Origin of the sequence: Pseudoalteromonas prydzensis (assembly GCF_001661495.1) — a bacterium.
GTDB classification, from domain to species: domain Bacteria; phylum Pseudomonadota; class Gammaproteobacteria; order Enterobacterales; family Alteromonadaceae; genus Pseudoalteromonas; species Pseudoalteromonas prydzensis.
The window spans coordinates 57,672-173,014 of record NZ_BDDT01000002.1 but is presented as its reverse complement, the minus strand read 5'-3'; the positions used below and the strand labels follow the sequence as shown (position 1 = coordinate 173,014).

98 protein-coding genes and 1 pseudogene (2 of these 99 cut by a window edge) are annotated in these 115,343 nt (G+C 41.7%); 46 read left to right on the top strand and 53 right to left on the bottom strand.

Annotation, left to right across the window (positions count from 1 at the left end; all coding sequences use genetic code 11):
- Positions 1-412, bottom strand: partial view of an aminopeptidase PepB gene (gene pepB / locus A7968_RS05140; RefSeq protein WP_064665513.1) — the beginning only. 884 nt of this gene lie to the left of the window's left edge; only the first 412 of its 1,296 coding nucleotides appear in the window; the start codon lies at positions 410-412; its stop codon lies beyond the left edge, outside the window.
- An 80-nt stretch (positions 413-492) separates the two neighbouring features.
- Here pepB and sfsA point away from each other — a divergent pair, with 80 nt between their 5' ends.
- Positions 493-1,212 (top strand): DNA/RNA nuclease SfsA, encoded by a 720-nt coding sequence (gene sfsA, locus A7968_RS05135; RefSeq protein WP_064665512.1) that lies wholly within the window; start codon positions 493-495, stop codon positions 1,210-1,212.
- Here the strand turns inward: sfsA and A7968_RS05130 are convergent.
- Positions 1,202-3,751 (bottom strand): penicillin acylase family protein, encoded by a 2,550-nt coding sequence (locus tag A7968_RS05130; RefSeq protein WP_064665511.1) that lies wholly within the window; start codon positions 3,749-3,751, stop codon positions 1,202-1,204. The genes sfsA and A7968_RS05130 overlap by 11 nt on opposite strands.
- Before the next feature lie 146 nt (positions 3,752-3,897).
- Between A7968_RS05130 and A7968_RS05125 the strand changes: the two genes are divergently transcribed.
- From A7968_RS05125 to mdoH, 10 genes are all read left to right on the top strand, one after another.
- Entirely contained in the window at positions 3,898-4,896 is a 999-nt protein-coding gene (locus A7968_RS05125; protein ID WP_064665510.1) for an AraC family transcriptional regulator, read from the top strand.
- A 237-nt stretch (positions 4,897-5,133) separates the two neighbouring features.
- On the top strand, positions 5,134-5,577 hold the full coding sequence (dksA, locus tag A7968_RS05120; protein WP_064665509.1) for an RNA polymerase-binding protein DksA: 444 nt from the start codon (positions 5,134-5,136) through the stop codon (positions 5,575-5,577).
- A 17-nt stretch (positions 5,578-5,594) separates the two neighbouring features.
- Positions 5,595-6,539, top strand: a complete 945-nt coding sequence (gene gluQRS / locus A7968_RS05115; protein WP_064665508.1) for a tRNA glutamyl-Q(34) synthetase GluQRS — start codon at positions 5,595-5,597, stop codon at positions 6,537-6,539.
- 282 nt (positions 6,540-6,821) lie between these two features.
- On the top strand, positions 6,822-8,180 hold the full coding sequence (gene pcnB / locus A7968_RS05110) for a polynucleotide adenylyltransferase PcnB (protein WP_227008902.1): 1,359 nt from the start codon (positions 6,822-6,824) through the stop codon (positions 8,178-8,180).
- Between the two features lies 1 nt (position 8,181).
- Positions 8,182-8,667, top strand: a complete 486-nt coding sequence (gene folK / locus A7968_RS05105; RefSeq protein ID WP_064665506.1) for a 2-amino-4-hydroxy-6-hydroxymethyldihydropteridine diphosphokinase — start codon at positions 8,182-8,184, stop codon at positions 8,665-8,667.
- 31 nt (positions 8,668-8,698) lie between these two features.
- On the top strand, positions 8,699-9,493 hold the full coding sequence (gene panB, locus A7968_RS05100) for a 3-methyl-2-oxobutanoate hydroxymethyltransferase (RefSeq protein ID WP_064665505.1): 795 nt from the start codon (positions 8,699-8,701) through the stop codon (positions 9,491-9,493).
- Complete coding sequence (gene panC / locus A7968_RS05095) at positions 9,493-10,344, top strand: pantoate--beta-alanine ligase (protein WP_064665504.1); 852 nt, start codon at positions 9,493-9,495, stop codon at positions 10,342-10,344. The genes panB and panC overlap by 1 nt, the downstream gene beginning before the upstream one ends.
- 18 nt (positions 10,345-10,362) lie before the next feature.
- Positions 10,363-10,602 (top strand): hypothetical protein, encoded by a 240-nt coding sequence (locus A7968_RS05090; protein ID WP_064665503.1) that lies wholly within the window; start codon positions 10,363-10,365, stop codon positions 10,600-10,602.
- 367 nt (positions 10,603-10,969) lie between these two features.
- Positions 10,970-12,661 carry an OpgD/OpgG family glucan biosynthesis protein gene (locus tag A7968_RS05085; protein WP_157586653.1) on the top strand — a complete coding sequence of 564 codons (1,692 nt, stop codon included), beginning with the start codon at positions 10,970-10,972 and terminating at the stop codon, positions 12,659-12,661.
- Positions 12,633-14,609: a glucans biosynthesis glucosyltransferase MdoH gene (gene mdoH, locus A7968_RS05080; RefSeq protein ID WP_064665502.1), complete on the top strand. Its 1,977-nt coding sequence runs from the start codon at positions 12,633-12,635 to the stop codon at positions 14,607-14,609. Before A7968_RS05085 ends, mdoH begins: the two co-directional genes overlap by 29 nt.
- Before the next feature lie 81 nt (positions 14,610-14,690).
- Here the strand turns inward: mdoH and A7968_RS05075 are convergent, their stop codons facing one another.
- From A7968_RS05075 to A7968_RS05025, 11 genes are all read right to left on the bottom strand, one after another.
- Positions 14,691-15,659 carry a PstS family phosphate ABC transporter substrate-binding protein gene (locus tag A7968_RS05075; RefSeq protein ID WP_064665501.1) on the bottom strand — a complete coding sequence of 323 codons (969 nt, stop codon included), beginning with the start codon at positions 15,657-15,659 and terminating at the stop codon, positions 14,691-14,693.
- Between the two features lie 77 nt (positions 15,660-15,736).
- Positions 15,737-17,080 carry a phosphate regulon sensor histidine kinase PhoR gene (gene phoR / locus A7968_RS05070; protein WP_064665500.1) on the bottom strand — a complete coding sequence of 448 codons (1,344 nt, stop codon included), beginning with the start codon at positions 17,078-17,080 and terminating at the stop codon, positions 15,737-15,739.
- Positions 17,081-17,125: 45 nt separating this feature from the next.
- Positions 17,126-17,815 carry a phosphate regulon transcriptional regulator PhoB gene (gene phoB / locus A7968_RS05065; RefSeq protein WP_016708540.1) on the bottom strand — a complete coding sequence of 230 codons (690 nt, stop codon included), beginning with the start codon at positions 17,813-17,815 and terminating at the stop codon, positions 17,126-17,128.
- A gap of 661 nt (positions 17,816-18,476) precedes the next feature.
- Positions 18,477-19,541, bottom strand: coding sequence for a class II fructose-bisphosphate aldolase (gene fba / locus A7968_RS05060; protein WP_064665499.1), 1,065 nt, complete (start codon positions 19,539-19,541; stop codon positions 18,477-18,479).
- A gap of 215 nt (positions 19,542-19,756) precedes the next feature.
- Entirely contained in the window at positions 19,757-20,932 is a 1,176-nt protein-coding gene (locus tag A7968_RS05055; RefSeq protein WP_064665498.1) for a phosphoglycerate kinase, read from the bottom strand.
- A gap of 56 nt (positions 20,933-20,988) precedes the next feature.
- Positions 20,989-22,008, bottom strand: coding sequence for an erythrose-4-phosphate dehydrogenase (epd, locus tag A7968_RS05050; RefSeq protein WP_064665497.1), 1,020 nt, complete (start codon positions 22,006-22,008; stop codon positions 20,989-20,991).
- Between the two features lie 355 nt (positions 22,009-22,363).
- Complete coding sequence (locus A7968_RS05045; protein ID WP_064665496.1) at positions 22,364-22,624, bottom strand: hypothetical protein; 261 nt, start codon at positions 22,622-22,624, stop codon at positions 22,364-22,366.
- Between the two features lie 180 nt (positions 22,625-22,804).
- On the bottom strand, positions 22,805-23,428 hold the full coding sequence (locus A7968_RS05040) for a 3'-5' exonuclease (RefSeq protein WP_064665495.1): 624 nt from the start codon (positions 23,426-23,428) through the stop codon (positions 22,805-22,807).
- Positions 23,429-23,494: 66 nt separating this feature from the next.
- Positions 23,495-25,333, bottom strand: a complete 1,839-nt coding sequence (locus tag A7968_RS05035) for a DUF294 nucleotidyltransferase-like domain-containing protein (RefSeq protein WP_064665494.1) — start codon at positions 25,331-25,333, stop codon at positions 23,495-23,497.
- A 120-nt stretch (positions 25,334-25,453) separates the two neighbouring features.
- A complete protein-coding gene (locus tag A7968_RS05030; RefSeq protein ID WP_064665493.1) occupies positions 25,454-27,178 on the bottom strand; it encodes a sodium:solute symporter family protein in 1,725 nt (574 codons plus the stop codon).
- Between the two features lie 10 nt (positions 27,179-27,188).
- Positions 27,189-27,452 (bottom strand): DUF4212 domain-containing protein, encoded by a 264-nt coding sequence (locus A7968_RS05025; RefSeq protein WP_004586074.1) that lies wholly within the window; start codon positions 27,450-27,452, stop codon positions 27,189-27,191.
- A 390-nt stretch (positions 27,453-27,842) separates the two neighbouring features.
- Here A7968_RS05025 and A7968_RS05020 point away from each other — a divergent pair, with 390 nt between their 5' ends.
- Positions 27,843-31,283: a PAS domain-containing hybrid sensor histidine kinase/response regulator gene (locus A7968_RS05020; RefSeq protein WP_064665492.1), complete on the top strand. Its 3,441-nt coding sequence runs from the start codon at positions 27,843-27,845 to the stop codon at positions 31,281-31,283.
- 301 nt (positions 31,284-31,584) lie between these two features.
- On the opposite strand, the gene A7968_RS05015 is transcribed toward A7968_RS05020, so the two are convergent.
- The 6 genes from A7968_RS05015 to A7968_RS04990 all read right to left on the bottom strand — a co-directional run bounded on the left by A7968_RS05015 (position 31,585) and on the right by A7968_RS04990 (position 40,774).
- Positions 31,585-31,893 carry a nucleotidyltransferase family protein gene (locus A7968_RS05015; protein ID WP_016708528.1) on the bottom strand — a complete coding sequence of 103 codons (309 nt, stop codon included), beginning with the start codon at positions 31,891-31,893 and terminating at the stop codon, positions 31,585-31,587.
- Positions 31,883-32,269, bottom strand: coding sequence for a nucleotidyltransferase substrate binding protein (locus tag A7968_RS05010; RefSeq protein ID WP_016708527.1), 387 nt, complete (start codon positions 32,267-32,269; stop codon positions 31,883-31,885). The genes A7968_RS05015 and A7968_RS05010 overlap by 11 nt, the downstream gene beginning before the upstream one ends.
- Positions 32,270-32,314: 45 nt before the next feature.
- Entirely contained in the window at positions 32,315-34,963 is a 2,649-nt protein-coding gene (locus A7968_RS05005; RefSeq protein WP_064665491.1) for a DUF2339 domain-containing protein, read from the bottom strand.
- Between the two features lie 108 nt (positions 34,964-35,071).
- On the bottom strand, positions 35,072-36,436 hold the full coding sequence (locus tag A7968_RS05000; RefSeq protein WP_064665490.1) for a hypothetical protein: 1,365 nt from the start codon (positions 36,434-36,436) through the stop codon (positions 35,072-35,074).
- Positions 36,437-36,629: 193 nt separating this feature from the next.
- The gene (locus A7968_RS04995) at positions 36,630-37,931 is read right to left on the bottom strand and encodes a metallophosphoesterase (protein WP_084448041.1); all 1,302 of its coding nucleotides are present in this window, start codon (positions 37,929-37,931) and stop codon (positions 36,630-36,632) included.
- A gap of 71 nt (positions 37,932-38,002) precedes the next feature.
- Complete coding sequence (locus A7968_RS04990; RefSeq protein ID WP_064665489.1) at positions 38,003-40,774, bottom strand: TonB-dependent receptor; 2,772 nt, start codon at positions 40,772-40,774, stop codon at positions 38,003-38,005.
- Positions 40,775-41,110: 336 nt separating this feature from the next.
- Between A7968_RS04990 and A7968_RS04985 the strand changes: the two genes are divergently transcribed.
- From A7968_RS04985 to purU, 3 genes are all read left to right on the top strand, one after another.
- Positions 41,111-42,031: a GGDEF domain-containing protein gene (locus tag A7968_RS04985; RefSeq protein WP_064665488.1), complete on the top strand. Its 921-nt coding sequence runs from the start codon at positions 41,111-41,113 to the stop codon at positions 42,029-42,031.
- Complete coding sequence (locus A7968_RS04980; protein ID WP_064665487.1) at positions 42,028-43,053, top strand: helix-turn-helix domain-containing protein; 1,026 nt, start codon at positions 42,028-42,030, stop codon at positions 43,051-43,053. The genes A7968_RS04985 and A7968_RS04980 overlap by 4 nt, the downstream gene beginning before the upstream one ends.
- An 89-nt stretch (positions 43,054-43,142) precedes the next feature.
- Positions 43,143-43,973, top strand: a complete 831-nt coding sequence (purU, locus tag A7968_RS04975) for a formyltetrahydrofolate deformylase (RefSeq protein ID WP_064665486.1) — start codon at positions 43,143-43,145, stop codon at positions 43,971-43,973.
- A gap of 71 nt (positions 43,974-44,044) precedes the next feature.
- On the opposite strand, the gene A7968_RS04970 is transcribed toward purU, so the two are convergent.
- Together A7968_RS04970 and acs are read right to left on the bottom strand one after the other, a co-directional pair.
- Positions 44,045-44,698 carry a response regulator transcription factor gene (locus A7968_RS04970; RefSeq protein WP_064665485.1) on the bottom strand — a complete coding sequence of 218 codons (654 nt, stop codon included), beginning with the start codon at positions 44,696-44,698 and terminating at the stop codon, positions 44,045-44,047.
- Positions 44,699-44,795: 97 nt separating this feature from the next.
- Entirely contained in the window at positions 44,796-46,736 is a 1,941-nt protein-coding gene (gene acs / locus A7968_RS04965; protein ID WP_064665484.1) for an acetate--CoA ligase, read from the bottom strand.
- A gap of 304 nt (positions 46,737-47,040) precedes the next feature.
- Here acs and A7968_RS04960 point away from each other — a divergent pair, with 304 nt between their 5' ends.
- Together A7968_RS04960 and A7968_RS04955 are read left to right on the top strand one after the other, a co-directional pair.
- Positions 47,041-48,207: a DcaP family trimeric outer membrane transporter gene (locus tag A7968_RS04960; RefSeq protein WP_064665483.1), complete on the top strand. Its 1,167-nt coding sequence runs from the start codon at positions 47,041-47,043 to the stop codon at positions 48,205-48,207.
- Between the two features lie 162 nt (positions 48,208-48,369).
- Positions 48,370-50,490 (top strand): TonB-dependent siderophore receptor, encoded by a 2,121-nt coding sequence (locus A7968_RS04955; protein WP_064665482.1) that lies wholly within the window; start codon positions 48,370-48,372, stop codon positions 50,488-50,490.
- Between the two features lie 91 nt (positions 50,491-50,581).
- On the opposite strand, the gene recA is transcribed toward A7968_RS04955, so the two are convergent.
- Positions 50,582-51,628: a recombinase RecA gene (recA, locus tag A7968_RS04950; RefSeq protein ID WP_064665481.1), complete on the bottom strand. Its 1,047-nt coding sequence runs from the start codon at positions 51,626-51,628 to the stop codon at positions 50,582-50,584.
- Between the two features lie 68 nt (positions 51,629-51,696).
- A complete protein-coding gene (locus A7968_RS04945) occupies positions 51,697-52,185 on the bottom strand; it encodes a CinA family protein (protein WP_064665480.1) in 489 nt (162 codons plus the stop codon).
- Between the two features lie 21 nt (positions 52,186-52,206).
- Here A7968_RS04945 and mutS point away from each other — a divergent pair, with 21 nt between their 5' ends.
- Positions 52,207-54,777: a DNA mismatch repair protein MutS gene (gene mutS, locus A7968_RS04940; RefSeq protein WP_064665479.1), complete on the top strand. Its 2,571-nt coding sequence runs from the start codon at positions 52,207-52,209 to the stop codon at positions 54,775-54,777.
- Between the two features lie 103 nt (positions 54,778-54,880).
- Here mutS and rpoS read toward each other — a convergent pair whose 3' ends face one another.
- From rpoS to A7968_RS04885, 11 genes are all read right to left on the bottom strand, one after another.
- Positions 54,881-55,876, bottom strand: coding sequence for an RNA polymerase sigma factor RpoS (gene rpoS / locus A7968_RS04935; RefSeq protein ID WP_064665478.1), 996 nt, complete (start codon positions 55,874-55,876; stop codon positions 54,881-54,883).
- Positions 55,877-55,932: 56 nt separating this feature from the next.
- On the bottom strand, positions 55,933-56,757 hold the full coding sequence (locus tag A7968_RS04930) for a peptidoglycan DD-metalloendopeptidase family protein (RefSeq protein ID WP_064665477.1): 825 nt from the start codon (positions 56,755-56,757) through the stop codon (positions 55,933-55,935).
- A gap of 41 nt (positions 56,758-56,798) precedes the next feature.
- Positions 56,799-57,377 carry a YqaA family protein gene (locus tag A7968_RS04925; protein WP_064665476.1) on the bottom strand — a complete coding sequence of 193 codons (579 nt, stop codon included), beginning with the start codon at positions 57,375-57,377 and terminating at the stop codon, positions 56,799-56,801.
- Between the two features lie 9 nt (positions 57,378-57,386).
- Positions 57,387-58,025, bottom strand: a complete 639-nt coding sequence (locus tag A7968_RS04920; RefSeq protein WP_064665475.1) for a protein-L-isoaspartate(D-aspartate) O-methyltransferase — start codon at positions 58,023-58,025, stop codon at positions 57,387-57,389.
- Positions 58,015-58,779, bottom strand: a complete 765-nt coding sequence (gene surE, locus A7968_RS04915; RefSeq protein WP_064665474.1) for a 5'/3'-nucleotidase SurE — start codon at positions 58,777-58,779, stop codon at positions 58,015-58,017. The genes A7968_RS04920 and surE overlap by 11 nt, the downstream gene beginning before the upstream one ends.
- Positions 58,760-59,809, bottom strand: a complete 1,050-nt coding sequence (truD, locus tag A7968_RS04910) for a tRNA pseudouridine(13) synthase TruD (protein ID WP_064665473.1) — start codon at positions 59,807-59,809, stop codon at positions 58,760-58,762. The genes surE and truD overlap by 20 nt, the downstream gene beginning before the upstream one ends.
- A complete protein-coding gene (ispF, locus tag A7968_RS04905; protein ID WP_064665472.1) occupies positions 59,806-60,288 on the bottom strand; it encodes a 2-C-methyl-D-erythritol 2,4-cyclodiphosphate synthase in 483 nt (160 codons plus the stop codon). Before ispF ends, truD begins: the two co-directional genes overlap by 4 nt.
- A complete protein-coding gene (gene ispD / locus A7968_RS04900; RefSeq protein WP_064665471.1) occupies positions 60,285-60,986 on the bottom strand; it encodes a 2-C-methyl-D-erythritol 4-phosphate cytidylyltransferase in 702 nt (233 codons plus the stop codon). Before ispD ends, ispF begins: the two co-directional genes overlap by 4 nt.
- Positions 60,976-61,266: a cell division protein FtsB gene (gene ftsB / locus A7968_RS04895; protein WP_064665470.1), complete on the bottom strand. Its 291-nt coding sequence runs from the start codon at positions 61,264-61,266 to the stop codon at positions 60,976-60,978. The genes ispD and ftsB overlap by 11 nt, the downstream gene beginning before the upstream one ends.
- Positions 61,267-61,327: 61 nt before the next feature.
- Positions 61,328-61,957: a hypothetical protein gene (locus A7968_RS04890; protein WP_064665469.1), complete on the bottom strand. Its 630-nt coding sequence runs from the start codon at positions 61,955-61,957 to the stop codon at positions 61,328-61,330.
- A gap of 90 nt (positions 61,958-62,047) precedes the next feature.
- Positions 62,048-62,530 carry a DUF2947 domain-containing protein gene (locus A7968_RS04885; RefSeq protein WP_064665468.1) on the bottom strand — a complete coding sequence of 161 codons (483 nt, stop codon included), beginning with the start codon at positions 62,528-62,530 and terminating at the stop codon, positions 62,048-62,050.
- A gap of 60 nt (positions 62,531-62,590) precedes the next feature.
- Between A7968_RS04885 and A7968_RS04880 the strand changes: the two genes are divergently transcribed.
- Genes A7968_RS04880 through A7968_RS04870 form a run of 3 tightly spaced genes read left to right on the top strand, consistent with a single transcriptional unit; the run spans position 62,591 to position 64,920 of the window.
- Positions 62,591-62,830 carry a DUF1653 domain-containing protein gene (locus A7968_RS04880; RefSeq protein WP_064665467.1) on the top strand — a complete coding sequence of 80 codons (240 nt, stop codon included), beginning with the start codon at positions 62,591-62,593 and terminating at the stop codon, positions 62,828-62,830.
- A gap of 52 nt (positions 62,831-62,882) precedes the next feature.
- Positions 62,883-63,731 carry an AAA family ATPase gene (locus A7968_RS04875; RefSeq protein ID WP_064665466.1) on the top strand — a complete coding sequence of 283 codons (849 nt, stop codon included), beginning with the start codon at positions 62,883-62,885 and terminating at the stop codon, positions 63,729-63,731.
- A gap of 1 nt (position 63,732) precedes the next feature.
- The gene (locus A7968_RS04870) at positions 63,733-64,920 is read left to right on the top strand and encodes a vWA domain-containing protein (RefSeq protein WP_064665465.1); all 1,188 of its coding nucleotides are present in this window, start codon (positions 63,733-63,735) and stop codon (positions 64,918-64,920) included.
- Between the two features lie 32 nt (positions 64,921-64,952).
- On the opposite strand, the pseudogene A7968_RS04865 reads toward A7968_RS04870, so the two are convergent.
- Positions 64,953-65,210: pseudogene (locus A7968_RS04865) on the bottom strand (helix-turn-helix domain-containing protein); the annotation flags it as partial.
- A 395-nt stretch (positions 65,211-65,605) separates the two neighbouring features.
- The gene (locus A7968_RS04860; protein ID WP_064665464.1) at positions 65,606-66,142 is read right to left on the bottom strand and encodes a Spy/CpxP family protein refolding chaperone; all 537 of its coding nucleotides are present in this window, start codon (positions 66,140-66,142) and stop codon (positions 65,606-65,608) included.
- A 169-nt stretch (positions 66,143-66,311) separates the two neighbouring features.
- Between A7968_RS04860 and A7968_RS04855 the strand changes: the two genes are divergently transcribed.
- The 3 genes from A7968_RS04855 to A7968_RS04845 are packed head-to-tail and all read left to right on the top strand — an operon-like array spanning position 66,312 to position 69,347.
- A complete protein-coding gene (locus A7968_RS04855) occupies positions 66,312-67,001 on the top strand; it encodes a response regulator (RefSeq protein ID WP_064665463.1) in 690 nt (229 codons plus the stop codon).
- On the top strand, positions 66,979-68,391 hold the full coding sequence (locus A7968_RS04850) for an ATP-binding protein (RefSeq protein ID WP_064665462.1): 1,413 nt from the start codon (positions 66,979-66,981) through the stop codon (positions 68,389-68,391). The genes A7968_RS04855 and A7968_RS04850 overlap by 23 nt, the downstream gene beginning before the upstream one ends.
- 11 nt (positions 68,392-68,402) lie before the next feature.
- Positions 68,403-69,347: an alpha/beta fold hydrolase gene (locus A7968_RS04845; protein ID WP_064665906.1), complete on the top strand. Its 945-nt coding sequence runs from the start codon at positions 68,403-68,405 to the stop codon at positions 69,345-69,347.
- On the opposite strand, the gene A7968_RS04840 is transcribed toward A7968_RS04845, so the two are convergent.
- Positions 69,323-70,234, bottom strand: coding sequence for a cation diffusion facilitator family transporter (locus tag A7968_RS04840; RefSeq protein WP_084448039.1), 912 nt, complete (start codon positions 70,232-70,234; stop codon positions 69,323-69,325). The two genes, A7968_RS04845 and A7968_RS04840, sit on opposite strands and share 25 nt — an antisense overlap.
- A 109-nt stretch (positions 70,235-70,343) precedes the next feature.
- On the opposite strand from A7968_RS04840, the gene trmL reads away from it, so the two are divergent.
- Entirely contained in the window at positions 70,344-70,808 is a 465-nt protein-coding gene (gene trmL / locus A7968_RS04835; RefSeq protein ID WP_064665461.1) for a tRNA (uridine(34)/cytosine(34)/5-carboxymethylaminomethyluridine(34)-2'-O)-methyltransferase TrmL, read from the top strand.
- 218 nt (positions 70,809-71,026) lie between these two features.
- Complete coding sequence (locus A7968_RS04830) at positions 71,027-74,791, top strand: putative bifunctional diguanylate cyclase/phosphodiesterase (RefSeq protein WP_167542954.1); 3,765 nt, start codon at positions 71,027-71,029, stop codon at positions 74,789-74,791.
- A 61-nt stretch (positions 74,792-74,852) separates the two neighbouring features.
- On the opposite strand, the gene gpsA is transcribed toward A7968_RS04830, so the two are convergent.
- The 4 genes from gpsA to A7968_RS04810 are packed head-to-tail and all read right to left on the bottom strand — an operon-like array spanning position 74,853 to position 77,111.
- Positions 74,853-75,860 (bottom strand): NAD(P)H-dependent glycerol-3-phosphate dehydrogenase, encoded by a 1,008-nt coding sequence (gpsA, locus tag A7968_RS04825; protein WP_064665459.1) that lies wholly within the window; start codon positions 75,858-75,860, stop codon positions 74,853-74,855.
- Between the two features lie 3 nt (positions 75,861-75,863).
- The gene (gene secB / locus A7968_RS04820; protein ID WP_064665458.1) at positions 75,864-76,352 is read right to left on the bottom strand and encodes a protein-export chaperone SecB; all 489 of its coding nucleotides are present in this window, start codon (positions 76,350-76,352) and stop codon (positions 75,864-75,866) included.
- Positions 76,353-76,390: 38 nt separating this feature from the next.
- Entirely contained in the window at positions 76,391-76,648 is a 258-nt protein-coding gene (grxC, locus tag A7968_RS04815; protein WP_064665457.1) for a glutaredoxin 3, read from the bottom strand.
- 31 nt (positions 76,649-76,679) lie between these two features.
- Entirely contained in the window at positions 76,680-77,111 is a 432-nt protein-coding gene (locus A7968_RS04810) for a rhodanese-like domain-containing protein (protein ID WP_064665456.1), read from the bottom strand.
- A gap of 200 nt (positions 77,112-77,311) precedes the next feature.
- Here A7968_RS04810 and gpmM point away from each other — a divergent pair, with 200 nt between their 5' ends.
- From gpmM to A7968_RS04785, 5 genes are all read left to right on the top strand, one after another.
- Positions 77,312-78,856, top strand: a complete 1,545-nt coding sequence (gene gpmM / locus A7968_RS04805) for a 2,3-bisphosphoglycerate-independent phosphoglycerate mutase (protein ID WP_064665455.1) — start codon at positions 77,312-77,314, stop codon at positions 78,854-78,856.
- A gap of 3 nt (positions 78,857-78,859) precedes the next feature.
- Complete coding sequence (locus tag A7968_RS04800) at positions 78,860-79,999, top strand: murein hydrolase activator EnvC family protein (RefSeq protein ID WP_064665454.1); 1,140 nt, start codon at positions 78,860-78,862, stop codon at positions 79,997-79,999.
- A gap of 35 nt (positions 80,000-80,034) precedes the next feature.
- Positions 80,035-81,306, top strand: coding sequence for a S41 family peptidase (locus tag A7968_RS04795; protein ID WP_084448038.1), 1,272 nt, complete (start codon positions 80,035-80,037; stop codon positions 81,304-81,306).
- A gap of 39 nt (positions 81,307-81,345) precedes the next feature.
- Positions 81,346-82,110, top strand: a complete 765-nt coding sequence (locus A7968_RS04790; RefSeq protein WP_193330412.1) for a divergent polysaccharide deacetylase family protein — start codon at positions 81,346-81,348, stop codon at positions 82,108-82,110.
- Positions 82,111-82,482: 372 nt separating this feature from the next.
- Positions 82,483-84,201: an ATP-dependent nuclease gene (locus A7968_RS04785; protein WP_167542953.1), complete on the top strand. Its 1,719-nt coding sequence runs from the start codon at positions 82,483-82,485 to the stop codon at positions 84,199-84,201.
- Positions 84,202-84,347: 146 nt separating this feature from the next.
- On the opposite strand, the gene A7968_RS04780 is transcribed toward A7968_RS04785, so the two are convergent.
- The 5 genes from A7968_RS04780 to ftsY all read right to left on the bottom strand — a co-directional run bounded on the left by A7968_RS04780 (position 84,348) and on the right by ftsY (position 91,806).
- Positions 84,348-86,219 carry a methyl-accepting chemotaxis protein gene (locus A7968_RS04780; protein ID WP_064665451.1) on the bottom strand — a complete coding sequence of 624 codons (1,872 nt, stop codon included), beginning with the start codon at positions 86,217-86,219 and terminating at the stop codon, positions 84,348-84,350.
- A 779-nt stretch (positions 86,220-86,998) separates the two neighbouring features.
- A complete protein-coding gene (rpoH, locus tag A7968_RS04775; RefSeq protein ID WP_064665450.1) occupies positions 86,999-87,862 on the bottom strand; it encodes an RNA polymerase sigma factor RpoH in 864 nt (287 codons plus the stop codon).
- A 224-nt stretch (positions 87,863-88,086) separates the two neighbouring features.
- Positions 88,087-89,073: a permease-like cell division protein FtsX gene (gene ftsX, locus A7968_RS04770; protein WP_064665449.1), complete on the bottom strand. Its 987-nt coding sequence runs from the start codon at positions 89,071-89,073 to the stop codon at positions 88,087-88,089.
- Positions 89,070-89,747 carry a cell division ATP-binding protein FtsE gene (ftsE, locus tag A7968_RS04765; RefSeq protein ID WP_064665448.1) on the bottom strand — a complete coding sequence of 226 codons (678 nt, stop codon included), beginning with the start codon at positions 89,745-89,747 and terminating at the stop codon, positions 89,070-89,072. The genes ftsX and ftsE overlap by 4 nt, the downstream gene beginning before the upstream one ends.
- Positions 89,748-89,793: 46 nt before the next feature.
- Positions 89,794-91,806, bottom strand: a complete 2,013-nt coding sequence (gene ftsY, locus A7968_RS22840; protein WP_084448036.1) for a signal recognition particle-docking protein FtsY — start codon at positions 91,804-91,806, stop codon at positions 89,794-89,796.
- Between the two features lie 212 nt (positions 91,807-92,018).
- Between ftsY and rsmD the strand changes: the two genes are divergently transcribed.
- The 13 genes from rsmD to A7968_RS04695 all read left to right on the top strand — a co-directional run bounded on the left by rsmD (position 92,019) and on the right by A7968_RS04695 (position 107,350).
- Positions 92,019-92,618 carry a 16S rRNA (guanine(966)-N(2))-methyltransferase RsmD gene (gene rsmD, locus A7968_RS04755; RefSeq protein WP_064665447.1) on the top strand — a complete coding sequence of 200 codons (600 nt, stop codon included), beginning with the start codon at positions 92,019-92,021 and terminating at the stop codon, positions 92,616-92,618.
- A 163-nt stretch (positions 92,619-92,781) separates the two neighbouring features.
- Positions 92,782-92,997: a 30S ribosomal protein S21 gene (rpsU, locus tag A7968_RS04750; protein WP_002957797.1), complete on the top strand. Its 216-nt coding sequence runs from the start codon at positions 92,782-92,784 to the stop codon at positions 92,995-92,997.
- Between the two features lie 20 nt (positions 92,998-93,017).
- Positions 93,018-93,464, top strand: a complete 447-nt coding sequence (locus tag A7968_RS04745) for a GatB/YqeY domain-containing protein (protein ID WP_064665446.1) — start codon at positions 93,018-93,020, stop codon at positions 93,462-93,464.
- 163 nt (positions 93,465-93,627) lie between these two features.
- A complete protein-coding gene (gene dnaG / locus A7968_RS04740; protein WP_064665903.1) occupies positions 93,628-95,379 on the top strand; it encodes a DNA primase in 1,752 nt (583 codons plus the stop codon).
- A gap of 124 nt (positions 95,380-95,503) precedes the next feature.
- Entirely contained in the window at positions 95,504-97,345 is a 1,842-nt protein-coding gene (gene rpoD / locus A7968_RS04735) for an RNA polymerase sigma factor RpoD (RefSeq protein ID WP_064665445.1), read from the top strand.
- 71 nt (positions 97,346-97,416) lie between these two features.
- Positions 97,417-98,298, top strand: coding sequence for a 50S ribosomal protein L11 methyltransferase (gene prmA, locus A7968_RS04730; protein ID WP_064665444.1), 882 nt, complete (start codon positions 97,417-97,419; stop codon positions 98,296-98,298).
- Between the two features lie 282 nt (positions 98,299-98,580).
- Positions 98,581-99,552 (top strand): tRNA dihydrouridine synthase DusB, encoded by a 972-nt coding sequence (gene dusB / locus A7968_RS04725; RefSeq protein ID WP_193330423.1) that lies wholly within the window; start codon positions 98,581-98,583, stop codon positions 99,550-99,552.
- Between the two features lie 20 nt (positions 99,553-99,572).
- Positions 99,573-99,863 carry a DNA-binding transcriptional regulator Fis gene (gene fis, locus A7968_RS04720; protein WP_002957804.1) on the top strand — a complete coding sequence of 97 codons (291 nt, stop codon included), beginning with the start codon at positions 99,573-99,575 and terminating at the stop codon, positions 99,861-99,863.
- A 190-nt stretch (positions 99,864-100,053) separates the two neighbouring features.
- Positions 100,054-101,640: a bifunctional phosphoribosylaminoimidazolecarboxamide formyltransferase/IMP cyclohydrolase gene (gene purH / locus A7968_RS04715; RefSeq protein ID WP_064665442.1), complete on the top strand. Its 1,587-nt coding sequence runs from the start codon at positions 100,054-100,056 to the stop codon at positions 101,638-101,640.
- Between the two features lie 107 nt (positions 101,641-101,747).
- Complete coding sequence (locus A7968_RS04710) at positions 101,748-102,566, top strand: class I SAM-dependent methyltransferase (protein WP_064665441.1); 819 nt, start codon at positions 101,748-101,750, stop codon at positions 102,564-102,566.
- 14 nt (positions 102,567-102,580) lie between these two features.
- Entirely contained in the window at positions 102,581-103,864 is a 1,284-nt protein-coding gene (purD, locus tag A7968_RS04705) for a phosphoribosylamine--glycine ligase (protein WP_064665440.1), read from the top strand.
- A 92-nt stretch (positions 103,865-103,956) separates the two neighbouring features.
- A complete protein-coding gene (locus tag A7968_RS04700; RefSeq protein ID WP_064665439.1) occupies positions 103,957-106,473 on the top strand; it encodes an EAL domain-containing protein in 2,517 nt (838 codons plus the stop codon).
- A 67-nt stretch (positions 106,474-106,540) separates the two neighbouring features.
- Positions 106,541-107,350: a DUF2797 domain-containing protein gene (locus A7968_RS04695; RefSeq protein ID WP_064665438.1), complete on the top strand. Its 810-nt coding sequence runs from the start codon at positions 106,541-106,543 to the stop codon at positions 107,348-107,350.
- On the opposite strand, the gene A7968_RS04690 is transcribed toward A7968_RS04695, so the two are convergent.
- Complete coding sequence (locus A7968_RS04690; RefSeq protein WP_064665437.1) at positions 107,329-109,845, bottom strand: EAL domain-containing protein; 2,517 nt, start codon at positions 109,843-109,845, stop codon at positions 107,329-107,331. The two genes, A7968_RS04695 and A7968_RS04690, sit on opposite strands and share 22 nt — an antisense overlap.
- 81 nt (positions 109,846-109,926) lie before the next feature.
- Between A7968_RS04690 and A7968_RS04685 the strand changes: the two genes are divergently transcribed.
- Positions 109,927-110,217, top strand: a complete 291-nt coding sequence (locus A7968_RS04685; protein WP_193330411.1) for a DUF4144 family protein — start codon at positions 109,927-109,929, stop codon at positions 110,215-110,217.
- On the opposite strand, the gene A7968_RS04680 is transcribed toward A7968_RS04685, so the two are convergent.
- The 6 genes from A7968_RS04680 to A7968_RS04655 all read right to left on the bottom strand — a co-directional run bounded on the left by A7968_RS04680 (position 110,200) and on the right by A7968_RS04655 (position 115,235).
- Positions 110,200-111,120 carry a histone deacetylase family protein gene (locus A7968_RS04680; protein ID WP_064665435.1) on the bottom strand — a complete coding sequence of 307 codons (921 nt, stop codon included), beginning with the start codon at positions 111,118-111,120 and terminating at the stop codon, positions 110,200-110,202. The two genes, A7968_RS04685 and A7968_RS04680, sit on opposite strands and share 18 nt — an antisense overlap.
- Before the next feature lie 83 nt (positions 111,121-111,203).
- Positions 111,204-112,751, bottom strand: a complete 1,548-nt coding sequence (locus tag A7968_RS04675; RefSeq protein WP_064665434.1) for a serine hydrolase — start codon at positions 112,749-112,751, stop codon at positions 111,204-111,206.
- 21 nt (positions 112,752-112,772) lie between these two features.
- Positions 112,773-113,273, bottom strand: a complete 501-nt coding sequence (locus A7968_RS04670) for a gamma-glutamylcyclotransferase family protein (RefSeq protein WP_064665433.1) — start codon at positions 113,271-113,273, stop codon at positions 112,773-112,775.
- Between the two features lie 43 nt (positions 113,274-113,316).
- Complete coding sequence (locus tag A7968_RS04665) at positions 113,317-113,940, bottom strand: LysE family translocator (protein WP_064665432.1); 624 nt, start codon at positions 113,938-113,940, stop codon at positions 113,317-113,319.
- Between the two features lie 3 nt (positions 113,941-113,943).
- On the bottom strand, positions 113,944-114,726 hold the full coding sequence (locus tag A7968_RS04660) for a hypothetical protein (RefSeq protein WP_064665431.1): 783 nt from the start codon (positions 114,724-114,726) through the stop codon (positions 113,944-113,946).
- Positions 114,727-114,761: 35 nt separating this feature from the next.
- Positions 114,762-115,235: a CreA family protein gene (locus A7968_RS04655; protein ID WP_064665430.1), complete on the bottom strand. Its 474-nt coding sequence runs from the start codon at positions 115,233-115,235 to the stop codon at positions 114,762-114,764.
- 98 nt (positions 115,236-115,333) lie between these two features.
- Between A7968_RS04655 and A7968_RS04650 the strand changes: the two genes are divergently transcribed.
- Positions 115,334-115,343, top strand: the 5' portion of a protein-coding gene (locus A7968_RS04650) for a hypothetical protein (protein WP_064665429.1). It continues 578 nt past the right edge of the window; 10 of the gene's 588 nt are visible here — the first part of the coding sequence; its start codon is at positions 115,334-115,336; its stop codon lies beyond the right edge, outside the window.

The window sequence follows — 115,343 nt, the reverse complement described above, 5'->3', positions numbered from 1 at the left end:
CCAGTGATTGAATAAACTCAGCCGCTTTACCCGCCAAGCTTTCCGGAAAAATATCATCAGCCGTGCCATTGATCATTTCACGAGCCCAAGTCGCCGAGCGTAGTAATGAAGCTAATTCTTGGCTATCTGTTTTAGCATTTTCAGTAAATTCAACGCCATGTAATGACTTAGGCGATACAAAGCCTTGATAAAATGCCCATTGCGTTTCAGTACACCAGCAATCACCCGCAAGAACGACATTTTTAACGCCTTGATTAGCAATACTGCGCGCGGCTTTTTGTACATTCGCCAATGTGTCTTGTTCAGTTAAATGAACAGTTGCACCTTGCTCATTAAAAGATAACGTGGCGGTTTCGCCCCAATGCGATGCAGCACCCTGCTCGCTTAATTGAACAACAAATTTTTCAGACATGTTAGAATACTCTTTGCGCTAAATAGTGACACTGAGTCTACTATAGCTGGCACAACTTCCCAACCGAATGAGACTAAATAATGAAATTTGCAACGCCATTACAACAAGCCACGTTAATTAAACGCTACAAGCGCTTTTTAGCCGATTTACGCTTAGCGGATGGTTCTGAGTTTACCGCGCATTGTGCTAATACTGGTAAAATGACAGGCTGCGCTGAATCTGGTTTTGCCGCATTTTATTCAACCAGTGATAACCTTAAACGTAAATACCCACACTCCCTAGAGCTGACACAAAATCAATTTGGGCAGTTAATTTGTGTCAACACCGCGGTGGCAAATAAAGTGGTAGAAGAAGCCCTACAGGCAAACTTAATAACTCAATTAAGCGGTTATGAGCAACTGCAAAGTGAAGTGAAGTACGGCCAAGAAAACAGCCGCATTGATTTTTTGCTCAGTGATTCAAAACGGCCAAACTGCTATGTGGAAGTGAAGTCAGTCACCTTATTAAGTCAGGATTCGCCACTTAGTGGGCAAGGCTATTTTCCCGATGCACAGACTCTACGTGGCCAAAAGCATATTCGCGAATTAATTGAAATGGTTGAACAAGGCCATCGAGCGGTTTTATTGTTCGCCGTATTACATGAAGGGATCAGCCAAGTCAGTGCTGCAAAACATATCGATGAAAAGTACGCGCAATTACTAAACCAAGCGATTGCAGTGGGTGTGGAAGTAGTGGCTTACAAAGCAAAAATTTCGGCCAGAGAAGTTACTCTGACCGAAAATATCCCTTTTATTGCTTAGTCAGTGACAAATCAATTTCGTCAATCAAATTAAGATTAATGTCTTCATCTTTGAAAAGTAACGGTCTAAGTGTGGCATTTTCAGAGTAAAAACGTGATTGATCATCAAAGTGATCCGAGGTTGAATCGGAACTTTGCGACATCGTTAAGATCCCTTTAGCAACTGGGCCCTCGTCAGTGAAGTTCATTACAAACATCCAACTTGAGCCATAATTAACTGGGTAGCCTGAAGCAGTGAGATTTGAGCGCAACGGCTGGCCAGTTATTGCATCATTCAGCGCTTGATGATCAATGTAAGGGATCAAGGTTGAACGCGTGGTACCACTGCGATCATAACGAAACACGTTAAAGCCACCTTCAACATGCATTGGGCCGCTCCACGGTAGCTTTTCACCGCTGGCGTTACCACCTGCTAAGGTTTTTTCAACAAATTGCATTTGTGCAAGCGTTGCATCTAGCGCAATACCATTACTTTGCAGCGTTGCAACAGCATGTGCTAATGCTACCAATGCCGAACCATCAATGCGCAGGGTATTTGGCGTATTAGCAGGATTGGTCACATCAAAGTTATCGGCCAGATGAGCTTTGGGATCAAATAAATGTGCAAACTCTCTAATAAGCGCAGCACCTTTGGTGTCTAAATTCATCGCCCCATTCCACTGTGCAAGTACATCACAGGCTTGCGTTAAGTCAATGCTTTGGCCATTATTAAGCATCACCGGCGTATCACCTTGCACCTGACACTGAGCGACTAATTGCTCAAACACCAGCTCACCTAAATAAATACGGTTGCCGATTAACGAAGTTTCTAGCTCTTCCAGAGTGAACAAACCATCTTCACCACCACCGTCTTGCAATAACTTTAATCCCATCCGAGTTCGCAATGACAGCGGCTGTTGTACATCACCATATTGTGCAGCAAAACCCAATAATGGTTGCTGCGGATTAGTGACCCAGTAGCTGTCGTTAGAGTTCTGTACATAATCAGTACGGCTCAATTGGGGCGCTTTTTCAAAAGGAACATTACCGTCGCTTTCAAATATTTTTAAATTACCGGGGACTAAATCGAATCCCGTTGATTCTCGCAGTGCAACTAGCTCTGGCTGAAGGCGGATCGCCTTGTTAGCAAGGTCACCTACATTCAGTACGGTACTGTCATCAACATAAAAAACATTGCCATCTTTGTCTGTGGCCATAGTATTGTTAAACGCCACACCATCAAACTGTGCAAATGAAGCTTTCATATCATCTAAGCTGCGGGCTTGATTAAGTGCTGACCACTGAGCAACCACATCCATATTAAATTCGTTGGCATCTTTTATAGTAAATGCTTGGCTGTCATCCCAACCTAATCCATTTGCGGCAGGTGTTTCGATCATCAAGCCATGGTGGCTGTAATAAAAGTCCTTCTCTAAATTAATTGTCATGCCAGGTGCAACAGCGACTTCGACGGTTATTTTTTTACTCGTGATAGTATGATTATCACCTTCAACGCTATAACTCATACGATCATTTTCGTTCAGCGCTAGTTGGTAAATTAAAAAGTGTCGTGCTGTGGAAAATGTATGTGTCCAGGCAACGTGCTCATTAAAGCCAATATTGATAAGCCCTGGCATGCCTTGCAAGCTGCCACCCATTACATTCATAGCCCCTGGGATGGTCAAATGTGATTGCCAAAAACGTAAATTTCCTTCATGAGGAAAGTGCGGGTTAGCTAATAAGCCGCCTTTGCCATTGGCCATTTTATCTTTACCAAGCCCCCAGCCATTTGAACCAAGGTGCTGGTATTTTTTCTCTAATTTAAAACTTTTAGCTTGTTGATTAATATTCTTTACAACACTCGAGACCGAGCTGGCAGCAGCGCTTGCCGGAGTCGGTAAATACTCGCCATCATCACCTGGATTGGCTAGAAACGCTAAATCTAAAAAGTTTGCCGAGCTGGCTAATTGTACCGTTGCCATCGCGTAAGCCAGCATATCTTCCGGCGTTAATGCAAACACCCAAGGCTGTGATGCACACTCTGGCGCGAGATTATCTACGCCGGTATCACTTACGTACTTATTAAAACCTTGTACAAAGCCTTCATAATGAGCACGGCTGTCGTCATTAAGCTCGCTATAATGTGCTTTGGCATATTCATTCACGCCCAATGCTTTATAACCAAAGTCTGAGATTAAGTGCGCAGAATCTCCACTGCCTGGCACTTTATCTGGGCCATAAAACTTAGAACGCTCACCACGTGTTTTAACCACTTGATCAAGCAATAAACATGCGTGATCTTTTGCATACGCATAACCACTACCAAATGCGAGGCTTTCAAGGTTATCAGCGGTGATATGCGGAACGCCAAAGGTAGTCCAACGAATATTGGCATCGAGTTTATTATCGTCATCAAAAGCGGTTATTACTGGCGCCGGTTCTGGCGTTGGTTCAACAACCACTGGCGGTGGTGGCTCGATAACATTTTTATCATCATCAGAACTACAAGCACTGAGTAACAATGCCGCAGCGATACTAATCGAAAGTGTGTGAAGTTTCATTGTGGGGTTCCTATCCATTATTGTTTTATCCATTGACTACCTTGCCTTATTCAACAAACTAAATCTTGACCTTTCACGCAAAAAATTGACTTTGCGCGCCAACTAATGCAGCTTAGCTGATAATTCACTTCGTAAAATTGCCCGTTATGTACTATGTTAGCAGCCAAATAATTCGTGCACTCGTACAGTTTTTAATTGCACAAGGTATAGCACCAGCCAGCCTTGATGCGCTACTTGCAACTCGTGCCCGTTATCTTAACGAAAGCCGTTACCGCTTTCCTATTGAAGATTATGAACAGCTAATGCGTTATGCCGAAAAGTCATTACACTGTGATCACATAGGCTTGAAATTTGGACAGTCGTTAAAAACCCAGAGCTGGGGATTGCTAGGACACATTGCATTGGTCAGTGATTCATTAGCAAAAGTATTATTGCATGCGCAAAAGCTCAACACCACAGTTCGTAATATCGGGACTATTACCTTGCGAAGCGATAACTCGCTAAGCTATTTAACTTGGCAACCTAGCATTGAAATTGCGCATCATATGGTGGATGAGTTATTTAGTAGTTGGTTATCTTTTGCCAAACATTGCTGTTACAACACAACCGAGCTGGCACTCGAGAAAGTTCAACTGACCCGCGCTGAGCCAAATCCAACCAGCTTACGAGCTTACAAAGCCGTGTTTAATTGCCCGATTGAGTTTTCCGCAAGCCATAATTGCTTATGCTTTAAAAGCAGCTTATTAACCAGCCCATTACACAGTGCCAATAAAGAAATTGAATATTTACTCGCCGCGCAAGCAAGTACCTTAGTGAGCGAACAAGACGAAATAAATCAACTGAAAGCATTTATTACCGCGCATTTGCCACAAGTCCCTAGCATTGAGCAAGCAGCCTGCCATTTAGGTTTTAAAAAACGCAGCTTACAACGCTATTTACGCTCACAAAATTGTAGTTATTCACAGCTAATAGATGAGCTTCGTAAATACCATGCCAAACTCATGCTGCAACAAAAAGTTACCCTGCTTGAAATAACCAATCGCTTAGGTTTTTGCGAACAAAGCGCCTTTCAACGTGCCTTTAAGCGTTGGTATGGCTGCCCACCGAAAAAATTTTTAGCCCTTAAAGCATTTAAACAACAGTAATTACACAAGATATAAAAAATTAAGTTGCTTTTCATTTTTTTGCCCATATAACTAGGCCAGTTAGAAAATAGCAGACTGATTAAAGAGCTATTATTTTTTTCAAATTTCTTTTTAAACAGTGAAAATTATTTAACCGTAGCCAATAAATTAAAAATAAATTTGCCTAGGCCATAGGATTCTGTTATTTATAGCCGCCGGCTAAAGCTGGGCATTATATTAAGGATTTAGGAGAAAGTTATGCCAGACCAAAAAAAATTAGGGTTATTGGCTCAGGCCGGATTAGAACCATATCAGGAAAAGCCGGGCGAAGAGTATATGAATGAGGCACAACGCACTCATTTTAAAACTATTTTGGAAGCATGGCGCAACGATTTACGTAACGAAGTAGACCGTACTAAATCGCATATGCAAGATGAAGCAGCTAACTTCCCTGATCCAGTTGACCGTGCAGCACAAGAAGAAGAGTTCTCTTTAGAACTGCGTACTCGTGACCGCGAACGTAAACTGATCAAAAAAATTGAAAAAACGATAATTCTAATCAAAGAAGATGATTTTGGATTTTGTGACTCATGCGGGATTGAAATTGGTATTCGCCGTTTAGAAGCACGTCCTACTGCAGATTTATGCGTAGACTGTAAAACACTTGCGGAAATCAAAGAAAAACAATCTGGACGTGGTTAATTATCAGTAATTAATCAATGTCTACCACAGCCGTTACTGCGCCTGTGCGCAACTATCGCGGTCGTTTTGCACCGTCACCTTCTGGGCCACTTCATTTTGGCTCACTTGTGGCGGCTGTGGGCAGTTACCTTGACGCTAAAAGCAACCAAGGTAGTTGGTTAGTCCGAATAGAAGATATCGACACCACTCGTGTTGTTGAGGGCGCAGCAAACGATATTCTTACCACCCTTGAAGCCTATGGATTGCATTGGGATGAAGAGGTTGTCTATCAAACCCAGCGCCATGACTTATACGCACATACCCTCGATAAATTAAAGAACCAGCAACTTATTTATGCTTGCCACTGCTCACGCAAACAAATCAAAGCGCTTGGCGGAATTTATCAAGGTCATTGTCGTCATTTAAACCACTCGCAAGCACACAGCGCATTACGCTTAATTCAACAGCATCCAATATGCCAATACCATGACCTCATTCAAGGTCAAGTTAGCGTAACCCGTGATTTAGCCCACGAAGATTACTTAATAAAACGCAGCGATGGTTTGTTTGCTTATCAATTAGTGGTGGTTGCAGATGATATTGAGCAAGGTATTACTCATGTTGTGCGCGGCGCTGACTTACTTGAACCAACAGCCCGTCAACTAAGTTTATTTAAACAGTTAAATAACGCAGCTCCCCAGTATGCTCATTTACCATTGGCAGTAGCTAAACCGGGCTTTAAATTATCAAAACAAAACTATGCGCCAGCGATTGTTAAAGACAATCCTAAACCGGCCCTGCTCAGCGCATTTGAATTTTTAGGTTTAGCCCCGCAACCAGCACTCGTTGAGCTAAGTATTGATAAAATGCTGAGCTGGGCAATCGATAATTACAGCTTAGAAAAGGTGCCGAAAGTGGCTGAAATTCAAATTTCTCAAAACTCACACAGCCAGTCACCCCTATTTACGCATTTAAACAAATAAAAATTCACTAAAAATGGCTAATTTTAAGGCCTTCAACTTAATTTTTGAGCTTTGCTGGTATATGATAGCCAACCTTAAATGTGCAATTTATTTAATTAATATCAATTGCGTTAAGGGTGTGCTCAATTATAGCAACAACAAAGTTATTCAATAACACTATACATGTGCAGTTAATAGCAAAGTGCAGCTATACTTGGTTAGATTTTTGATGGCGTCCATCAAATAACCAAATTCTGTGGGAGACAGATTATTATTTCCAAGCTTTTTCAATTTTGTCGGCAAATTATAGGCCCAACCGCCTCAGCAACAGCCGAACATACTCAAGTCTCTGCGCAACCTTTAATAGTTGGACGCAATGAGCACGGTATTTCTCGCAAACAATTTAGCCCAAATGCAATCAAGGTGTTATATCGCCTCAAAGACGGTGGCTTCGATGCCTACCTTGTTGGTGGTTGTATTCGTGATATTTTGTTAGGTCAACAACCAAAAGATTTTGACGTAGTCACCAATGCCACACCAGATCAGGTTAAAAAGCTCTTTCGTAATTGCCGTTTAATTGGCCGTCGCTTTCGCTTGGCGCATATTGTGTTTGGTCGTGAGATCATCGAAGTTGCCACCATGCGTGGGCATCACGAAGCGCCTGAAGATAAAAACCAGATCAGCCAATCGAGTGATCAAGGCCAGCTACTTCGCGACAACGTGTTTGGTAGCATTGAAGAAGATGCTGAACGTCGTGATTTTTCAATCAACGCTTTATACTATTCAATTAATGACTTTTCAATTCATGATTACGCAAACGGCTTAGCGGCAATTAAAGCCAGACAAATCGAAATGATCGGTGATCCGCAAACCCGTTACCGTGAAGATCCTGTACGTATGCTGCGCGCAGTTCGTTTTGCCACCAAACTAGACATGTCAATTGCACCAGCAACCGAACAACCATTAAAAGAATTAGCAAGCCTATTAGATAACATACCGCCTGCGCGTTTATTTGAAGAAACACTAAAGCTGTTTTTAAATGGTAAAGCCGAAGCAAACTTTTTAATGCTGCGCAAATATGGCTTGTTCAAATCATTATTCCCAGCCCTTGATACTATTTTAGATAATAATCCAGCTGGTTTAGAGTTTGCTTTGATCCGCCAAATGTTCCGCAACACCGATGAACGTATAAATGCTGAAAAGAAAGTAACACCGGCCTTTATTTTTGCCGCATTACTGTGGTTCCCATTATTAAAGATCACTAAAACCTTGCAAGCGCAGGAGCAACTATCTGAATACGATGCGTTTGCTCAAGCGATGAACAAAGTACTCAGCGAAAATGCACAACATATTGCAGTCCCAAAACGATTCACGTTAGGTGCCCGCGATATTTGGCACATTCAGCATCGGTTAGATAAACGCTCAGGACAACGTGCATATCGATTAACTCAGCAGCCACGTTTTAAAGCTGCCTATGACTTTTTATTATTGCGTGTAGAAGCGGGTGAAAAACAACATCAAGAGCTAGCAAATTGGTGGACTGACTATTTAAAACAAGATATCAATGGCCAAAAAGACATGGTCAAAGCGTTAGGTAGCCAAGGGGTTGCCAAAGGTCGTCGTCGTACCCGCCGTCGTAGCCCAAAGCCGACGGCTGAATAACATGGCAATTGTCTATCTTGGTTTAGGGGCGAATTTAAACGCCCCACGTCAGCAACTTGATAACGCCGTAGCAGCTTTACAAGCTTTAGCTGAATGCGAATTTGTTTGCGTATCACACTATTACGCCAGCAAGCCGATGGGACCACAAGATCAACCTGACTATGTGAATGCTGTAGCGGCAATTAAAACCAATTTACTGCCAGAACAACTACTTGATTTAACACAAAAGATAGAACTTCAGCACGGTAGAGTTCGTAAAGCAGAGCGCTGGGGGCCACGCACCTTAGATATTGATATTTTATTATTTGGCGATCAGATCATTCATAGTGAGCGTCTAATTGTGCCTCACTATGGATTAACCGAGCGCGAGTTTGTAGTCTATCCACTACTTGAGATCGCTCCCGATATTTCGCTGCCAAATGGAACACCACTACACAGTGTTACCGCTACCTTGGCATTAAACGAATTACAACAATTACCTCTGTAATTAATTTCAGGCCGTTGCCTACGAGGATACTATGTCTAAAATAACCGTTTCTACGCTCAATAAAATGAAAGCAGAACAGCAAAAAATTACTGCTTTAACAGCTTACGATGCCAGCTTTGCTAAGTTATTTCACGATAACGGCGTTGATGTCATTTTAGTTGGCGACTCATTAGGCATGGTATTACAAGGGGGTGACGATACACTGGCTGTAACTAATCAAGATATCGCCTACCATACCCGCAGTGTACGCGCTGGTAGCCGTGAATTATTCGTTATTGCTGATATGCCGTTTATGACCTATTCAAACCCGGCCGAAAGTTGTAAAAACGCCGCTGAGTTGATGCGCGCAGGAGCTAACATGGTCAAACTTGAAGGCGGTGAATGGCTGTATGATTCAATTGTCGCGCTTACGCAGCAAGGTATTCCAGTGTGTGGTCATTTAGGTTTAACACCGCAGTCTGTACACGTTTTTGGCGGCTTTAAAATTCAAGGCCGTGGTGCTGAACAAGCTCAGAAAATGATTAGTGATGCTAAAGCGCTGGAAGCAGCTGGCGCACAAATGATTGTACTTGAATGTATTCCAACAGAACTTGCAAAGTTAATCACTGATGCTGTATCAATCCCAACAATTGGTATTGGTGCTGGTAATCAGACCGATGGTCAAATTCTCGTTATGCATGACTTAGTGGGCATCTCAGCAGGCTATATTCCTAAATTTTCTAAAAACTTTTTACTCGAAACTGGCAACATGCCAGATGCAGTGAAAAAGTATTGTAACGACGTTAAAAGCGGTGCTTTTCCAAGCACGGAACATGAGTTTAAATAATGCAGTCGATCACTGAAATAAAATCCTTACGCAGCCAAATTAAAGCATGGCGTCAAGCAGGTCTGAGCGTCGCCTTAGTGCCAACAATGGGTAATTTGCATCAAGGTCACTTCTCGTTAGTTGAAAAAGCTAAAAATATGGCCGATAAAGTTGTCGTGAGCATTTTCGTAAACCCAATGCAGTTTGGCGTAAACGAAGATTTGGATAACTACCCGCGCACCCTTGTTGCTGATAAGCAAGGACTTGCTGAGCTTGGCACTGATATTGTGTTTACACCGACTACAGAAACCATTTATCCAAACGGTTTAGATGCACAAAGCTTTGTTGATGTACCTGGTATTTCAATGGGTTATTGCGGTGGTTCACGTCCGGGGCATTTTCGTGGTGTCGCCACTGTCGTCACTAAGTTATTTAACTTAGTGCAACCTGATTATGCCTGCTTTGGTGAAAAAGACTTTCAGCAGTTACAAGTTATTAAGACCATGGCTCATGACCTATCTATTCCCGTTGAAATCATTGGCGTTGCAACCAGCCGTGAAGTCTCAGGTTTGGCAATGAGTTCTCGCAATGGCTACTTATCAGAAATTCAAAAAGAAACTGCCACAGAGCTGTTTAGAACGCTAAATTGGAGTGCTGAACAACTAAACGCAGGACGACGAGATTTTACTGAAATATGCCAGCAAGCTAAACAACGATTACAACAAGCGGGACTCAAAGCCGATTATTTTGAAATAGCGCAGCGCGATACACTAAAAAACGCTACACTCAATGACAGCCAACTAGTGATATTAGCAGCAGCTTTTTTAGGTCCGGTTAGACTTATAGATAATCTGCAAGTCAATATTACATAACAATAATTAGGGATAAATATGAATTCATTACTAAAATTATCAAGCATTGCGCTTTGTATTGGTGTACTTGCTGGGTGTCAAAGCCAAATAGAGAATCCAGAAATGCAACAATGTGCTCAGCAAAACTATCAATGTGAAGTAAATTGTGAACAGCAAAGCACCGGTGAAGGTATGGTTCATAAAGTGTGTAGCACAAAATGTATTGAAGCTTACAACCAATGTAAAGCCAATGCTGAAGCATTAGGTAATGTACAGTAATTAGTTACCTTTAACTTGCCAATTATCTCTGTTGGCAAGTTCACTCCCCCCCATATATCGCAATTTCTTGACCTGCTAACAAAATCTGTGTAATTGCCATTTCATTCACCTTAGAGCAAGGTTGCACCTAGTAACATCTACTTACATTAGTAATAAGTAGTCGTACATTCCATGTAATTATTTCCCGCTTATACAAAGAAAGTACATCATCCACACGACGAACAACCAATAAGAGCATTGAAATGTAAGCACTTATTTCAGGTTCGTTTCTTGCAAAGATGAATGTAGCTTATTAAAAAATGACTTATTACACACTACTTATTTTACAAAATTTAAAATTAACTAGGTAACGGCTAAAGGAAACCTCATGGAAACGAAAACACGAGCAGCTATGTATTCATCATTCAAAAAAAATAGTGTTTTAGCTGCACTATTAACTTTGTTTGTGTGCAATGTTAGTGCAGCAGAAGAGCCAATTAAACAACCAGAAACAGCCACACCAGTTCCTGCTAAAAAGCCAGACACTGTTACGCCTGCATCTGTTAAAAAACCAACCCTGCTGACGATTCCTTCAGAAAGCCTCTTTGAGGTGATCACTGCAAGAGCCAAACAGCTAGCAGCCAACGACTATGTAGCCGACCCTGAAATTGCCATCGACACATTAAATAATATTAGCTACCAAGATTATAGGGCTATTCGATTTCGCCAAGATCACGCTATTTGGAAAGATCAAAGCTTGTATGAAGTACAGCTATTTCACCCTGGTTTCCTTTATAAAAACCCTATTACTATCAATACGGTGAGCAATGATGGCAAGGTACAAAAATTACCATTTAAAACAGATTATTACCGCTATGACAGTACTGCAGCTCCTCTTGAGCAGGAAATTAGCGCGGCTTTAGGTAGCACTCAATTAGGTCACGCTGGTTTTCGATTGCATTTCCCGCTTAATAATAACGAGTACAAAGATGAAGTCGCTGTATTCCAAGGTGCTTCTTACTTTCGCTTAGTTGGTCCACAGCAAGTGTATGGTATTTCAGCCCGTGGACTAGCTGTCGATACCGCGCTCAGTTCAGGTGAAGAGTTCCCTGTATTTAAAGAGTTTTGGCTGGTAAAGCCAACAGCAGAAGACACTAATATTGTGCTCTATGCGTTACTAGACAGCCCATCAGTGACTGGTGCCTATCGCTTTGAGATAAGCCCATCAACTAACACTGAAATCAAAACGCAAATGCAAATATTTGCCCGCAAAGATATTAAAAAGCTCGGTATTGCACCACTTACCAGTATGTTTTATCACGGCGAAAATAGCACTAAGTTCTTCGATGATTACCGACCAGAAGTGCATGACTCTGATGGTTTATTAATGCAATCACAGGATGATAAATGGGTTTGGCGTGCGCTGAACAACCCAAAACAACTTAGCGTCACCTCATTTAGTTATGATAATCCAAAGGGTTTTGGTCTTGCACAACGCGATCGTGAATTTAATAACTACCTTGATACGGAAGCACATTACCATGCTCGTCCTAGCCTCTGGATTGAGCCACTAGCGCCTTGGGGGCATGGCCGAGTAGAGTTAGTTGAAATACCAACAGACACTGAAACCAATGACAACATTGTCAGTTATTGGGTACCAGAGCAACCACTAAAAGCAGGTGAAACACTCAGCTTTGGTTATAAAATGTCGACCTTTAACGCAGTATTGGCAAATCAAGATAAAGCCCATGTGTTACGTACTCGCATTGGCAGTGCGGCCTTACCTGGTGAAAAAAATCCACCACCGAAAAGCCATCGTCAATTTACGGTCGACTTTACTGGTGACACGATCAATAACTTATCGGCCAATATCAAACTGCTCGCTAACTTATCGCTTAATTCAGGCGCAGTCAGCGATAAAACAGTACAACAATTACCGAATAATCAAGGATGGCGTGTTGCGTTTAAAATCGCGCCTGAGGGAGATAAGCCAGTTGATATGCGCTTATCATTAACACTACGTGACAAAGAAGTAAGTGAGGTATGGAGCTATGTCTGGTATCCAAACGATGTTCAATAAAAGTAAAGCAGGTAACGCTGCAATACCCTTTAGAAAATCACGCATCGCACTATTTACGTTGTTAGTGCTGTATATTTCAGCTTATGGCATGTGGATCATGTTTGATATTTTAAATTCAAACTCCATGACCTTACTTGAATACGCCTTACTTGCGCTATTTTCAATCACTTTCACTTGGATTGTGACTGCATTTTGTAGTGGCTGTATGGGTTTTATTCTGCAATTATTGAGAATCGATCCATTGACTTTAAAACGTCAAAAGCCGATTACTATAGACCCCCAAGCGTTAAGTAACAGCAAAACTGCCATAGTGATGCCTATTTACAACGAAGATACTGAACGCGTTATTGCTGGTTTTGAAGTGAGCTTGCGCTCGCTTTTAAAGACCGGTCAGTTTGCGCATTTTGATTTTTATTTATTAAGTGATACCCAAGATAAAGACATTGCACGCAATGAGCTAAAAGCTTGGCATGCACTAACTGCACGTTTAGGGGAAACTGCAAAGCAGGTTTTCTATCGTAACCGTACTGATAATAAACACCGTAAAGTAGGTAACTTAGCTGATTTTTGTGAACGCTGGGGAAGCCAATATGAACATATGATTGTACTTGATGCAGATAGCATTATGACCGGTCAATGTATGCTTGAGCTTACAACAAGCATGATCAACAACCCAAATGCCGGGTTGATCCAGACAATCCCTATTCCAGTTAGACAAGAAACGTTCTTCGGTCGCTTTTTACAATTTGCTTCTGTGTTATACAGCCCAATGCTAGCAACTGGTTCCGCTTTTTGGCAAACCAATCAAGCCAACTATTGGGGTCACAATGCTATTATTCGTGTTGAAGCCTTTATTAACTGCTGCGGGCTGCCTGTACTTGAAGGTAAAGCCCCTTTTGGTGGTGAGATCCTAAGCCATGACTTTGTTGAAGCCGCTCTTTTAAACCGCTCTGGCTGGGATGTTATTTTATTAAGTGATGTTCAAGGCAGCTACGAAGAAGTCCCCAGTAATATTTTAGATTACGCAATACGCGACAGACGTTGGGTGCAAGGTAATATCCAACATTTAGGTTTATTACCTTCATCAGGTATAAAACTAATGAACAAGTTGCACTTCTTATTAGGTGCGACCGCGTATATTTCTTCGCTAATTTGGTTATCTATGTTGGTGTTAAGTACGGTTGATGCAGTAACGCGTGCTATGAATAGTAACGTTTATTTCAATCAACCTTACCAATTATTCCCAACTTGGCAGATAGCGAAAACAGAGCTTATTGATTCGTTGCTGTTTATCACTATAGGATTACTATTACTGCCAAAACTAATGGGACTCATCGTTACGTTAATACACAGGAATAAACAATTTGGCGGTAGCCTGAAACTTATATTCGGATCATTAATAGAAACGGTCTTTGCCATAATTGTTGCACCATTAATGATGGTATTTCACAGCTACTTTGTGGTGTGTGTATTTTTAGGTAAAAAAGTATCGTGGGATGCACAACCACGTTCAGGTCGTATGGTGCCTTGGAAAGAGGCTATTGGCTATACGTTAATAGCGACTTTAGTGTCTATTGCATGGGGTGGCGTTGCTTATTACTATACACCTACTTTCTTTTGGTGGTTGTCACCCATTTTAGTCGGCTTAATTTTAGCTGCGCCAATTGTACGCTATTCAAGCAGCATTGGCTTAGGTGTTAAGTTACGTAAAATGGGCATATTTATTTGCCCCAGTGAAATTGATAATGACGATACACTTGCCGCTTTGCGTGTACATGAGCAAGAAATAGCATTACCAAGTGATGAGGTGGCTAGTTTCGCAATCCCTGTATTGCCTCAAGAACAACCAGTAGTAATGCCAATACAAAGCTTTAAACGCCAAGGTTTAAGTAAACGCAAGCGCGTTTTAAATGCCCATCAACAAATAAAAAAGAAGCTATTTAGCTAAGGCGTTTAGTTAAAACGCCCATAAAAAAACCGCGCAATTTACATTGCGCGGTTTTTTATTAACTCAGCGTTGATGTTGAGTTTAAAGAAGACCTAGCTTCTTAAGCTCACTCATTGCCATCTTGCCCGAAAGCGGCACATAACCATCTTTCTCTACAATTTTTTGGCCATCTAGCGATAACACCATTTTTAAGAACTCAGCTTCAATTGGTGCAAGCGGCTTATTAGGGTGCTTATTCACATACACATATAAAAAGCGCGACAGTGGGTACTTACCAGTTGCTACATTCTCAAGTGTTGCATCAACAAAGTTATCGCCTTTTTTCGCCAGTGGTACTGTACGCACACCTGATGTTTTATAACCAATGCCTGAGTAACCAATTGCATTCACTGATGATGAAATTGATTGTACAACAGAAGCTGAACCAGGCTGCTCATTTACGTTATTACGGAAGTCACCTTTACACAGTGCTTTGCTTTTAAAGTAACCATAAGTGCCCGATACAGAGTTACGTCCGTAAAGCTGAACATCTTTAGCAGCCCAATCACCTGTTAAACCTACGTCACTCCAGCGCGTTACATCTGCTGTTGCGCCACATTTACGTGTTGAAGAGAAAATCGCATCGATTTGATCAATACGCAGGCCTTCAATTGGGTTATCTTTATGTACAAACACAGCAAGGGCATCGATAGCAACGCGCACTTCTGTTGGCTTATAACCGTAACGCTTTTCAAACGCTTCGATTTCTTTTGATTTCATTCTTCGGCTCATAGGGCCGAAATTAGATGTACCTTCAGTTAATGCTGGCGGCGCAGTTGATGAACCAGCCGCTTGAATTTGAATATTTACATTTGGATAGATGCGCTTATATTCTTCTGCCCAAAAGGTCATCATGTTGGCTAATGTATCAGAGCCCACTGATGAAAAATTACCTGAAATACCACTGGTTTTCTGATACTCAGGAATGTCTGCATCGACAGCCATAGCTTGTGCAGATACAAATGTTGTTACTGCCACACCCATTGCGGCTACGAGGTTTTTAAATTTCATGGGGTTACTCCGATTTGGTTCGTCCATTTCTTAACTGCCGTCTACTCTAAAGAGAACAGATGACAGTTAGATTACTCTTAAGTGACAGTTTTATGACTTTGAGTGTTTTCAGCTAAATTGTTTAGTAGCACCGTTTTATCACCATTAAAGGCAAACGAAAACGTGGAACCTTGCCCTAATTTACTACTGATATTTAACTTACTATCATGGCGGGTTAACACATGCTTGGTAATTGCTAAGCCAAGCCCTGAACCACCTGTGGTACGACTACGCGCCTTATCCACTCGATAAAACCGCTCCGTTAAACGATTAATATGCTCAGCAGCAATACCATCGCCATTATCAACTACCGCAAAATACGCTTGCTTATCTTTTAGCTGCCAGCTTACGGTAATTTTACCGCCAGCCTTAGTGTAATGAATGGCATTGAAGACTAAGTTAGAAAACGCGCTACGTAGCTCTTCCTCTGAACCTTTAATATCAAGCCCTGTATCAATATCAAATATTAACTCATGGCCTTTATCTTGGTTCAAAGACTGTGCTTCGGTTTTTATATAGCTAAGTAATTGTGGGACGTTGACCGCTTTGTCGTTATCTTGACGTCGAGCGCCTTCGATACGTGATAATGACAATAACTGATTAACTAGGCTGTCCATCCGTTTACATTGCTCAAGCATAGTACCTTGGGCTTTATTCCACATCGCTGGCGGTGGCATCATATCGCCATCAAACATTTCTAAATAACCTGTAACAACCGTCAGTGGCGTGCGCAGTTCATGAGAAACATTGGCAACAAAGTCTTTGCGCATTTGCTCTAGTTGCTTCAAGCGCGTCACATCCCTGACGACCACCATTAATTGTGAACTGGCGTAAGGCATTACCCGAAACTCTAAAACTTGTTCAACACTGTGACCACTTTCAAGTTCTAATGCTTCATCAAACATTTCCATTTGCATATACTTGGCAAACTTAGGATCGCGCACTAGATTATCAAGACGCTGACCATGATCGGTTGGCCACTGTAAGCCCAGTACTTTTAACGCGAGTTGATTACACCAAACAATACTTAAATCTCGCTGTAATACCACCACAGCATCGGGTACCGCTTCGGCACCATCACGAAAACGACGGATCAGATCCGCTAATTCATTGCGTTTTTTACGATTGCGGTGTTGTAAGTGATAGATCCCTTCAAACACTTGCTCCCATGCGCCCTCACCTTCAGGTGGATTAAAACTGCGCTGATTCAATAACCAATCACTGAGCCGGTATAATTGATGGTAATGCCAAACAAGTAGTGAAAAAGAGCCTAAAAACAAAAGCAGAAATGGCGCACCAATTAGCACACCAACTAATAATAAAGGCAGGAAATAGATAAGCAGACGCTTTGCTAACGCCTGCTTATTGACAACTCGATACATACACTCACTTTACCTTAGAGTAAGACCGACCTTGGTCAGAATGTTTTATAGTTTACTTGAAAAGCGATAACCTGCGCCACGTACAGTTTGTACTAAGCGATCATGGCCAAGCGGTGCAATCGCTTTGCGTAAGCGACGAATATGCACGTCTACCGTTCTATCTTCAACATAGACATTAGTCCCCCACACGTTATCTAGTAGTTGTTCACGGCTGTAAACACGTTCGGGGTGAGTCATAAAGAAATGCAGTAAACGAAACTCAGTTGGCCCCATATCCAGCTCGCTACCTTGTGAGGTGACACGATGTGAAATAGGGTCTAAGCGTAAGCCATGAACATCAATCGCTTCTTCTAGTGACGTTGGTGAAACGCGACGAATAACCGCTTTAATACGCGCCATCAACTCTTTTGGTGAAAATGGCTTAGTAACATAATCATCAGCACCGACTTCAAGGCCACGAACTTTATCTTCTTCTTCTCCGCGGGCCGTCAGCATGATAATCGGAATTTGCCGAGTGTATTCACTTTGTTTAAATTTTTTGGCGATTTGAATTCCACTACCTCCTGGTAGCATCCAATCCAGTAGCACCATATCAGGGTAAGGCTCTACCATAGCTGCAATGGCAGAATCATAATCTTCTGCTTCAATTGCTTGAAAACCGTTTTGCTCTAATACAAAAACCAGCATCTCTCTGATCGGTGCTTCGTCATCGACGACAAGTACTTTACGTGACATTCCAATTTATCTCTTTCGTTATCGAACTAGTTTTCATTATTATGACTAAGTATGACATTTTTATGAAAGTGTAACGTGTAAATCAAAATGCAGGAAAAAAAACACTAATTAACCCTTATTAGGGACAAAATAACGGTAAATAAAGTTTTCCAAATTGATTTAATTAATACCTTTTAATTAGTTTAAATATTTTAGCTAGTACCAACTTTGAGCAACACTGCCCGTATACTATTTATAAATGGCAGTACTTATTAGCTATTTTTTACGCTTCAATCACCACAATTACCGTAGCGATTTTTAATTAATTGTGGCAATAACAAAGCTGTTCTGATCATTTTTAGAGATCAAAATTCTACCAAGTACTGAGTCAGGGATCATGCTTTTACTAAGAGCGTTAGATCTGGGATCAGTGTTTTACCTAGCAAAATATATAAGTTGTTGATCATTTGTACAAGCTCGCTGTGAAGTGGTTATTTATCCAACAAAAACACGCGCAGTTGTGTCGTTCCTTAGTAAAAATTTGATCCCAGAGTCACATAGTTAGTAAATCAGTGATCCCAAATTTAGCGCTTGGTAAAATAATGATCCCTATTGATCAAATATAAAAAAAGCCAGTAGCATGACACTACTGGCTGTTTATTCATTAAATAACTTAATGAATTTATTTAATTTTTGGATCTAATTCACCTGTTAAATATTTAAGGTGCATATCATCTAGTGAAATTGGTTTGATCTTACTCGCTTGACCCGCAGTGCCAAACGACTCATAGCGAGCAACACAGATCTCTGTCATCGCTTTTGTTGCTTCAGCTAAGTATTTACGTGGATCAAAATTCGCAGGGTTAAGTGCTAAATGACGACGAATTGCGCCCGTTGATGCTAAGCGTAAATCAGTATCGATATTTACTTTACGCACCCCAAACTTAATACCTTCGATGATCTGCTCGACTGGTACACCGTAAGTTTGTGGGATCTCACCACCGTATTGGTTGATGATCTCAAGCCATTCTTGCGGCACTGAAGACGAACCATGCATAACTAAATGAGTGTTAGGAATACGTGCGTGGATAGCTTTAATACGATCGATTGCTAAAATATCATCCGTAGGTGGGCGAGTAAATTTATACGCGCCGTGTGATGTACCGCACGCAATTGCCAGTGCATCAACGTGGGTTTTACTTACAAAATCAGCCGCTTCTTCAGGATCAGTAAGCATTTGATCTGTCGTTAACTTACCTTCAGCGCCAACACCATCTTCTTCGCCAGCTTCACCAGTTTCAAGTGAACCAAGCACACCTAGCTCGCCTTCAACAGACACACCACATGAATGTGCCAGTTCAACTGTTTTGCGTGTCACATCAACATTATATTCATAGCTTGACGGTGTTTTACCGTCTGTCATTAATGAGCCATCCATCATCACTGATGAAAAACCTAATTGAATTGAACGTTGGCATACGCCAGGTGAGGTACCGTGATCTTGATGCATTACCACAGGGATATGTGGCCACTCTTCAACAGCAGCTAAAATCATGTGACGAATAAATGGGGCGCCAGCATAGGCACGAGCGCCAGCTGAACCTTGTACAATTACTGGGCTGTTAGTTTTGTCTGCCGCCATCATAATAGCGCGGATCTGCTCTTGGTTATTAACGTTAAATGCTGGTACGCCATAACCATGTTCAGCTGCATGGTCAAGAAGTTGTCGCATACTGATTAAAGCCATTTGGTATTCTCCAAATTGTCGATAGCTGCGCACGCGCAAAGCTACCTAGTTCGAACGGAATAGTTGAGTTTGGTGCAATCACTGCACCTCGATAGCCTTGGCTTTCGCCAAATTTACCGTTATACAAAACCAGTATTAAATAAGGGTGAGAGGTATTTAATAACTGATCGTACTCAGCGTACTTACTTAAAGTAAGTACACTGAGCTAACGCTAATTACTTAGCGCGTTGTTCAAGCATAGCAACTGCAGGTAGTTTTTTCCCTTCTAAAAACTCAAGGAAAGCGCCACCACCAGTTGAAATATACGAGATTTTTTCGGCAATGCCGTATTTATCAATGGCTGCTAACGTATCACCGCCACCAGCAATTGAAAATGCATTTGAATTAGCAATCGCTTGTGCAATCGCACGGGTGCCATTACCAAACTGATCAAATTCAAATACGCCAACCGGGCCATTCCACACAACAGTACCTGCGTTTGCAATAATTTTTGCAAGTTTGCTTGCTGTATCTGGGCCAATATCAAAAATCATGTCGGTGTCTGTTACTTCGCTAACATCTTTTAATGTTGCCACAGCAGATTCTGAGAACTCATTAGCAACAACAACATCTGTTGGTACTGGAATTTCGCCATTATTACTTTTCGCCGCTGCACTTAACTTATTCGCTTCGTCAATTAAGTCTGCTTCGTAGAGTGATTTGCCAACAGGGTAACCCGCTGCTGCAATAAAGGTATTAGCAATACCGCCACCGGTGACTAGCTGATCAACAATCGTTGATAGTGAATCAAGTACGGTTAGTTTAGTTGATACCTTAGAACCACCAACAATCGCTACAAGCGGACGAGCTGGGTTATCAAGAGCTTTACCTAATGCCTCTAATTCAGCCGCTAAAAGCGGGCCTGCACAAGCCACATCTGCAAATAAGCCAACACCATGGGTAGACGCTTGAGCACGGTGAGCGGTACCAAATGCATCCATTACGTATACATCACATAATGCAGCGAGTTTTTTAGATAGCACTTCGTCGTCTTTGCTTTCGCCAACATTAAAGCGTACGTTTTCAAAAACCACCACTTCATTATCGGCAATTTCAACGCCATCTAAGTAATCTTTTTCAAGACGTACATTTTGCTCAAGTGCTTCATTTAAGTAATCAACAACAGGCGCTAATGAAAACTCTTCGTTGTATTCCCCTTCCGTAGGACGGCCTAGGTGTGACATCACCATTACTTTAGCGCCTTTTTCAAGAGCAAGTTTAATACTTGGTAATGCAGCACGAATACGTGCGTCTGAGGTCACTTTACCTGCTTTTACTGGTACATTTAAATCTTCACGAATTAACACGCGTTTGCCGTTTAAATCTAAATCTGCCATATTTATGACCGACATGGACTTCTCCTTAGTTAACGATACTGACTTGAAATATATAGGTTTTATTTTAGGTTCTAAATTTTATTTGCTGCCATCATTACTCGTGCTGTATCGAGCATACGATTAGCGAAACCCCATTCATTATCACACCACACTAACAACTTTATCAGCCGTTTATGACTGACTCGTGTCTGCGTGCCATCTATGATACAAGAATGTGGGTCATGATTAAAATCAACCGAGACCAATGGCTCTTCGGTATAACTTAAAATACCTTCTAAACGGTCTCTCGCTGCTGCTTTTAATACTTTATTCACCGCGTTTAAATCAACATCGGCGTTAACCGTCACACTCAAATCCATCGCAGTCACATTGATAGTAGGTACGCGTACTGCAATGGCTTCAAAGCGGCCATGAAACTTAGGTAAAATACGTTCAATACCACGGGCTAGTTTAGTATCTACAGGAATAATAGACTGACTTGCAGCGCGGGTACGGCGTAAATCATGATGATAGGCATCAATCACTTGCTGATCGTTCATCGACGCATGAATAGTCGTAATCGCCCCTGATTCAATACCAAACGCATCATCAAGCACTTTGATCACCGGCACGATACAGTTGGTCGTACATGAACCATTAGAAACAATTGTATGCTCAGCAAGCAGTTCATCATCATTAATACCATACACGATCGTGGCATCAACATCTGCATCAGCGGGCTGAGAAAATAAAACTTTTTTAGCACCCGCATCCAGATGCAATTGCGCGTGTTCACGGGAATGATAAACCCCTGTACACTCTAAAACCACATCAACATCAAGTAACTGCCATGGCAGTTCAATCGGATTTTGCTCAGAAAATAATGCTATCGTATCGCCTGCGACACTCAGTGAATCTTCACCTAAGGTCACCGGATATTTAAAACGACCATGGGAGGTGTCATATTTTAGTAAGTGAGCAATCCCTTCGGGATCCGCTAATTCATTAATCGCAACGATTTTAATATGATCGCTAAGTCCCGATTCATATAACGCGCGGACAATATTTCGACCAATTCGACCAAAACCATTAATTGCAAGTTTGATTGCCATTCGAAAGAAAATCCACTCTAGTTGCTTGCAGATAAAGGCAACCTGCCTTTGAGATGGCGGTATTGTAATCGACCTTGGGATTGAATATAAGAGGTTAACAGCAGAAACTTAAAATTAACCCTTTTAGATGGCCCAGTTTTGGTAATCGACCTTGAGATTGAATATAAGAGGCAAGGTTAAATAAATGTTTGCATACCCACCTAAGATGGCCCGATTTTGGTAATCGACCTTGGGATTGAATATAAGAGGTTAACAGCAGAAACTTAAAATTAACCCTTTTAGATGGCCCAGTTTTAGTAATCGACCTTGCCCTAGATATAGGTCTTAGCCTCTAGGATCTGGGGGATCTATATCGCTAACGTTTAAATAGCTTACTTATTAACCTGCTGACTAATAACGACAACGTCATAATCACCACACAATATATAACTAACATAGCTGACGATGTCGCAAGTTCGATGACATGCTCACTTTTGCTCATACACAGGTTTGTTTCAAAATTAATTGCGCCACCGGCATCTAAACACCGATCAGCCAGTAAAAAACCGTGTAGCCACCATACAACAAACAAGCTTACTAAAACACCCGCTAAAGATGGCAGTAAATTATTTTTCATAGATAAAAAACCAAAAGAGAAAGTAACAGCAGCCTATAATAGCAAGCAACGTACCGAATAACCGCACTATAAAAGCCTGTTGTTGAAAATAAAAATTAATACTTATGACTTGATTTAGATGCTAATTATAGCAGCCATTCAGCTATGATAAATTGCGACAATACTCAAACCCGCATCACTTTAAACCAGCGCAGCCAATTTTAATTCCTTACCACGGCTTATTTGGTGACATTGTGCCAGCAACAATTCTGCGGTCGCCATGGCATCGGTAAGTGCATGGTGAGTGCTGTAATAAGGTAACTCATAACGCGCCCTGCAGGCACTGAGAGTTAAATCGTCTAAGCCTATTTCATAACCTTGTTGGTGTAGGCGTTTTTTTTCAATATGAAAGGTGTCGAGTATCAATTTCGGTTGTATCGCCAAACCGTGAGTTTGAAATGCCTGCTTTAAAAATCCCCAATCTAGCGTGGCATTATGAAACACTAAAATAGCATCCGCAAAATGAGCGCTAAGGGCCGCTAAAATAGTCGCTAAGCTTTGCCCTTTTGCTACATCTTGCTGAGCAATACCATGATATACCGGGCTTTGCTCAAGACGCTGTACATCTTTATTAATTGCATGCTGGGCCTGACTTAACTTTATGCATTGATTGTCAATCAGCAGCCAAGCAATCGAGACAATTTCATGCTGCTTTGGATCAAGCCCTGTCAGCTCTAAATCAATCACAATATAGCGCTGCGTTAATGCATTTTCAGCAAGTAATTGCCTACGCGCAAAATAGTGACTCAACCAACGTTTAACCACTTAGTTTTTCACCTTATTTATTGTGCTAAAACGCAATAAACGCGCAGCATAAAAATCCCAGTTCATTTATAAGCTACCTCTAGCAAATTTAAATGCTGCTGCTTGCTGCGCTTGCTTGAGCAAATAAAAGGCTTCTTTTAATTGATGGCGCTCTAAGGAGCTTAACTTATCAGGGTTAATACAATTACTGGGTAACCCTTCTTCGTTTATTTGTGTGCGCAAACGTAACTGAGTTAAAAATCGCCAGCAGTCTTTTAAGTTATATATATCGTGATTACTTAATAATGAATGTTTCAACAATGCATCTAAACGCTCTTGGGTGTTCGCTCGGCGTATGCCTGCTTTTAACGCATATAGACGCACAATGTCATTGATGATCACTACGCCACGTTTTTTCAAATCGATGTATTTATGCTGTTTAGCGTCTTTTTCAAGCTTAAACTGATTAAATAAACCAATTGGCACTGAGTTCGATTTAATATCGGTTGCCATTGCCGCATAAAATAATTCGTTGCGAGAAATACGAGTGAGCTGCTCACAAAATGCGGTGTAAAGCGCTGTTGAGCCCTCAATAAAGCGTAAATCAAAAAATATTTTACAATTCAACATAGCCTGCGGCGTTGGACTTTTTATCCAAGTAAAAAACTTTTCACACCAATCAGATATGCTCATTCTGCATAATTCACTGCTGGCCATAATATTACCTGGGCAGCGCCTGATCCCGCATTCTACCAACTGTTCACAAACAAACTCCCCCATGCGACGGTAATAATCTTGATGCTGCTCAGTTAAATCATCTGGCAGTAATAAGCCATTGTCTTGATCTGAATGTAAGGTTTGCTCTTCACGGGCTTGCGAGCCAAAACAAATAAAACTAAAGCTGGTCGGCGCTGCGCCGAAATCTTCTTGAAATAAATAAATTAACCGAGTTGTAAGGGCATCAGTCAAGCCACTGAGTAATTTACCAATCAAGGAAATATCATCGATATTATGAGAAAAGCTGCGCAATAACTCAGGTATTTCAGCCGCGTAGCGTTTTAAGTCAGTCACACTATGGGCTTTATAAATGCGACCAATCAGTTGAACTGGATCGCTTTTTTGTTGGCGTAATAAATCTGTACTGGTGATCATCCCCAATGCTTTATGGTGTTCATCCAATACTGGTAAATGATGAATATTATGTTTGAGCATCAAATGCAGCGCCGAAAACACTCGGTTATTTTCAAAAATAAACTTCGGTTTCACACTCATAATGCAGCGTACGGCCTGCTGTGGGTCGACTTCATCGGCTAATACACGGTTACGTAAATCGCGATCGGTTACCACCCCAACTAAGCGGTCATACTCGGTAACCATAATTGATGAAACACCATGCTCTTTCATTTTTTTAGCTGCTTGGCGAATACTCGCATCAGGCGATAAGGTCACTGCCTTGCGGGACATCAATTCTGCTATTTTACGCTCAGACCAACTATCATTTTGGCTTTTGTAATGGGATGACAACAACCGATTAGCATGAGCACGCACAAAGTATTGTTCAAACGGTTTATATTCACGACGCAAATAATCAAACGCGTCTTGATAGAGCATATAAACAATGCCCTCTTTTTGTACTTCTAAACGATTTTGAATTGCTTCACCAGTCAGTAGTGAAGGAAAGCCAAAATAATCACCTTGTGCTAAACGAGTGATGACATCGCCTTTTGCATCCACTAAGTCATACAAACCAGAGCGAATTAAAAACAGTTTAGGTGATTCTGATTGCAGCCATTGTGTTTGGTTTTCACGGGTAAGATAAATAACATCGAGGTGTTTTACAAAGTAATCGGTTGCGCTGCTATCAAGGTCGCTAAATGGCATTTGTGCTAGCACAAACTGGGCGACTTCCTGTTGCTCATTATTCATTTGTCTACTCGCAAAAAAACAATCGTATACTCACTGTACTGTTATCTGCGGTAAATAAAAAGCCCGACTTAAGTCGGGCTTTTGAAGCTATTAATATCAAAAAATAGCGTATCAGAGTTGTTAGTGAGCGTGTGCTGCACTAGAACCTTTAGGATTACGAATACCCTCAACCATTTCTTGGATTTCAAGTGGTGTTTCAGCGGTAAATTTAACTACGATTGCAGCAACTGCAAAGTTAATAATCATACCAACTAAACCAATACCTTCAGGTGAAATACCTAAGAACCAATGTTCAGGGTTGTTAAGCTCCGGACTAATGAACTTGAAGAAGATAATGTAAGCAGCAGTAAAGGTAATACCGGTTACCATGCCCAAAATCGCGCCTTCTTTATTCATCTTCTTAGAGAAAATACCCATAATGATCGCCGGGAAGAAACTTGCTGCGGCTAAACCGAATGCAAATGCCACCACCGACGCCACAAATCCAGGCGGGTTAATACCAAAGTAAGCGGAGATAACAATCGCAATCATGGCCGCCAACCTCGCTGCGAGTAACTCTTGCTTATCGCTAATGTCTGGTTTGAGGGTCCGCTTAAGTAAATCGTGCGAAACGGATGTTGAAATAACTAATAATAAGCCTGCTGTTGTTGAAAGTGCTGCGGCGATACCACCAGCTGCCACTAACGCCACAACCCATGCTGGTAAGTTAGCTATCTCTGGGTTTGCAAGTACCATGATGTCGCGGTCCACGTTAACTTCATTAGCGCTGTTTGGATCATCAATTTTGCCTGCTGTATAAAACATTTTGCCATCACCATTTTTATCATTAAAGGTAATTAAGCCTGTTCTTTCCCAGTTTTTCACCCATGCAGGTGCTTCAGCGTATTCTGTACCACTGCCATCTTTACCGTTAATCGTATCAATCATGTTAACACGAGCAAATGCTGCAACCGCAGGTGCTGTTGTGTAAACAATCGCGATGAACACTAACGTCCATGCCGCAGAGATACGCGTATCTTTAACACGTGGAACTGTGAAAAAGCGTACGATTACATGAGGAAGACCAGCAGTACCTACCATTAGAGCACCAGTGATAGCAAACACATCAATCATGCTCTTAGAGCCTTCAGTGTATTGCGCAAAACCCAGTTCAGCGCTTAAGCCATCAAGTTTATCAAGAACATAAGCGCCTTCGCCGCCAATTAATGTCGCGCCGAAGCCTGTTTGTGGGAAGAAGTGACCTGTCATCATCATAGAGATAAAGATTGCAGGAACAAGGTAAGCAAATACCAGTACACAATACTGTGCTACTTGCGTATAGGTAATACCTTTCATGCCGCCTAATACTGCATAAAAGAATACGATAACCATACCAATGTAAACGCCCGTTTCAATTTCAACTTCTAAGAAGCGAGAAAATACCACGCCTACACCGCGCATTTGCCCTGCTATATAAGTAAAGCAGATGAAGATAGCACACAAAATTGCTACTAAACGAGCTGTACGTGAATAGTAACGATCGCCGATAAAATCAGGCACAGTAAACTTGCCGAACTTACGTAAATAAGGTGCTAAACACATGGCAAGTAATACATAACCACCGGTCCAACCCATTAAGTACACGCCGCCATCATATCCTGCAAAAGAGATGATACCTGCCATTGAGATAAATGACGCAGCACTCATCCAATCCGCAGCAGTAGCCATACCATTAGCAAGCGGTGGAACACCGCCGCCTGCTACATAAAATTCATTTGTTGAGCCCGCTCGAGCCCAAATTGCAATGCCGATATAAAGCGCGAAGCTTAACCCGACAATTATAAACGTGAGTGTTTGAACATCCATTGCTTAGCTCCTATTCGTCTACGCCGTATTTTTTATCTAACGTATTCATTTTGAAAACGTACACAAAAATCAAAGCAACAAAGGTGTAAATCGCGCCTTGCTGGGAGAACCAGAAGCCAAGTTTAAACCCAAAGAAACGCACTTCATTAAGTACATCAACTAGTAATATGCCAAAGCCAAATGACACGACAAACCAAACTGCTAATAATTTAAACAGCAGTGAAATGTTTTCCGCCCAATAAGCTTTTGCTTGTTCTTCATCTTTAAAAGCCATTTTTTATTTCCTCTTTAACATCTGTAAAAAGTGATGTGGTTTTTATTATCTGCACTAATCAATTTAGCAACGCTGCCTTAATATTGAATTGAGACCATAGTCGTAACAACAAGTTAACGTTTACGTAAACTGCAAAACTTGCATTGTTAAATATAAGTAAAAAACATTAATTATCATCATGTTAACTATTTACGCTGGGTGATAATAACTATTCATCTAGGCTATGTTGCAGATCTGCGACATTAGTCTAATAGATCTTAAAAACCCATAATTAACTTTATATATCAAATAGATAAAACCAACCTTGCGTTCTAGCCTAAAATTGACAGCTCAAAATCAGGAAAACTTCTGGTATGGTGTGCAATAACAAAATAAAAATTGACTATATACATGACTGCTGCACTGATTTTTGTCGCTTTAGCGTACATTGGCATCTTGTTTTGGCTAGCAAACTGGGGGGATAAAACCACTCCACTGGCCAAACGAATTAGCCACCATCCTTTTGTTTACTCTTTTTCATTGGGTATTTATTGTACTTCGTGGACTTACTACGGCTCAGTGGGCACAGCAGCCACCAGCAGTTGGAGCTATTTACCGATTTTACTGGGCCCTGCATTATTGTTTTTTTTCGGACAAGGTTTTTTACGCAAACTAGTACTGGTCAGCAAAAAGCAAAATATTACCACCATCGCCGACTTTATTTCCGCCCGCTACGGCAAGCGCCAAACCACAGCAATAATGGTGACTGTGATTGCACTATTAGCGACAATTCCCTACATTGCCTTACAACTTAAAGCCCTGAGTAACAGCTTTTTACTGCTGCAAAGCGACAACAAAATTTCCGGTTCAATGGTGGCGTTATCTGCCACTTTGATCATGGCGATGTTCGCGATTTTTTTTGGTACTCGTAAAGTTGATGTAACAGAATACCGCTCGGGATTAATGCTTGCGGTAGCGTTTGAATCGATGATCAAACTGCTCGCCTTAGTGGCTGTAGCCGGTTTGGCTTTGTTCACTTTGTATAACTTACCCAGTACTAGTGAATTACAAATTAAAGAGTCATTATGGCAACACTGGAACAATTTTAACTTTTTAAGCTTTAACTTTATTGGTCAATCACTGATGGCCGCAGCTGCCATCATCTGCTTACCACGACAGTTTCACGTTACTGTGGTTGACAACCAAGACAAACGCCACTTATTCACCGCTCGCTGGGCTTTCCCACTGTATTTATTACTAACAGCAGCAATGATTTTACCGATTGCTACCGCGGCGATTCACCCAGAAATTGGCAATGGCTTCTCACCAGATAGCTTTGTACTGGCACTGCCATTAATGAATGACAATGTATTGCTCACCACCTTTGTGTTTATTGGCGGGATCTCTGCGGCGACTGCGATGATTGTAGTTGCCACTTTGACACTCAGTACCATGATCTCAAATGATGTGGTATTACCGTTAATGCTACGTCGTAAATTCAAACGTAATCTCATTACTAGCAGCTACAAATCGCAAATATTACTGGTGAGACGCTTTACTATCGCTGGGATTTTGATCTTGTCTTACTTCTACCAGCAATGGTTTGGTCACGGCAAAGCGCTTGCGAGTATGGGCTTAGTTGCATTTTCATTAGTGACGCAATTATTACCTGCAATTGTCGGTGGCTTGTACTGGCGCAAAGGTCATGCTTACGGTGTATATGCCGGGTTATTAGCCGGTTTGATCTGCTGGATACTGTTTTTAATGCTGCCGATACTCGATGCTGGCAATACCCTTGATGCCCAGCTGCAGCAAACGCTGATCACCCGCGGCACCTTGATTGCGTTATTTGCCAATATAGGCTGTTACATCAGCTTTTCATTAGGTGCGGATGAGCGCTTAATAGATAAAATTCAAGCCGCCGCCTTTGTTAACCCTAAAGAACAAGCAGTATTGGCAAGACGGTTAAATAAAAATGTCAAAGCCACTGTGTACGATTTTAAGATACTGCTGCAAACCTTTTTGGGAGTTCAACGTAGCCAACAAGTCCTCGCGCATTTTTCCCTAACGCATCAACTTGATGACAATAATTCACACCCAGATCCTGAGTTTATAGCTTACTGCGAGCGGGCGTTAACTGGCGTCTTAGGGGCGTCGTCTGCTCAGGCACTTATCCATACCGTAGCATCAGGTAAACGCATGGCATTTGAAGAAGTGGTTAACTTTTTTGATGAAACCACTCAAGCCCTGCAATTTAACCAAAATTTACTCTACACCTCGCTGGAAAACCTCAGTCATGGTATTTCAGTTGTTGATAAAGAACTTAACCTAGTGGCGTGGAATAAGCGCTACGCAGAAATGTTTAACTACCCAGCAGGTTTTTTAGAAGTAGGCCAACCGATTGAAGATATTATTCGTTATAACGCTGAGCGCGGCGAATGTGGCCCAGGCGAAATAGAACGCCAAGTAGAAAAACGTGTGCAGCATTTAAAAAACGGCAGTTCGCATCACTTTATTCGTCATCGTCGTAATGGCTTAGTGTACGAAATGATTGGTAATCCACTGCCCGATGGCGGTTTTGTAACCAGCTTTTCAGATATTACTACCCACATCGCTACACAAAATGCGCTTGAAGAAGTGAATATGGATCTGGAGAACCGCATTGAAGCCCGTACCCAAGAGATCCGTACTATCAATAAAGATCTCGAAGCACAAATAGAAAGTCGCGTACAAACCGAGCAAGCACTCACTTTAGCCAAACGTGAAGCTGAGCAAGCAAATGACAGTAAAACTCGCTTTTTAGCTTTAGCCAGTCACGATATTTTACAGCCTCTCAATGCCGCGCGTTTATACCTTGCCGCCATTGATGAAAAGTCCCTCGCTGATAACAATATCAACAACTTTGAAAAGCTCGGTGCGAGCCTCGATTCAACCGTGCATTTAATGTCAGCATTATTAGAAATTGCTAAATTAGAACAAGGTGCAATGACCCCCACTCCGCGCCACTTTAGTATTGACGATATTCTCGCGCCACTGAGAAACGAGTACGCCATTTTATCAAGCGAAAAAGGCCTCAAGCTCACGGTGCGCAGCGGGCAACATATTGTCCACAGCGATATCACCTATCTGCGACGAATTGTGCAGAACTTAGTATCAAATGCGGTTAAATACACCAATTCTGGTAAAGTTTTAGTGGCTTGTCGCAAACGTAAACATCACCTGCGCATAGAAGTATGGGACACCGGCCCTGGCATTAGTGAAGTAGAGCAAGCCAAAATATTCAACGATTTTTACCGCATAGAAGCGTCTGATAACAAAGGCGTTGGCCTTGGTTTAAGTGTAGTAAAACGCATGGTTGATTTACTATCGATTCGCTTAGATGTGCGCTCAACGCCGCAAAAAGGCAGCTGTTTTAGTATCGAAATACCTTATGGTGACAGCCAGTTTGTACAACAAAAGCACGCGACTAATAGCTTGTTTGAAGAGCGCTCAGCGATGAATATTATCGCCGTTGACGACGACCCAGAAAACCTTAATGCCATGGCCAGTTTATTACAAAAGTGGCAAGCTAATTATCAGCTGTTTGATCAAGTTGAAAACGTGTTGGCATACGCACATGAACACAGCCCCCCGGATGTGATCTTAATGGACTATCAGCTAGGTCATGAACACGATGGCATCAGCTTAATTAAAGCCCTACGGGAGATTTGGCAAGCCAACGTGCCCGCTATTTTAATTACAGCAGTGCGCGACGTAGAACTAAAACAAGCCACCAAAGCTGAGGATATTCATTATTTATCCAAACCAATAAAACCAGGAAAATTAAAAGCACTGCTGAATCACAGTAGGTGAATGAAAATTTTCAAAGGGATATATACCCAAGCCACCTCAAGATGCGAGCGTCGTTGGAATTAAAAGCGGTTTAGGCAAGGCATTGATTGCAAAGAATGGTGATTCCCTTGTTAAAATCAATAACGCAGTATAAATCGCTTTTAAACCAACCCGTTGGGCGTTTCACAGGCACTTACTCTCATCGTTGTTCCTTCTTAAAAGGGACTGCCATTCTTGCAAAGTAACGCCTTGATATTAAGCACCTGTGAAACGCTGAATTCTGCATATTGAGGTGGTTTGGGTATAAACGCCTCTTAAGTATTTATAAATACTTAAGAGGAATAAGATCATCACTAATCGCATTATAAAAATCAGGCTTTATGGCGTTTAGATCTATCACATCAACTAGGTAGGGTAAGTTTGATTCACTAAAAGCATTTTTAAGTTTAAAAATAACGGTGTGTTCAATTACTTTGTTTTTAGCTTTTAAGGCCAAATCTAGATCAGAATAAGTTCTAGCAGTATTTTTAGCTCGAGAGCCAAATATATATACATCGATTCCTTTATCACTTAAATTTTGCTTTTGTAAACAATCTTCTATGATTTTTAAGTGTTGCTGTTCAATCTGCATTTCTACGCTCAAGCTCTGCTAACAGGTGACTGGCATCAATAAAAAAAGCTTTTGCAGCTTGATAGACCTTTTCAGCAACCGCTTCATCATAGGTATGGGAAGTTGTGTTTCGCGCAATATGATATTCAAACCAAGGAAGAGGGTCATTTATTAGTTGTTTATCCGCGGCTAACCTAAATAAATCTTTACGACTTAATGGCGCGAGTGTTTCAGCGCCCATGTCTTCAACTAAGTAACGGCGGAGCATCTTCCAAGCAAGCTCATAACTGTATTCAAAACGCTGAATAACACTATCTCGAATAAACTCATTTTTGGGTTGCTGCAACGCCAGTTCTAATGACGAAAGTGCTTTACCAAATGGTGTTAAAATTAACATATCAGTCTCGATTATTTTTTTACTAGTTTAATACAGCCTAGCAATTTACCCAAGCACATCTCTATGGTTAGCCTTACTCCTGAGCTTTTGGAACAACCAGCTCAAGCCAACCAGAGATAACCCTAAACCAATAAACGACACCGCTCTGAGTAAACCAGTTAGATTTGCCATATCGATTAAAAACACTTTCACTATCACTGCACCAAGAATGCCTAAACCGACTTTTTGTAGTAACAGCTGGTGTTTTAAATGCCCGCATATCACTACCAGTGCGCCGAGTAATAACCAAATGATTGAATAGCTGTATAGTTCGGCGTCACTGGTCGCTTTATCAAGAAAAATGAGCCCGCCTTGCCAATATTGACGGATCAATGTGGTGATAGCTAACGCCGCTAATAAACCAGCGCCAGCCAGTATAATTTGACTTACTTTAGCATTTATCGGTTTAACTAATTTCGCTAACCACACAGCCAACAGACTTGGTACTAACCAAGTTAGTAATAGCCAGTTAAATAATGGTGTTTCCCCCACATAAATAGGCATAAATAGCGGGTTATCATCCAATGTTGTTTTGCTTAACAATAAGCCAGCTAATGCAGATAAGATCAAACCAGCAATGCGGTATAGCTTGCCTAATTGCCCCGCACTTTGCGCGCGGTATAAATACACACAGCCTAATGCTAACCAGTTACAACTGAGCAATACTTGCTCATAGAAGCTTAATGAATCAAAGTGTGGATAATGCCCCACTAATTGGTAGCTGGTCTCTGTAGTTATAAATAATGCCAAACAATGCAGTGCAGCTCCTTCGAGCCAGATTTTCATATCTGTTTGTTGCCATTGCTTTGCAGCAGCCCAAAATAACCCAACCGCAATAGGGTAAACCACTATGCTCCAATGTAATGTTAAAAAGGTTAAATCAGTATCGTATAGCCACGGTGCAAAGGTTAATCGTGCAAGCACCGCCGCCACTAACGCTTTGATTGGCCAGTGTGGCATAGGCACCTTGTGGCGTTTAACGAGGAAACTAATCAGTAATACTTGAATAGCCAGCGCAAGTGTTAAACCGCTATCAGCAAGTAGCATGGTTAAGCAAAGAGTGATATTTGCATTAGCACCTATCCAATAACTAAATTGCTGCCACTGGGTGTGAGCTGTTTGTGCACGTTTGATCAGCACACCACTGCTAAGCAGCAATAATACAGTCCATAATGGATACGCCACAACTAAGTCTTGCTCTGAAGTTATAGTGTAAAGCGTAGCAATTAGGGTAAACACACTAAATGCCGCAATTAAATGAAAACTTAAACGTTTATAGTAACGCTCTCCAAAGTACAGCCCATAGCAGCAAAAACCAATCGCCAATAACAAACCAAAACCATACATGTTTTTGAATACGAATAGATGGTCATTACTATCAATGTTATACGCTTGCTGACTCACAACTAGCAACACGGCAATAAGCAATGCTAGGCCTTGCCAAAGATCCCAACGGCTATTTTGTAGCACCAAAAATAGTAGCATGACGATTAAGCACACCATCACAATTTGCCATTGCACACTCGTCATAGAGATCATTATGGTGATCAATAACGGCACCACAATCGCTAATAATAATGGATGGTCTGGCTGTAACTTTAATAACCGCTGTAAACTATGTGGGCGATATTCCAATAAGCGCAGGGTTACACCTAAGCGCATCATCGCAATTAAACCAATAATCGAAAGTAGTGCAAAACCACCGACTAACCAATATTGAGAAGGTTTAATGACACTCAGTGCCACCCAATACCAGCCAATATGCCCTACCCAAAGTAAATACCACAGCCATGGCCGTTTGACCTTTTGTGCCACTAACACTGCTGACAAAGTAACAAAGCCAATATACATCAATAGCGCCACTAAATTGCCGCTGCCAGTATTAACCCAAATTGGTACGCTGTACGCACCCACAATACCTAACACAGCGAGCAATGGCCCTAAGCGCAGTGCCATGGAGCTTGCCGCCAGTGCAATAACTGCCAGCATCACAAACGCCGTGGTTGCGCTTAACATGGCATAACTTGAATAGGCAAGCAGGGTTAATGCAAAGCAGCTGATAAACCCGCCACCAGCCAGTGCTGCGGGCACATAGTTATGAAACCCTTCAAAAACAATGCCTTTTCGATGCAGATATTCAGCCCCTGCAATTAGTGCAATGCCAAATAAGCCACCAAAAGTGAGCCGTAAACTTGGCGATAATAAACCCGCATCTAAGCTATATTTTGCTAAAAATATACCACCAAAGGCCAGCGCAACGCCGCCAATCCAAGTCATCCAGTTTTGTTGAAACTGATTTTTTAATTTGCTAACAAAAACATCAATCGTGGAGGGCGAAGGTGATTTTTCACGGCTATTTGCTGTAGTAGGGGTTATTTGCTTTATTGCTGCATCTTGCTGCTCAGCAGTTTTCACATGCAGTGCTCGTATCGGCTCAATTGGACGTGCAACTTGCGACTGCATCGTTTGCGCTCTACTGTGATGCTGAGCTTGCTGCTGACTAGCATTATTCGCTATAACTGTGTCTAGTTGTTTTTTTAAGGCCGCAACATCTTGCTTTAATGCACTCACTTTAGTTAAAGCAACTAAACCAGCAATCGAGCCTGCGACTACAACTAACGATAAAATGACTATGAGGCCTATGACATCATCCATTTTTCAATCCTTGACTACTTTTAATACTTCCTTATAGCGTAAAGTGTATTGAAAATATACCCAAAAAATCTCAGCCTAGCATCGCTAAGGCTGAGATTAAAATCCAGATTATTCTACCGAGTCAGTAACGGTACGTTCTAGCGTCATTTTGTAACCCGTACTCGTTGTTTCATCATGTTCAAGAATTAAGATGTAGTTACCTTCTTGGCTAAAGTCCATATCACCTTGTTGCATAAGCACAATTTGCTGGCCGTTATCCTCATAAAGTACATACGTAGTATAAATTTCATTATCAACTACTTGGTCTTCTTGATCGTACTGATCAATGCCATCAATAATATTTTTAGCATCATCAACCGTTTCACCGTTAAGCGTAAACACCACATCAACGTCGCTAATATCTTGCCCGGCATAGCTATCAATTAAATTAACAACGGTCACTTTATGGCTATAGCTGCTTGGGGTTAAGGTCTCTTTTACCGTCATCATTCGTGGGCCGTAATCTTTGTCATTGTAGAAAACGCCAAGGTTACTTTGTTCACGCTCAAGGGTAAGTAAAAAGTTATCGACAATTTTGTTACCCGTCTCATCTAGCATTGCAATACTGTAGCTGTTTGGATCAAGCTCAAGGTAGTTAGAGTACATGTCATTAGTCGTTACATCTGTGGCACTCGTTTGCGAGCCACGCGTTGCACTAAAGCTGACTTGTGAATAATCATCAATAGTATTGATAAAGCGCAATTGCCCCTGTGCATTCTGATGCTTAAGCGCTGTAACGCTATTGCTTGATGTAACAACATCAAGGGTGATGCCGTTTTCTTCGGTGGCGTAACTTGGCCGGATCATCACCACATAACTCGCCTCGTCATTAAAATACACAGAGGCTGATGCAAATAACACATCGGTACTGCCACTTTGCGTTAAGTACAAGGTGTAATAGCCTTCATCAAAACTTTGTAGCGCCAACTCATTTAAATAAGTTGGTGAGGCAATCAGTTCTGCAGTATCAAACAAACCATCATCATTTGCTAAATACACATCAAAACTCAAGTTTTCGCCAACAATATTAAAAAAGCCTAAGTTAGCTGACCCCTCATCACCACCGGTAGGCACGCTGAGCTCGCTGAATGTCGGCTCTGTAAAATCACCATTCATCACCCATAATTGGGTCATATCATCTTTGACCGAAACCGTTTGTTCGCTAATGGTAATATAACTATCTTTTGCATCAAGGTACTTAAAGTTCACATCGTAGTCATTAGTACTGTAATTATGGCGAGTCGTTACATCACCAAAGTCAGCTCCGGAACGCTCAGCATCATCAATAAATAAACGCGTATATGGGCTATTGTAAGAGCCATTGTACAATTGAATGTAACCACTTTTGCTGGAGCTCGAATCATCACCCGAACACGCAGTAAGTGTTGCAATTAGAGAGGTTGTTAGTGCAGTTTTAAATAAAGGGCTGTGCATGGAATCAATTCCTTATTGTTAATAGTTTGAATATGACCATTAACAAAAGGAATAATTCCATGATTTACAAAGCATTACCTGCACTTACAGTTCTTTACGAATTCGTAAATAAGTGTATAAATGTGCAAATAAAACGCACATTTTTATACATTAAAATAACAAATCAGCGCGAAGCACTGGCTTTATTTGCAACTTAGCGAGTACGTTTAGAAAAACTAAAACTGCCTTCATTAATAACTTTGCCACTTAAATCGCGCGGTGTAGTATAAAAGCTCACATCCAGTTGATTCGTTTGGTTATCAAGGCTGATATGACTGAATCCCCAAACAAAACTCTTTGACCAAAGTAAATCATATTCAGGGTATTGGCGCTCTTGAAACTGTGCAAACGGGGTGTGTTTGCCACGCATTTTTGATGCTGCACCTGAGATGATCAAAGGTAATTTACCCATACTATTACCTGAATCAAACTTTGAGCAATCATCGGTAAGTAACTCTAAATCGTGCTCGTGACCGGCAATATAACCATCAGCGTATTTACACAGCGTTGGCATTAGCAAACTGCGCAGTACATGTCCTTCGCTATATTTAGTGCCACCAATTGACCATAAAATATGATGGCCATAAACCAGTTTCCATTTCGCCGTTGAGTTTGCTATGCCTTGTTTAAGCCACGCAAGCTGGGCTAAGTCTTCACCATTTTGTGGCCCTTCATGGGGATCGTGTATTTCTAGTTCAGCACGGCCCTCTTTTATTGCTTGCTGCTCATTCATTTCACTGCCATCGGGGTTTAGCGGCAGATCATAAAAAGTTTGTCCCGCAAGTAGCATATTGGTATCAAGCACAAAAAATTCTACATCATTGCCCGGTTCACCCATTTTGTAACTGTAGTAGCCATTTTCACCCATAAAAAAGTTGCCTTGCTGCGCCATCCACTGGGTTTGCAATGCCACGCCTTTACGCGAACTTTTCCAGTCGTGATTACCTAATGCTGAATACACTACTAAATTTGGATCCGCTTGAAATAACGGCTCTAGTGGCGCATAAACAAGATCATATAAGCGCTTTTGATCGTCTTTACCATCGTCAGCATCGGCGCCATCAGGGTAAACATTATCTCCCAATTGAATGGCAAATTGGCACGCTTTTGTTTCACACAATTTTGCCATTGCGATCCCCACAGCCTGAGCGCCCCCTTGCTCAGTAGCAATCTCAGTGCCTGGATAAATATATATTGGTGCATGATCAAATTCATCGCGCGGGCGATAATCCTCTAACCAATCAGCAAGCTCTGCGGCTATAAACTGTTGCTTGTTTTTAGGGTTGGTGATGTGTTTAGTTTTTGGATAGTCAACATGATAACCACCATCACCAAAAGCTAAAAATTCAATATTACTCGTGGTAGTTGCTTGCGTTGTATCAGGTGTTTTAGAGGTACAGCCAATCGTGGTAAGGCAAGCACTAAGTGCAAGGTATAAAGTTGTTTTTTTAATCATAACATTCTCAATTATGAGCCTGCGTAAAGTGACAGGCTCATCGGCATCATAAGGTGGTTTGGGTATACTCTTTATAAAGAAGAGAACGTAAAGCCTAGTTCAAAGGTACGTCCGTAAGATTCATACTGATAGTTGTAAAGCTTATCGCCATGATACAAGTACATAGGCTCATCAGTTAGGTTAGTAGCATTAAAGTACACATTCATGGTGTCGTTGAAATAGTATTTGCTGCTAAAGTCTAACTGCATGTGGCTGTCTTCATAAACGGCCATATCCGCATCATCAAACTGGTAACTTTCACTTTTATATGATGCACTTAAACGTGTACTAATGGCATTATTCTCATAGCCTACAATGATATTCGCCACGGTATCAGCTTGGTTTGGTAACTTGTCATCAGCATCAATAAAGGTACCGTTTGCGCCAAGCACAAATCCTGATTTAAAGGTTTTGTTCCAGTTGAGTTCAATACCCGTTAATGAGGCTTTACCGCCATTAACCATTTGCACCACTTCGTCAAAACCATCCCAATCACCGTTATCTTGCACTTCTTGTTGAATGATAAAGTTGTCGATGTCTTTATAGAAAATACCCGCCGATAACACGCCAATACTGCCTGGGTAATATTCGATTGACGCATCTAGGTTCATTGACTCGTAAGGGTCTAAGTCAGGGTTACCAACCTCAGCTTTACGCTCTGTTACCTGCACGCCATCTTCTTCTAGCGTTTCAGTTTCAATTAATTGATACGCCGCCGAATCACTGAACGTTGGTCGCGCTATGGTGTTGGTATAGGCAAAACGTGTTACCAATTTATCGCTCACGTTATAACGTAAATTTAAGCTTGGTAAAAAGTAGTCGTAATCTTTACTGACCTGCCAAGGCGTGGTGGTAACCGTTTCAGTATCGTTAATATCATCAACCACGAGTTCAACTTGATTACCACTGGTATCAAATTGTGTGCCTTCATAGCGTACACCGGCAACCACATGTAACTTATCGATATCCATGCTGATCATTGCATAAGCGGCGGTAATATCTTCATTACTCACATAACTTTGGCCATCAGATTCAATTTGTGACTCGTTGCTATTAAAGGCAAACTCGGCTTTATTGGCATTATAAAAAGTCTGAATTGCTCCACGGTTAAGGCCTGGTCCAAAGCTGCCTAAATCAAAGTCAGGCTCAGGGGCTGCAAAGTCACTGCCCATTGCATCTAAAAAATCACCATCATAAATCGATACGTTAACGTCATTACGCTTTTCGCGATTTTGATGTTTAAAACCAAATTTAAATTCACCGTTGTTATTCTGCCACACAAAGTCACGGCTAAAATCAAGTTTAAAGCTAAGCTCTTCATCTTCGCTGAGGTTGTTGGCCGCTTCAATTTTGTCCATCGCAAATAGGCTTAAATCATGGGCATTAGCCGATTGGCTCAGTACCGGCGTGTCAACACGAGCTATGTAGCCCATATCAATATCTTCACCAGCAAAGGTAACGTCTAAACGGTTTGGCTCTTTTTCTTCTGATTTTGAATACCCTACATTGTATTCAACAAACCAATTATCTAATTGATTTTCGCCGCCAAGTACCATAGATAAAATGCTTTGTTCTTCATAACGATCTTTGGTATCGCGGTCCATTTCTGCACCGCTAAAATTAGCGCTGTCGCCATCGCTATCAACTAATTTTCCGTCGCTAAATTTATATTCATTGCGTTGACGAAATTCATCATCAGAAAAATCACTGTACAGAGTGCGTAAATAATATTTATCCGTTGCCCCACTGTGTAAATCTAAATTAAGAGCTGCGCCTAAACGCTCACGGGTAATTTTATAGTGACGTTGCTCAATTTCTTCTGCGCCAAATATTTCAACGTCATCACCCGTTACGGCATCCTCAACATCAAAGCTGCTCCAACCGCCATCGGTTTCCATATTGCGTGAGCCAAAATCACGTTTAAACCACGAAATCGCCGTTGCTACACCTAAATCTAGGCCGTTATCTAACTGGTAAATATTGGTGTAGCTGCCCGATAGCTTAGGGCTGGTTTTAGATTCTAGTTCGTTATACGAGCCTTGTGCAGTAAAGCTATAACTCTCACCCGCTCTGTCAAAGGCACTGAGGCTTTTAACTTCGATTGAGCCACCAACGGCACTGGCATCCATGTCTGGGGTAACTGTTTTACTTACTTCTAAACTTTGAATTAGTTCACTTGGTAATACGTCCATCGCTACAGAGCGAACACCCGCCTCAGGCGACGGTACATTTAAGCCGTTTACTGTGACGTTGTTTAAGTTAGGATCAATACCGCGAATACCAACAAACCGTCCTTCACCTTGGTCGCGGGCGATAAAAATACCCGGTAAACGTTGTAATGCCTCAGCGGCATTTTGATCAGGGAACTGGCCAATCGAGTCTGCACTAACCACTGATTTTAAATTAGTTGCGTTCTTTTGACGGTTAATTGCGCCTGCCTGACCAGCACTTTGGCCATAGACAATAATGTTATCGATGGCATCTTGTTGCGCACCAATAATAATTTGTTGGGTGAAAACCTGTGAATCCACCACCGTAATTTTTTGTTCTACCGATGGTGCCCCAATGTATTCAACCACTAAAGTGTAATCACCCGCTGGCAACTTATTAAATGAAAAAGAGCCATCGCGGTTACTAACGGTATTTAAGTTTAATTCTTTAACTGATACTTTCGCGCCGCCAAAATACACGCTTTGGCTGGCATCGGTAATACGGCCTTGTACACGGCCATCGGCTAAGGCTGGAGTCGCATATAAAATGCCACAACACGCTAATGCAATACTCGATTTAATAAAAGGGTTCATAATTGTTCTCTTGGTTGCTACTAGTGATTTTAATTATTTACTTGGCCATGCTTGGCTCGCAGCAACACCCTAAGGGGCAATCATGAAAGAAATATGTCAGCGCTTACCGCAACACTGTTAATTCACTGTTGTTAGGCTTTTTTCAGCCGTTAAATACGCCAAAATGAGCTAATTTGACCCCCTATTTTTAGGTTTTTTTGATTCGAACATGAGCAATAATCAGTTTGGAAACTTAGCACCGTAAAAAATATGTCATCACTATGAGCTAATCTGACCCTAGTGGTGTTTAAGCTGTTTGCTTATTCTGCCTATCAAATATGACCTATTGAGCTCAACATGAATTTATCGTTTTTAAAATTACATCGCTCATTACTGCTTATTTTAGTGGTGATGCTGGCCAGCGTATTAACCCTGACACTGAGCTACGGTCACTACAAAGGCCATAGTCAGATAGATTGGTTTGATGTAGCTGGTGAAGGCGGTATTACTGCCATGACCCTAGTGTGGATATTTTTTATTCTGCTAAGTAGGCCAAAGGGACGGGTAACCAACTTATTATTCTCAGGCCTTGCGATTATGAACCTGTCGATGACGCTCGATTTTATTGATGAGTTTGTCAGCTATAGCGAAGAGCAAGCATGGCTGAGTACCATAGAATCTATTCCCGCACCATTTGGCATGATTTTAATGACTATGGCTTTGTATCATTGGCACCAAGAGCAAATGACCATTAATCAACAATTACGTAATCGCGAACGCTTTTATCGAGAGCATCAACTCAGTGATGCTATTAGCGGCCTAGCCAGCGCCGATTATATGAAAAGCCAGATCAGCCGCGAGCTAAATTTGCTCCATCATAGCCTGCATGGGTTTTCATTACTGATGTTAGATATTGCCCAGTTTGATCGCTTTAATCGCCAATTTGGTGATGCCGAAGGCGATAAACTGTTACAAGAGTTTGCTCAAGTGATCACCCTGAATATACGCGAGCAAGATTTAGTCTGCCGTTATGCCAGTGATTGTTTTATTGTCATGTTACCTAACACCGAACTGGCTATCGCAGAGCAGCTAAGCGTGTCGTTAGTCAGTGCGTTAGAAGCGTTTTCGTTTAATAGCAGCGACAAAGCCGTAACCTACAAACAAAAAGTACACACCAGTTTAGTGGCAGCAACGCACCGTGACTCAACCTCAGGTTTACTCAGTCAATTGCATCAACGATTATTAACTAATAAGCACTTACACGGACATACTGCGTGAGTGCAAGACTTAGCAACAGCAGCTACATCGACTCTCCTTGCCAAGGTTTACAGTCATGGGCAGCGCAATTAGTTGATTTAGCCAAACATCGAGGGGTACACCCTGATAAATTACTCAAAGGCACAAAATTATTTTATCAAGATTTTGCCGCAGGAACGGCTTCGCTCAGTGTTGAGCAGTTTTATCGATTACAAGAAAACTGTCGTCAATTTGATAATCAACACCAACTCAGTTTTTTACTCGGGCGTAAACTACTCAATCACAACCCGTTATACAGCGCATTTTCTCAAGCCGAAAGTTTACGTACACTACAAAAACTACTCACCCGCACTCCTTTGCATGGCTTTAACTTATTTAATGCCGAACATAAATACCACCAAGGCCGCCATTACTTCATTATTAATCTCAGTTTTGGGGCAATAAATGCAATCGTAGAACAATTTTGCTGCGAATTATTTGCCAGTTTTATCGCTGCAACATGTAAATGGCGAATAGGTAATAACAGCGATCTCTGTTTTTCATTTCCCTATGCGCAGCCCACACACATAGAGCAATATCAAACCAATCTGCAAGCCAACTGCAAGTTTTCACAACAATTATTTATGGTCAGTATTAGTGATGAACTGTACAACAAACATTTAATTGATAGTTGCCCAAGTTTATTGCAGCAATCATTGGCAGCCATCCAGCAACAACCTTTACCTGCGGCATCTTGGCTGCAATTAGTACGCAATCATGTCAGTGCTCACCCACAACAAAATCTCGAAACCGTTGCTCAGCATTTCGTTATGAGCCCCGCCACTTTTAAGCGCAAACTAAAACAACACCATACTCGTTTTAGCGCCTTGCAAGATTGCATCAATCGCCAAACCGCGGTATTTAATATCACCACCTTAGCGCAAAGTAACGAAACCCTCGCAAATGAACTTAACTTTAGTGACCTAACAAATTTTCGCCGCGCTTTTAAACGCTGGACTGGCATGACGCCAAGTAATTTACGTTACTCCCTTAAATCAACGTGATTTATAGTCAATCATGCAATAAAGCCCTTGCAATAGTGACAAATTAACAAATAATGGAGCCACTGTTCACGGGATCAGAATGAGGAAAAATGAACACGATACTAACCACGCAATGTGCCGATGATGTAGGCTTAATAGCTAAAATCACCGGACTTTGCCACCAACATAATTTAAATATTACCCGCAATAATGAATTTGTAGATAAAGACGCTCAACGCTTTTTTATGCGTACCGAATTAACTGGCGTACCAGCACCTGACTTTTTAAATCAATTACAGGCTTTGCTACCCGATGGCGCGCAATTAGCACTGCATACTGACGAAAAAACCAAAGTCGTGTTGCTTGCCACTAAAGAAGCGCATTGCTTGGGCGGCGTATTACTAAAGCAATTTGAGCAAGCGCTGAATATTGAAGTACTGGCTGTGATCGCTAATTACCCTGACTTAGCGCCATTGGCGAAGGGCTTTGAGGTGCCGTTTCATGTGGTCAGCCATGAAGGGCTATCACGCGCTGAACACGACCTGCAAGTGGGTGACTTAATTGCTAGTTACAAACCAGATATTATTGGCCTGGCTAAATACATGCGAATTTTAAGTCCTGAGTTTGTTGGCCGCTTTGACGGTAAAATTATCAATATTCATCATTCTTTTTTGCCAGCATTTATCGGTGCTAAGCCATATCACCAGGCATTTGAACGGGGTGTAAAGATCATTGGTGCAACGGCGCATTTTGTTAATAATGAGCTCGATGAAGGGCCAATTATCATGCAAGACGTAACTCATGTTAATCATGCAAATACCGCAGAAATGATGGCGAAGATGGGTAAAGACGTTGAAAAAACCGTATTTTGTAAAGCATTGCAATTAGCCTCTGAGCATAAGCTATTTATCAACGGCAACCGTACAGTGGTGTTTAGTTAGGTAAAACAGTGTAGAAATAAAGAGGCCCTAGGCCTCTTTATTTTTATTATTGAATAACTTCGACGTTGTAATTATTGTGCTTGCTCGATAGGTTCGAGTTGTAATTTTGCTGCAATGAGTACCGCTTGAGTACGGTTATAAACCCCGAGTTTACGGAATATAGCAGTAATGTGTGCTTTAATTGTTGCTTCTGAAATATGTAATTCGTAGGCAATTTGTTTATTCAACAAACCTTCATGTAGATACTGTAGCACTTTATATTGTTGTGGCGTGAGTGAGGCAACTTGAGCGGCGATTTCTTTATCTTCATTAGTTATGCTCGCTACTTTGTCTTTTAGTTCGCTAGGCAGCCATACATCGCCTTCTAGAATTTGATTAATTGCGCCAGCAATATCATCGGATGATGACGACTTAGGAATAAATCCCATCGCCCCGTAGCTCATTACTTTTGAAACAATATTGATGTCTTCACTACCAGAGACAACGGCAATTGGTAAACTTGGGTAATCTTCGCGAATGCGGATCAGGCCGTATAAATCGCCACTACCTGGCATATGTAGGTCTAGTAATAAGATGTCTAAATCTTCTTGTTCGCTCAGCACCTGCAATGTTGTGTCAAAATTTTCTGATTCGAAAACTTCTAAGTCGTCAAACTTTGCAGTTAATGCCCCTTTTAGTGCTTCACGGAATAACGGGTGGTCGTCCGCTATTAAAAACTGACTCATGGTTCACTCCTAATGAATTCGGCTGTCATCTATCGAATAGCTGACAGCCGATATACTACGTTTAGAATCAACTTCTAATCAAGTTTTTAACGCATATTTAACGATTTAATCGGTTCTCGATTAATTCATCAACCACACTTGGATCGGCAAGTGTTGAGGTATCACCTAGTTGTTCGTGCTCATTTGCAGCGATTTTACGTAAAATACGACGCATGATTTTTCCAGAGCGAGTTTTCGGTAAACCCGGTGACCATTGGATCATATCAGGCGATGCTATTGGGCTTAATTCTTTACGTACCCAGTTACGTACTTCTTTAGTTAGTTCATCACTAACCGTTACCCCCTCATTTGGGGTAAGGTAAACATAAATACCTTGGCCTTTAATATCGTGCGGGTAACCGACAACAGCGGCTTCGGCAACCGCAGGGTGAGCAACCAGTGCACTTTCAATTTCGGCGGTACCTAAGCGATGTCCTGATACGTTTAGCACGTCATCAACACGGCCGGTGATCCAGTAGTAGCCATCTTCATCACGGCGGCAACCGTCACCCGTGAAATACACACCCGGATAAGCTGAGAAGTAAGTTTGTTCAAAACGTTCATGGTCACCATAAACTGTACGTGCCTGAGAAGGCCAGCTATCAAGGATAACTAAGTTACCATCAACAGCGCCTTCCAGAGTGTTACCTTCTGCATCAAATAATGCCGGCGCAATACCAAAGAATGGTCGGGTTGCAGAGCCTGGTTTCATATCTGTCGCGCCTGGTAATGGCGTGATCATGATGCCACCGGTTTCGGTTTGCCACCATGTATCTACAATTGGGCAATTACTCTTACCGATGTTTTCGTAATACCAGGTCCACGCTTCTGGATTAATTGGCTCACCAACGGAACCTAACACACGTAAGCTATCACGCTGTGAAGTTGCCGTTGGTTCATCACCTTTCGCCATTAAGGCGCGAATCGCGGTTGGTGCGGTATATAGAATAGTCACCTTATGTTTATCGACCACTTCACCCATACGCCCTGCGGTTGGGTAAGTTGGTACACCTTCAAATAAGACTTGCGTGCAACCATTAACTAATGGACCGTATGCAATATAGCTGTGACCGGTGATCCAACCCACATCGGCGCTACACCAAAAAATATCGTCTTCTTTTAGATCAAACACATATTCATGGGTCATCGATGCATACACTAAATAACCACCTGTGGTATGTACAACACCTTTTGGTTGACCTGTTGAACCTGAGGTATAAAGGATAAACAGTGGATCTTCTGCATTCATTGGCTCTGGAGCACAGTCTGCTTGTTGGTCTGAAACTAAGTCATGCCACCATACATCATGTTCATGCCACTGTACTTCGCCACCGGTTAACTGATGCACAACCACATGCTCGATAGTAGTTACTGACTGTTGCGCTACCGCTTCATCAACGTTGGCTTTTAGTGGCACAGTGTTACCTGCACGTCGCCCTTCGTCAGAAGTAATAACAATTTTAGCGCCTGAATCTTTAATCCGATCTGCAATTGCTGATGGTGAGAAACCACCAAAGACTACCGAGTGAATTGCACCTAAACGCGCACATGCTTGCATTGCATAAACAGCTTGCGGTGACATAGGCATGTAAATCGCGATACGATCGCCTTTTTTAACACCGAGTTTTTTCAAACCATTGGCAAATTTTGCCACTTCGTCATGCAGCTGTTGATAAGAAATATGTTCACTTTGCGATGGATCGTCGCCTTCCCAGATCAATGCCGTTTTATCTGCTTTAGTTGCCAGATGGCGGTCAATACAGTTATACGAAGCATTAAGTTCGCCATCTTCATACCATTTAATACTAATATGGCCTTTATCAAAAGAGGTGTTTTTTACTTTTGTGAAAGGTGTTGACCAATCGAGACGTTTACCGTGCTCTGCCCAAAAACCTTCAGGATCATCAATAGATTGCTTATAAAGTGTATTATATTTATCGTTATCAACTATGGCTGCATTCTTGATATGTGCAGGAACTGGATAGATACTTTGTGACATACTCGTCTCCATTTTAATTACTTGCCTAAGGCCTCCCTCAAGGATCACTCAGCATAGCGAGCGAAAGTATTAGACCTTAGTTGTATTATCTTTGATTTATTTCTATGTACCCAAGCATACTTTCAAATATTAAGTTTTTGCACTATTAATACAAGGTGTTAATGATGTGGTTGCGTTACAAAGCAATCTGCCACCTTAGTCTAATAGACCAATAGGTAATTGAGTAAAAAGCATACTTAATCAAAAGTGGTATCACAACATAATTACAATAATGCAACAAGTAGCCCAGAATAGGACTTTGACTATGACAACTAAAGCGATAGCATTAAAAACACTGACCGCCACTGCTGTGCTGTGCGCACTTACAGCCACAGCTCAGGCCGCAACCATCGGCGGCACAGATGTAACTTATGGCGGTTATGTAAAACTCGACGCAATGTGGAGTGACTACTCAGACGGTGTGCCCGCAGGTGGCAGTATAGGTCGTGACTTTTATATTCCTGGCACAACACCGGTCGGCACTGACGTAGATAGCGACCCGGTATTCGACATGCATGCACGCCAATCACGCTTCTTCTTTGGTACAGCAACGAAGCTCGATAACGGTAAAGAAATTAAAACTAAAATCGAAATAGACTTTATTGCTTCAGCTGCAGGTGGCAATGAGCGCGTTAGTAACTCATACGCACCACGCGTACGCCAAGCATTTATCACTTACGATGGCTGGTTATTTGGTCAAGCATGGTCAAACTTTCAAAATGTTGGCGCATTACCAGAAACACTCGATTTCATCGGTCCAGCTGAAGGCACGGTTTTTGTGCGTCAAGCTCAAGCACGCTATACCACAGGTAATTGGTCTTTTTCTATTGAAAACCCTGAAAGCACCATCACCACACAAGGTGGCGCTCGTGCCTCTGTCGATGATGCTACATTACCTGACTTTACCGCTCGTTATGGTATGAAAGCGGATTGGGGTGAGTTTGTCGTTGCAGCGCTTGCTCGCCAACTGACTTATAAGCAAAATGGTTTAGATGCGGATGAAAGCTCATTTGGTATCAGTGCTTCTGGTAAAGTGAACTTCGGTGAAAACAACCTCAAATTTATGCTTACTCAAGGTAAAGGCTTAGGTCGCTATATTGGTGTAAACGTTGCTAATGGTGCGGTTTTAAATGGTGATGAGCTGGACGCAATTGATTCAACATCTGGCTTTATTGCGTATCAACAAAATTGGAATAGCCAATGGCGTTCAACCTTTGTTTACTCATTCTTTTCAGCAGATAACAACACCGATTTATTGGCCATCACTGGCGATCCAACCAAATCAAGCCAAAGCTACAGTGCCAATATTCTTTACTCTCCGGTTAAAAAGCTCACCTTTGGTGCAGAACTAAAACATGCTGAGCGTGAAGTAGAAAGCGGTAATGATGGCGACATGGAACGCTTACAGTTCTCAGTGAAATACGCATTCTAAGAATTTAACAATTTAACTTTTATTACTTCCTTAAGCGGCCTTGGCCGCTTTTTTATTACCGACTTACTCACACACTTTATTAATAAAATCACAACACAGAATTGCAAATCATTGCTATTTAGATTAAATTACGTACTTCTTTTGAACTTTATGGAATGCCACATGTCTGCCCCGCAGTTTTTACGTTTATCTAAATTAGCAGTGCTTACTTCGCTAGCTTTAAGTGGTGTTGCTCACGCAACCGAAGAAAATAACAACAATGACCCCCTTGAAAAGATAGCTGTGTATGGACAACATCATAAAAATTACATTACGGAAGATGCCCAGTCAGCAACAAAGTTGGGCTTAACAATTAAAGAAACACCACAGTCGATCTCGGTTATATCACGGGCATTAATGGACGATTTTTCTCTCGATGATATAAATGCAGTTTTAGAAACAACCCCCGGTGTCACCGTTGAACAAATAGAAACAGATCGCACCTATTTTAAAGCCCGTGGTTTTGAAATTACTAATTTCCAAGTAAACGGCATGGGCACTCCGCAAGATAACGGATCAATTCAAGGTACCCTTGATACTTCTATTTTTGAAAGCGTAGAAGTTGTACGTGGCGCAAATGGTTTGATGACAGGCGCTGGTAATCCTTCTGCAACCGTTAATATGGTACTAAAAAAGCCAACTTATCAAACAAAAGTCAGTGCATCTGCCTCTTATGGCTCATGGAATAACAAACGCTTGGAACTCGATGCTTCGACAGCGTTAACTGAAAACCAGGCTGTTCGTGTTGCGTTTACTAAACAAAAAACAGACTCATATTTAGATCGCTACGAGCAAGACAAAACTATTTATTACCTTGCCTATGAAGGCAAGCTTACTGACAGTACAACTTTATCGGTAAATTATGTCAATCAACAAAAAGATGCCGACAGCCCACTTTGGGGAGCATTACCACTTTATTATAGCGATGGCAGCGCAACAAATTTTGATGTGTCGACAAGCACAGCATCCGATTGGTCATACTGGAATAACTCGACTGAGCAAGTTTTTGTCTCTGTTGAACAAAGCATCACAAATACGTGGTTTTTAAAAGCAAATTACGCGCATTTAGTGAATGAGCAAGATTCTGAGTTATTCTATGTCTTTGGTACTCCCGATCGTGAAACCGGCCTTGGCTTAACGGGTTATGCCAGTGAGTATGACCATAAAGACACGCACGATATTTTTGATCTATACGCTGCGGGTAAGTTTAATTTGTTCGGTATGGAACATGACCTGTCGTTTGGTGTAAACCAAGCTGATATGGATAATTATGATAAGTCACTGTATGACAACACCACGGGCAATGGTTATCCCCCCATGCCAGAGCTTGGTGGCTGGGATGGCGAAGCGCCAGTGGCAACGCTTACTGATGGTTTGACCGGTGCTGATGTTACTAACAGACAACGTTCCGCTTATATTTCTACACGCATTCGTGCCACCAACTCACTCAGTTTATTAGCCGGTGTTAGCCAAGTTAACTGGCAGTCTAAAGGCATGTCGTATGGTGTTGCCAAAGATAAAAAAGCGGATAAAACCATTCCTTATTTTGGCACTGTGTACGATATTAACGACAATCTATCTGCGTATGCCAGCTACACAGAAACATTTGTGCCGCAAACAGAGCGCGAGATCAATGGTGATTACCTCGATCCAATCACAGGCAAAAGCAGTGAAATCGGCGTAAAAGCACAATTACTAGATAGTGATCTGTTTGTTACCCTTGCGTACTTTGATGCCAAGCAGGTTGGCCTTGCGGTTGCAATTCCAGGGTCAGCACCTGATGACACCCGCTACTATGGCGCAGATGGCATTAACAGTGATGGTTTTGAAGTGGAGCTAAGCGGTAAAATAACTGACACTCTCAGTACTAGTTTTAGTTATAGCAACATCAATATTGACGGGGATGAGCTTGTTAAAAATTACACCCCTAAAAACCAATATAAACTTGCTGTTACTCATAAAGTACCTGAAATTGAAGGGCTAACGTTTGGCTTAAATTACCGCTGGCAAGATGACACGAAACGTATTCAACCTATTACCGCATTAGGTGTTATTCCGGTTACCAAACAAGATGCATTCGGTATCTTAAACTTAATGGCTACTTACGATATTACCGATAATGTCGGCGTGTCTTTCAATATTAATAACGTAACCAATGAAAAATACATCCATAGTCTGTATTGGGAGCAAGGTTACTACGGCGCACCGCGTAACTATGCAGTCTCAGTGAACTGGCAGCTATAAGCTAGCAAACTATAAACACAAAAAAGCCGCTAAATAATTTAGCGGCTTTTTTACGATTAAGCTCGGGTCAAATCGCGCTTATTCAATACCTTTAAAGCTCAGCATCATCTGCTAGTAAAGCATCTTCAATATCGTCAGGCTTGATAGTTGCTTTTAATAACAACATGTCACGTAACTTACCTTCAATCTCATTTGAAATCTCAGGGTTCTCTTTTAAGAACTTGATTGAGTTAGACTTACCTTGACCAACTTTATTACCATTGTAGCTGTACCAAGCACCCGCTTTTTCAACCAACTTATGTTTAACACCTAAGTCAATTAGCTCGCCATGTTTAGAGATACCTTCACCGTACATGATAATAAATTCAGCTTGTTTAAACGGTGGAGCAACTTTGTTTTTCACCACTTTAACGCGGGTTTCGTTACCCACCACTTCATCGCCCTCTTTAACAGAGCCGATACGACGAATATCTAAACGTACTGACGCGTAGAATTTAAGTGCGTTACCGCCGGTGGTGGTTTCAGGGTTACCAAACATAACACCAATTTTCATACGGATTTGGTTAATGAAAATACATAAAGTGTTAGAGCGTTTGATATTACCAGTTAGCTTACGTAATGCTTGTGACATTAAACGTGCTTGTAGACCCATGTGCGAATCGCCCATGTCGCCTTCAATCTCAGCTTTTGGTGTAAGTGCAGCAACCGAGTCGACCACAACCACGTCAACCGCGCTTGAGCGAACTAACATGTCGCAAATTTCAAGTGCTTGTTCACCGGTATCTGGTTGTGAAACTAATAACTCATCAATATTTACGCCTAATTTTTGTGCGTAAATTGGGTCAAGTGCGTGCTCAGCATCAACGAATGCGCAGGTTTTACCTTCTTTTTGTGCTTCAGCAATAACTTGTAATGTTAGCGTGGTTTTACCTGATGATTCAGGACCATATATTTCAACAATACGTCCCATAGGTAAACCACCTATGCCTAATGCGATATCAATGCCCAGAGAGCCCGTTGATATAGCGTCAATATCTAACGCTTTGTTGTCACCCAATTTCATAATTGAGCCTTTACCAAATTGACGTTCAATTTGAGATAAAGCAGCGTCCAACGCTTTTTGTTTGTTATCGTTCATTTTACTCTCCAAATCCGGCTAATGCAGACAAGTATACTGTATGAAATCACAGTATCAAGCTAATTTTATTAATTTATCTTTTCTATAATAGTTTTTAAAGCATAAACAATAGCTTGCAACCTAACCTGCGCTCTATCACCCGCAAATATTTGTTGGCTCGGATACTGTTTATCGCCAATTTGAATACAAAACCATACTAAACCTACTGGTTTTTCTGCACTGCCACCGCTTGGGCCTGCAATACCCGATACCGAGACAGAAATATCAGCCCCAGCGGCCTTACAAGCGCCGGCCGCCATTTGCAACACTGTTTGCTCGCTCACTGCGCCGTATAAAGCTAAGGTTTGCTCTGCAACCCCCAGTAAATCCTGCTTTGCTTGATTACTGTAAGTAACGAATGCACGGTCAATATAAGCCGAGCTGCCTGGGGTATCGGTTAGTGCATAACTCACTCCTCCACCAGTACATGATTCAGCACTAGTGATCCATAAGCGTTTATCCGTTAAAATAGCGCCTAATTGCGCAGCAAGTGTTTTAATCTCTTGATGTAATTCCATATTCAGCCTTTGGGTAAATACATGTCGTTCGATCTTTATGCACCACACACTATAAGTCAACAAACGCCGATGATGCAGCAGTATCTAAAAATAAAATCTGAGCATCGTGATATTTTACTTTTTTATCGCATGGGTGACTTTTACGAGCTATTTTTTGATGATGCAAAACGTGCAGCACAATTGCTTGATATTTCACAAACTCACCGTGGTAAAGCCGGTGGCGATCCTATTCCGATGGCAGGCGTCCCTTATCATGCGGTAGAAAATTACCTAGCCCGCTTAGTTCAAATGGGTGAATCCGTTGCGATATGTGAACAAGTGGGCGACCCTGCAACCAGTAAGGGACCTGTTGAGCGTAAAGTAGTGCGCATTGTTACCCCTGGCACTATTTCAGATGAAGCGTTATTACAAGAGCGCCAAGATAATTTACTGACCAGTGTTTGGCAAAGTAAAAAGGGCGTGTACGGGATTGCCTATTTAGATATTAACTCAGGCCGTTTTAATATTGTTGAAGTAAATACTGAAGAAGCATTTAGCTCAACCTTACAGCGCTTAGCACCGGCAGAGTTACTGTATAGCGAAGACTTTAGCAACTTTCATTTAATTGAGCATATTAAAGGTATTCGTCGTCGCCCTGAGTGGGAGTTTGATTTAGATACCGCCCAACATTTGTTATGCGAGCAGTTTGGTACTAAAGATTTAGTTGGTTTTGGGGTTGATAAAGCCAAAGCAGCATTAGTTGCCGCCGGTTGCCTTATGCAATATGTGAAAGACACGCAACGTATTGCTCTACCCCATATTCGCGCCATCACTTTAGAGCATAACGAACATGCAGTGATCTTAGATGCCGCCACCCGTAAAAACTTAGAGCTGACAGTCAATCTTTCTGGCGGTTTTGAAAACACCTTAGCCCAAGTACTTGATAAAACAGCGACAGCAATGGGCTCACGGCTATTAAAGCGTCGTATTCATACACCAATACGTTCTAAACCTGAGCTTAACGCGCGTCTTAATGCGATTAGTGCCATTATCGATGTACAGCTGTGTGGTGAGCTACATGAGTCGTTAAAACAAATTGGTGATATAGAACGAGTGATTGCTCGTTTAGCCTTGTGGACTGCCCGCCCGCGCGATTTAACCCGTTTGCGCAGTGCACTGCAAGCCCTAGCTCCACTCCACGAGCTATTAACCGATGCCAGCGATCCACGTATTAGTCAAATCGTTGCGCAATCTCCTGAATTACCTGAGTTACAGCAATTACTCGAACAAGCAGTGATTGAAAACCCACCGGTACTTATTCGTGATGGCGGCGTCATTGCTCCAGGTTACAACAGTGAACTCGATGAATGGCGCTCATTAAGCCAAGGCGCAACAGATGTACTAGAACAACTCGAGCAGCGCGAGCGCGAGCGCACCGGTATTAGCACTTTAAAAATTGGCTATAACCGCGTGCATGGTTTCTTTATTGAAGTGAGCCGTGCTAATGCCCATTTAGTGCCCGCTGATTACATTCGTCGTCAAACACTTAAAAATAATGAACGCTATATAATCCCAGAACTTAAAGAGCACGAAGACAAAGTACTCGGTAGCCAGTCAAAAGCGCTGGCGCTTGAAAAACAACTGTACGAGCAACTATTTGAATTTATTGCACCACACATCGAACAGCTGCAAATGATGGCTGCCGCATTGGCAGATTTAGATGTGTTAAATAACTTAGCTGAGCGTGCGATTGCACTTAATTATGCTAAACCTGAACTTTGTGATAGTGACGATATCAGCATCAAGCAAGGCCGTCACCCAGTTGTTGAGCAAGTCATGAAAGACCCATTTATCGCCAACCCGGTAGAGCTTAATGCGCAGCGTAAAATGTTGATCATTACCGGGCCAAATATGGGCGGTAAATCAACCTATATGCGCCAAACCGCACTTATAGTGTTAATGGCGCACATCGGCAGCTTTGTACCAGCAGACAGCGCTAAAATCGGCAATATTGATCGTATATTTACCCGCATTGGTGCCAGCGATGATTTAGCTTCAGGTCGCTCTACTTTTATGGTCGAAATGACTGAAACAGCCACAATACTTAACAATGCCACTGCACAATCACTCGTGCTAATGGATGAAATTGGCCGTGGCACCAGTACTTACGATGGGTTATCGCTTGCCTACGCGACAGCCGATCATTTAGCATCAAAAATATCCGCTAAAACTTTATTCGCAACCCATTATTTTGAACTGACAGAGCTAGCCGAACAACAAGCGGGGCTGGTAAATGTTCATTTAGATGCAATAGAGCATAACGACACTATTGCCTTTATGCACACCGTACTTGATGGTGCTGCAAGCAAAAGCTTTGGTTTACAAGTAGCGGCCTTAGCTGGGGTGCCTAAAGCGGTGATCAAACACGCTAAGCAAAAGCTGAAAATGCTCGAAAATCATCAGCCAGTCACCGCAGATATTAATGCAGTACAGCCTTCATTATTCGAATCTGAACCATCACAGGTAGAAGCACAACTCGCTGAAATTGATATTGATGACTTAAGTCCGCGCCAAGCCCATGCGCTACTTTATAAGTTAAAAGCCTTACTTTAAGGTGCAAATTAACCACAAAAAAAGCTGAAGAGTAAACCTCTTCAGCTTTTTAATAATTATTTTCTGTGTGTGTTTTTATGCCTATTGCTGTGTAAGCAAGCAGTTAGGAAAACTGATCAAACAAGCTATCAGTACTTAACCCTTCATGTTGTAAAATATCTTTTAAGCGGCGCAGTGCTTCAACTTGAATTTGTCTTACTCGCTCACGCGTTAAACCAATTTCACGGCCAACATCTTCAAGCGTTGATGGCTCATAGCCTAATAGACCAAAACGACGCGCTAATACCTCACGTTGTTTCGGGTTCAATTCACCCAACCAGTCAACAATGTGCTTATTAATATCATTGTTTTGTACTTCACCTTCCGGACCAAAGCCTTTTTCATCGGCGATAATATCGAGTAATGCTTTATCATTTTCACCACCAATTGGCGTATCTACAGAGGTGATTTTTTCATTTAATCGCAGCATTTTAGTCACGTCTTCAACGGGTCTATCTAAAGAGGCTGCAATTTCTTCTGCTGTCGGTTCATGGTCAAGCTTTTGGGTTAACTCACGTGCGGTACGTAAATAAACATTAAGCTCTTTTACCACATGGATTGGTAAACGGATTGTGCGCGTTTGATTCATAATGGCACGTTCAATGGTTTGGCGGATCCACCAAGTCGCATAAGTAGAAAATCGAAAACCACGTTCAGGGTCGAATTTTTCAACCGCGCGGATCAAACCTAGGTTACCTTCTTCGATTAAATCTAATAGCGCTAAGCCACGGTTATTATAACGGCGGGCGATTTTTACAACTAAACGGAGGTTACTTTCAATCATGCGTTTGCGGGAGGCACTGCAGCCTTTTAACGCTTTACGGGCAAAAAACACTTCTTCTTCAGCGCTCAATAGCGGTGAAAAACCAATCTCACCTAGATATAGTTGAGTCGCATCTAAATTTTTAGTGATTTCCTCTTTGGCAAATATTTCATCTTCTTTGTCATCATCTTTATCGACGTCATCTAACAATTCAGAAGCAGCATCTTCTACCGCTATATCATCAAACTTATCATCAACCGCGTTTTTCGTCTTCTCGATTTTTGCTGTGTTACCCATGAGCGTACCCTCAAGCAAATAAGTGACCTTATATCACTGTGTTCAATACCCGATAGCTAAGGCAAATACTTCTCGGGATTAACAGCCTGTCCTCGATAACGGATCTCAAAACGCAATGCCGTTACGTCAGAATCTGAACTGCCAATCTCTGCGATTTTTTGCCCAGCTTTCACATCCTGTTTTTCTTTCACTAATAACTTAGAGTTATGTGCGTAAGCACTAAGGTAATCATCATTATGTTTCAAAATGATTAAATTACCGTACCCTCTAAGTGCATTCCCCGCGTATACAACTGTTCCTTGTGCAGCAGCAACTACAGCCACACCTTTTTTATTAGTAATTTGTAACCCTTTATAGCCATTTTCTTTGCTTGAAAACCGCTGTGTTACTGTCCCTTTAGCCGGCCAAGACCAATGTACCTTTCCTGGAATCAAACTGTTGGAATTACTAACTTTTTTACTAGCTTGTTTTTGAACATACTCTCGTTGTTTTGGCTGATCAAGCTCTTTCTTTAATTTTTTGTTATTTTTTTGTGGTTCTTTTGTAGACTTTTTACTCGAATTCGTATATTTTTTCTGCTTTTTTGTTTTTACTGCTGGTTTTTTAAACGAAACCACTTGTCCGGGATGAATAATGTAAGGGGCTGGAATATCATTATTTTTTGCCAACGTGCGAAAATCTTGCTGGGCGCTGAAGGCTATTGAATAGAGCGTATCGCCTTTTTTTACAATATAGCGATCGCCATTAATATTCACTTTGCTAGTGTAGGGTTTAACGCTGGTATTTAAACTACTGACTGGCGCTGGCGCTTGGCGAGAAGAGCAAGCACTGAGCAAAACACTTGTAAATAAAGTAACATAGAAAATGTACTGCTTATTCATAGTGTTTTGCTCCTTGTATTAATAATTGTGGTTTTTAATGCTTAACGCAATAAAAAGTATGCAACCACCACTAAAATCACTAATCCCCAGCCAAGTGCTTCAACGTATTGACGTAATTTTTGCTCCATTTTTACTCCGCCCCATTTCATCAGTGCTGAGACTAAAAAGAAACGCGCGCCGCGACCAACCGCAGAAGCTAACAAAAAAGGTAAAAACGCCATATGTAAAAGCCCTGCACCTATGGTAAACACTTTATAGGGTATGGGGGAAAAGCCCGCTAAAAATACCACCCACACGCCATACTCCTTAAACCAATTTAAGGCAATATTAAACTTTTCTTGCCAGCCCATTTGCGCGATTAGAGGCTCTACTACAGGTTCAAACAACCAAAACCCGAGTAAATAACCCAACACACCGCCAAGCACTGAAGCAACGGTAGCAAATGTAGCAAAACGCCATGCTTTGCTTGGTTGTGCCAGCGACATCGGCGCAAGCATTACATCCGGTGGAATAGGAAAAATAACTGATTCAGCAAAACTCATCCCTGCTAAATAACGCTCTGCGTGGCGATGTTTTGCCCACACTAATGCCATATCATACAACTTAGTAAACAATTTCAAAGTGACTTCCTATTCAATATCGCCAGGCACTAAAGGCACAAACCTAACTGGCGCAATAACATGTTGAGTAAATTTTTCGCCTTCGCGTACAACCATAACCAGTTGTTGGTCTTCATTACCAATTGGCGCAATCATCACCCCCCCATCACTGAGTTGGTCAAGTAATGCCTGCGGTACCTGCGATGCAGCGGCAGTGACAATAATGCCGTCAAATGGTGCTTGCGACTGCCAACCTTGCCAGCCATCGCCATGTTTCATGGAAACATTATAAAGATCAAGGTTATGTAAACGGCGCTTAGCTTGCCATTGTAACGCTTTAATACGTTCCACCGAAAATACTTTTGTAAAGGTTTTAGCCAATATTGCGGTTTGGTAGCCAGAGCCAGTGCCAATTTCGAGTACTTTTTCACGTACCCCAGCTAAACGCAGCAGCTCCGTCATCCGCGCAACAATATAAGGCTGTGAGATTGTTTGCCCTTGGCCGATTGGCAGCGCTGTATTTTGATAAGCTTTGTGTTTAAGCACATCATCTATAAAAAAATGCCGTGGAATATCAGCAATAGCGCTGAGCACCACTTTATCTTCAACACCCTCACGCTCTAATAATTCAGCCAGCGCACGTGCGCTGCGAGTATAATTAGCCAGCACCGTTGATCTCCATTGTTTTCAGCCAATCTCCTACCGCTACTAAACTGTCTTTCGCCGTCATATCAACACTTAACGGGGTAACTGAAGCATAGCCATTATTAATTGCGTAAAAGTCAGTGCCAACACCTGCATCACTTTCAGCCCCCAACACACCGTACCAGTATATATCGCGGCCCCATGGATCTTGTTGTTTTGTCATGGTTTCGGCTTTATGGCGCGCGCCTAACCGGGTAACTTGTACGCCTTTAAGCTCAGATAAAGGAATATCTGGCACATTGATATTGATGATTTGATCTTTTGGTAGCGGATGAGAAGCTAGCTCTTTAATTATGCTTACAGTCACCGCGGCTGCCGTTTCAAAGTGATTGCCTTCTTTAGAACATAACGATACAGCCACTGCGGGCAACCCCAAATGACGACCTTCGGTTGCAGCGGCAACTGTACCAGAGTACAAGGTATCATCACCTAAATTAGCGCCGTGATTAATACCGGCAACCACCAGATCGGGTTTTTCAGTCAGTAATTCATTAACGCCCAAATGCACACAATCAGTTGGAGTGCCATTGACCGAAATAAAGCCATTATCAAGCGTGGTTGCCCGCAGTGGGTTCATTAAGGTTAAGGAATTGCTTGCGCCACTGCAATTGCGATCAGGTGCCACTAAGGTAACCTCAGCAATTTGCGTCAGTGCTTGATACAACACCGCAATCCCTTTTGCATTTACGCCATCGTCATTACTTAGCAGAATCTTCATCTTCAGCGTCCTTTTCTTTATGTACACGGGGGCTGGCATCAGTGTAATCCACCAGCTCACGTAATAATGCCGTAGCAAAGGTACCTTTAGGTAAGCCAAAACTTAATTTAATGGTGGTTTCGTCAATCGTTGCTACGGTTAAATCTTGTGGTATCAAACGCAGCATTCTACGTTCATTTTTAAGCCCTAATTCACCAAGCCCATCACACCACTCTTGATAAGGTGCCAGCCATAATTTTTCTTGTTCGGTGAGACCTTTTTCACTTTTACCCACCAAAGGCGCAGACATCATAATGTCGCCTGAGGCAAGGCGAGCGATATTTTCATCGCTAATTGCATCTTCAAAAAAAGCATTACTGCCACTGAGCATAAACACTTCTCGGTGCATCGTTTTCGCTAGGCCGTGCTCAGCAACACGTAAGTTCACAATTTGATTAAACACATAAGAGCGTGCCGCAGAGATAATTAAACCGCGCAACTTTTTATCGCGAATGCGCTCACCGGCAAACATCCGCTTGGCCATTTCAAGATTATGCCCATCGTGACCAAAGCGTTGCTCACCAAAGTAGTTAGGTACACCGGCACGTACGGCATTAATTCTACAAAGGATATCTAACGGCTGTGTGACATTGCGCAGCGTAATAGTAAATTTATTCCCTTTATGGCAGCCAGTACGTAATTTACGGTTATGGCGCTGCTGGGCAATGATAAAAACCGAGTCACTATTGAGCTCAGTGAAATCAATTTCTTTTTTTATTGGTACCGGCACACTGAACCACTGACTACACACACCGTGGCGGTCTTTCATACCTGCGTAACTTACATCACGCGGTGAGATCCCCGCTTTTTGGGCTAATAACTTAGCAACGTACTGAGTGTTTTCACCTTTTTTTACCACCTGTAAACACACATGTTCACCGCTGCCGGTAAATTCTATGCCTAGGTCTTCATCCACCATAAAATCTTCAGCACTGGTTTTAAAATCCGCTTTAGATAATGGCGCACCGTATAAATAGTTTAACTCACTCATAGTGATTGTTTACTCATGATTACCACGGCATGACTTGAAATACCCTCTTTACGGCCTTCAAAACCGAGCTTTTCGGTGGTGGTGGCTTTGACGTTTACTTGGCTAAGTTCAGCATTTAAATCAGCGGCCAGATTAGTACGCATGGCTTGAATGTGCGGCAACATTTTTGGCGCTTGCGCTACAATCGTCACATCAGCATTGCCCAGCTCATAACCTTGCTGTTTAGCTAAATCAACTACGTGGCGCAGCAAAATACGGCTATCTATATTTTCATATTCACTAGCCGTATCAGGAAAGTGCTTACCAATATCTCCCAGCGCCAAGGCACCTAAAATTGCGTCACATAACGCGTGAATAGCAACATCACCGTCGGAATGTGCTAAAAAGCCTTGCGGGTAAGCAATCTTTTCACCACAAATAGTTAACGGGCCTTCGCCACCAAATTTATGGACATCGAAGCCATGGCCGATTCGAATCATAATGCATTCTCACTGTGTTGTTTTTGGAGTAAAAAGTTGGCTAAATCTAAATCTTCTGGAGTGGTTATTTTAATATTATCACTGCGACCTGCAATTAGCTTAACAGGCTTCTTAGCCCATTCAATTGCTGAGGCTTCATCGGTAATTGTTACCTGTTGAGCGAGCGCACTTTGTAGCGCCTGAGTTAAATCATGGTACTTAAATAATTGCGGAGTCAACGCTTGCCATAAGTCATCTCGTGGCACGGTTTGCTCACTATGTGTGCTACCACGTTTAATGGTGTCTTTGACTTTACAGGCTAAAATGCCACCTTCATTGGCGCTAATACATTCAGTTAGTAAGTGCTCAACATCAGCTAGTGTGACTAATGGCCTTGCGGCATCATGGACTAACACCCAGTCAGGCGGGTTATCTGCCAATGCTAATAAGCCATTAAGAACTGAGTCGGCGCGCTCTTTTCCGCCGCTTGCTCGCACAATGCGTTGATCGATAAACACTAAAGAATCAAAGTAGGGATCATCATCACTAACCGCCACAATAATACTGGTTGCTTGCTTTAACTGCGCTAACTTAGCCAGCGTATGCTCAAGAATAGTTTTGCCTGCCAAACGTATATATTGCTTTGGGGCGGAGTGTTGCATTCGACTTCCCACGCCAGCGGCAGGGACTATTACTGCAAGTGTATAATTAGTTTTCATTGAGTTGTTGCCCAGGTAAAACACGAATAAATGTTTCGCCGGGTTTGATCATCCCTAATTCATTACGGGCACGCTCTTCTACCCCTTCTTGGCCAAGCTTTAAATCTTCAATGTCGGCTTTAAGTACTTTATTTCGTTTAAGTAGCTGAGCGTTGGTATCCTGATGAGAAGTAACAGCGGCTTTTAAACGACTATAATCTTGTACTCCATTGTGGCCAAACCATAATCGGTATTGTACAAATAACGCTAAACACAGCAGCGTGAGTTGAAACAGTCGCATTAAACACTCCTTGGTTTTACTCTACCAGTACAAATTTATAATGCGCTTAAGGCAACTGGTATTATATTTTTTTAACTCGAACATGGGGGCGCTTTAAATTACGCCAATTGATATTACCTGCTAACAGCATTTCTCTCAGTGATAATGTTCGCGGTGTGATACGTTTGTCAAAAGACCATTGATGACCACAACATGCAGCGGCCATTGTTGCTTTTGTAGGCTTTAATAACACCACCGATTGCCCCTCAAGAGGCTGCCCTTGGTCATCAAACCAACCATGCTCATTACAATGAAGTTTATTGTCGCTTACTTGGTCGATGCTGTCTATTGCAACACGGGTTTGATTTGCGCGATTAAGTAAAAGCGGCACAATTAAACCCAGCTTTTTATGTGTTTGATAAAAATCATCATTACTTTTTTCGTTAGGAGGCTGTAGCTTTTGCTTATCGAGCCAACTGCCATTATGGGGATCTAACTGAAAAGGAACCTGACCATTAACCACCGCGGCTGCCGCACGTTCAATATAAAAAGGAAGGCTTTTTAATCGTTTACGCAGGCGTTGCTCATTAGGTTCAGCGACTAACAAAGCAATTTCTCGCGCATAAAAGGCATTACACAGCTGCGTGTACAGCACACGCTGCGCATCAGATTGCCAAATATCGACTTGTTGAAAAGGGTCGCTTGCAGCCAACGATTATACTCAAAAACATCTAGTTGCTTGTTTTATAGCACAGTATTGACTGCTTTTTAAGCTCTGCAATTTACCTAAATAACGTTCAAGTTACTTAACGTCAGCCTTTGTGCCTAATTTTGCATCGCCAGTTGCTAAAAATTGCACTACTTCATTACGTTTTTTGCCAAGCAACAAACTGCCATCGGCTAAAAACATAAAGTTCTGCCAATTGCGTTTAAACACATCAAAACTGGTTTCGATGATGTTGTCACGAGCCATACAAAAATACACCGTAGTGTTAGCTTGCCAATCAAGATGAGCTAAAATCTCTGTAGGCAACTGCTCTGCACCTTCTTCCCAGGCAGCTTCCCATGTAATAGTTTGCGAGAAATTGTCGTCATTGCCACACCAATCTGTTTTTTCAAAAAAATCAGGGTGATCATGCTCTCGGCTCACCATAGTGCTCCATAAAACTGCGGCACGCTCATGGCTCATAGGTTTAATTAAAGTAAGGTCTTGGTCTGTTACTGGCGCATCTTGATGGCGAAAAACCCACGCTTTTTTGTAATCATCTAACGAAATATAGTTCATAGTATTGGCAAATTAGTTAGCATTAAAAGTGCAAAGATAAATTATACAAGAGATCAAAACATGACTACAGCAATAAAACCACATACCCTCAAATCAGGCATATACCAACACTACAAAGGGCCTAAATACAAAGTGCTTTATGTTGCCACCCACAGTGAAACCGAAGAACAATTGGTGATTTACCAAGCCTTATATGGTGAGTTTGGCATGTGGGCACGACCACTGAGTATGTTTAGCGAAACCGTCGAGAAAGATGGCCAAATTATTGCTCGCTTTGCATACCTTGGAGAGGTTGAATAACTATGGCATGATAGTCATATTGTTTACTGCTCAGACCAGATAAGGTATTTACGTGCAATTTAATTCTACAGATAACTACATCGCAAGTTCAGCGTTAAAACAAGCGGTGAATGCGGCGATATTGCTGGAAAAGCCATTATTAATTAAAGGCGAGCCTGGTACGGGTAAAACCATGCTGGCTGAGGAGCTGGCTAAAAGCTTAGATACTACGCTTATTCAATGGCATATCAAATCAACCACCAAAGCCCAGCAAGGCTTATACGAATACGATGCAGTATCGCGTTTGCGCGACAGCCAATTGGGTGATGAGCGCGTGCATGATATTGGCAACTACATAGTAAAAGGCAAGCTTTGGCAGGCATTTATCTACGGCGAGGAGCATAATAAGCGCCCAGTATTATTGATTGATGAAATTGATAAAGCCGATATCGAATTCCCGAACGACTTGCTATTAGAGCTTGATAAAATGGAGTTTCATGTTTATGAAACCGGCGAGCGCATTGTCGCCAAACAGCGCCCTATTGTGATCATCACCTCTAATAACGAAAAAGAATTGCCCGATGCATTCTTACGCCGTTGTTTTTTCCATTATATTGACTTTCCATCTACCGATGAAATGCAGCAAATTATTGATGTGCATCACCCTCACGTTAAGCAAGATTTAGTACGCCAAGCGCTGGAAGTATTTTTTAATCTACGTGAAATCAACGGCATTAAGAAAAAGCCTTCCACCAGCGAACTACTCGATTGGCTTAAATTATTAATGGCTGAAGACATCGATGCAAAAACGCTGCACGATAAAACTCAAAAAGGCGGTTTAATGCCAATGTTTGGCGCGCTTTTAAAAAATGAGCAAGATATCAGCCTGATTGAAAAACTTGCCTTTATGAGCCGCCGCTAAGATGTTGATTGCGTTTTTCTTCAAATTACGTGAATACCGTTTACCTGTCAGTTTGCGTGAGCTGCTTGATTTGATCAACGCGCTAAAACAAGGTGCGGTTTTTGCTGATGTTGACGGGTTTTACTATTTAGCCCGCACTATCATGGTAAAAGACGAAACCCATTTTGACCGTTTTGATAAAGCCTTTGCCGATTACTTTAGTGGCATTGCCGATCTCGACTTACTCGAGAGCCTAAAACAACAACATGACTTACCTCATGATTGGCTACGCAAAGAGTTTGAAAAGCATCTATCGGATGAAGAAAAAGCCCAACTTAAAGCTATGGGCGGCCTTGATGAGTTAATGAAAACCCTCAAACAGCGCCTAGAAGAGCAACAAAAACGCCACGCTGGCGGCAATAAATGGGTGGGCACGGGTGGTACATCACCATTTGGCGCGTATGGCTATAACCCTGAGGGCGTAAGGATTGGTCAAGACGGCAACCGCAATCGCCAAGCAGTAAAAGTATGGGATAAACGCGAATATAAAAACTTAGACTCTGATCGAGAAATTGGCTCGCGCACCATAAAACTCGCCCTTAAAAAACTGCGCAAGTTTGCTCGCACTGGCGCCAGTGACACCCTCGATTTAAACGAAACTATTCGCGCAACCGCCAAACAAGGCGGCATGCTGGATGTAAAAATGGCACCAGAGCGCCACAACGCGGTAAAAGTATTGATGTTGTTTGATATTGGCGGCTCAATGGATGATTACATCCACACCTGTGAAGAATTGTTTAGCGCCGCGCATAGCGAGTTTAAACATTTGGAATTTTACTACTTTCATAACTGTTTATACGAGCATGTTTGGCAAGATAATCAGCGCCGCCATAGCAATGTGATCGACACTATGACGCTGATCAACAAATTCACTAGTGACTATAAGGTCATTTTTGTAGGCGACGCCACTATGGGCCCGTATGAAATTGCCTATGCCGGCGGCTCAGTGGAACACTACAACGAAGAGCCGGGAAGTGTATGGCTTAATCGCATCACCAATCACTTTGATAAAGTCGCGTGGCTCAACCCACAGCCCGTTGAACACTGGCGTTACTATCAATCAATTGATTTTATAAAGCAGTTGATGGATAACCGCATGTACCCGCTAAGTTTGGATGGCATAAGTAATGCGATTAAAGAGCTAACATAGGTGCTAGGTTATAGGGGCTAGGAAAACGAACTCTACAACTCAGCTATATGATTCAAAGTCTCAGGGTGGCGCTGTACCAGTTTTAATAAAGTAACAGCTTGACCATTAGGTGCGCTGCGCCCTTGTTCCCAGTTTTCAAGGGTTCTTGCTGAGGTATGTAATAAGTTTGCAAATACGCCGCGCGACATATTAAATGCTTCGCGAATATTGATTATTTCATCGGGTGAAATGGCGAGATCACTCGCGTCACTCACAGTATGAGTGCGTAAGGTTAGCTTACCTTGCGAATGTGCTTAAATATACGCAACTAACGTACACTTATCAAGCAACCTTGCTATCTATCGTCACTATGTCGCGATATAAAACCTGCGACCAATTCGTAGGCGCGGGTTTACCCCGTGCAATTAAAATTTTTTCACAAAGAGGTTATGAGGCGCTGCGCTTTTAGAGAAGTAATTGTAAAAATAGGGCGCCGGTAGTGGCTAGGTGCTGGGGTGTATTCGGAGCTCGTTGCTCGAAACCCGTGGCATTTTTCTTCTCATTTAGTCTCATTCACTTTTCCTTGTGCAAAAAAGTCTTTAAGTGACGAGGTAAACTCGCTACATGGATGGCTAGAAGTGAATACAAAAAAGCGCGGGATCTCTCCCGCGCTTCATTTTTTTGCTTTAGTAATTTTGGTAATTACTTAGCCTGCTGTTTGCTCGTCACGGCTGTGTTTTTTGTCGCCTTTTTTGTGACCTTTTTTACGCATGTGCTTTTTAATTTCTTGGTACTTTTCACGTTGTTCAGCATTTAATACTTGCCATACTTGATGTTGAGTTTTTAGGTTAATTAAGCCAAATTGCTCGCCTTTGGTTTGGCGCTGCGCTAATAACTCTTTTGCTGCGGCTTCATCAAAGGTTGGCATATCTAATAATGCTTGCATTTGTGCTTTATGTGCAGCACGCGCTTGCTTCATCGCGTCTTTGTCAGTACCACGAAGCGCTTTAAATTGGGCTTTTTGCTCAGCGAAAATGCTTTTTAACTGGGTTTGCTGTTGCTCAGTTAAATCTAATTTTTTAACGCCGCGCTCAGAGAGTAAAAAACGTGCTTGTTTATGTTCAAAAGAATGAGCTGGTTTGTGCTGCATGCCTTCTTTTGCCATTACAGCGCCAGTGCCTAAAGTTGCTGTCGCTAATCCACAAATTAATACTAGTTTAGAAACTTTACTTGAAATAGTCATAATAATTACCTTTGGTTGGTTGCGAACTTACTGTGTGTTCAGTTGTTATGTTCACTATAACCAACCAAGTGCAAAGCAACGCAAAGCAATGTAAAGGTTGTGTAAAGGTTCACTTTTAGGCCCGTTAAGGCGTAAAATGAAGTTATTCCAGCGTAGTTAAGGTGAGTAAATGAAACTATTAATGATTGATGATGATACCGGTTTATGTGAGTTACTTTCTGAGTACTTAACTGCGCAAGGGTTTCAAATTGAATGTGTACACGATGGCGAGCAAGGTTTAAAGCAAGCGCTTGAGCATGATTATGCACTCATATTATTAGATGTGATGCTACCAAAGCTCGATGGCTTTGAAGTGCTTAAACAGCTTAGGCAAAAAAAGTTAACGCCGGTGATTATGCTAACTGCTAAAGGTGAAGACTTTGACCGTATTTTTGGCCTTGAACTAGGGGCTGATGACTACATTCCAAAACCTTTCAACCACCGGGAGTTACTGGCGCGGGTTAAAGCCATTACGCGTCGTATTGAGCATATTACCAGTTTAACCAACAACAGCTCTAATAAGCTCAGCGTTAATAATATCATTATTAATTTAGCCGCTCGCGAGGCATCGGTTGATGAACACCCATTAAGCCTAACAGGTACCGAATATGAAGTATTGGCCTTATTAGTTAAACATGCGGGTGAAGTGGTCAGTAAAGAGCAAATAAGTGAAGAGGTGCTCGGCAGACGCTTGGCTTCTTTTGATCGCTCTATTGATATGCATGTTAGTAATATTCGTAAAAAAATTGCCGAATTTAATAGCGCCGAACGAATTAAAACCATGCGAGGAACGGGCTATGTCTTTATCCAAGGAGAATAGCAAAACGCATTTTGCTTGGCTTAAGCACCCGAAACACTTTTTATTTTTTAAAATTTTTCTGTGGTTTTGGCTGACGGTGATAGGCACGATAACCGCCTTGGTATTTCTAAGTAATATTGCCACTAATCAAGTTAGCAATGAAGATTTACATGGCCCAATGCTAAAAAATTTACAATACACAGCAAAAGGTATTGAGCGTACGGTAGTAAAGCACAATAAAGCCGTTGCAGATATTTTAATGCATCCGCGTTTAGCAAAGCGCAAACTGCTGTATTTAAATTCAGATCAGCCTGAGCATTCAATAACTAGCCGCACGCCTCCCAATGAAATTGATTTAAGTTTAATTAATTTCACTAAAAATATGACGCCGCAAATTATTTTTACTGAGTATTACCAAGCATTCGGGCCAATTAAAATAGACCTTCCTGAAGGTACCTTTTACTTATACGAAGTCGACGAAAATCACCAAACGCCATTTTTCGTGCGACTAAGACTCATGCCGATTTGGTTGAAAGTATTGATAGCACTACTTGCATCGCTAACATTAAGTTTTATATTTAGTCGTAACCTAATTGCGCCAATCAATCACTTAAAACAAGCGGCTGTTAAACTCGCTAATGGCGATTTAACCGCGCGTGCTGACATTGACCCAAACCGACAAGATGAACTGGGCGTACTTGGCCGTGACTTTAATAGTATGGCAACTCAGTTAGAGCAATTGATCAGTGCACAAAAACGTTTACTAGCAGACATTTCCCATGAATTACGCTCCCCGTTAACACGCTTAAAAATGGCTACTGGCCTTGCGCAAATGCAAACGCCAGAAGCTAACCAAACCTATTTATTACGAATCGAAAAAGAAGCGAATCAGCTCGATAAAATGATAGCTGATGTGCTGCAAGTATCTCGCTTGGAAGCAAACAGCCAAACCCTATCATTGCATCAGCAGTCTTTGCAGGTGATCATAGATCATGTGTTAAATGATGCCCAATTTGAGGCTAAGCAAACTAATAAGCAATTGCTTGTAGAAGGTCAGCTTAATATTGATATTCGTTGTGATGAGAGTTTAATTGCCAGTGCGCTAGAAAATGTATTACGCAATGCAATAAAATATGCGGCAAATACAATTACCTTGTCGCTGAGTTTAAGCGATGCAATTTATATAGAGATCAGCGATGATGGCCCGGGTGTTGAACCACAAAATTTAACTAAGCTATGCGAGCCGTTTTTTCGTCAATCTGATGCACGAGATAGAACCAGTGGCGGTACCGGACTTGGTTTAGCCATTGCTAAAAATGCCATTGCCGCGCATGCTGGCAGTTTAACACTGCATAATAGTCAACCAAACGGGCTGTGCGTGCGTATTGCACTGCCATTGGGTCAACAATAATAATGGACACCATGTTTTACAGTACAGAGCAAAACTTACTTGCCCAACAACCTGAGATATCAACGTTTTTTAAACACAGCGTGTACAAAGATCAACTCACAACGGATAACGGCAAGTTACATTACGCATATGTTGTTCCTGAGCAGGCTAAAGCCGCTGTGGTAATTTGTTCAGGGCGGATTGAAGGGTTAGACAAATACCAAGAACTCATTTGGGAGTTACAGCAAAACAACTATGCGGTTTTTATTATTGATCACCAAGGGCAAGGCCGCTCCTATCGCGCGTTAGCCAACCGCCATAAAGGGTATGTAAATAAATTTAGTGATTATGCTGACGATTTCGCTTTATTTGATCAGCAAATAGTCTGCAAGCACTTTCAAGGTAAAAAAATAATACTCGGCCATTCAATGGGTGGCGCGATTGCGTTTGATTTCCTCACCCGCTTTGAACATGACTACAGTGGGGTATTTTTATCGGCCCCAATGTTTGATTTTTACACCAAAGGCACCCCAAAACCACTGGCTAAATTTGCCGCACGAACAGCATGCTTATTGGGCTTTAATAAATTTTACGCATTTGGCCAAACAGATTACTTAGCGCCCGCCTTTGTAGACAATGAGCTAACCAGTAGTGAGGTCCGCTATCAATTATTTAGGCAAACCTATCAAACCGATAGCGTACTGCAATTGGGCGGGGTGACTTATGGTTGGTTAAATGCAGCGTTTGGCTTTATGGCGACCTTTGAGCAACAACAGTTATCGATTCCACTTTTTATCGCCAGTGCTGAAAACGATACAGTTGTTGATAACCAAGCCCAAGTTGAGCTGGTACATCGCCAAAACAATGCAGTTTTACAGACTTTTGCTGGTGCAAAACACGAGCTGTTGTTTGAACAAGACTCCATTCGCCAAGCTGTACTTAGCCGTTTTTATCAGTTTTGTGATTCACTGAGTTGAGCACTTGTTTGACTCAGTGACATGGGATCTTGGTGGATCAAAATATCCATTTCGCAATTAAACTCTTGTTGGATCATTGCTACAACTTCATCAGCAACGTAATGAGCACGGATCAAAGGTAGTTGGTCTTCAAGCTCTAAATGCATTTGAATAAACTTAACTTTACCGCCTTGTCGCGTACGCACATCATGGACACCAAAAACATCCTTATGACTGTTGGCAATTAATACGATGCTGGCTTTTTCTTCATCTGGAAGCTCTTTGTCCATTAGATGATCGGCGCTTTGTCTAGCTATGTCCCAGCTGTTATAAAGTAAATAACCAGCCACGCCAATTGCAAAAATAGGATCCGCGTAAAGCATGCCATTTTGGGCTAGTAATATGGCAACTAACACGGCAGCATTTAAAATTAAGTCACCTTTATAATGTACTGAGTCAGCTTTAATCGCGATAGACTCGGTATGCTTTATCACTTTGGTTTGTACATAAACCACCACCAGCGTACAAGCAATGGCAAAAATACTCACCCATACACCCAGCATAGAATGATTTAATACCACCGGATTAAATATTCGTTCAATGCCATGAAACGCTAATAAACAACCAGAGCCGGCAATAAAGGCAGCTTGCCCTAACCCCGCTAACGCTTCAGCTTTGCCATGGCCAAAGCGGTGATCGTCATCCGCGGGGCGCAGTGCATACCCTAGCACCATAAAGCTCATTGCTGAGGCGGTAATATCCATCAACGAGTCGGTGAGTGAGCCAAGCATTGATGCAGAGCCAGACGCAAGCCATGCCCAACATTTAGCCGCAATCATCAAGCTCACCATTACCATGGTAACAATACTGGCGGTTTTCACCCAAAATTCATAACTACGCTGATGCACGCTGTTGCCTATGTTTTAAACTGTTTGATTAAAATGAGTATATCATTTTTTTTATTTATTTCGTGTATACTCTCGAACGTCAAAATGTAGATCACCAATAAGGCTCGTTATGCTTGATATCGTTTTATACCAACCTGAAATTCCTCCTAACACAGGCAATATTATTCGTTTGTGCGCAAATACAGGTTTCGCCTTGCACCTAATCGAACCGTTGGGCTTTGAGTGGGATGATAAGCGCGTAAAAAGAGCAGGCCTTGATTACCATGAATTTAGCCATGTGCAACGCCATGCCTCATTTGCAGCATACCTGGAAAAGTGTCAGCCTAAAAAAGTCTACGCGTGTACCACTAAGGGCAGCCAATTCCATCATCAAGTAAGTTATGAAGCAGGTGATTGTTTAGTATTTGGCCCTGAAACTCGTGGCCTACCAGATGATTTAATTCAATCACTACCGAATGAACAACGCGTGCGTATTCCAATGCAAGCTAACAGTAGAAGCATGAACTTATCCAATGCAGTGGCAGTGTTTGTTTATGAATCATGGCGGCAATTAGGCTTTCCTAACGCCCAGTAAAGCACACAAATAAAGCGCCTAAATCGTTAGGCGCTTAAGCCTGTAAGTTCAGTTACCCGCAATACAATAAATTTCACTTTCACCGATTCGCATTTTATCTATTCCTGCACTACTCTAAATACGTTCTTTTTAAACTTATTCAATGGATTGCAATGCGGTTTATGCTTAAAACATGCTGCCTTATCAGCCTGTTATTTATTGTTAATGTAAACGCGAGTGTGGCTGAATTAAACGCCAACGAGCTTTCTATACCCGCGATTAATGACTTTGCTCAAAGCCCGAGTAACGCGTATTGGCTCGCAACGGAGAAAGGCTTATTTAACTACGATTCAGCGCACCTTTTTAGTAGCAAAACACCACCCTTTTCGTTATTTGCAACGCGTGAAATTTTACAGGTGGCCACCTATAAATCGTGGTTATTAATTAATACTGAGCAAGGCTTAAGCTTAATAAATTTAATAAACAATCAGCTAATTAAACTAACTGATACCCCGTTAAGGCAACAAATATTTAGCACTGTTCACGGTTTTTATTTTCTACACTTAGGGCAAATTTACACAATAAAAGACGAAAAGTTGCATTCTGTATTCGCTTTTTCTGAGCAAATCGTCGAGCTTAAATTAGGTTTTAATAACAGCCTATGGCTGCATTCAGGCAGTGATTTAGCGAGTCGCTTTGATATTGCCAGTAATACGATTATATCCCAGATCACAGCCCCGACAGAGATTAGCCAACTAAGCCCAAGCCAAACATCAACAGCACTGCTGATCACCACCAGTAATAAGCAACACTATCTATTCAATAACACCCCCTCATTAACACCAATAAAGCTCGACCACACTAATATTCAACAACTAAACTTCTTTCAAGAACAACTTTATTACTTATATAATAATCAAGCTTATAAATATGATTTAACAACCAAAAACAGCAAGCCTTTATTTTATAATTCCCCAGCTCGTTTTTTATCGATGAAACAAAATAATGAGCAATTATGGTTGCAAACGACCACTAAAAGTTGGTTAAAGCTTCCTGCAATGCAAATTATTGCAACGCCAATCACCAATAGCCCTGCCCCCAGAATACAGCAATACTTTAAAATGCTGGCGCAAATAAATAGTTATACTGAGGATAAAAAAGTACTCAATATTAATTATTTACGCGATGATAAGTGGGCGGTAACCACCGCTGGCGGATTGTATTTATACAGTGCCCGTAACCAAACGTTTGATTTATTGCTGCAAGAACCAATAAGCACACTGCATTTCACAGCTCCCACAACTTTATGGGTAGCGAGCAAAACACAATTAATCAATTATGATTTTGCAACCCAACAACAAAATTTCACACTGTCAATTAGCAACATTAACACTTTTACAAATCTCAGTGATGAGCAGTATCTAGCAAGTGATGGTCAGCAGTTGTATTACATTAACAAGCAACAAGTCACAGTATTAGCACTGCAAGCTGAGCCTCTTGGTGAGATCAGAGATATTTATTATCAACGTCATTCATCGAGGTTGTGGCTTGCGACTACTAATGGTTTATGGCAAACACCTGAAACGTTTGCACAAACAACAAGCATACATTTTAATAAAGTCAGTATGTTTGACACTTCAGCCATTTACAGAGCCCCGCTAAATGCACTATGGATAATCGACTCTCAAGCAATCAAACTCTACAAGCCAAGTGCAAATATATGGGTTGAAAATGCCACCCACAGTATGGCCGCAAATATTGATGATTCAATTCGTCACGAGCAATTGCCTGAAGCACAATTTACCGTAAGCTACCGTGACAAAATAATGCTGTTTGCAGATAACAGCAGTACGCTATTAGAAGTACACCCCACGCAAGTAATACCTCAAAATAATTTATTTTCAGTCAGTCATCTAACCTTGCATTATCAAGAAAGTGACCAACACTATTACCACTTAGCAACCAATGCCGTGAATGCGCAACAACCACTGCAAGGCATCTCTGTATGGTTCAGCAGTAATAGTGATTTACCGATGCGGCTGTCTTATCGGCTCGATCCTAATGGGCTTTGGCTGCCGCTACCAAGTTCGCAATCTATGTTGTCACTGGCGAGTAATAAAAACAATATTTACCTCGAAGTTAAAAACCTTAACCAAGTAAGTAGCGAGCCGTTAGTCGTAATGATTAAACACACTGCATTTAGCTTTCCCAACTGGTTCAACTATTTGATTTTAACCGTTGTGTTTATGCTGTTACTGCTGCTAATTATTTATAAATTAAAAAGTGCGGCTAAGCACAATTTAGCTAACGCACTCATGGCGCAATCAAAAGATGCGATTTGGATTGCCAATGAGCATTTTCAAATAACAAATATAAACCAAGCATTTACAACAATTTGTGGATTCACTTTAGCTGATGTTGTAGGTAAAAAACCTAAAGCGTTAACTGTAAATGGTCGCGATAAAAAACTAGAAAGCCTCATCCATAATGATTTGGAAACCGATGGCTATTGGTCTGGGGAAATTTGGAATTTACGAAAAGACGGTCAACCTTATGCATTAGATCTGTCGATCACCAAAGTAAAAACGCCTAACTTGCGCAACAGTAGTGCGCATTATATTGGTTTATTTTCAGACGTAACCGCACGCAAAAACAATGAACGTGCCATGTTAAAGCTAACCACCCGAGATGCTGTTACTGGGCTTTCTAATCGTACTATCTTTATTGAGTCAGTTAATAAAGCAATAAACAGCTGTAATAACAACTTTCCTGATCTGCTCATTATTTTTATCGATTTAGATAACTTCAATAAAATCAATGAATCTCTTGGTCATGCAATTGGTGATGAATTACTAAAAGAAGTGGCTGGTAGGCTATCTCGCAACCTTGACTCTGGCTATACACTCGCCCGCTTAGGCGGCGATGAATTTGCAGTGCTAGTGCCGCCTTATCTATATTCTGGAATGACCATCTTTTTCGCTAAAAAGCTTGCCGACAATATCCTTAAACAGTTTCAAACACCCTTTATGCTTGATGGCATAGAGAGCTTTATTTCAGCCTGTTGTGGCATTGCCGTCTACCCAGAAAACGGCTACAGCAGTGAGGCATTGATGCGCAGCGCCAATAGCGCGCTAAACCACGCAAAGAAAATGGGTCATAACAACTACCAGTTTTTTGATAAGTCTAAACACACCATAGATTCAAATGAACTCAGTAAAGAAAGTGCGCTGTTCAGGGCTATCGAAAACCAAGATTTCGAATTATTTTACCAAGTAAAATATAACGCAGATAAAAATCAGATTCATGGGTTTGAGGCATTAGTACGATGGCCGCAAGCTGATGGCAGTATTATTAGACCCGCTGAATTTATTCCTCTGGCGGAGCAAAATGGCGCCATCATTCCTCTCACACTACTGTTAATGAAGCAGTTATTTAAACAGCTCGAATTATGGCGAAATGAACGGGTTAGTTTTGGCAAAGTGGCAATTAATATTTCTGCCCTGCACTTTCAGCAAAATAGTTTAATAGAAACGCTTACCGAATGTTTAACCGACTATGATGTACCAGCGCGCTGTGTAGAGCTGGAAATCACTGAAAGTGCTATGATGGATAACCCCGAATTTGCCCAGCAGCAAATGAGCCGCTTAAAAGCACTTGGTTTTACCATTGCGTTAGATGACTTTGGCACTGGGCATTCATCACTTGGTTATTTAAAGCGTTTTCCTATCGATACATTAAAAATAGATCGCTCTTTTATTAAAGACATCATTGATAGTGAGCAGGACCGAAATATAACCGCAACGATTATCCGCCTGGCGAAATACTTAAAAATAGAGGTGGTTGCAGAAGGCGTTGAAACGAAAGAGCAGGCTTACATGCTGCATGTAATGGGTTGTAATACCATGCAAGGTTATTATTATAGCCGCCCGCTTCATGCTGATAAAGTCGCAACTTTTATTGAAGAAAATAACCAGAAAAAACAATCTAGCTTGGGCAATGACTAAACTTTAGTTGTTGCCAGCGTAATGAGTGACACAACGCTGACAACGATACTGAGTACAAAGGTTACTCTGACTTTTGCTCGCGACCTAATAACGCCATCGCCGCTTCTTTTACGTCTTTATTTTCATAAAGTACCTGATAGATTTGCTCGGTGATCGGCATTTCAATGCCAGTGCGTTGTGCAAGTAAATAAACTTCTTTGGTGTTGCGGTAACCTTCTACCACTTGACCAATTGATTCAATCGCCCGTTCAACCCCTTCACCTTTGCCAAGGGCTAAACCAAAGCGACGGTTACGAGACTGATTGTCTGTACAGGTGAGTATCAAGTCGCCAAGACCAGCCATGCCCATAAAGGTTTCAGATTTCGCGCCCAGAGCACAACCTAAACGACACAACTCAGCTAAACCACGGGTGATCAACGCTGTTCTAGCATTAGCACCAAAACCAAAGCCATCAGACATACCTGCACCAATCGCAATTACATTTTTAACCGCACCACCGAGCTGTATGCCAATAAAATCATTATTGTTATAAACCCGAAATGAACGGCCGCAATGCAGTAGATCGGCAAGCTGTTTTGCAAAAGCGGTTGATGTTGATGATACAGAAATAGCCGTAGGTAAACCCATTGCCATTTCTTTGGCGAAGGTAGGACCCGAAACCACAGCCAATGGCACGTCATCACCGAGTTCTTGTTGCGCAACTTCTTGCAGTAATCTGCCCGTATCTGGTTCTAAGCCTTTAGTCGCCCACGCCACTTGCGCACCATCAAGTAATGAAGGCTTAATTTGCTGTAGCGTATTGCCAAATGCATGACTCGGTACCACGACCAAAATAACCTGGCTTGCAGTTACTGCAGTATGTAAGTCGGCTTCAAGATGTAAAGTGTCAGGGAAAGTGACGTCTGGTAGGTAACGTTGATTTTTCCGCTCAGCTGCAAGCGTGGCAACGTCATCGCTATTGCGCCCCCAAAGTGTCACTTGGTGACCGTTTCGGGCTAAACAAATAGCAAGGGCGGTGCCATAAGACCCCGCCCCTAATACTGTAACAGCTGAATTGGCTGTATTCATCGATTATGCGTCTGCAGTTGCCTGTTCAGCTTGCGCTGCACGTTGCTGCATGTATTGCGCGAATAACGCGTCAAAGTTTACAGGTGCAAGGTTAAGCTGTGGGAACGTACCACGATTAACTAAGTTAGATACCGCTTCACGTGCATATGGGAATAACACGTTAGGGCAGAATGCGCCTAGCATATGTGCAAGTTGTACTTCTTCAATTTCAGCGATAGTGAAAATACCCGCTTGTTGAATTTCACATAAGAATGCAGTTTCTTCACCGATTGATGCTGTTACTGTCAATGCTAAAACAACTTCAAACACACCTTCGTCTAATTTGTTTGAACGTGTATCAAGGTCAAGCTTAACTTCTGGTGTCCATTCTTTTTGGAAAATAGCAGGTGAATTAGGCGTTTCAAAAGACACGTCTTTTGTATAAATACGTTGAATAGTAAATTGTGCGCCAGTTTCTTGTTGTGCTGCTACGTTCTGATTTTCTTCGTTCATGATAATTCCTAACTTTTAATCGTTTTTATAATAAATGTTTAAGCGTTTAACTTTGCGTCAAGCTTGCCTTGGGCTTCAATCGCCATCATGTCGTCACAACCGCCAATATGCTCATCATTAATAAAGATTTGCGGTACTGTGCTCGCGCCACCTGCTTTGGCGATCATTTCATCGCGAAGTTCAGGCTGTACACCGATATCTATATTCTTAAATTGCACACCTTTGCTGGTTAGCAATGCCAATGCTCGTTGGCAAAAAGGACAATACGCTTTGGTGTAAAGAACAACATTACTCATAACAATTCCTCTAGCGGCCTAACTAAGTTAATTAGCGACCTGTTGTCGTTGGTAGACCGGCACTTTGCCATGCCCCCATTCCGCCAGACAATACATACACTGATTCAAAACCAGCTTTATGCATGGCAGTTGCGATACCAGAAGCAGTCATGCCTGTGGTGCATACCAATATAATGGGTTTACTCTTAGACTTTTCAAGGCTTGAAAAGTCAGATTGTTTGGCTTTTTCAGGGCTAAGGTGCTCTGCGCCTGCAATACGGCCATTATTAAATTCTTTTTGGGCACGTATATCTACAACAAGACCGTCTTCACGGTTAATTAATAACGTTAGTTGTTGCGGGTTTATTTGACGAATTGCTGAAAACTTACTTTTAAACCAACCGCCGACAATGAGTGCAACCAAAGCAACCCACGCTAAACTTAATATCGGATGATTACCGACAAATTCAATATATTGATCCATGCGTCTTCCACTATGAAAATTGTCCCGCGCCTTTAGCGCTGGGGTTAAACGTAAGGGCAATGCCCTAGCCACGCAAGTATACGTGCTTGATTAGAAATTACCAGAGAGTGAAATATTTTAATATGCAGCTTTGATTGCTGATCATAACTACAAAACACGGTATGCTTAGCTGAAACAGGAGCTAATTTTCAGGAACCAAAATGACACAACATAAAAAACCTCTCGTATTAATGATTTTAGATGGTTGGGGATACCGTGAAGATGCACAAAGTAATGCAATTTTAGCGGCTAATACCCCTGTTTTAGATGAACTTTGGGCAACTCGCCCGCATACCCTAATTTCTGGCTCGGGTTTAGATGTTGGCCTTCCTGATGGGCAAATGGGTAACTCAGAAGTTGGCCACGTCAATCTAGGCGCAGGTCGTGTGGTTTATCAAGACTTTACCCGTATCACTAAAGCAATCGACGATGGTGAGTTTGACCATAACCCAGTGTTAGTTGAAAACATAGATAAAGCAGTAAATGCCGGTAAAGCTGTTCACTTAATGGGTTTACTAAGCCCAGGCGGCGTACACAGCCATGAAGATCATATTCTAGCTGCAATCGAATTAGCAGCAGCTCGCGGCGCAAAAGAAGTGTACTTTCATGCCTTCTTAGATGGCCGAGATACCCCACCTCGCAGTGCAAAGGCGTCGATTGAACGTGTTGAAGCCCTGTTCAGTAAATTAAATTGTGGTCGTCTTGCTTCAATCATTGGTCGTTACTATGCAATGGACCGCGATAATCGCTGGAACCGTGTTGAACAAGCCTATGATCTAATGGTAAGTGGTATTGCACAACATAATTATACTAACGCAGTCGATGCATTAGCTGGCGCTTATGAACGTGATGAAAACGATGAATTCGTTGCAGCCACCACAATCGCGGCACCAGACCAAGAGCCGGTACAAATTAATGATGGCGACACCGTTATTTTCTTAAACTTTAGAGCCGACCGTGCCCGTGAAATGACCCGCGCATTTGTTGATAAAGACTTCGACGGCTTTGCTAAAAAGAAAGCACCAACATTAAGTGCTTTTGTTATGTTGACCGAATACGCCGCAGACATCGACGCTCCAGCCGCTTTCGCCACCGTCCCTTTAACTAATGTTTTAGGCGAATGGTTTGAAAAACACAATAAAACACAACTACGTATTTCTGAAACCGAAAAATACGCACACGTGACGTTTTTCTTCAGCGGCGGCCGTGAAAATGAATTTGAAGGTGAAACGCGCGAGTTGATCCCATCACCACAAGTGGCTACATACGACCTACAGCCTGAAATGAACTCAGAAATGCTCACCGATAAACTTGTTGAAGCTATAAAAAGCGGCAAGTACGACGCAATTATTTGTAACTACCCTAATGGCGATATGGTTGGCCACTCAGGCGTATTTGAAGCCGCAGTAAAAGCCTGTGAAGCGGTTGATCATTGTATTGGTCGTGTTGTTGCTGCCTTACAAGAATTTGGCGGTGAAGCATTAATTACAGCGGATCATGGTAATGCCGAGCAAATGGCAAACCTTAAAACTGGTCAAGCGCATACAGCTCATACTAGTGAACCGGTACCATTTATTTATGTTGGCCGTGATGCAACCCCAAGTGAAGGTAAAGCCTTAAGCGACGTTGCACCTACCATGCTACACCTAATGGGTATGGAACAACCAAGCGAAATGACCGGCACACCGATCATGACTTTGAAATAAACTATGCGTAGATGCGTTAAACATTTAGTTGTTAGTACGTTAATTATGTCTTCATTGGTGGCAGCTTCGGCTGTCGCTAATGAAGACCGTACTAAAAAAGACCTCAGTGAAATTCAAAGTGCGTTAAAGCAAAGCCAAGCCGAATTGGCAGCTCAACGTAAAGACATCGCTAAATCACAAAAAAGCCTTAAGCAGCATGAACTTGATATTGCGAAAAATGCCAAAGCACTGAATATTGCAGAGCAGTCAATTCGCGATACCGAAAAACAACAAAAGCAGCAACAGCAACAAGCCGATAAGCTTGAAAAAGAACGCCAAGAGCAACAACAAGCCCTTGCCGCACAAATAAAAAGTGCTTACATGTCCGGTGGGCATGACTATTCAAAAATGCTGTTGAATCAAGAAAATACAGCACAAGTTGAGCGAACATTAAGCTATTACAATTACCTTAACAAAGCACGTATTGAACAAATTGAAGAATTAAAAGCGTTACTGCTGGAAATCGAAGCGGTGCAAGCTGAACTTGAAAAAACCAAGCTTCATTTAGTTGCCCTACATAAAGAGCAAGCCAATCGCCAGCAAGCACTAATAGCTGCACAGCAGCAACGTAAAGCAAATATTAGTGAGCTAAAAACCAAACTTAGCTCAACTAAAAACTCTATTGATTACCTAAAAGAGAATGAAAAAACCTTAGTCACAACCCTGCAAGAACTTGAAAAAGAGAAAACGCAAAAGGTTGAACTACTCGGCTTAGCAAGCAGTAAAGGAAAGTTAGACTGGCCAACAAAAGGCAAAATAGAACACAGCTTCGGACAGCGAAAACACGGCGGCATTGACTGGAAAGGCGTATTAATCGGCGCACGAGAAGGCAGTAACGTACAAAGTGTTCACAATGGCCAAGTGGTCTTTGCTGATTGGTTAAAAGGCTATGGTTGGGTGATTGTACTTGATCATGGTGACGGCTTTATGAGTTTATACGGTCATACCCAAACCCTGTTAAAAGACGTGGGCGATATGGTTCGTCAAGGCGATATAATCGCTTTAGTTGGACAAAGCGGCGGACAAGCAAATTCTGGTCTATACTTTGAAATACGCCACAAAGGACGCGCAGTAAATCCTGTAAAATGGTGCAGACGCATTTAAGTGATTAAACAGCTGCACCCCACTGGGAGCAGCTGATGCCACATACACAATTAAAAATACAGCAGTTACAGCATTATGCTTTAACGCGCGCTTATATCAGTTATTTATTCAGTTATTTATTGTTAGCTAGCCTTTTTTTGTGCCTGAGTTTTAATAGCTTTGCGCTTACAACCGTCGGCGATTTAAAAAGCCAGCAAAAAAATGAAATCCTCTTTAATATCCACGCCTATTATGTGGAAGATTTAGCACTGCAACAAAGTTTCGAAAACAACCAACAATTTGAAGCTTTACTCGCACAACTAGACCCTTATTCTAAGTACCTTGATGAGCAAGAACTTGAAGCGTTGTTTAGTAGCACTAACGGTCGTTATACAGGGCTTGGCATAGAGGTAAAACAGCAAGATCAAAAAATTGTTATTTTAAACACCATTAAAAATTCTCCAGCCGCTCTGGCCGGTATACAAAAAGATGATGTTGTGCTCGCCATCAATCAGCAAGCGGTAGTGAATAAAGACATCAACCAAGTTGCACAAATGATAAAAAGCAGCGACACCGCAGCAGTCACCTTAACGATCGAACGCACTAACCCAACACAGATACTTGATTTTGAAATTACTCGTTCTGAAATTAACCTAGAAAGCGTGACAAGCTCTCTGTCTGGTTTTGGCATTGGCTATTTAGCGATTAATAGCTTTAGCAACCACACTTTGCATGATGTAGCACGACACATAACCATATTACAAAGTAATTATGGCGCAGCACTAACAGGATTAGTAATTGATCTACGCGATAACCCAGGCGGCACATTACAAAGTGCGGTAGCGGTCTCTGATCTGTTCTTACAAAGTGGCACTATAGTGACCACCAAAGGGCGCTTTTATGATGCGAACCAACATTATCGCGCTAAAAAAGGCGATATATTAAATGGCGCCCCTATTGTGGTGTTGATCAATGAAAACTCGGCCTCAGCAGCAGAAATTTTAGCTGCCGCATTAAAAGACAACCACCGTGCTACGTTAATCGGTAGCCAGTCATTTGGTAAAGGCTCTGTACAGTCGCTGATCCCACTTGGTAATGGTAATACAGCCCTAAAGCTAACCACTGCAAAATACTTTACCCCATCAGGGCAATCAATTGATGGCATTGGCGTAACCCCCGACGTGGCGATTAATCAATCAACCCTTTCACAAATAGATAAAGTAGTTATAATAAAAAATGAACAAGGAAGCGACGATCCGTTATGGCAAAATTCAGCCGCAAGCGATCCTCTGTTATTAAAGGCGCAGCAGCTATTAACGATGAAATAAACGTTGTAGCTCTTAAAAAAGATAATAAAAATTATAAACGTGAAAAAACTAGCTTGGCTATTATTGGCTATTTGCAGCTTGCCCGCTGTTGCAGCAGGTAAACAAATAGCCATCGTGATTGACGATATTGGTAATCATCGACGCGACCTCGAAACCTTAAATTTACCAGGTAAAATATCGTTCTCGATTTTGCCTCATACCCCCTATTCACAAATTTTTGCTCGTTTGGCCAGTCAATCAGATAAAGAATTACTGCTGCATATTCCGATGCAAGCACTGGATAACAGTAAAGCACTTGGCCCCGGCGCACTCACCAGCGATATGAGTAAAGAACAATTACAGCATACACTCGGTAACGCCCTTGCCACACTACCACAAGTTAAAGGCGTGAATAACCATATGGGCTCCGCACTGACCCAAGAAAGCCAGCCTATGAAATGGACCATGGAAGTGCTAAAAAAGCGCAATCTGTACTTTTTAGATAGCCGCACGACCGGCTTAAGCCAAGCGCAAAACGTCGCTAATTTATATGGTGTAGAGAATGTTGGCCGCCATGTATTTTTAGACAACATAGTTAATGAACAACAGCTGCAATTTCGCCTCAACGAATTAAAATATAAAGCCGAGCGTTATAACTTCGCCATCGCGATTGCCCACCCCTATCCTGAAACAATCGAATTTTTACAGCGCAAGCTACCCGAACTTGAACAACAAGGCTTTGAACTGGTGCCGCTATCGCAGCTGGTAGAGCGTAAATATATACAACTCGCGCAGGCTGAGCATAAAGGGGTTAGTGCGAGGTAAGCTTTAAAGTTACAAGGGAAAAGGAGCTAGGTATTAGGTATTAGGTTCTAGGAAAACAGTATAGTCCGTCGTTAAATTAACTACCGTAGGTTGTGGTTGGGAGCAACGAAACCCAACGTTTAGTGTGAGAGCTGATAGACGGCTTAGAGCGATAACCGGTCAGTCAGGTGAGTCGTCATTAACTTAGTAAGAAAAAGAGGAAACTTTCCTCTTTTTACACACTCAGAGAAGCTACAGGAAGAATAATATTTATATCTGGCAATAACTTACACTATTTACTATTAATATTAGTTCACAAGATAAGGACATTTTCGTGCTTAAATAGAGAAAGTGTCCTCTGATAAAGTTGTTATATTTTTAATGAGAGACCTGATGTTATCAAAAATAAAAACTATTGAAACTCTGTTTTCAAAAGGCATTATAAAAGTTGATCTCGAATACCTGAAAGTGAATAGATTCAGACAATTTGAAGATAATACGTGTATTAATTTCAACCACCCTCTAACAGTTCTGGTCGGAAAAAATGGTTCAGGAAAATCAACATTTTTAAAACTTATTAAATCTATTTCAAAAGGTCGAAATCCTGATTATTATTTTTTCGAAACAGAGTGGGATAAATTTAATGATAAAGGAATATCGGAATTTCAATATAAAATTGAAGGAAAGGAATTCAAGGAATCAAAAACTCATCACTTCGGTTGGGTATTCTCTCCGTTCCAAAAGGATTTACATAGTAACAAGGTAATTAAAGCTTACGTAGAGCAACCAGAAATAAAAACATATGGAAAAATCGTAGATATTGAATTTAAAAGTTTAATTGGTTCATTTGAAAAAAATATATTCTTTGATAATCAGACAACTAAAACAGATCTTAAGAGTAAAGCTGATTACGCCAAAAGAGTTACAAAAAAGGTTCAACAATCAATTGAAACAACTAACTCAGGAAAAAAAGCGACTATTTTATCTATAAGTAAAAAAAACATTAGTATAGTAAATAAAATTTTAGACAAAATGTATGACGAAATAAAAATAATTAAACATAGATTCTTCAATGGGACATGGGGCACTAGCATTATTTTTAGATCTGGAGAACAATATTCTGAAGCTAACTCTGGCAGTGGCGAATTTATAGTTGCCCATGTAGTGGAACGATTGTCATCTATACCTAATAATTCGCTATTGTTATTAGATGAGCCTGAATTGTCTTTGCATCCAGGAGCTCAAAAAAGATTGCTTGAGTATTTTCTAGACTTAATAATAAATAAAAAAATTCAAATAATACTATCTACACACTCTCCCTCTTTTGTTGAACTTGTTCCTAATGACTGTGTGAAAAATTTTGTTATTAATGCCAATAATAAAGTCGTTGTTGAGCAAGGCGTAAACTATTTGAATGCCTTTAATAATTTAGAGACCTCTTATGACTCTCCGATTATTATTGTTGAAGATTCATTAGCTAAAAAAATATTTGAAAAAATCATTGAAAATGAGCGGTTATCTGGACAGTTTAATGTATGTTATTTTTCAGGTGGAGCCTCAAGTATAAAAACCACATTAATTACAACGGCTTCTAAGATTGATGACGACAATAGGTTCTTTATACTCGATGGAGATATGTATAAGTGTGATGTCACTGACCTGTCAGAAGTTGCTGAAATAACAAAAACAACTGAATACCTTGAAAGAGAGATCAATAGAATTACAGGTATTAGAATTAAAAATTTCACTTTTAACGTAGATGGTGGTGTGAATGGGTCAAATGAAAGTCAAAAAATAGAGTTATATACTAAATATATAAATTTCTATAAAGACAAGGTACTTTTCATTCCTAAAAGCATTCCAGAAGATATTATATATAATCGCGATTATTTGACGATTATATTTCCATCGGTAGACTTGGAATTAGTAGATAGTTTTAGTGACTCAAAGAATAAATTTAAAAATATTTCTGAGCAGTTGAATATACCAGTAGAAACTCTATATGATGTGTTTATAACTGACTTTATTGTCAATTGCGGAACTAATGATTCATATAAAGTAATGTATGAACACCTAAAAAAAATCCTAGCTTTAAGTAAAAATATTCAATGAGCGATGTTAGCCACAAGTACTCAGAATGGTCGGATGTTGACTGATTGGGTATTTTTTCGTTGGGTTTCGCTGCGCTCAAACCAACCTACGTTGATAACTCTAAAGCGCAGCGCCTCTAAATCTCTTTGTGAATAATTTACTTAAAGCTAGAGGATAAAGGTGGCGACTTTTTCATTTAGATCAGTTGCGCGGTCTTTAAGTGTTTTTGCTTGGCTTAAGTGGGTCATTGCTGATGAGGTGATTTCATCAGTGACATCTTTAATTGCGACCGTATTTCGGGTTATCTCGTTTGTTACCTGTGTTTGCTCCTCGGCTGCGACGGCAATTTGCCCTGCCATGTCGGAAATCTCATTCACTGCTAGGGTAATTTCCTCTAACGCTTTTGCTGCTGCATTGACGTCGTTAACGCTGTTGTTAGCTAGCCCTTTACTACTGTCCATCAAGCTAACCGCTTTTTTAGTGGTATTTTGCAACGTTTCAATCGTGGTATAAATCTCTGCGGTAGAGTTTTGCGTACGATGCGATAACACCCGCACTTCATCGGCGACAACGGCAAAACCACGGCCTTGTTCACCGGCACGTGCAGCTTCGATTGCAGCATTCAATGCCAGTAAATTCGTTTGCTCTGCAATCTCTTGAATCGTGGTTAAAATGCTTGAAATTGCTTGTGCATGCAGGCTCAGCTCACTGATCACCACGGTAGTTTCATCTATTTCAAAGGCTAAAGAGTTAATCGTGGTTCTGGTTTTATCGACCAAGCTTTTACCCTGAATGCTGCTTTGCGCCGATTGCTGTGATGCGGCAGCGGTATTTTCTGCATTTGCTGCAATCTCATGGGTGGCACTGGACATTTCTGTGACCGCGGTTGCAACCATAGTAACTTCTTGTTGCTGACGCTGTAATTCATTAACGCTCGAGTGATTTGTCAGTAAGCTTTTTTCTGCGTCTAAATCTAAGTCAATCGCGAGTTGTCGAATATGACTAATTAGCTGATGTTGGCTCCCCACAAAGGAGTTAAAGCTATCTGCTAATGCTCCCACTTCATCTTTGCTATCGACATTAATACGCTGGGTTAAATCACCATTGCCTTGTGCTATGCGTGATAAGGCTTGCGATACACGACTTAGCGGTTCAAGTAACAACCCTAATAGCCACGAAATAGCCAATACACTAATAATTAGTGCTAAGGTCGCTAATCCTAACTGCGTGACCATTAGGCTCAACAGTGGCGCTTCTAGGGTTTGTTTGTCGAGTACAAAAACAAGTTGCCAATCGGTACTAGGTATTTTTTCACTCCACAATAGTTTGTCACGATCTTCGCCTGAAAAATACACCGGCGTGAGCTGGCCTGTTTGCTCATTTAATTGAATAAGGCGGTTATCTAATTTGGCCTCAATATTAGTTATTTTACCCATTAATTTATTTGCATCACGGTAGGCAATCACTGTGCCATCATTATGCATCATGATCGCATAGCCATTTGCAGGTAATGACATGTTACTCACGCTATCAACAATACTCGCTATTGATACATCACCGCCAACCACACCGTCTCGGGTAGATTGAGCAATCGTTACCACTAATAAGTTAAACGCGACATCTAAATAAGGCTTGGTAATAATACTTTCACGAGTTTGTTGTGATTGTTGAAACCAAGGCCTAGTGCGTGGGTCATACCCTGAACGGTCAATTCTCGGATTCGAGTCAACCATTACGCCATCATTGTTGCCATAATAAGTTAACTGAAAATCGCCAGAGCGCTGCGCTTGCTGTAATCCATAAAGGGTATTTTCTTCAATCTTAGCTGCAACAGAAGTAATAACTCGCTGACGATCGGCAAGCCACCCTGCAATGCGTTCCGCTTGTTGCTTACCCGATTGACTTACACTAGCAACGCTACTTTTTAACAATAATGCTTTTTGTGTGGAGTAGCTATACCATGACAATAAGACAACCACGATTGTCAGCGCGAGAACAACCGATAATAATATTTTTTTCTTGAGTGAATATGAGTTCATATTGAGTGCTAATACTGATTTTAATTAAATAGAAACGAAGATAAATACAGCTTGGGGTTAGCTTAATTTAGAGTATGAATTGAGAAGTGATCTCAACCTTGTTTTATTTTCGCATACAAGATTTGAAAAATAAATTAAAATCAAAGAATTAGGGGTAATATAAAAAGAAGTGACAACGATAAAATGTAAAACTTAAAATAAAAACTTAACGAGTGTAAATAAATAGCGCTGTATAAATACTGCATGTATATTTTTATTTAAAATAATTGTATTTCCTGATCACTACATTAAAAAAAATGATAAACCGTGATTAAGAAACCGTCGCTCTGGATGAAACCGATATTATAGATCTGCTGTTCTGATCATCCTCTGTGAAAGGGTTTAACAGGATTTTTCTAGTCAACTGTTTATCTTCTCCATGAGTTTTTAGTAGTAACGTTTTTCCATCAACCTCAGCACTTGCAATACTGGTATCAAAGTAGGTGGGTTGTCTTGCCTTGTGCCACTTTCTATTTGGCACTAACCAGAAAAATGCTTTGTTAATCTCTAAAGCGCAGCGCCTCTAAACCTCTTTGTGAATAATTCACTTAAAGCTCTTTTTGTATAAAATTTTGTAAGTAGGCAATGAAAATAGAGTTGGCCGCGTTTGCCAGTTATGACTTAAAGCTTATGACTTAAAGCTTATGGCTTATGGCTTATGGCTTATAACTTACAACATTCCTAAAGGCAAAAGCCCCGCATTTTCATGCAGGGCTTTTAGGCATTTTGCAAAGCTGTAATTAGCTCATTGCAGCTTGTAGTTTTTTCATCGCTGTTTTTTCAAGCTGACGAACACGCTCTGCAGATACACTGTATTTTTCAGCCAGTTCTTGCAGCGTTGCTTTGTCATCAGATAACCAACGAGCGCTAACAATGTCTTGTGAACGTTCATCTAGGGTTTTTAACGCACTAAATAAACGGGTATGAGATTGCTCTTGATACTGTTGCTGTTCAACTTCTTCAGCTAAATCATTACTGCCATCAGTTAAGTATTGCACAGGTGAATAAGTGCTGGTTGGTGCGTCATCGCTATCGTCACCGGTTAAATCAAAGCCCATGTCTTGGCCGCTCATGCGCGATTCCATTTCACGTACTTCTTTTTCACTTACACCTAGCTCATTCGCTACAGTGGCAACTTCAGCTTGGTTAAACCAACCTAAACGTTTTTTGTTCTTACGAAGATTGAAGAACAATTTACGTTGCGCTTTAGTGGTCGCAACTTTTACGATACGCCAGTTTTTCAGTACGAATTCGTGTATTTCAGCTTTTATCCAATGCACTGCAAATGAAACCAGACGTACACCCACTGATGGGTCGAAACGTTTTACAGCTTTCATCAGGCCGATATTGCCTTCTTGGATCAAATCAGCTTGTGGTAAGCCGTAGCCTGAATAGCCTTTAGCTATATGTGCAACAAACCGAAGGTGAGACATGATGAGTTGCTTTGCAGCGTTAAGATCGCCATCTTCCTGTAAGCGAGTCGCCAACTCTTTTTCTTGCTCAGCACCTAGCATAGGTATCGTGCTTACCGCTTGAAGGTAGCCGTCCATACTTGCGCTTTGCTGTCCAACTGTGAGTGCCATTGCGTATAAATCTTTACTCATTTTTCACCTCGGTGATAAACATTTGAAACCATCTTAGCACTCTTTTACTTAGAGTGCTAACTTCAATTTAAAACTTTTTTTAGATTGAAGCAAGTGGTTTTTTAGTGTTTTTTTATTCTACTTTAAACGCCTGAATAAGCGATGAATTCTAGCTTTGCGCTTAGTTGGTTATGGTAAAGCTCTTCACCACAACCAACTTAATCAATGATTATAAACAACTATTGTTACACTTTATCGGGTTCGATTTCTTTAATGTAACGATTAACCGATAAATAAGAGCCTATAAATCCTAAGCTGGTTGCCAGCAATACCAAAGCACCAAACTCAGTTATACTTAAACCAATTAAGTTAAAGCTCGTTTGATACACGCCTGCCACTTCTGATACCGCAGAGCCAAGCCACCACATCATTAAAGCAACGCATATAAATGCAAACAAACCACCAACAATGCCATACCAAATCCCAGTCCATAAAAAGGGCGCGTGAATAAAGGTATTGGTTGCGCCAACTAATTTCATCACTTGGATCTCTTCTTTCTTATCCATAATTGATAAGCGAATGGTGTTGCCGATGATCAATGTAACTGACGTTAGTAATAGCAACGCAATGGTGATGACGCTTTCTTTTAGCAAACTTAACAATGCGTTTAGGCGCTCGAGCCAGGCAATGTCTAACTTACCAAAATCGACTTCACGCTCTGCTTCAAGCTTTTTTAATAATGCTTGCGCGGCGTTTGGTTGACGATGGCGAGAAGTCGGCGTGACGATAACAACATCTGGCAGAGGATTGCTATCCAAATATTCAAGTGCTTGGCCAAACCCTGATACTTCTTTAAATTCAGTGAGCGCATTTTGTTTAGAAATAAAGCTGACGTTGTCTATTTCGGGATACAGCGCTAAACGTTTTACCAAGGTTTGCGTTTCTTGCTCACTCATAGACTCTTTAACAAATAATGATATTTCTGCCGCTTCTTCAAAGCCGCTACTTACTTGCTGCACGTTTTTAACCACTAAGTACAATGTTGCTGGCAAGGTTAAACTCAGCCCTAATACTGCAATAGTCATCATTGATGCCATGGGTGTACGCCACATTTCACCTAAACTATGTATTCCTTGACGAAAGATATTCAGTACAAAAAAATAACAAGCTGCAAACAGCGATTTTTTAACGCGCTCATTTTGGCTTTTTCGGCCTTTAAATAACAAGCTCATAGTGTTGCCTCTGCCAATGGATCTTGGCTCATGCGGCCATCTTTTAACGTTAAGCTGCGGTATTTCATCCGTGAGATCAGTCCTAAATCATGGGTAGCAATAAGCACAGTGGTGCCATGATTGTTAAATTCTTCAAACAACCGCAAGATGTCCATCGAAAGTTCAGGATCTAAGTTACCTGTTGGTTCATCAGCAAGTAATAAAGGCGGTGAATTAACGATTGCCCGAGCAATCCCCACACGCTGCTGTTCACCACCAGAAAGTGTTGATGGGTGGCATTTCACTTTGTCTAACAAACCAACTTTATCCAGTGCACCATGAACACGCTTTTCAATTTGTTTATGATGTGTGCCCTCAATAATCAATGGCAAAGCAACATTATCAAAAATTGTGTGACGTTCTAATAAGCGGTGGTTCTGGAAGATAATCCCAATATCACGACGAACGTACGGTATTTGTCGCGATTTGACTGCATTTAAATCAACACCATTAATAAAAACGTGTCCCGCAGATGGGCGTTCCATTAAGCTGATCAATTTAAGCAAGGTACTTTTACCTGCACCACTGTGACCGGTTAAAAAAGCGAGTTCGCCTGGTTTAACATGAAAATTAACTTTTTCCAGCGCTCGATGACCACCGGGATATGTTTTACTGACTTGCTGAAAATTTATCATTTTTATCCCTCCAGCTAAAAAAGGAGCCTAAGCTCCTTTTTTAAATTTATGCTTCGTCCTCATCTTGGCTAAATAGCGCATCGATAAAGTCATTACTATTAAATGCGCGTAAATCTTCAATGCCTTCGCCAACACCAATATAGCGGATCGGAATATTAAACTTATCGGCCACAGCAAAGATAACCCCACCTTTTGCAGTACCATCTAACTTAGACAAAGTGATCCCGGTAAGGCCTACACATTGGTTGAATAAGTTAACTTGGCTAATAGCATTTTGACCTGTGCCAGCGTCAATCGTTAGCATCACTTCGTGTGGCGCATCGGCATCAATTTTTTTCATCACGCGAGCTATTTTTTCAAGCTCTTGCATTAGGTTATCTTTATTTTGCAAGCGTCCAGCTGTATCAGCAATTAACACATCAACATTGCGTGCTTTTGCTGCTTGAAATGCGTCAAATACTACAGAGGCACTATCAGCACCGGTATGCTGTGCAATCACTGGAATTTTATTGCGCTCACCCCACACTTGTAATTGCTCAACAGCTGCCGCGCGGAAAGTATCACCCGCCGCTAACATAACTGATTTACCTTGATCTTGAAATTGCTTAGCAAGTTTACCAATCGTTGTTGTTTTACCAACTCCGTTAACACCTACCATTAAAATAACAAATGGTTTTTTATCAGCAGTAATTTCTAACGGTTGCTCGGCTGTTTTAAGCATAGTTGCCATTTCTTGCTTCATTAGCTCATACAGCGCATCACCATCTTTTAATTGCTTGCGATTGGCAGCATCAGTTAGACGATCAATCAGCTTCATGGTGGTATCAACCCCCAGATCCGCTGTTAGTAGCTGAGTTTCAAGATCTTCAAATAATTCATCATCAATTTTCTTACCTGTGAAAATCGATGCAAAGCCAGAACCTAAATTTACTTTGGTTTTTAATAAACCTTTTTTAAGACGCGCAAAGAACCCTTCTTTTTTAGGTTTTTCAGCTGTTTTAGCTTCCTCAGCAGCCAGCTCTGCTGTTAGCCGCTCTTGCTCTACACGTTCAGCTTCCGCCTCTTCTGCGGCAATGCGCTCCTGCTCTACACGCTCAGCTTCTGCCTTTTCAGCAGCAATGCGCTGTTGCTCTGCACGTTCTGCTTCGGCTTTTTCTGCGGCAATACGCTGTTGCTCTACACGTTCTGCTTCCGCCTGTTCTGCAGCAATGCGCTGTTGCTCTACACGCTCAGCTTCTGCCTTTTCAGCAGCAATGCGCTGTTGCTCTACACGCTCAGCTTCAGCCTTTTCTGCAGCAATGCGCTGTTGCTCTACACGCTCAGCTTCTGCCTTTTCTGCAGCAATACGCTGTTGTTCTACACGCTCAGCTTCGGCCTGCTCTGCAGCAATACGCTGTTGCTCTACACGCTCAGCTTCTGCTTTTTCTGCGGCAATACGTTCGGCTTCACGTTGCGCTTGCTCGGCAGCTTGTCGCTCTTGTTCTAGTTGCATTGCCTCTTGTTGCTGAGCTAATCGAGCGGCTTCATCGCGTCGTTGCTGCTCTGCTTTTTCGGCCGCAGCTAACTCAGCATTTGCAATCGCTACACGCTCTGCTTCTGCCTTTTCTGCAGCAATGCGCTGTTGCTCTACACGCTCAGCTTCTGCTTTTTCTGCGGCAATGCGCTGTTGCTCTAAACGCTCAGCTTCTGCCTTTTCTGCGGCAATGCGCTGTTGCTCTGCATGCTCGGCTTCTGCTTTTTCTGCAGCAATACGCTGTTGCTCTACACGCTCAGCTTCAGCCTTTTCTGCAGCAATGCGCTGTTGCTCTGCATGCTCGGCTTCTGCTTTTTCTGCAGCAATACGCTGTTGCTCTGCATGCTCGGCTTCTGCTTTTTCGGCAGCAATTCGCTCTTGCTCTACACGCTCAGCTTCTGCTTTTTCTGCCGCAATGCGCTCTTGCTCTAAACGCTCAGCTTCTGCTTGTTGGTTATTGAGCTCTTGGGTGTTTTGCTCTGTTTGTTGATTTTTATCTGACTTACCAAAGCCGAACCAAGACAGGAATTTACTTTTTTTTGCCATACTTGCTAATAACCACTTATAAAAATCTGATAAACTAACGGTAATAATTTGTGAATTCGCTGCTTTGCATTAAAGCCAAGCCGCTCATAATCACAATATATTGTCTAAGACGCTCATAGTAACACTTTTAGTGCAGTTGAAAAATGACACGCTGCTATATGAGTGCAATATTATCTGAGCTAGACTCTAGATACCATTTTTTAGTGAGCTAAATGAGAAATAAATCACCACAAAAACAAATGAGTAATAAAGCCAGTGATGGTGTTATTAGGATCATTAGCGGACAATTTCGTGGCCGTAAATTACCTGTAAAAGATGTGCAAGGCCTACGCCCAACCACAGACCGCATAAAAGAAACGGTATTTAACTGGTTAATGCAGGATACCCGCGATGCTAAAGTGCTCGATTGTTTTGCAGGCTCTGGCGGATTAGGCTTTGAAGCACTCTCGCGATTTGCTCACTCAGCCTGTTTTTTAGAGATGGATAAACTCGCAGCATCACAATTAAAAACCAATATAGATACGTTAAAACTCACTAATGCTGAAGTTGTTTGTACTGATAGTTTGCTGCATTTAAGCAAAAACCCGCAACAACAGCAGTATAATCTAGTGTTTATTGACCCGCCATTTCGCCAAGGTTTAGCCCAACAATGCTGTGATTTACTCACTCAAAATGCTTGGTTAGATAAAAATGCCCTGATTTATGTTGAAGTAGAAAGCGACATGCAGCCATTGCAAACGCCTAGCAATTGGCTGTTATTAAAAGAGAAAGCGGCTGGACAGGTATTGTCCCGCCTCTATGAATTACAGTAAAATTAGTAACATACAAATATTTTCGGTTTCCTATTGGAACAGACTATATTTATCCTTTACATGTGGTGTGGCTTCGGATTACAATACTGCACCATTTTTGAACCACTTGATCATTGTTTGATCAACTTGAGCAACGCTCATTATTTAGGTAGGTGAATTTTTAATGCCAGTAATTAAAGTAAGAGAGAACGAACCGTTTGACGTAGCACTTCGTCGCTTCAAGCGTTCATGTGAAAAAGCAGGTATCCTTTCAGAAGTTCGTCGTCGCGAGCACTATGAAAAGCCAACAGCTGAGCGTAAGCGTAAAAAAGCTGCAGCGGTTAAGCGTCACATGAAGAAGCTTTCTCGCGATAACGCACGTCGCGTTAAATTATATTGATCAGTATTGGTCTTGTATAAATGAGCCTTTTAATAAAGCTAAAAGATGCGCAAAAAGATGCGATGCGAGCGAAAGACAAACAACGTCTTAACCCAATTCGTATGGTGCTTGCTGCAATCAAGCAGCGTGAGATTGACGAGCAAATAACACTTGATGATGACGGTATTACCGCAGTATTAGTGAAGCTTGTTAAACAACGCCGTGACTCTTACACTCAGTATACTGATGCTGGACGTGAAGATTTAGCCGAAGTTGAAGCCAATGAAATAGCAGCTCTTGAAGAATTCTTACCTCAACAATTGAGCGAAGATGAAATCATAGCTCTCATTGATGCGGCTATTGCTGATACAAACGCAGCAGGTATGCAAGACATGGGTAAAGTAATGGGTATAATCAAAAGCAAAGCTGAAGGTCGCGCCGATTTAGGTAAGATTTCAGGTTTAATTAAGCAACGATTAACTGCCTAATACTCCCACATACAGATGTATGATTTAAGCAAACCGAGCCATGCGCTCGGTTTCTTCGTTTTTAGCTTTAATAAAAATAGCATTTGTGTTCAAATCTAAATTTGTAGAACTAAAGCTAGTTCGTTCACCTTTTTTCTATTTATCTCAGGACTACATTTTACTAATGGCTGGAAAGATCCCACGTAATTTTATAGATGACTTACTTGCCAGAACCGATATTGTTGAGCTAATTGACTCCAAAGTTGGCTTAAAAAAAGCGGGCAAAGATTACCAAGCCTGCTGCCCTTTTCACAATGAAAAATCGCCATCATTTACCGTTTCACAAGACAAACAGTTTTACCATTGCTTTGGCTGTGGCGCCAACGGCAATGCAATTTCATTTGTTATGGAATACGATAAACTAGAGTTTGTTGATGCCATTGAAGAACTTGCCAGTATTCTCAATTTAGATGTACCTAGAGAGCAAGGTAGCAGCAATGGTCCCGAGCGTACCGCTGAACAAAAACGTTCTGATTACGATTTAATGCTGCACAGTGCGCGATTTTACCAACATCAATTAAAGCACCATGCAAACTCAGCAACCGTAATCGACTATGTAAAAGGCCGTGGCCTAAGTGGTGAAACGGTTAAAAAGTTTATGATCGGCTATGCCCCCAGTGAATGGGAAGGCCTGTGCCAACAGCTTGGCCGTAATAAAGAACAAAAAGAGCAGCTTGTTGAGCTTAAATTGGCCTCAGAGAAAACGCCTGGCCGCCAGTTTGACTTTTTCCGTGATCGCTTAATGTTCCCTATTCGCGATAAACGTGGCCGTGTGATTGCCTTTGGTGGCCGCGTGATGCAAGCGGATCAAGGGCCTAAATACTTAAACTCGCCAGAAACCCGTATATTTCATAAAGGCTTTGAACTATATGGCTTATATGAAGCAAAACAAGCGCATAAAAAGCTCGACCATGTACTCATCGTTGAAGGCTATATGGATGTTGTGGCACTCAGCGAGCAAGGTATTGAATACGCAGTAGCAGCACTTGGTACCGCCACCACAGCTGAACATATGCATACTCTGTTTAGAACCACAGACCGCGTTATTTGCTGTTACGATGGCGATCGTGCTGGTCGTGATGCCGCATGGCGTGCACTTGAAAATGCCCTACCTTACTTAAATGACGGCAAAGCGTTACAATTTGTGTTTTTACCTGATGGTGAAGACCCTGATTCGCTAGTGCAAAAAGAAGGCAAAGAGGCCTTTGAACAACGCTTAGCTTCCGCCGATGACTTTACCAAAGTGCTGTTCAATAAACTTAGCCAAGAAATTGATTTAACCACTGATGCAGGAAAAGCCAAGTTACTCAGTGCGGTATTGCCGTTGGTTGAAAAAATCCCCAGCGAGTTTTATCAAGAGAATCTGTTAGAGCATTTAGGACGTTTAATTGGCCGCACTAAAGAGCAACTCAATAACCGCCTAAAAACGCCGAAGCAACAACACTCTATTGAGCGTAAATTTAAAATAACGCCAATGCGCCGCGCTATTGGTTTGCTCATTCAGCACCCAAATTTAGCACATGCTGTGCCTTATTTGCCTGATTTAGCACAGATGAATATTGCAGGGATTGAGTTACTCATTCGTTTACAGCATTACGCATTACAAAAATCGCCGATCACCACCGCGCAGTTACTTGAATCGTTTCGTGAAACGCCCGAGTATGAGGCGCTCATTAAACTCGCAACTTGGCGACATGAGATTGGCGACGACCGTTTAGAAGCCGAATTTAAAAATACTTTCAAATTTATTGAAGATCAGTGTTTAAATTATCGACTCGAGACCCTATTAATAAAAGACAAGACACAAGGCTTAAATAGTGAAGAACGACTCGAATGTCACCTATTAACGCAAGCTTTAAAAGGCACTAACAACTAGTCAAAAACGATTTATGCTGTTATACTGTGCTATTCACTGCGTCAAATAATACTTAGCTTGGCTTAATAGATAAGCAAGCTGGCGCCTGTTGTATCAACTTATCAGAGTGGAAGAAACAATCTCTATGGATCCAACTCCTCAGTCACAATTAAAACTTCTGATTCAAAAAGGTAAAGAGCAAGGTTACTTAACTTTTGCAGAAGTTAATGATCACCTTCCACAAGATATTATCGATTCAGATCAAGTAGAAGATATCATTAGTATGATCAATGATATGGGTATCAAGGTTAGCGAAAATGCGCCTGATGCCGATGAATTGATGATGCAAGAAACGACAACAGATGAAGACGCAGCAGAAGCTGCAGCCGCTGCGCTTGCTACTGTAGATAAAGAAATCGGCCGTACTACTGATCCGGTTCGTATGTATATGCGTGAAATGGGTACTGTTGAACTGCTTACCCGTGAAGGCGAAATCGTTATCGCTAAGCGTATTGAAGAAGGCATCAACCAAGTACAAATCTCGGTTGCTGAATACCCTGAAGCAATTACATACCTGCTAGAGCAATGGGATAAATTTGAAGCAGATGAGATGCGCTTAAGCGACATTATTTCTGGTTTCTTTGATCCTAATGCAGATGAAGCCCCAATTTCAGCTACGCACATTGGCTCTGAATTAAGCGAAAAAGAGCTTGATGATGAAGACGACGATGATGCAGATAGCGATGATGAAGATGAAGAAGAAGTAGATACTGGCCCAGATCCTGAAGAGGCGCGTGTTCACTTTGAAAATCTTCGTGATCTTTATAATAAAGCACGCGATACATTTGAAAGTAAAGGCCGTTCACACCCTGAGTCGCAAGCAGCGATTTTTGAAATTGGTGAACTGTTCAGAACCTTTAAATTAGTGCCAAAACAGTTTGACCGCATGGTTAATAACATGCGCGAAATGATGGATAGAGTTCGTGTTCAAGAACGTATCGTCATGAAGCAAGCTGTACAAATTGCAAAATTACCAAAGAAAACCTTTGTTAAGCATTTTGCTAACAACGAAACAGATACCGCATGGATTGACCATGAAATTGCTGCGAATGAAAAATACTCAGCAAAATTAGACGAAATCAAACCAGAGATCATTCGTTGTATCAATAAACTACGTGTTATTGAAGAAAGCACAGGTTTAAGCATTGAGCGTATTAAAGACATCAACCGTCGTATGAGCATTGGTGAAGCAAAAGCGCGCCGTGCGAAAAAAGAAATGGTTGAAGCTAACTTACGTCTTGTGATCTCAATTGCTAAAAAATATACCAACCGTGGTTTACAATTCTTGGACTTGATCCAAGAAGGTAACATTGGTTTGATGAAAGCTGTTGATAAGTTTGAATATCGCCGTGGTTATAAGTTCTCAACTTATGCTACGTGGTGGATCCGTCAAGCAATCACCCGCTCTATCGCCGACCAAGCGCGTACAATCCGTATTCCGGTGCATATGATTGAAACGATTAACAAACTTAATCGTATTTCGCGTCAAATGCTGCAAGAAATGGGTCGTGAGCCAAATCCAGAAGAATTAGCAGAGCGCATGATGATGCCTGAGGATAAAATCCGTAAGGTACTTAAGATTGCTAAAGAGCCAATTTCAATGGAAACGCCAATCGGTGATGATGAAGATTCGCATTTAGGTGACTTTATCGAAGATACCACTATTGATTCGCCAATCGACTCGGCAACAATGGAATCTCTTCGTGGCGCTACCAACGATGTGCTTGCTGGCTTAACAGCCCGTGAAGCTAAAGTATTACGTATGCGTTTTGGTATCGATATGAATACCGACCATACCCTAGAAGAAGTAGGTAAGCAGTTTGACGTAACGCGTGAGCGTATTCGTCAAATCGAAGCGAAGGCACTGCGTAAGTTACGCCACCCTTCACGTTCAGACTTACTAAAAAGCTTCTTAGATGCTAAGTAATTAGCAACTAATACATGTAATAACCTAAAAGGCCGCTGTAGCGGCCTTTTTTCTATTTCAAGGAAATAATCATGGCTTGGATCCAAATCCGTATCAATGCCAACGCAGCAACCGCTGATGCAGTAAGTGACTTATTAATGGAGGCAGGCAGTGCGTCTGTTACCTTTATTGATGCTAAAGACACCCCTATTTACGAACCAAAAATCGGCACTGTGGTGTTTTGGGCTGATACTACAGTGATTGGTCTATTCGAAGCTAACCACGATATGAATGCAGTCGTTGCTTTATTAAAGCGCCATGACGAGCTAAAAGATACCTTAGTGTACAAAATAGAACAGCTTGAAGATAAAGACTGGGAACGTGAATGGATGGATAACTTCCACCCTATACAGTTTGGTGAAAAACTGTGGATTTGTCCAAGCTGGCGCGATATTCCTGATCCTGATGCAGTCAATGTATTGCTCGATCCCGGCCTTGCGTTTGGTACTGGTACTCATGCCACCACGGCACTGTGTTTAAAGTGGCTGGAAAGCCAAGACTTAACCGGTAAAACTGTGGTCGACTTTGGTTGTGGCTCAGGCATTTTAGGCATTGCAGCTATCAAGCTCGGTGCTGAGCGCATGATCGGTATAGATATCGACCCTCAAGCCCTTGAAGCCAGCCTTGATAACGCACAGCGTAATGGCGTTGCCGATAAGCTAGAAGTATACCTGCCAGAAAATCAGCCAGAGTTTACTGCTGATATCGTGGTTGCCAATATTTTAGCGGCGCCGCTACGTGAATTACACAGTGTGATATTAGGCTTGCTAAAACCTGGTGGTAAAATTGCCATGTCAGGTATTTTAGAAGAGCAAGCACAGTCAGTTGCCGATGTTTATGCGCCATTTTTAGCCTTAGATGAGATAGCTGTTGAAGGTGAATGGACTCGCGTAAGCGGTGTTAAAAACGCATAATCGGCACACTTTAGTGATTTAGAGTATTAACTCAAAATCGTTAGGTAAAGCCTGCCATTAACAGGCTTTACCTATTATTTACACACTGTTATGCAGAATGATTTTCTTGACGAAAATTAGCTCTGTATAAAATTCAGACAAATAAAGCCTTTCGTCAAACTGTTATCAAATGTCAATACGCAAAAGTCAAAAAAAAGTCACTTTTGTTCAATTTATAGCCTTTGATTTTTGCAAAAAAAACCGTAAACTTAGCGCCCCTTGAAAAGAGGCCTATTGAATACAGTGCGTATCGGAACATACCAATTAGAGAACAATGTAATTGTAGCGCCAATGGCGGGAATTACTGATAGACCATTTAGACAACTTTGTCGCCGCTTAGGTGCGGGGCTTGCCGTGTCTGAAATGCTCTCGTCGAATCCTTTGGTATGGAAAACCGAGAAATCGATGAACCGTATGGATCATAGTGGTGAATCGGGAATACGCGCGGTGCAAATCGCAGGAGCTGATCCTGAGCTTATGGCTCAGGCTGCACAATTCAATGTAACTAATGGTGCACAAATCATAGATATTAATATGGGGTGCCCAGCTAAGAAAGTGAACAAGAAACTCGCAGGCTCAGCCCTATTACAGTTTCCTGATTTAGTGGAAGAGATTATTGACGCAGTGGTTAGCGCTGTTGATGTACCTGTAACACTGAAAATCCGTACTGGATGGGATCAGGACAACCGTAACGGTGTTGAGATTGCGAGAATAGCTGAACGTTATGGCATAGCTTCATTGGCCGTACATGGGCGTACACGCGCATGTATGTACAAAGGTGAAGCTGAATACGCCACTATTAGGGATATTAAACGTTCAGTGTCGATACCTGTCGTTGCAAATGGCGATATTACATCTGCTGAAAAAGCAAAACAGGTTTTGGACTATACGGGTGCAGATGCCATTATGATTGGTCGAGCCGCCCAAGGTCGCCCTTGGATTTTTAGGGAGATAGACCACTATTTGCGAACCGGTGAACATTTACCTGTGCCTCCTATTGAGGAAGTACGCGGTATTTTGATGGAACACTTAGTGAACCTTCATGCGTTTTACGGCGAACCAATGGGAGCGCGTATCGCTCGCAAACATGTATCTTGGTATTTGCAAACCCATGACAGTGACGGTCAGTTTAGGCGAGTATTTAATGCTCTCGATAATCCACAGGCACAAATCGAGACATTAGAGCAATACTTTAAAACACTAGCAGCTAACTAAGAAAGAAAGAGATATAAACAATGTTCGAACAAAACGTGACTTCTCCATTTATCACTAACCCTCATGTTCAGTCACACGAGAAACCGCAGCCATTACGCGATGCAGTGAAGAAAGCTGTTCATCACTATTTAAAACAGCTTAACGGTCAAGATGTGCAAGACGTTTACGACCTTGTTCTTTCAGAGCTAGAAGCACCATTACTTGAAGAAGTAATGACTTACACACGTGGTAACCAAACACGTGCGGCAATCTTACTAGGTATCAACCGCGGTACTTTACGTAAGAAACTAAAGAAATACGGCATGAACTAATACGATGTTGTGATTTATCACAACATTCGTTTGAAAAAGCACCTTCGGGTGCTTTTTTTATATCTTTAATAATCCTCAAAAAAGCACCTAATTGCAAAATCCTCACCCTTTAAACATCGTTTTTTAAGCGATATTCAGTTAAAATAGCGCCTTTCTAAGCTAGCTCAAACACTGAGGTAATCAAACTACAATGGATACACATCGTCCAATTCGTCGCGCACTACTAAGTGTGTCAGATAAAACCGGTATTGTTGAATTTGCTCGCGCTCTGGAATCACAAGGCGTAGACATCTTATCAACTGGCGGTACTTGTAAATTACTTGCTGATAACGGCATTAAAGTCACTGAAGTATCTGACCACACAGGTCACCCTGAGATCATGGATGGTCGCGTAAAAACTCTTCACCCAAAAATTCATGGCGGCATTTTAGCGCGTCGTGGTCAAGATGAAGACGTCATGGCTGAGAACAACATCTCAGCTATTGATATCGTTGTAGTTAACTTATACCCCTTTGCGAATACTGTCGCTCAAGAAAACTGCAGCCTTGAAGATGCCATTGAAAACATTGATATTGGTGGCCCAACTATGGTGCGTGCCGCGGCTAAAAACCACAAAGACGTGACTATTGTAGTAAACGCCAAAGATTACGAGCGCGTGATCAGCGAAATGCAAAGTAACAATGGTTCAACTACGTATAAAACACGTTTTGATCTAGCCATTGCCGCTTACGAGCACACCGCACAGTACGATGGCATGATTGCTAACTACTTCGGTAAAATGGTTGCTGATTACACTGATGAAGCGGCAGAGGAAACTAAATTCCCACGCACAATCAATATGCAGTTCACTAAAAAACAAGACATGCGCTACGGTGAAAACTCACACCAAGATGCAGCTTTTTATGTTGAAAACGACGTGCAAGAAGCGTCTGTTGCAACCGCCGTACAGCTTCAAGGTAAAGCATTGTCGTTTAACAACATTGCTGACACTGATGCAGCCTTAGAGTGCGTTAAAGAATTCGATGTACCGGCCTGTGTTATTGTAAAACATGCAAACCCTTGTGGTGTGTCAATCGGTGAAAACATTCTTGAAGCCTATGACCGTGCATTCAAAACAGATCCTACATCAGCATTTGGTGGCATTATTGCCTTTAACCAAGAGCTTGATGCAGACACTGCTGAAGCGATCGTATCGCGTCAATTCGTTGAAGTGATCATTGCACCTAAAGTATCAGAAGCCGCAGCACAAATCGTATCTGCAAAGCAAAATGTGCGTTTATTAGAATGTGGTGAATTCTCTGCTAAAGGCACAGGCCATGACATTAAGCGTGTTAATGGCGGTGTACTCATCCAAGACCGTGATTTAGGTATGGTAACGCAAGGCGACTTAAAAGTTGTCTCTAAGCGCCAACCTACAGAGCAAGAACTTAAAGACTTATTATTCTGCTGGAAAGTGGCTAAGTTTGTTAAATCAAACGCTATTGTTTATGCCCGTGATGGTATGACAATTGGTGTAGGCGCAGGCCAAATGAGCCGTGTTTACTCAGCTAAAATTGCTGGTATTAAAGCTGCTGATGAAAACCTTGAAGTGAAAGGTTCAGTAATGGCGTCTGATGCATTCTTCCCATTCCGTGATGGTATTGATGCAGCTGCAGAGGCTGGTATTACTGCTGTGATCCAACCAGGTGGTTCAATGCGCGATGAAGAAGTTATCGCCGCTGCAGACGAAGCTGGCATGGCAATGGTGTTTACTGGCATGCGTCACTTCCGCCACTAATCACACAAAGAGCTAACTGTATAAGTTAGCTCTTTTTGTTTGCACCAAATTCACGTATTCTGCTTATTCTATAACCGCTATAAAATTATAATGTGAAGGAACAGACGATGAAATTTGCACTAAAAACACTACTGGTTGCTACCCTTGCTATGAGCTCAACGCTAGTACTTGCTCATGATCATGGCCAAAGTTCAGCCGTTGCTCAAGCCGTTAAAGCAAGTGAGAGAAACACTGAACGTGACCAATATCGCCACCCTGTTGAAACCCTCGAGTTTTTTGGCCTAAAGCCAACAATGACAGTGGTTGAGATTGCGCCAGGCGGCGGCTGGTACAGTGAAATTTTAGCGCCAGCACTGAAAGAGCAAGGCACCTATTATGCTGCACACTTTCCTGCTGATTCATCGGTTGGCTACTATCAACGTTCACTCGCTGGCTTTAAACAGAAAGTCGCCGAAGATGAGCGATTCAGTAAAGTAAAAATCACTGAATTTGCCCCTTCAACACATTTAGACATTGCACCTGCGGGCAGCGCAGACATGGTGTTAACTTTCCGTAATGTACATAACTGGTACATGAGCAAAGATAAAGACGCCGCAGCTAATGCCTTTAAGTCTTTTTACAAAGCACTTAAGCCAGGTGGCACTTTAGGTGTGGTTGAGCATCGCCTACCTGAAGCGCAAGCTGATGAAATGCAAAAGTCATCAGGTTATATGAAGCAAAGTGTGGTAATCGAACTTGCTAAACAAGCAGGCTTTGAACTTGAAGCAAGCAGTGACATAAATGCAAACTCTCTTGATACAGCCGATCACCCTAAAGGGGTATGGACCCTTCCACCAAGCCTTAGACTTGGCGAGCAAGATGCCGCTAAATATAAAGCTATTGGTGAAAGCGACCGCATGACGCTGAAATTTAAAAAACCGCTTTAAATAGGATATTCGCCATGAATGTATTAGTCATTGGCAGTGGCGGCCGCGAACACGCACTTGCGTTTAAGGCCGCTCAAAACACTAAAGTTAACACTGTATTTGTAGCCCCTGGTAATGCAGGTACTGCGCTTGAGCCAAAGCTTGAGAATGTTGCCATTAACGTTGAAGACCTCGATGGCCTACTTAACTTTGCGCAAAACAATAATGTTGAGCTCACCATTGTTGGCCCTGAAGTACCATTAGTACTTGGTGTGGTAGATAAATTCCGTGAACACGGTTTAGCTATCTTTGGCCCAACAGCGGGTGCTGCGCAACTTGAAGGCTCTAAGTCATTCACTAAAGATTTCTTAGCACGCCACGCAATCCCAACGGCTGATTACCAAACGTTTGAACAAATAGACCCTGCGCTTGCGTACTTAAAAGAAAAAGGCGCGCCGATTGTTATTAAAGCAGATGGTTTAGCGGCTGGTAAAGGCGTTATTGTTGCCATGACCGAAGTTGAAGCTGAAGATGCTATCCGCGATATGTTGGCGGGTAACGCTTTTGGTGAAGCCGGCAGCCGCGTGGTGATCGAAGAGTTCTTAGAAGGTGAAGAAGCCTCATTTATCGTAATGGTAGATGGTAAGAACGTATTACCGTTTGCAACTAGCCAAGATCACAAACGTGCTTACAATGGCGATCAAGGTCCAAACACTGGCGGTATGGGGGCATATTCACCAGCGCCAGTAGTAACCGATGAAATTCATCAGCGTATTATGAACGAAGTGATCTACCCAACAGTAGAAGGTATGGCAAGCGAAGGTCATCCGTACACTGGCTTCTTGTATGCAGGCCTTATGATCGACAGCGATGGTACACCTAAAGTTATCGAGTATAACTGTCGTTTTGGCGACCCAGAAACACAACCTATGATGCTACGTCTGCAATCTGATCTGGTTGAGTTGATTGAAGCTGCTAACCGCGAAGAACTTGATAAAACCACCATTGAGTTTGACTCACGCGCTGCAGTGGGTGTTGTTCTGGCTGCGCAAGGCTACCCAGATAGCTATCCTAAAGGTGATACAATCAATGGCCTGAAAGTAAGCTACCCTAAGGGTGAAAAAGTCTTCCACGCGGGAACTAAGCAAGACGGCGATAACGTAGTTACTGCTGGCGGTCGTGTATTATGTGCCACAGCACTTGGCAATACAGTAACCGAAGCACAGCAACGTGCCTATAAACTAGTTGATGAGATTAGTTGGCAAGGCATGGAATATCGTACAGATATTGCATATCGTGCCATTGCTCGGGAAAAATAGGTCCAACCAGTACCTATAAATAATCGGCGCAGTTTATCTGCGCTTTTTTAATGCTACACTAAAGCGGTGATGGATTACCTATAAGTAACACCTTGGAAAAGCAGCCTTTTAAATATCATATAATTGCATTTTTAATTTTGAGCACGTTAGTGTTCATTATTCATACTTTTGCAAATCATTTAGCCACTCCAACGCGCTACACAATCGATAAAACAACGGCGATTTATCTCGATCAGGCCTACCGAATAGATCCTACAAAGTCTTTAACATTAAACTCATTTTTAAATGAGGCTGATGAACTTATTCACGAACCTTTTAGCACCATTCCATGGCAGCTAGCGCCTCAAGATTATTGGCTTTCAATGAAGTTAGATAACCGCTCTGCAGCAAAAAAAGAGCTGTTCGCCCACTTTGATAACCCGATGATTGACTACCTAACCGTTTATCAACTTGATGATCAAGGCCACTTACTGCACACCTTTAATTTAGGCGATCGACAAGAGCAACTTAGTTTATTTGAATATAGTGTACCGCATATTGAAATAGCAATTGCAGCTCAAAGCCAAAGCTACCTAGTTTTCAAAATAGATACTACGGGGATCAGCAAAACCCCTATTAATCTTTATGGTAAAGCTGAATTTAAAGACCTACTACGTGCGCAAGCAGCCATTTGGGGAATTTTTGTCGGCGTACTGGTGATGGCGGCGTTATATAACCTCGTGCTGTATTACGGGATCCGCGATCGTGTTTACCTTATTTACATCGGCTATATTATATCGGCATTAGTATTGATGGGCTCAGTCCTTGGCTTTGGCTTTTACTTGTGGCCATTACCATTACAGATACTGTTTAATCATTATATAGTCGTGAGCAATTACGCTATTACCTTTTTCACGCTTGCTTTCTGCACCATGTTTTTACGCTACCATAAAGATAAATGCTGGCGTTATAAAATAAGTATTGCACTACTGCTTTTAATGTTTTGCTTAGCAATTATCAGCTTTTTTATGGTGGAGTATATTTCTTCACAGATTTTCTTTGCGGTCTTTGTGGTACTTTATTTTGTCTGTATCACGTTAATTTATAATAGGTTACGCAGTGGTTTCCGATGGGCTAAGTTTTATGTTATTTCATGGATACCACTGATAATTGGCGCAGCAGTGCAACCCTTAGAGCTTACAGGGATCATCGAGTACAGCTTTACCACCCGTCATGCGTTGTTAGTGGCAATTCTATGTGAAGTAACGTTAATGGCCATGGCATTAGCTGATCGTGTACGCTATCAACGAGAAAAAGCGCTCTATCACGCCACTCATAATGAGCAGACAAAATTGTTAAATAGCGCAATGCTAAAGCATGCCTATATGGCTTTACAGCTCAGCCAACGGCCAGCTAACTTATGTTTAATTAAAATTGAGCACTTTCAATCACTCAGCCATATATTAAATCAAAACCAAAGCTGCCAACTGGTAGTCTGCGTTGCCAAAGCACTTGAGCTACAACTTAGTACAAAACGCGAGTTTATTAATTTAGAAAATGATTTAGATACATGCCCACGGATCGCTGATTTAAGTGGTGGAATACTGGCGTTTATTTCAGTAAAAACTCAAAGCGCACAGACACTACATGAAAACTTGCTAAAAATACGCAAAGCCTTACCTAAGCATTTTCCCGTGCAGGGTTTTGATTTGCAGTTAAGTTACTCTATCGGCCACTGCCCTTTGAAAAATGACATTGGCTTTGAAACTTGGCTACAAAACGGCTATTTTTCGCTAATTGAATCTACTCCACCCTCGCGCTCAACTAATCCAGCAGCGATATCTGCAACAATGAATATTAGCTTAGCGGCTGCACTTCAAAATGCCTTAAAAGCAAATCAATTAACGATTTATCATCAACCGCAAATAAACCTTGCCACAGGGCAAGTGATTGGTAGTGAAGCCTTGTTACGCTGGCCGAATGCGCCCTATGAACAGATCAATATTGAAGCCTTGATTTTACTCGCAGAGCAAACAGGTCTGATCAACGAACTAACCTTATGGGTACTCGACCAAGCCTGTCAGGATAGTGTAAAGCTCAATCAAGCAGGTTTTAGTAACCATAAAGTCAGTGTTAATTTAAGTGCTAAAAATCTAGTTATCCATAATTTAATTGAGAAAATAGAAAACACCTTACTGAAATACAACATTAGCCCCAACCAATTAAAATTTGAGCTCACTGAGTCAGCACTCGTTGAACATCAACAACGGATGATTGATTTAGTTGAGCAACTAACACAACTAGGTGTAGAGGTAATTTTAGATGACTTTGGTACTGGGTACTCATCGCTTAACTGCTTTGTTAGTTACAACTTTTCAACCTTAAAAATAGATAAATCATTTATCACCGATCTACCTAACCATAGCGCCAACAAGGTCATTGTTAAGGCTGCGATTGAAATGGCCCATAGCCTTGGTTTAAAAGTGACTGCTGAAGGCGTAGAAGATGCAACAACGCAACAACTTTTACGCACTATGGGCGCAGATTATGGCCAAGGATTTTACTACTCAGAAGCCATCGCTGTAGATGATTACTTACTGTGGTTAGCTCAAAATAAACAAGCTAATTAAGTAAAATTGCCACATGGTTAAAGATTACTGATAGAATCCCCTTTTTCACATCTTTAGGGGCGTAAAGATGCAAGGCACTATCAAGAAATTAAAGTCTTCATTAACACAACCGATCCAGTACCACTTACCTGTGGGTGATGAACTGATTGATCTCAATGCGTATATTGGCAAGCAATTAACACTGACTTTTAATGGCGCTATTTTATGCTCGAATTGCGGTAAAAAAACCAAAAAGAGTTACTCACAGGGACATTGTTTTGTCTGTATGCGTAAGCTGGCAAGTTGTGATATGTGCATTATGAAGCCAGAAACCTGCCACTACGACCAAGGAACTTGCCGTGAGCCACAGTGGGGCGAAGAAAACTGCATGATCCCGCATTATGTCTATCTGGCTAACACATCGGGACTTAAAGTCGGTATTACCCGCCATACGCAAATACCCACTCGTTGGATTGACCAAGGTGCAACGCAAGCGCTGCCTATTTTTAAAGTACAAACCCGTTTGCAATCAGGTTTAGTGGAAGTGGCACTGGCACAGTTTATTGCCGATAAAACCAATTGGCGTAATATGCTCAAAGGGCAAAGTGAAGTGCTTGACTTAAAAGCTGCCGCGGCTGAGTTAATTCCACAAATCGCAGATAAGCTTAATGAACTGGCGGAGTTATTTGGTGCCACCGCGATTGAAGAACTCGATGAAGACGTTGTTGATTTAGAGTTCCCTGTTGCGGCCTATCCGACCAAAATTAGCTCTTTTAATTTTGATAAAGAACCGGTAGTCAGTGGTATTTTAAACGGTATTAAAGGTCAGTATTTAATTTTTGATACAGGCGTAATTAACATCCGTAAATTTACTTCTTATGAGGTCACCGTAGGTTGATTTTTTAGCTGGTAAAACTCTAACCATTGCCGCTGCGTTAAAGGGCGGCTATAGTAATAACCTTGGATCACTTCACAGCCTATCGCTGACAAATAAGTATGCTGAGCAGGCTTTTCTACTCCTTCAGCAATAACCTGTAAATTTAAGCTATTTGCCATCGCAACTATGGCAGCAACGACCTCGCTATTACCATATTCATCGGGAACTTTAGCAATAAAGCTGGCATCTATTTTTAACGTATCTATCGGCAATTTTGTTAAGTAACTCAAAGCAGAATAACCGGTACCAAAATCATCAAGCGCAATGCGTACGCCCATTTTTTTAAGTTGCTGTAACTCTTTTTTAGCCTGACTAAAGGAGCTAATAAAACTACTTTCAGTGAGCTCTATTTCCAAGCAATGACCAGCTAAGTTATAGCGTTGTAGCATCTGTTCAACACTGTTTGATAACTTGCCCTGGCTAAGGTGACAAGCCGAAATATTGATCGCCAACCGCCCGGCGTTTATTCCCAGCTTTTGCCATAAAGCCAACTGAATACCGGCATTATTAAGTACCCAAAGATCAAGCTTTACGATTAACCTTAATTCTTCTGCTAAAGGAATAAACTGAGCAGGTGAGATAACCCCAAGTGCCGGATCATGCCAGCGCAGCAACGCTTCTACCCCTTTAATTTTATTAGTTTTTAAACACTGTTTCGGTTGAAAATATAACTCAAACTCATCATTTTCGAGCGCATGCTGAAGCCGGCTCATCATCGCCAAACGCTCCAATGAACGGGCATTCATTGATGGTTTAAATAACTGAAAAGAATTGCGACCAATATCTTTTGAACGATACATGGCAATGTCAGCGTGTTTTAGTAAAGTTTCACTATCGAGACCATCATCAGGATAGACCGCGGCACCGATTGATGCTGTCGCGCCGACTGCAACATCCTCCAATTGGAAAGGAGCGTTTAAGTGGCATAAAACTTTATCTGCTAAGCTAATCACGCCTGCAATATCATTAATTTCACATAGCACCACAAATTCATCACCACCTAAGCGTGCTAACGTATCGCCTTCACGCAAAACACTTTGTATTCGCTTAGCAACTAACTTTAGCAGCACATCACCAGCACTGTGACCTAAGCTGTCATTAATTTCTTTAAAGCGATCAAGGTCAATAAACATCACGGCGAGCATATCGTTACTGCGGTGCGCTGTGGCTAATGCCATACTTAATCGGTCATTAAATAAACGTCGATTTGGCAACCCCGTTAGTTCATCAAAATAAGCGAGCTGGACAATTTTCTCTTCTGCATTTTTACGCTCAGTAATATCACTAAAAATAGCCGCGTAAATAATGTCATCACTATTAGGCTCACGTATTTTAATAATGGTGAGCCATTCAACATACACATCACCATTTTTTTTGCGATTACAGATCTCCCCTTGCCATACCCCTTTCTCTGTAATGGATTGCCACATTTTAATATAAAAATTTTTACTGTGTTTACCTGAACTTAAAATGCGCGGGTGCTGGCCGATGACGTCTTTTGGTTTATAACCAGTCAGCACTGTAAAAGCCGGGTTAACTTGAATGATCACCCCATCTTGCTGAGTTATCATAATGCCATCTAATGATGCGTCAATAATCTTATTGGCTAAGTAGAGGTTACGTTGTGAATGCTGCAGCGCTATATCACGCTGCTCAAGTACTTTTTCAAGCTCACTGCAATACGCATTTTCTATTTCATTAATAAGGTGCTCAAGGGTTAGCACCCCTTTAATCTCTTTCTCGTCGCTGACAACAAGATGACGAACGTTATTTTCTGACATTAGCCGATAGGCATCAAACAAGCTGCTTTTAGAGTCTACTTGGTACAAAGGACGGCTTGCCAACTGCCAGCATGATATGTCGTTATTCGGTGCAATGATCAGATGCAGTAAATCTCGCTGAGTAATAATGCCATGCTCGTTTAGTTGCTGGTTATATACTAAGATCACTTGCTCTGCACGTTCTCGCATCATACTAACGGCTTCATTAAGAGCGCAATGACTTGGCACCACTAACACATCTTGATGGTATTGATCTTTGATCGGCCTAAATTGCAAATAATGATCAAGCCCCTGATTTCGTACGATATCAGTAATACTAACCACACCGCACGGTAACTCATTTTCATCAACAACCAATAAATGGCGTACGTTATACTGATGAAAAACAAGCGCAGCATCGCTCAGTAATTGCGAAGATGAAATACTTAAAACAGGACTCGACATCACACTACGGATCTCAAGGTGCTTAATATTACTGTCGGTAAAATCGAGCTTAATGCAATCAGATTCAGTCCAGATGCCGCATATCTGCTGATCTTCTTGCACAAAAATAGCGCTGACATTATGCGCCCGCATCAACTTAACCGCGTCGATAAGTTGCGTGTATTTACTACATGAAAGTACTTTATCAGTGAATACATCACAAACTTTCTGGTAACGACTACTTTTTGGCATTACAGCATCCCTAGCTTTACACGAACCAATAAGTATAATTAAGCCAGTAACTGATAGTTTGATTTAGGACAATAAATAAGCATGCCATACCCAAAAATCATTATTTATAATGAAGAAATAGAGCTTGCCACTCAGGCTAGTGATATAGATGATTTTTTATATGGGATGAGTAAAGACGCGCTAGCGCATGTAACAATGCTGGATAATGATGGCAGTTACCACACTCTAGATGGCGAGCCTTGCCAAGCACTGTGCAGTGAACAATTAACTCACTACGTTAAACAGTATTTAGCTAACGAGGGACACTGTTGCCTTAGCAAAATAGAGCAACTCACTGCGCAGCAAGCATTTAACCTACTCGTTATCGACTAGTGCTTTTACATGGGCAATAGCACTGCGTCCCAGCGCCGAGAGCGCATACCCGCCTTCTAAGTAAGAGATAATCCCTTTACAGCCAAGCTTTTTACTAAGTTGCGCAAGTTGTTCAGTCAGCCAAACGTAATCATCTTCCACAAACTTAAGGCTTGCCATATCATCTTCAAGGTGTGCATCAAAGCCAGCACTGATAAATAATAACTCTGGTTTAAACTCACTCAGCTTTGGTAACCATTGCTGTAAGTAAACCTCTTGCAAATCATTACCATCACTTGCTATAGGCAGCGGTGAATTAACTAAAGTCTGATTATTTTCTACGGCGGTATTAGGGTAAAAAGGATGCTGGAATAATGAGCAAAACAACACATTATCATCATCGATAAAAATGTCTTGCGTACCATTACCGTGATGAACATCAAAATCGACAATCGCAATGCGCTTAACCCCTTTGCTTTGCGCGTATTTCACCGCAATCGCTAAGTTGTTAAATACACAAAAGCCAGCAGAGGTAGTACGGTTGGCATGATGCCCAGGCGGGCGCACTGAGCAAAATGCAGCATCAAGGTTATCTGCCAATATTTCATCAACAGCTAAAACGCCGGCCCCCACCGCACGCTCAATCGCCAATAGTGAATCAGGGCATAACCAAGTATCACCATCAAGAGCCATTAAACCGTGCTCTGGTAGGGTATTTTCCACCAGCGCAACAAGGGTTTCGTCATGGGCTAATAAGTAGTGTTCGCGAGATGCCTTCGGGGCTTGCTTTTGCTGTACGGCTATATCTAACCCGCTTGCTAACAAACGATCGGCAATCGCATCTAAGCGCTCAGGACACTCAGGATGATCGTCAATCATTTTGTGTTTCCGACAAAAGGGATGGGAAATAATCGCAGTACGCATAACAGCTCCAAAACTAATTTACGCGATAACTATAACAAAGCCACTAAACAGTGGCTTTGCGACTTTGGTTTATGTGCCAACTCTTATTTTTTGGCTTTAAGAGTCAGATTTCTAAAATCAAAGCTAAAATCGGTTACGGCTGTTGATACCGCGCGCATCTTTGCTTTGTTAACGCGATTTTTAGTGCTCATATCAAAAGTAATGTAAGCATCAGCCTCAAGCAGCTTTTCATCCCACTTAACAATGAAGGTATTGCCTGTGTAATGCTCTAATCGGCCTTTTAAGCGCTTAGTGTGCGTAAAATCAATACGTAACTTACCATCTAACTCTTCAATCACCACATCGCCATACCAATCATCGTGTAAAGTACCGGTATAACTAATATTAGGTAATTGTGGCTGATAGTCAGCGGGTGCTTCAGGTTTAGCATCGGCATAGGCTTTTTGCTTACCTTCAAAATGCTTTTTAGCGAGTGTTTCAACCCAATCCTTATCTTCTAAATCGAGTGCATCTTCAAGTATTTCATAGGTTACTGCCGATAAAGCACTAAACGCTTGCTGATTACTGAGGATCACAATTCCTAAGTTTTTCTCTGGCAATAACGTCACTTGCGATACCATGCCTAAAATACCACCACCATGGCCTAACTTTTTAATACCATGAAAGTCTTCAATACTCCAACCTAAGCCATAACCTCTAAATTGCTGATGGTAAGCCTCATACGCACTTTTTGAAGCCAGTGAGGTGATATGCGGATGCCACATCTGTGCTTGTTGCTTTTCACTAAACAACTGCTCCCCATTTGGCATTGTGCCATGCGCTAATTGAGTGCGTAGCCATTGGCTCATATCGCTAACACTTGATGCAATGGCACCAGCACCACGAAAGTCTTCTAGGTAATTAACAAAAAATGGGTGTAACTTGCCATCCATTGGAATATGGCCCGTTGCCCAGTTTTTATTACTTTTTGGAATACGTGAAAAACCAGCGCGAGAATTATCCATATGCAAAGGCTGCAGAATGTTCTTCTCAATATAATCATTCCAGCTCATACCAGAAACGCGCGCGACCACTTCACCAGCGGTGACAAACATCAAGTTGTTATAGGCGTATTTACTGCGAAAGCTGCTAGCAGGTTTTAGATATTTTAGGCCTGCTAAAATATCTTCAATCGATTTATCGGTGTCAGGCCAAATCATTAAGTCGCCTTGACCAAGCCCTAAACCACTACGGTGACTCAATAAATCACGGATCGTCAGTTCTCGGGTGACATAAGGGTCATATAAGCGAAACTCAGGAAGATGATCAATGACTTTATCATCCCAACTGATTTTTTCTTCATCGACTAATTTTGCTAATGCGGCGGCGGTAAAAGCTTTAGTATTTGATGCGATACCAAATAAAGTGTCTTTATTAACTTTTTTGCCCGTATCTAAGTTACTAATACCAAAGCCTTTAGCCAAGATCACTTTATCGTTTTCAACAACGGCCACAGCCATACCTGGGACATCAAAACGCGCCATTGAATTTTCAATTACTTGCTCTATTTGGGCAGTATCAATATCGGCATAACTGTTAAATGCACAACCAGTTAATAATGCGCCAGCTATCGCTAATTTTGTTAACTTCATAACAATCCTTGAAGGTAAGTTTTAGTTTTTATTTTTATGTACAGCAAACTCAATAGCCGCACGTACTGTATCGCTATCTTGGCATGTTGGCCGAGATTTTATGGCATCACTGTACGCATTTGGCACGCCTGCTTCAAGTGCCCCGCGATAAACGTGCTGCATATACCAATCATAGGGCAGGATGTTTGCGTCAGTCGTATTGGCCATATAACAATGTGCCGCTATTTTTTGCCCGTCGAGCAGCGTAACCTGAATATCAACACAATCATAACGCGGCCCTTCAATGGTATCTAAAATTGTTTTTTCGTCGTCATTAAGTTGGTATACCACACCATACACGTGGGCATTATCATCATTTGAAGGCCGTACATTGCCTTTTCCTGAGCCGTCACTGCTTACCATATCAAAGCTTAATTCATAGCCTGATAATATTGCCGTACCAATACGCCGCGCGTTTGGTAATCGTGCCAATAAACGACTAGATGACATATTAGAACCAAACGAAAAATTATATACAGCCATACCCACCTACTTTAATTAACCAAAATCCAGAGCTTAACCCTTGTTACACCACTATTCTTATTGCTAATGCGATGAGGATAACGCCAATCCCACGGTCGAACCAATGACCACTTTTTTGAAAGAAACCGCGTACGCTCGGCTTTGATAGCACTAAAGATAAAAACGAAAACCATAGCCAGGTTGCAACGGCCATATACAGTCCATAGCCAGCTTGAATAATTAGCGGGGTTGATTGGCTTATCACTAAGGTAAATAACGACATAAAAAATAACGTTGCTTTCGGGTTGAGGGCATTGGTTAAAAAACCACGACGAAAAGCAATCCAACTTGATTCAGCGGCAACGGATTGTGAAGTGGTTTCTTGTTGTGCTGTTGCAGGCTTTGCAGCTCTGAGAGCTTGCACGCCTATATACGCCAAATATGCACCCGCTAAATATTTTAATGCCATAAATACGTTTGGTGATTGCGTTAAAAGCACCGCGACACCTAACAAGCAATAACTAACATGGAGCAAAATTGCCAAGCCAACCCCAAAACTGGTCCATAATGCATTCGCCCTTCCTTGTTGAATACTTTGTTTAAGTACAATGGCAAAATCAGGGCCGGGGCTTGCTACCGCAAAAAAATGTGCCAGTGCAATTAATAAAAATTCATCTAAATAAACCACTTATCACCCTGCTTTTTGCTCATCAAGTGCTAACAACAGCGGATTAGCTGTATCGTTGACTAAGGCTTTGATCTCTTTTTGTGCCTTTTTAAATTGGCTACGTAAATGCGGCTTTAAATACTTTTTAGAGTCTTGATGGCCTTTAAAATGACAAACCAAAGCATGCATAAACACCGTTTGTGTTTCACTCAATGCTGCTTGCCTATTTGCATAGGGGTTGTAACATGAGCCACAACCGCCTTTAAACTGATACACAGTGTTACTCATCATTACACCAAAGCCTAAAAAGCACGCTAATGCGTCTGCCGCTTGCGGTAAAAACTCTTTACCACCTGGTGGTAACACACCGACATGATGGATCATGATAGTGGCTAAGGTACCTGCAAAACTGGCCACTAAGTCTTGTGGCTGGTTAATTTGATTAGGATTAAATGACACATTAACATTATGGCTAGGTGGCACAATTAATTGACATCGTTCACCGCGTAAATAGTTACTAAAGGCAAAGTGTGGAAATACCTGCGGTTGTAGTTGTTGCGGCGCCACCAACTTAATTGGCCATGCCTGTAACCCTGCATAACCCACTACGCGCTCAAACACTTTACTCGCCATTTCCTCAATACTTGACACCGCATCAGGAAAGCACTGGTGATTGGGCAACACTAATTGACTGTGATTAATAAAGTAATCACTGTCAAAATTTTCCACTGCCCACACAAAGGTATCAATCAGCCATTGCTGCTCTTGTTGTTCTAATAATGGTTTGCTTTTAAATAACGCTAACATAGTTTGCTCTTTTTACTTATACCAATGGCATTGAGTTATTCTTGCTGTTGCTGTGCCCATACCCACGCTTGGGTGTTATACAATGGCACAGTCGATAGTGCATGATGATGACTACCCGTTGATTCTTTAGTTGAATATGATAAATACAGTAAAGTACGAGTTTCTGCATCATAAATGCGACGCACTTTTAGCGATTTAAATAAAATACTTTTTGATGATTTAAATACTACTTCACCTGATTTACTCCGATCAATCACTTGCAGCTGCTCAGCGGTAATTGGCCCAGTTTGACGACATGAAATAGACATATCGGATGGATCAGAAAAATCTAAATTCGCTTCAACATGACTTATATGGCAAGTAACCCCCGTGACTAAAGGATCCTGCTGCGATACCACTTTAATATCTTTGGTGGTAAATAACCCTAAACTAACTGATGCGGCATCGTCAGAACAACCCGATAGCGTGATCAGTAAACTTGCCAATACGCCAAACATAATCGCTTTCATAATTTTCCTTGCTCCAAATAAGTAGAACGGTTTGTGGCTTACATTTAACTATGTTTCAATACTAACTCAAATAAATCACAACAACGAGCACCGACACAATGAAAAAAG

Excerpts from the sequence above, each read along its gene's own strand:
- truD (WP_064665473.1), bottom strand. The coding sequence starts at position 59,809 with ATGAGTGAGTTAAACTATTTATACGGTGCGCCATTATCTAAAGCGGAT.
- A7968_RS05130 (WP_064665511.1), bottom strand. The coding sequence starts at position 3,751 with ATGAAACTTCACACACTTTCGATTAGTATCGCTGCGGCATTGTTACTC.
- epd (WP_064665497.1), bottom strand. The coding sequence starts at position 22,008 with ATGGCAATCAAACTTGCAATTAATGGTTTTGGTCGAATTGGTCGAAAT.
- A7968_RS05030 (WP_064665493.1), bottom strand. The coding sequence starts at position 27,178 with ATGGATGTTCAAACACTCACGTTTATAATTGTCGGGTTAAGCTTCGCG.
- gpsA (WP_064665459.1), bottom strand. The coding sequence starts at position 75,860 with ATGAATACAGCCAATTCAGCTGTTACAGTATTAGGGGCGGGGTCTTAT.
- rsmD (WP_064665447.1), top strand. The coding sequence starts at position 92,019 with ATGAGAAATAAATCACCACAAAAACAAATGAGTAATAAAGCCAGTGAT.
- A7968_RS05000 (WP_064665490.1), bottom strand. The coding sequence starts at position 36,436 with ATGCACAGCCCTTTATTTAAAACTGCACTAACAACCTCTCTAATTGCA.
- A7968_RS05005 (WP_064665491.1), bottom strand. The coding sequence starts at position 34,963 with ATGGATGATGTCATAGGCCTCATAGTCATTTTATCGTTAGTTGTAGTC.
- dksA (WP_064665509.1), top strand. The coding sequence starts at position 5,134 with ATGCCAGACCAAAAAAAATTAGGGTTATTGGCTCAGGCCGGATTAGAA.
- A7968_RS04785 (WP_167542953.1), top strand. The coding sequence starts at position 82,483 with ATGTTATCAAAAATAAAAACTATTGAAACTCTGTTTTCAAAAGGCATT.
- A7968_RS05075 (WP_064665501.1), bottom strand. The coding sequence starts at position 15,659 with ATGAAATTTAAAAACCTCGTAGCCGCAATGGGTGTGGCAGTAACAACA.
- A7968_RS05020 (WP_064665492.1), top strand. The coding sequence starts at position 27,843 with ATGACTGCTGCACTGATTTTTGTCGCTTTAGCGTACATTGGCATCTTG.
- ispD (WP_064665471.1), bottom strand. The coding sequence starts at position 60,986 with ATGAAAACTAATTATACACTTGCAGTAATAGTCCCTGCCGCTGGCGTG.
- grxC (WP_064665457.1), bottom strand. The coding sequence starts at position 76,648 with ATGAGTAATGTTGTTCTTTACACCAAAGCGTATTGTCCTTTTTGCCAA.
- A7968_RS04880 (WP_064665467.1), top strand. The coding sequence starts at position 62,591 with ATGACTACAGCAATAAAACCACATACCCTCAAATCAGGCATATACCAA.
- A7968_RS04850 (WP_064665462.1), top strand. The coding sequence starts at position 66,979 with ATGTCTTTATCCAAGGAGAATAGCAAAACGCATTTTGCTTGGCTTAAG.
- A7968_RS04670 (WP_064665433.1), bottom strand. The coding sequence starts at position 113,273 with ATGGCTGTATATAATTTTTCGTTTGGTTCTAATATGTCATCTAGTCGT.
- A7968_RS04660 (WP_064665431.1), bottom strand. The coding sequence starts at position 114,726 with ATGTTAGCGTTATTTAAAAGCAAACCATTATTAGAACAACAAGAGCAG.
- A7968_RS04930 (WP_064665477.1), bottom strand. The coding sequence starts at position 56,757 with ATGAATAAGCAGTACATTTTCTATGTTACTTTATTTACAAGTGTTTTG.
- A7968_RS04985 (WP_064665488.1), top strand. The coding sequence starts at position 41,111 with ATGAATTTATCGTTTTTAAAATTACATCGCTCATTACTGCTTATTTTA.
- ftsE (WP_064665448.1), bottom strand. The coding sequence starts at position 89,747 with ATGATAAATTTTCAGCAAGTCAGTAAAACATATCCCGGTGGTCATCGA.
- A7968_RS04675 (WP_064665434.1), bottom strand. The coding sequence starts at position 112,751 with ATGAAGTTAACAAAATTAGCGATAGCTGGCGCATTATTAACTGGTTGT.
- A7968_RS05035 (WP_064665494.1), bottom strand. The coding sequence starts at position 25,333 with ATGAATAATGAGCAACAGGAAGTCGCCCAGTTTGTGCTAGCACAAATG.
- A7968_RS04685 (WP_193330411.1), top strand. The coding sequence starts at position 109,927 with ATGCCATACCCAAAAATCATTATTTATAATGAAGAAATAGAGCTTGCC.
- gpmM (WP_064665455.1), top strand. The coding sequence starts at position 77,312 with ATGACACAACATAAAAAACCTCTCGTATTAATGATTTTAGATGGTTGG.
- recA (WP_064665481.1), bottom strand. The coding sequence starts at position 51,628 with ATGAACGATAACAAACAAAAAGCGTTGGACGCTGCTTTATCTCAAATT.
- secB (WP_064665458.1), bottom strand. The coding sequence starts at position 76,352 with ATGAACGAAGAAAATCAGAACGTAGCAGCACAACAAGAAACTGGCGCA.
- panB (WP_064665505.1), top strand. The coding sequence starts at position 8,699 with ATGTCTAAAATAACCGTTTCTACGCTCAATAAAATGAAAGCAGAACAG.
- A7968_RS04990 (WP_064665489.1), bottom strand. The coding sequence starts at position 40,774 with ATGAACCCTTTTATTAAATCGAGTATTGCATTAGCGTGTTGTGGCATT.
- mdoH (WP_064665502.1), top strand. The coding sequence starts at position 12,633 with ATGTCTGGTATCCAAACGATGTTCAATAAAAGTAAAGCAGGTAACGCT.
- rpoD (WP_064665445.1), top strand. The coding sequence starts at position 95,504 with ATGGATCCAACTCCTCAGTCACAATTAAAACTTCTGATTCAAAAAGGT.
- rpoH (WP_064665450.1), bottom strand. The coding sequence starts at position 87,862 with ATGAGTAAAGATTTATACGCAATGGCACTCACAGTTGGACAGCAAAGC.
- A7968_RS05055 (WP_064665498.1), bottom strand. The coding sequence starts at position 20,932 with ATGTCGGTCATAAATATGGCAGATTTAGATTTAAACGGCAAACGCGTG.
- dnaG (WP_064665903.1), top strand. The coding sequence starts at position 93,628 with ATGGCTGGAAAGATCCCACGTAATTTTATAGATGACTTACTTGCCAGA.
- prmA (WP_064665444.1), top strand. The coding sequence starts at position 97,417 with ATGGCTTGGATCCAAATCCGTATCAATGCCAACGCAGCAACCGCTGAT.
- phoB (WP_016708540.1), bottom strand. The coding sequence starts at position 17,815 with ATGTCACGTAAAGTACTTGTCGTCGATGACGAAGCACCGATCAGAGAG.
- A7968_RS04845 (WP_064665906.1), top strand. The coding sequence starts at position 68,403 with ATGTTTTACAGTACAGAGCAAAACTTACTTGCCCAACAACCTGAGATA.
- panC (WP_064665504.1), top strand. The coding sequence starts at position 9,493 with ATGCAGTCGATCACTGAAATAAAATCCTTACGCAGCCAAATTAAAGCA.
- A7968_RS04995 (WP_084448041.1), bottom strand. The coding sequence starts at position 37,931 with ATGATTAAAAAAACAACTTTATACCTTGCACTTAGTGCTTGCCTTACC.
- A7968_RS05090 (WP_064665503.1), top strand. The coding sequence starts at position 10,363 with ATGAATTCATTACTAAAATTATCAAGCATTGCGCTTTGTATTGGTGTA.
- A7968_RS04655 (WP_064665430.1), bottom strand. The coding sequence starts at position 115,235 with ATGAAAGCGATTATGTTTGGCGTATTGGCAAGTTTACTGATCACGCTA.
- A7968_RS05085 (WP_157586653.1), top strand. The coding sequence starts at position 10,970 with ATGGAAACGAAAACACGAGCAGCTATGTATTCATCATTCAAAAAAAAT.
- mutS (WP_064665479.1), top strand. The coding sequence starts at position 52,207 with ATGTCGTTCGATCTTTATGCACCACACACTATAAGTCAACAAACGCCG.
- A7968_RS04870 (WP_064665465.1), top strand. The coding sequence starts at position 63,733 with ATGTTGATTGCGTTTTTCTTCAAATTACGTGAATACCGTTTACCTGTC.
- ispF (WP_064665472.1), bottom strand. The coding sequence starts at position 60,288 with ATGATTCGAATCGGCCATGGCTTCGATGTCCATAAATTTGGTGGCGAA.
- folK (WP_064665506.1), top strand. The coding sequence starts at position 8,182 with ATGGCAATTGTCTATCTTGGTTTAGGGGCGAATTTAAACGCCCCACGT.
- A7968_RS04810 (WP_064665456.1), bottom strand. The coding sequence starts at position 77,111 with ATGGATCAATATATTGAATTTGTCGGTAATCATCCGATATTAAGTTTA.
- A7968_RS04745 (WP_064665446.1), top strand. The coding sequence starts at position 93,018 with ATGAGCCTTTTAATAAAGCTAAAAGATGCGCAAAAAGATGCGATGCGA.
- purU (WP_064665486.1), top strand. The coding sequence starts at position 43,143 with ATGAACACGATACTAACCACGCAATGTGCCGATGATGTAGGCTTAATA.
- A7968_RS04955 (WP_064665482.1), top strand. The coding sequence starts at position 48,370 with ATGTCTGCCCCGCAGTTTTTACGTTTATCTAAATTAGCAGTGCTTACT.
- A7968_RS04800 (WP_064665454.1), top strand. The coding sequence starts at position 78,860 with ATGCGTAGATGCGTTAAACATTTAGTTGTTAGTACGTTAATTATGTCT.
- A7968_RS04945 (WP_064665480.1), bottom strand. The coding sequence starts at position 52,185 with ATGGAATTACATCAAGAGATTAAAACACTTGCTGCGCAATTAGGCGCT.
- A7968_RS04960 (WP_064665483.1), top strand. The coding sequence starts at position 47,041 with ATGACAACTAAAGCGATAGCATTAAAAACACTGACCGCCACTGCTGTG.
- ftsX (WP_064665449.1), bottom strand. The coding sequence starts at position 89,073 with ATGAGCTTGTTATTTAAAGGCCGAAAAAGCCAAAATGAGCGCGTTAAA.
- A7968_RS05015 (WP_016708528.1), bottom strand. The coding sequence starts at position 31,893 with ATGCAGATTGAACAGCAACACTTAAAAATCATAGAAGATTGTTTACAA.
- fis (WP_002957804.1), top strand. The coding sequence starts at position 99,573 with ATGTTCGAACAAAACGTGACTTCTCCATTTATCACTAACCCTCATGTT.
- A7968_RS04690 (WP_064665437.1), bottom strand. The coding sequence starts at position 109,845 with ATGCCAAAAAGTAGTCGTTACCAGAAAGTTTGTGATGTATTCACTGAT.
- A7968_RS04695 (WP_064665438.1), top strand. The coding sequence starts at position 106,541 with ATGCAAGGCACTATCAAGAAATTAAAGTCTTCATTAACACAACCGATC.
- acs (WP_064665484.1), bottom strand. The coding sequence starts at position 46,736 with ATGTCACAAAGTATCTATCCAGTTCCTGCACATATCAAGAATGCAGCC.
- rpoS (WP_064665478.1), bottom strand. The coding sequence starts at position 55,876 with ATGGGTAACACAGCAAAAATCGAGAAGACGAAAAACGCGGTTGATGAT.
- A7968_RS04680 (WP_064665435.1), bottom strand. The coding sequence starts at position 111,120 with ATGCGTACTGCGATTATTTCCCATCCCTTTTGTCGGAAACACAAAATG.
- A7968_RS04970 (WP_064665485.1), bottom strand. The coding sequence starts at position 44,698 with ATGAGTCAGTTTTTAATAGCGGACGACCACCCGTTATTCCGTGAAGCA.
- trmL (WP_064665461.1), top strand. The coding sequence starts at position 70,344 with ATGCTTGATATCGTTTTATACCAACCTGAAATTCCTCCTAACACAGGC.
- ftsY (WP_084448036.1), bottom strand. The coding sequence starts at position 91,806 with ATGGCAAAAAAAAGTAAATTCCTGTCTTGGTTCGGCTTTGGTAAGTCA.
- rpsU (WP_002957797.1), top strand. The coding sequence starts at position 92,782 with ATGCCAGTAATTAAAGTAAGAGAGAACGAACCGTTTGACGTAGCACTT.
- purD (WP_064665440.1), top strand. The coding sequence starts at position 102,581 with ATGAATGTATTAGTCATTGGCAGTGGCGGCCGCGAACACGCACTTGCG.
- A7968_RS05125 (WP_064665510.1), top strand. The coding sequence starts at position 3,898 with ATGTACTATGTTAGCAGCCAAATAATTCGTGCACTCGTACAGTTTTTA.
- purH (WP_064665442.1), top strand. The coding sequence starts at position 100,054 with ATGGATACACATCGTCCAATTCGTCGCGCACTACTAAGTGTGTCAGAT.
- fba (WP_064665499.1), bottom strand. The coding sequence starts at position 19,541 with ATGGCTTTAATCAGTATGCGACAACTTCTTGACCATGCAGCTGAACAT.
- A7968_RS04795 (WP_084448038.1), top strand. The coding sequence starts at position 80,035 with ATGCCACATACACAATTAAAAATACAGCAGTTACAGCATTATGCTTTA.
- A7968_RS04710 (WP_064665441.1), top strand. The coding sequence starts at position 101,748 with ATGAAATTTGCACTAAAAACACTACTGGTTGCTACCCTTGCTATGAGC.
- A7968_RS04855 (WP_064665463.1), top strand. The coding sequence starts at position 66,312 with ATGAAACTATTAATGATTGATGATGATACCGGTTTATGTGAGTTACTT.
- A7968_RS05010 (WP_016708527.1), bottom strand. The coding sequence starts at position 32,269 with ATGTTAATTTTAACACCATTTGGTAAAGCACTTTCGTCATTAGAACTG.
- A7968_RS05025 (WP_004586074.1), bottom strand. The coding sequence starts at position 27,452 with ATGGCTTTTAAAGATGAAGAACAAGCAAAAGCTTATTGGGCGGAAAAC.
- sfsA (WP_064665512.1), top strand. The coding sequence starts at position 493 with ATGAAATTTGCAACGCCATTACAACAAGCCACGTTAATTAAACGCTAC.
- phoR (WP_064665500.1), bottom strand. The coding sequence starts at position 17,080 with ATGTATCGAGTTGTCAATAAGCAGGCGTTAGCAAAGCGTCTGCTTATC.
- ftsB (WP_064665470.1), bottom strand. The coding sequence starts at position 61,266 with ATGCGACTGTTTCAACTCACGCTGCTGTGTTTAGCGTTATTTGTACAA.
- gluQRS (WP_064665508.1), top strand. The coding sequence starts at position 5,595 with ATGTCTACCACAGCCGTTACTGCGCCTGTGCGCAACTATCGCGGTCGT.
- A7968_RS04780 (WP_064665451.1), bottom strand. The coding sequence starts at position 86,219 with ATGAACTCATATTCACTCAAGAAAAAAATATTATTATCGGTTGTTCTC.
- A7968_RS04885 (WP_064665468.1), bottom strand. The coding sequence starts at position 62,530 with ATGAACTATATTTCGTTAGATGATTACAAAAAAGCGTGGGTTTTTCGC.
- surE (WP_064665474.1), bottom strand. The coding sequence starts at position 58,779 with ATGAAGATTCTGCTAAGTAATGACGATGGCGTAAATGCAAAAGGGATT.
- A7968_RS05045 (WP_064665496.1), bottom strand. The coding sequence starts at position 22,624 with ATGAAAAATAATTTACTGCCATCTTTAGCGGGTGTTTTAGTAAGCTTG.
- A7968_RS04860 (WP_064665464.1), bottom strand. The coding sequence starts at position 66,142 with ATGACTATTTCAAGTAAAGTTTCTAAACTAGTATTAATTTGTGGATTA.